The sequence below is a fragment of the Novosphingobium profundi genome (genome assembly GCF_018491765.1).
GTDB lineage: Bacteria > Pseudomonadota > Alphaproteobacteria > Sphingomonadales > Sphingomonadaceae > Novosphingobium > Novosphingobium profundi.
On the sequence record NZ_JABWCU010000002.1, the window covers coordinates 1 to 115,343 of the forward strand.

Below are 115,343 nucleotides of genomic sequence, written 5' to 3' on the forward strand. Positions count from 1 at the left end.
GCGGCGCCGGCACGCGCTCGGCGCGCGTGCCGCCCGGCGCCGGGCTGCGCCACCCGGCGAGGGCGAGCAGCGCGAGAGCGCCGGTCGAGGCGAGCGTGCAGCCCACAGCCAATCCCCAGGCCCCATCGCTCGGGAGGACAAGCGCACAGCCGAGCACAAGGGCAGTCCATCCAAGCGCGACCCAGACGCGCGGTCCGCGCCAGCCGAGGCGAAGCAGGACGGGGCCAGCCGCGAACAGGGCAAGTCCCAAGGTCAGCAGTGCGGTTCCCTCCATCAGAAACTGACGCCCAGTGTCGCGCGCCAGGTGCGCGGTGCGTCGTAAAGGCCTTGGGCCCACTGGATGCTTTGCCAGTACTTGGCATTGGTCACGTTGTCGATATTGACCCCGAGCGAGACGTTGCGGGTGAGCGCCAGCCGCGCGAGCAGGTCGACCACCGCGTATTCGTCCTGGTAGGCGCCGTCGTTGGTGACCCGGCTCTGGTAGCGCACCGAGGCGCCGAGGCGCAGGATGTCGAACGCGGGCGGGGTGTAGACGGTGCTGAAGCGGATCGTGTGGCGTGGGATGAAGCTGCGCGCGTCGTTGCCTTGCGCGTCCTCGATATCGACATAGGCGTATCCCCCGGTCACCTGTAGGCCGGGCAGCGGCTGCCCCGAGATGTCGAATTCGACGCCGCGCGAGCTATTGTCGACTTGCGTATAGGCATACTGGCCGGTGACGGTGCTGATCACGCCGTCGGTTTCGGCGACGTTCTGCTGGTCTGTCTTGTAGATCGCGATTGCGGCGTTGAGCTTGCCCTCGAGCCACTCGCCCTTGATGCCCGCCTCGTACGTCTTGCCCTCGAGCGGATCGAGCATCGAGCCGTCCTCGCGCATGTAGATCTGCGGATTGAAGATCGTCGCGTAGCTGGCGTAGGCGGTGAGCGAACCGGTCAGGTCGAGCGTGACGCCGGCGAAAGGCAGGAAGCGCGTCGTCGCGAAGTAGTTGGGCGTCCCGTAGGACTGGCCAACGCGTTCGCTGCGGGTGAGGTTGGCGCCCAGCAACAGCTTGAGCGGTTCGGCCAGCGACAGCCGCAGCGTGCCGTAACCGCCATAGGTCTTGGTGGTGAAGGCGGCCTGCAGGTTGTAGTCGCCGAAGTCGGGGGTCGGGAACGTGCCGCCGAAGGCTTGCTCCTGCGTGAGCGGCAGTCCGATCAGCGCGTCGTCGGTGGCCTCGTATTCCCACAGCTTGGCCTCGCCGTAGTTGGCGCCGAGCACGAGGTCGTGCTGGCGGCCGAAGAGGTTGAACTGGCCGGTCACGTGGGCGTCGAACGTGGTCTCCTCCTCGCGGTCCTTGTAGGCGCCGGGCCAGGAGTAGAGCCCGTCGCCGTTTTCGTCCTGGTTGCCGTAGAGGTAGAACAGCTTGGATTCGAGGTCGCGCACACGCCGGAAGGCGGAGAGCTTGCCCGTCCAGCCGTTGCCAAAATCGTGGGTGACATCGCCGAAAATGTCACGGCTGATCGATTCCCAACTGGTCCAGGGCTGCGCGGTCGTGGTCGAGCGCGCGTAACTCATCATGTTGCCCTCGGCATCGAGGAAAGGCACACCGCCCCAAGTGACGCCGCGCGGATCGCTTTCCTGCCACGAATAACCCACGGTGGCGACGGTGTCGGGGCCAAGATCGGCGGAAACGGTACCGTAAAGTGTCATGCGCGATTCGTGGTAGAAGTCGAGGTGGCTATCGCCGTCCACGTAGGAGCCCACGAAGCGGGCGCGCAGCGAGCCGCTCTCGGTCAGCGCGGCGTTCACGTCGACGTCGCCGCGCACGTTGTCGTACGAGCCGTAGGAGAGGCTGGCGTGGCCACCCGTCTCGGTTCCGGCGCGCTTGCGCACGAAGTTGACGGTCGCGGACGGATTGCCGGTCAGCGAGGTGAGGCCGGTCGAGCCACGCACCACCTCGACGCGCTCGTAGGTCGCGGTGTCGACCGCGCCCACCTGCAGGCCATAGGGCAGTTGCTGGCCGATGCCGTCGAACTGGAAGTTGACGATGTCGAAGCCGCGCGCGTTGTAATACGTGCGCGTGGTCTCGGCACGCTCGACGTTCACGCCCGGGGTCATGAGCAGGACGTCGTTGATCGTGTCGAGGTTGAAGTCCTCGATCTGCGCGCGGGTGATGGTGGTCGTCGATTGCGGCGTCTCGCGCAGCGAGAGGTCGAGCCGGCTCGAGGTCGACTGGCCGGTGACGGTGTAGTCGTCGGGGATGGCTCCGGTGACGATGATCCGGTCATCCGGCGCGTCACTTTTGGCATCGGCTTCGGCGAGCGCGGGATGGCTGGCGAGCATGGCGGCCGCAGCAAGCGCCGCGAGCGCGGTTCCGCGCATCAAGCTGCCCTGCGTGAAGCTCCGGTTTGCCGATAGGAACCCACGTCCTCGTGCACTTCGGATTGCCCCCCTGGATGCGACCATCATTTGCCTTTCTTGAATATGCGAGTCATTCGCATTAACAATATAGGCGCGACGTAGCAGGCATGTTCGGTTTGTCAACAGGACGCGGCAGGGCGCGATGCGCCGCGCACGTGCAGCTGGTTGAACGTGCGGGCGTCGGGACGGGACGTGGCGTCCTATCGGGGGCGCAGGAGTGCGAGCAGTTCCTGGTACTCGGACTTGATCTGATCGGCCTTCCCGTCGGACAGGTTCAGCGAATGAACGCGGATCTGGGCCATGCCGAATGCGGAGAAGAGCGCGCCTTCGGTTGGTGTTACCACGCGGCTGTCGCCTAGCAGGGACTGGAGCATGCCGAACCCCGTGCGGCCGCGCAAATAGCGTAACTGGCGGCCGAAGCGCTCGAGGCCGCGATCTCGGGCTACCGCGAGGAACAGCTCGTTGCGCGCCCTTTCGCTCGCGGCCAGGAGGATCGAATCGGCGACCGCGCCGACGCGGGTGTCGGTCGGTGCGTTCCCCGGACCGGCGCTCATCCGCTCGACCATGCCGAGGTAGACGCCTTCGAAGGCCGCGCCCAGGAGGTCGGACTTGGTGCGGAACTTGTGCGACACGGTGCCGAGCGTCACCCCCGCATGCCGGGCGACGAGTCGGTGAGTGAGGTGCGTGCTGCCGGCGTTGCCCAGCAGCTTTGCGGCCTCGGCGACGATGCGCGCGGCCACTTCGTCACGCTCGGGCAGGCTTGGCTGGGTCGCGATTGCGATTGCGCGGGCGTGGTCGCGCCAGGGCGTAGGGGGAGGGCTGGTGCCGGTCAGCCAGCTCCCCAGCACCTGCGCGAATTCACCGAGGCCGGCGCGGTCGACGGTGCGGCGCCAGCGGATGAGATGCAGGAGGCTTTCGCTGTCGAAGACTCGTTCGACAACGATCCGCCCTTGTTCGATCTGAAAGTGATCGCAGGCTCGGGACCAGAAATCGCTCCACAGCCTCTGCCATTGCAGGACGCGGGCGTGGAGTGCCTCGCTGCGTTCGGCGTGGAGTTCGCCTTCGCGCCAGGCGAAGGCCAGTTCGCGCTGGGTCTCGCACCAGTCGTCGATGACGTAGGCGAAAAAGGGGGCGAACGCCTCGCGGTTGCGGGGGTAGTCGTCGAGGTGGTCGAACTGCCGGTCGCACCACGCGCGCGCGCGGGCGATCGCTGTGTCCTGACTGATCGACAACAAGTGTTCCAGAGAGCCGAAGTGGTGGTAGATCGACGAGACGGGGATCATTGCAGCCGCGCTGATCCGACGTGCGGAAATTCCAGTGGAGCCATGGGTTTGCCACTGGTTTAGTACGGCCGAGATGAGGTGTTCGGGCGTTGAGCGGGCGTAATTTGCGATATCGTCCATCTGTCCTGGCCTGTTCGGCGCGTTTGCTGGGTCTAGCAAGCGCACAGGGCGATTGCGAGTGACTTTGCGTCCGGCGAAGCTGTCATCGAGCGGGCATCAAACCGTCACGGGGGGTACATACAAACGTTCTAGTCGCGCCTTCGGTTCACAGACAGGGGGCACCTTTCATGACAACTCAGGCTCAGTTCCTGCTTCGCTCGACGGCCTTGTGTGGAGTGGCGATCGGCATGCTCTTCCAGGCCGGGGCGGCTTGCGCGGAGGAGGTCGGCGACGGCGCAACCGCATCCGCATCCGTCGCGGAGGACGCTTCGACGCCAGCGGGCGAGATCGTGGTCACCGGTTCGATCGTGGCCGCGCAGCAGGCCTCGCTCGAAGCCAAGCGGATCGCGGTCAACATGACCGACATCGCTTCGGCGGACGCGGCGGCACGTTTCCCCGATCAGAACGCGGCTGCGGCCCTCGCGCGTCTGCCTGGCGTCGCGGTCCAGCGCGACCAGGGGCAGGAGCGCTACATCCAGGTGCGCGGGGCGCCCAATCGCTGGACTTCGGTGTCGATCGACGGGGTGCCGATGGTGGGCGTCGACGAGGGCGGCGACACGCGGGCGTTCCGCTTCGACGCGATCCCCGCGGTGATGCTTTCGGAAATGGTCATCAACAAGTCGCTGACCTCGGACCTGCAGGCCGATGCCATCGTTGCGACGATCGACCTCAAGACCTATTCGCCGCTCGAGAGGCAGGGTTTCCACGTCGACGGAGGCCTCGGCTACGGCGTCATGGATCATGGCGGCGGGCAACAGCGGCAGGGTTCGGTGCGCCTGTCGTGGTCGAACGAGACTTTTGGCATGGTGCTCGGCGCCTCGCATTACTTGCGCGACCAGGTCACCGACAACCGCGAGGCCTCCTACGACGAAGCAAGCGGCGCGGCGACCAGCTATTCGGTGCGCAACTACAAGCTGGAGCGCTGGAACAACGGTCTGTTCGGCGGGCTCGAGTGGAGTCCCGAGGCGGGGCAGAAGCTCTATGCCAAGGTGATCTGGTCCGAATTCGCCGATAACGAGGAGCGCAACCAGTACGACTTTGGCGTCAGCGGCGACACCGTCACCTCGCTGCGCGGTTCGTTCAACGACGGCAAGTACCGCAACCGCAACACGATCGCGATGCTGGGCGGCGACTATGACGACTTCGACGGCCTCACTGCGAGCGTCAAGCTGAACTACGCAAGGACGGTCAACACCACCGATCTGCCTCTGATCATGGCAAGCGCGAGCACCCTTCCCGAACTCACGTACACCGCCGATGATCCGCGCTTCCCGATCTTCACCGACGCGGGGGGCAGCTTCGACCAGGCGGACCTGTCGCAGACGGGCACGATCCTGCTGCCGCTCAAGCAGCGCACGCAGTCGGACAGCTACACGATCAAGGCGGACCTGGCCAAGGTGATGGGGGACCTGACGCTTGCCGCCGGGCTGCTCTACGCCGACCGCGACATCGCGGGCAACACGCTGTCGAGCAGCAAGTATGTCTATCTCGGCGCTTATGGCGAGGCGGTGGGCCAGCCCTTCGACATCAACAGCTACATCACCGGCAAGGCCTGGGACACGAGCTATCCGCTGGGCCTTTCGCTGAACTACGTCGACAACACGGCCATGCGCCGCGATGCCCAGAGCCTGCTGTCGACGCTCGAAGGCGCCGGGCTCTACGATCCCTCGACCGACATCGATCCGACCACCCGCTATACGCAGCGCGAGCGCACGCTGGCGGGTTACCTCATGGGCAAGCTCGAGGTGGGGCCGCTGACCCTGGTCGGTGGCCTCAGGGTCGAGGACTACGCGATGGACAACGCAGGCCAGCTCTACGATGGCACGGACTACAGCGCGCGCAATTATTCGACCCACACCACCGATTTCTTCCCCTCGCTCAATCTGCGCTACGAGGCTTCGGACGACGTCGTGCTGCGCCTTGCCGGGCAGCGCGGTATCTCGCGCCCGGCCTACGGGGCCGTGCGTGTGGGCGCCTCGATTAGCGACACCGCCACACCGGGCACGATCTCGGGTGGCAATCCGCTGCTCAAGCCCGAATACACCTGGGGGCTCGATGCGAGCGCGGAATGGTATCTGCCGGGCAACGGCATGCTGGCCCTCGGCGCATTTTACCGCTGGGTCGACAACGTGCTCTACGGCGCGCAGGAGACGGTCAATTCGCACTTCTACGACAGCGCCGGGGTCGACCGCTCGGGCTACTTGTTCGAGGGCACTTACAACGGCCGTAGCGGCAAGCTCTACGGGGTGGAACTGAACGCGCTCAAGCAGTTCGACTTCCTGCCGGGCGCGCTGTCGGGGCTGGGCGTGCAGGGCAACCTGACGCTCCTCGACGGTGATTTCACCGCGCTCGACGACGATGGCGAGGTGGCCACTTACGATTTTCAGGGCATGTCCAGGACGATCGTCAACGCCTCGGTGTTTTACGAGAAATACGGCGTGTCGGCCCGCGTCAGCTACCAGTGGCGCACGCACTGGCTCGACACGCTGGGCGGCCTTGGCAGCGGGGAATACCGCCAGGGCTACGGCAATCTCGACGTGGCCTTGCGCTACGCCGTGAACGAGACCTTCACGCTCTACGCCGATCTCTCGAACCTCACCAACGAGACTTATGTCGCTTATGCCGGGACGAGCGCCACGCCGACCGAAGTCGAGCGGATCGGTGCGCGCTACCTCTTCGGCCTGCGCTTCAACTTCTGACCTTATCCGGAGGAAATTGCATGAAGAAATCTGTCCGTGCGGGCCTTACGCTCGCGCTGTCCGTGGCGGCGTTCGCCAGCCAGGCCGAGGCGCGCACGATCGTCGTTACCAACGACGACGGCCTCACCAGCAACGTGGTTGCGCTCTACAAGGCGCTGAAGGCGCAAGGGCACGACGTGATCGTCTCGGTCCCGTGCGACAACCAGAGCGGGATGGGGGCCGCGATCAAGGTCGCGCAGCCGCTCGCGCCGCTTGCCCGGGCGTGCCGTTCGGGCGCCGCCCCGGTGGGGGCACCCGGCGCGGGCGCGATGCAGCGCGAGGGCATCCCGACGGCGGACTTCCACTATGTCGACGGGACGCCGGTCATGGCCATGCTCTACGGCGTCGAGGTGCTGGGGGCAGCGCGCTGGGGCAAGGCGCCCGACCTCGTGCTCTCAGGGCCCAACGAGGGGCAGAACGTGGGGGCGGCGATCATGGGCTCGGGCACGGTGAGTGCGGCGCAGATGGCCGCGGTGAACGGCATTCCCGCGATTGCGCTGAGCGCCGGCATGCGCACGGTGGACGACAAGGGCCTTGCCAATCCGGCCTCGGCCAAAGTTGCCGCGCTCTCGGCCGATCTTGTCGCACGGCTCGATGCGCTGGCGGGCGCGGCGCGCATCCTGCCTCGGGGCCTCGCGCTCAACGTCAATTTCCCCGACGCGCTCGACGGCGCGAAGTGGGAGGCGACGCGACTGGGAACCTACCAGGCCTACGACATGCGCTTCGTCGACGACATGGCGCGGGACGCCTCGCCGATGATGAAGGGCATGGCCAAGGAATATGGCATGCAATTGCCGCATCTGCCCGGCCTTTCGTTCGGGATGAACGCTGCCGCGCCCGCACCCGGGCAGGAGCACGACGAGGGCGTCGTCTACCGCCGCGCGATCGCGGTCAGCCCGATGCAGGCCGGCTTCGAGCCGGTTGCACTCGAGGGCTACGGCCAGTGGCTGGTGAACGTCCTCGAGGCGAAACGCTGAAGCGCGGGCGGCGCGGTCAGGCGGGCGCGTCGGCGGTGTTGCGCATCCAGTCGGCGAGCTTGGCCATGGCCGCGCGGATCGCCTCGCGGGCATCCGCATCGGCGATGCATTCGTCGAGCGCGCCCTCCATGCACCACATCCAGTCGTCGCGCGCCTGGCTGTCGATGCGCACCTGCATGTGGCGCATGCGCATGCGCGGGTGGCCTTTCTCGCTCGAATAGAGCGGGGGGCCGCCGAGCCACTCGGTCAGATAGTTCTGGAGCATGAGCGTGGTGTGCGAAAGGTCCTGCGGGTGCAGCGCCCGCAGACTGCGCGCTTCCTCGCAGGTGTCCATGCGGTGGTAGAAGCGCTCGACGAGCCGGTCGAGGGCCTCCTTGCCGCCCGCGCGCGCGATCAGGGGCTCGAGCTCGCTCATGCGGCCTCGCTCGGGGCGGGGACGCTATGGATCGCCTCGAAGCCTTCGAAACGCGGTGGGCCGAGGTAGCGGGGCTTGGCGCTGCCCGCCTGTGCATGCGCCTTGCGGAAGGCCTCGCTCTGGGTCCAGGCCTCGAAATCGGCCTTGGTCGCCCAGATCGTGTGCGAGGCGTAGAGCGTGTGGTCTTCCGCCTCGGGGCCGCGCAGCAGGTGGAAGCCGCCGAAGCCGGGCACTTCGTCGAGGTAGGACTTGCGGGTCTTCCAGAGTGTCTCGAAGGCCTCTTCCTCGCCCTTGGCCACCTGGAAACGGTTCATCGCGATGAACATGGGTCTCACTCCTTCTCTTGCGGGTTTCATACAGGATGGCCCCGGGAGCGGGAAGGGGACAGGATGTCCCGTCCATCGCAATCTGTGCCGGAGCAATCTGGGCATGGTACAGCGCGCCGTTCGCAGCTATGGCGGCGCGATGATCCGACTTTCCGACCTTGCCCTCCCGCTCGACCATGCAAGCGAGGACCTCGAGGCCGCCGCCGTGGAGCGCCTCGGCCTGGCGCCCGGCCAGCTCCAGCGCATGAGCGTCGCGCGGCGCGGCAACGATGCGCGCCGCAAGAGCGCCATCAAGCTCGTCTACACGCTCGACCTGGTGGTCGATGACGAGGCGGGCGTGCTCGCGCGCTTTGCGGACGATCCGCATGTGCGCCCAACCCCGGACACCAGCTACAAGTTCGTCACCCGCGCCCCCGAGGGATATGCAGGCCCGCGCCCGGTGGTCATCGGGGCTGGGCCCTGTGGCCTGCTGGCCGCGCTGGTCCTCGCGCAGATGGGCTTCAAGCCGATCATCATAGAGCGTGGCAAGGCCGTGCGCGAACGCACCAAGGACACCTGGGGGCTCTGGCGCAAGTCGGTGCTCGACACCGAGAGCAACGTCCAGTTCGGCGAGGGCGGGGCAGGCACGTTCTCCGACGGCAAGCTCTACTCGCGCATCAAGGACAGCCGCCACCTGGGGCGCAAGGTCCTCACCGAATTCGTCAAGGCGGGCGCGCCCGACGACATCCTCACCGAAGCGCATCCGCACATCGGCACCTTCCGCCTCGTCACCATGGTGATCGCCATGCGCGAGACGATCGAGGCGCTGGGCGGCGAATACCGCTTTGGCACGCGGGTCGACGATTTCGAACTGGAGACGGGTGCCGACGGCGAACAGAAGCTCACCGGCCTGCACCTTTCCAACGGCGAATTCCTGCCCGCCAGCCACGTGATCCTGGCGGTCGGCCATTCGGCGCGCGACACGTTCGAGGCGCTGGTCAAGGCGGGGGTCTTCGTCGAGGCCAAGCCCTTCGCGATCGGCGTGCGGATCGAGCACCCCCAAGGCTGGATCGACACCGCGCGCTATGGTCCCAATGCGGGCAACAAGATCCTGGGCGCGGCGGCCTATGCGCTTTCGCACAAGTGCACGAACGGGCGCACGGTCTATTCGTTCTGCATGTGCCCGGGCGGGCGCGTGGTGGCCGCGACTTCGGAAGAGGGGCGCGTCGTCACCAACGGCATGAGCCAGTATTCGCGCGCGGAATTCAACGCCAATTCGGGGCTCGTCGTCGACATCAGCCCCGAGCGTGACTTTCCCGGAGACGTGCTCGCGGGCATGCGCCTGCAGCGCCATCTCGAGGAACTTGCCTTCAAGGCGGGCGGCTCGAACTACAAGGCGCCGGGCCAGAAGCTGGGGGATTTCCTCGAGGGCAAGCCGTCCAGCGAGTTCGGCGTGGTCACTCCGAGCTACCAGCCCGGGGTCCACCTGACGGATCTGGCCGAATGCCTGCCCGACTTCGTGATCGAGGCCCTGCGCGAGGCGCTGCCCGTGTTCGGGCGGCAGGTGCCCGGCTACGACCATCCCGACGTGGTGATGACCGGCGTCGAGACGCGGACCTCCTCGCCCGTGCGCATCACGCGCGGGCGCGACTTCCACAGCCTCAACACGCGCGGGCTCTACCCGGCGGGCGAGGGCGCGGGCTATGCGGGCGGCATTCTTTCGGCGGCGGTCGACGGCATCCGCGTCGCCGAAGCGCTGGCGCTCGACCTCGTCCCGGCAGAGGCGACCCGGGCCTCGTGAGCGAGACGTACGATGCGATCGTGCTCGGCGCGGGTGCGGCGGGGCTGTTCTGCGCGCGCGTGGCGGGGCTTCGTGGCAAGCGCGTGCTCGTGCTCGATCATGCCGAGAAGCCCGGCAAGAAGATCCTGATCTCGGGCGGCGGCCGCTGCAACTTCACCAATATCGACACGCTTCCCGAGCGTTACCTGTCGAACAACAAGCACTTTGCGAAGTCGGCGCTGAGCCGCTTCACCCCGCGCGACTTTCTCGATCTGGTCGAAGCCCACGGCATCGCCTGGCACGAGAAGACGCTGGGCCAGTTGTTCTGCGATGGCCGCGCGACCCAGATCGTCGACATGCTGCTGGAGGAATGCGCACGCGGCGACGTCACCATTCACTGCGGCGATGCGATCGCTGGGGTGGAGCATGGCGAGGCGGGTTACACCGTGCGTTTCGGCGCGCGTGTGGCGCAGGCCCCGGCCCTGGTGGTGGCGACCGGTGGGCCCTCGATCCCCAAGATGGGGGCGACCGGGTTCGCCTACGATCTGGCGCGCCAGTTCGGCCTCAAGGTGGTGCAGCCGCGCCCGGCGCTGGTACCGCTGACACTGCCGGCCGAAGAGACGCTGTTCCGCGAGTTGTCGGGGGTCGCGACCGAGGTCGTCGCGTCCTGCGGCAAGGCGGCGTTCCGCGAGGCCGCGTTGTTCACCCACCGGGGGCTGTCGGGCCCCGCGATCCTCCAGATTTCCAGCTACTGGCAGCGCGGTGACACCGTGTTCATCGACTTTCTGCCGGATCGCGAGGGCGGTTGGCTGACCGCGGCCAAGCGCGCTCGCCCGCGCGCCGCCTTGCGCACGGTGCTGGGCGAGGCGCTGCCCGACCGGCTGGCCGAGGCACTGGCCGCGCGGCTCGAACTGACCGGAGAGATGGGCAATCTCTCCGACAAGGCGCTGAACGCGGCAGAGGCCCGGCTGGCGCGCTGGTCTTTCGTCCCCGATGGTTCGGAAGGCTTTGCCAAGGCCGAAGTGACCTCGGGCGGGATCGATACCGCCGGGCTTTCGTCCAAGACGATGGAAGCGCGCAAGGTCCCCGGTTTCTACGCCATCGGCGAGGCGGTCGACGTGACCGGGTGGCTGGGCGGTTACAACTTCCAGTGGGCCTGGGCGAGCGGCTTTGCCGCCGGCGAAGCGCTCTAGGCGCGATCAGGGGCGATAGAGCTTGGGAAAGCTGGCCTTGAGGTGCGCCACCTTGGGTGCGTCCCAGCGCACGATATAGGCGTTGCGCGGATTCTTGCGGGCGAAGTCCTGGTGGTAGTCTTCGGCTGGGAAGAACATTCCGTTCTCCAGCTTGGTGGCAATCGGCCTGGGAAAGGCCTTCGCGGCATCGAGCTGGGCTATGTAGTCGTGCGCGATGCGGCGTTGCTGCTCGGTTTGCGGGAAGATCGCCGAACGGTAGCTGGGGCCGATGTCGGGGGTCTGGCGGTTCACTTGCGTGGGATCGTGTGCCACTGCGAAGAACACTTCGAGAAGCTGGGCGTAGCGCACGTGCGCGGGGTCATAGACAATCCGGACCGCCTCGGCGTGACGTGTGCGTTCGCGCGAGACATCGGCGTAGTTGGCGCTCTGGCGCGTGCCGCCGGCGTAACCGGTCGTGACCGTCTTCACCCCGCGCACATGTTCGAAGACCGCTTCGATGCCCCAGAAGCAGCCACCGGCGAAGACCGCCGTCTGCATGCCGCGCGGTGCCGCTTCGGTGACCCGCGCGGAAGGTATGTCGCGGGCCTGGGCCTGCGGCGGAGCGGAAAGGTCGCTGACGAGGAAGCCGGCCGCGCACAAGGTGGCCGCGCCGAGCGCGCCGGCTAGGCGTGTGAAGCGCCGTGGACGATTGTCTCGCATCGCGCAATTCTCCCGTGATCCTGCCTATCGCGAGGCAGGTGATACGGGCCATTCTACCTCGCTTACCTGAATGCAGGCAAAAGCAATCAGAGCGAGCGCAGGATTGCCGTTCGCTGGGCGGCGTCACCATCCCAGTCGAGCGCGACTTCAAGCAGGATCAGCGAGACGGTGCAGCGCACCGCTTCGGGGCCTTCGTCCTGCAAGGCGGCGCGCACGGTGGTTTCGGGCAGGCCGGTCGATTCCAGAACCTGGGTCACGAGCGCTCCGGGGATGTGGATGGTGGCATCGTTGTTCGCGGCGTCGTCGTTGGGGAGCGGAAGGCTGGCGAGGCGGGCCGCGGCTTCGCGTTCGCGCGTGCGCAAGCCGGGCGAGACGCCGGTCGTATCGGGAAGCTGCGCGGTGTTGAGCGCGGAGAGGCAGGCCGCCGGACTGTCGTTGCGCGCCGCGCGCAACTGGTCGAGCCGCAATCGGCCCAATTCCTCTAGGGGGGCGCCCGAGAGAGTGCGCCCCTTGAGGTAGGTGGCCTGGCGCACGAAATTGGCCACGAGGCGCTGCACTTGCGTCTCCCCCTTGCCCGACTGCAGGGCATCGCGCACGCGGATCACGATGGTTTCGCCCAGCACGGGGTCGCGTGCCCAGAGCCAGTCCAGATCGTGCCCCTTGCCGAAGCTGTCCGCGACCGCAGCGTCTATCGCCGCGCCAAGGACCTTCGGGTCGGGCGCTTCGTCGGAAAGTTCGATCCGGGTCCCGTCGGGCGTCTGGAAGCTGCGCGGACCGAAGGGCCAGGAGACGCCCAGCAGGTGCAGCAGGAGCAGCAGCCAGCACAGGCCGAGCACGATACGCGGCCAGAGCACAGGCTTGTTCCAGGATTCGATTCGGGCGGGATCGAGTTCCTCTTCGACGTGGGGGAAGTTGGCCCGGATCCCGGAGAGCACGAACTGGACATCCTCGCGCGAGGCACGCAGGCCGCGAAAGGGACCGGCGGGACCTGTCCGATTCAGTTCGCGCCAGGCACGGTGATAGCGGTGCGCGGGGTCCTGCACTTTGCTGCGGAAACGCTCGGCGCGCACCTGGGCTCCGATGAAGCGGACAGGTGGGCGCGCGTCGAAACGGTGCCACTCGTCCTGCCAAGAAAAGGCCCGGGTCGCCTGTTCGAGCAAGGGCGCCGAGCGAGGCCAGTTGCCCGCGAGAAGTCCGGCCAGCCAGTTCTCGACTTGCTCCTGGCGCGAAATGTCGGCGGAGCGGGCGTCCTCGATAACCGCGGCGAGTGCGCGCGACGCGACGATCCGGGCGGGCTCCTCGAGGTGCGGGGCGCTGTCCTCGGTGAGCACCGACTCGAGGCGTTCGAAGGGTGATTGCCCCGGGATCAGGCCGAGGGCGGCCTCGATCTCGCCGTAGCCGAGCAGGGTCGGGGCCGAAAGGCTCTGGTTCGCGTCCAGTTCCAGGGTCGCGCCGACACCCGGTTCGGAAGGGCGGTCGGGAAAGACAGTGCCGAAACTGGGGCCGTGGCCATCTTCGTGGCGCAGGGCGGAGACCCGCACCGAACCTTCGGAAAGACTGCGTGACAAGCGCGGAGCCGCAAGCGGCCAAGCTGGACCCGAATGGCCTTCGGGCACTGCCGATGCCTCGGGCGAGCCCGCGTCGGGACGGGCGTCTTCCTCAAGCCTGGCGTGCTGAAGGGCAAGATCGCGCGCATTGCGCAGGCGTGCGTACCCCTCGACATCGGCGTCGAGATCCATCGCCTTGATCGCGTCGGCATAGGCCTTGCGGATGGCCCTGCGGTCGCCGGTCGGTGCGATCTGGAGCACCGACCAGGGGAAGCGGTCGGTCATAGCGGGCCGCTAGTCTCGATCCCGTCGAGATTGGCGCTCAAGCGGTCGCGTGCCTCGCGGATCACATGCGGGTCCTGCGTATCGAGCGCGCCCGCAAAGTGGGTGATCCAGCGGCCGATGGCGTGGCGCATGGCGCCGATATGGTCTTCGTAGCAGCGTTCGGCGCGGGCGATGAGCGCCTGGTTCTGCATTTCCTCGCGCGGGTGAAGCTTGAGTTCGGCAAGCCGCGCCCGGCGTGCCTCCAGGTCCTCGGGGCCAGCTCGATCCTCTTCCTCGACGAGGACGAGGTTGTGGCGGCTGTCGTCGAGCGGAATGTGGACGTCGACTTCGAGAAGTCCCGAACTGTCATAGGAGAAGCGCACCTCGACATCGACTTCGCCCGCCGGGCGGGACGGTACCGGCACCCGGATCTCGCCCAGCCGGATGTTGCGCACGACCTCGCGTGCCTCGCCCTGGTATATCCCGAATTCGATTTGCGTCTGTCCATCGGAAAGCGTCGAATAGGATTGGACCCGGCTGACCGGGACCGGCGTGTTGCGTTCGATGATCGGCGAGAACAGGCCGCGCTGGAGCCCGCCGTGGGCGTCGGGCTCGGCCACTTCGACGCCCAGCGTGTAGGGGCACACGTCGGTGATGCGGATTTCCTCGAGGGCCGCGTCGCGACCGGCAAGGCCGGCCTGGATCGCGGCGCCCAGCGCGACCGCGTGATCGGGATGCACGGTGGCGTTCGGGAAACGCCCGAAGAGGCGGGTGATAGCCTTGCGCACGACGGGCATGCGCGTGGCGCCGCCGACCAGGACGATCTCGGAAAGCTCTGCGGCCTCGATCGCGCTGTCGCGAAGCGCGCGCACGATCGGATCGCGCAAGCGGTCGAGCAGCGGGGCGCAGGCGGCTTCGAATTCGTCCTGCCCGACAAGGGTGGAGAGGCGGGTTTCTTCGTCGAGCGTGACGAAGAACTCGGCCTCATTGGACAGGCTGAGCGCTTCGCGGCAGCGGCGTGCCGCGCGCAGCAGCAGGGTGTCCCTGCGCGCGGGAGCAAGGGCGGCGAGCCGTTTGTCCGGGTCGAGGCGTTCGCGCACCAGGCTTGCCAGCGCCGTGTCGAAGTCATCGCCGCCGAGCCGATTGTCGCCGGCCGAGGCACGTACCTCGACGATGCCGTCGAACATCTCGACAATCGAGACATCGAAGGTCCCTCCGCCGAGGTCGAAGACGAGGAAGGGCTCGCGATCACCCTTGTCCTGAAGGCCAAAGGCGAGCGCGGCGGCGGTCGGCTCATTGATCAGTCGGCGCACGGTGAGCCCGGCGAGCTCGCCCGCCTGGCGGGTCGCCTTGCGCTGGCGGTCGTTGAAGTAGGCGGGCACCGTGATCACCGCCTCGGCCGGCTTGCATCCAGTCAGCGATTCGACGTCGCGCACGAGGGCGGAAAGGACCAGGGCGGACAAGTCCTCGGCCTGAAAATCGCGACCGGCGAGCGAGAACACCGTGCGCGATCCCATCGCGCGCTTGAAGCTCGTCGCGGTATCGCCTGGATGCGTTGCGCGGCGATCGAGCGCCGAAGTGCCGATCCAGTTGTGGCCGTCCTCGTCGAGGCTGATGGCCGACGGGGTCAGGACTTCCCCGCTAGCGGCGGGGACGAGTCGGGCCTCGCCGTCCTGCCAGATCGCAACGGCACTGTTGGTCGTTCCCAGGTCAATTCCGATCAGCATTCGACTTCGCACATGGTTGCCGACAATTCCTGCAGCTTACGATCCAGCCGAACCGGACGGGAAGGCGTCGGCGCGGGCACTCGGCGGAGTTCTAGCGGCCGTGCAGCGTAACAGGAAGCCGTACCCGAACAGTTGTGCATGTGCGCCGTTCGAGTGTCACACACAAGCAACGTCGCAAGGAACCCGCCGCTAGCTCGCCATCGCTCGAAGAACTTCGGCGCGCCGGCGTGCGCCGGGCTTACTTAACAAACTAACGAGTGGATTCGCGTATGACGAGCGTGGGCTTCATGATGGCGCTCTCGCACGCATCCCCGTTGATTCGGGCCTTGAGCTTTTCGACCATCAGGCGTGCACCTTCCTGGATCTCCTGCCGGATCGTGGAAAGCGGAGGGAAGGTCTGCGCGGCGATGGGCAAGTCGTCGAAGCCGATGACCTGCACTTCATCGGGCACGCGGTGACCATTCTCGAACAGGACACGCAAGGCGGCCATCGCAATCAGGTCCGAGCCTGCAACGATGCCGTCGAATTCGATACCGCTACCATAACCGAGCGCGGCGGAAACCTCTTCGGCCAGCTGTTCCGGCGCCATGTGGACGGGGAGATGCGTGACGGTAAGCCCGGCGGCCTTGGCTGCCGCCATCGTGCCTTCGAATCGCTTGGCGATCTCAACCCCGGCCGTGCCGCCCAGGAACGCGATGCGCCGAGCGCCGCTTTCGATCAGCTTTTCGGTGGCGCGCTTGCCGCCCGCGAAGTTGTCGGTCCCCACGGCGCAATGGATCTGGCCGGGACGATACTGGCCCCAGACCACCATCGGGCGGTAATGGGCGGCAACGCGTTCGATATTGGCGAACTGATCCGACTGGCCCACGACGATGACGCCATCGACCATGCCCGAACCGGTCATGCGTTCGAGCCAGTCGCTCGAGTCGTCGGGAATCGCGCGGCTGAGCATGAGGTCGTAGCCGCTTTCGGTAAGTTCATCGGCGAGTGCGCCGAGCAGGGTCAGGAAAAAGGGGTCGGAGATATGCTGGCGCTTGTCGTGGCCAAGCGGGATGACGACACCGATCACGCCGGTGCGTCGGGATCGCAGCTTGCTGGCCATCTGGTTCGGGCGGAAGCCGTGCTTGCGCGCCAGAGCCTGAATACGCTCGCGCGTTTCGACGTTGACCAGCGACTTGCCTGCAAGTGCGCGCGAGACAGTACCGGCCGAAACGCCCGCAAGACGAGCTAGATCAGCGAGAGTACGAATCTCGATCTCATCCGAGAAGTCAGCCGCCGATAGATCGACGTCTGCTTCGCTCCTAAGTTTTTCCACCATCGTGGACATTCCTAGCACCCAATTGGTCAGTCGGATAGATACTTCGTATCATCCGTTGCGATTGCGACGCAGAAAAAGCTTTGTTCTTCCGTCCGCTAGCGGAAGGGTCGCGCAAGCGGCGAGAAGAAGCAGGCCACCAGCGAAGACGAGTACCCGCGAGGGGTCCCGAAAAAGCACGTAAGAATAAAGAATTGGTAGGGTCGTCGATTCCAAAAGCATCGGTATGACAATGAATAGATTGAAAATTCCCATGTACGTTCCGGTGCTCTGGGCCGGGAGCGACGGGGCAAGCAGGCCGTGGTTGTTGCCCATCATGGCAGCCCAGCCGATGCCGATGCCGATCATCGCGATCATGAGCGCATGAGGGGATGGCGCGTAGGGAATCGCGATCATGGAAAGCCCCGCGAGAGCAAGGCACAAGGCGTGTAGCGAGTGAAGGTGCAGGAGGCGCGCAAGCGGGATCATCGCTAGCGCGGCAAGGAAGGCGACGAAATTGTAGCCGGCTCCCAGTTGCTGGGCGGTCAGGATAGCCTCGCGATAGGCCGGGCTATCTGGGCGTGCGCCGTCGAATCGGCTGCGCGCAACGACCTCGGTGAAATACTGCCAGAATGCGAACATCGCATACCACTGGCACAGCATTGGCAAGGCCAGGCGGCGCATGGCCGGGGGCATGTTGCACAGGGCCGGTCCCAGTTCACGCAAGGGGTTGCGACCAGGAGGGTGAGCGCGCTCCTGTTCGGCACGCTGTTCGGCGGAAAGCGGGCCTTCGCGCACCCGAACCAACGAATAGAGGATCGTTGTGAGAGTGAGGAGCGCACCGGAGGCGAAGGCGACCCGCACGATCACGGGAATGCCGTTGGCGTCAGTACTCTGGCGATCGATCAGCGCGGCCAGGAGCCAGGGCAGGACATGGGCCAGGGTCTGGGCAAGACCGGTAAACGCGCTCTGGACGAGGAAGCCGGACGCTCGCTCGGGCGGTGCGAGACGATCGGCGATGGAGGCACGGTAGGGTTCGAGCATCAGGTTGTTGGCGATATCGAGCAACCACACGAGCGCCACCGCGACCCACAGCGCAGGCGCCAGGGGCATCGCCAGCAGGCTAGCCGTGGCAAGCAGGGCGCCGGTCAGGAGGTAGGGGGTGCGCCGACCGAACCGCGAATGGGTGCGGTCGCTGAGCGTGCCGACGATGGGCTGGACGACGAGACCGGTAACAGGCCCGGCAAGCCAGAGCAGGGGCAGGGTAGCGTCGCTGGCGCCCAGGGTCCGGAAGATCGGGCTGGAATTGGCGATGACGAGGCCGAAGCTGAGTTGCAGGCCGAAGAACCCGACGTTCAACTCTGCGATGCGTAACAGCGTCAGACGCGGCTTCTCCATCCTCGACATGGCCCCTCCCGTAGTGCGGGGCCTTTCGGGACGAATGTCCTGGTCCCCCTGACGGCGATGCGCGAGGTGATGTGGGAGGCGCTGCGCGCAGTGTCGCTGGTGACACGTTCCCCTCCTTCTTCACACATCCTCCCGAAAGCTTCGCGCAGGGCGAAACTCTCGCAGGTAATTACCAAGGATGGTGCGGGCTGAGGCTACGTAAGGTTACGCGTTTAGCGCCGTTCCCGAGGAAGCGCGTGCCGGGCCAGCAGGCACGTCGGCCTTTTGCGTGGGTGGCGAGGAGCCGTTCGCGCCGAGGTGTGTGAAGAAGATCGCAGCCCGGGTCTCGTGGTGAGGACCCGGGCTCATGCGAAAGGAGTGGGCTCAGAGCGAGCCGATGGCGAGGAAGCGATCCTCGCGCTGGCGCAGCAGGGCTGCGCTGTCCAGCTTGGCGAGCTTTGCGAGTTCGCTCCCAATGGCCTTGGCGAGGTTGGCCGCCGTCTGTTCGGGGTTACGGTGCGCGCCGCCCAGCGGCTCGGAAACCACCCCGTCGATGACCTTGAGGTCGAGCAGATCCTGCGCGGTCACCTTCATCGCGGTCGCGGCGTCGGCGGCCTTCTCGGGCGTGCGCCACAGGATCGAGGAGGCGCCCTCGGGCGAGATCACCGAGTAGACCGAATGTTCGAGCATGAGCACCTTGTTGGCTGCGGCGATCGCGATCGCGCCGCCCGAACCACCTTCGCCCACGATTGCGGCAACCATCGGCACCTTGAGCGCGAGGCAGGCCTCGGTCGAGCGCGCAATGGCCTCGGCCTGGCCGCGTTCCTCGGCCTCGATGCCCGGAAACGCGCCCGCGGTGTCGACGAGCGTGACGACGGGCAGGCCGAACTTGCTGGCCAGTTCCATCAGGCGGATCGCTTTGCGGTAGCCTTCGGGCTTGGCCATGCCGAAGTTGTGCTTGATGCGGCTGGCGGTGTCGTGGCCCTTCTCGTGGCCGATCAGCATGACGCGCTTGCCGTCAAGCCGCGCGAAGCCGCCCAGGATCGCGGCGTCCTCGCCATAGAGGCGATCGCCGCCAAGCGGCACGAAGTCGGTGAAGGCCATCGCCACGTAGTCGACGAAGTGCGGGCGCAACGGGTGGCGGGCGACCTGGGTCTTCTGCCAGGGCGTCAGCTTGCCGTAGGTCGTGGCCAGCATGGCCTCGCTCTTGGCGGCCAGCTTGGCGATCTCGGCCTCGATGTCGAGTTCGCTGCCGCTGGCCGTCGTGCGCAGTTCCTCGACGCGCGCGTCGAGTTCGGCGATCGGCTTTTCGAAGTCCAGGTAGGATTTCATGGGTTTGCTCATGACAGTCCTCAGCCGGCGTCCTTGGCCGCGCGCTTGGCCAGCCATTCCTCGAGCCACTTGATGGTGTAGGCGCCCTCGTTGAACTCGGGGTCCTCGACCAGCGCCTGGTGCAGCGGAATCGAGGTCTTGGGACCTTCGATCACCATTTCACCGAGCGCGCGCTTGAGGCGCATGATCGCGCCCGCGCGGCTGCGACCCGACACGATCAGCTTGCCGATCATCGAATCGTAGTAGGGCGGGATCGAATAACCGGCATACAGGCCGCTATCGACGCGCACGTTCATGCCGCCCGCGGCGTGGTAGTTCGAGACCTTGCCGGGCGAGGGCGTGAAGTTCCAGGGGTCTTCCGCGTTGATGCGGCACTCGATGGCATGACCCTTGAACTCGATCGCGTCCTGCGTGAACGAGAGCGGCTGGCCATCGGCGATGCGGATCTGCTCACGCACGAGATCGACGCCGGTGATCGCCTCGGTAACCGGGTGCTCGACCTGGAGGCGCGTGTTCATCTCGATGAAGTAGAACTCGCCGTTTTCCCAAAGGAACTCGATCGTGCCCGCGCCGCGATAGCCCATGTCGGCCATCGCCTTGGAGACGATGCCGCCCATGCGGTCGCGCTCCTCGGGCGTGATGACGGGCGAGGGGGCTTCTTCGAGCACCTTCTGGTGGCGGCGCTGGAGCGAGCAGTCGCGCTCGCCCAGGTGCACCGCGTTGCCTTCCCCGTCGCCGAAGACCTGGAACTCGATGTGGCGCGGGTTGCCGAGGTACTTCTCCATGTAGACCGTGGCGTCGCCGAAAGCCGCTGCGGCTTCCGAACGGGCCTGACCCATCTGGCTTTCGAGTTCCTCGGGGCCGTTCACGACCTTCATGCCGCGACCACCACCGCCCGAAGCGGCCTTGATGATCACCGGGTAGCCGATTTCCTGCGCCAGTGCGCGCGCGACGTCGAAGTCTTCGATCGCGCCGTCCGAACCGGGCACCAGCGGCAGGCCGAGCGCGCCGGCGGTGCGCTTGGCTTCCACCTTGTCGCCCATCGTGCGGATGTGCTCGGGCTTGGGGCCGACCCACTTGATCCCGTGGCTTTCCACGATCTCGGCGAAACGGGCGTTCTCGGAGAGGAAGCCGTAGCCGGGGTGGATCGCGTCGGCGTTGGTGATCTCGGCGGCCGAGATGATCGCCGCGACGTTGAGGTAGCTGTCCTTCGCGGCCGCCGGGCCGATGCACACGGCATGGTCGGCAAGGCGCACGTGCATGGCGTCGGCGTCGGCGGTGGAGTGCACCGCGACGGTCTCGATGCCCATTTCGTGCGCGGCCCGGTGGATGCGAAGCGCAATCTCGCCGCGGTTGGCAATCAGGAGGCGTTTAATGGCCATAAAAGCGCGCTACCTCAGCCGATCACGACGAGCGGCTGGTCGAATTCGACCGGCTGCTGGTTGTCGACGAAGATCGCCTTGATCGTGCCCGACTTGGGCGCCGTGATCTGGTTCATGACCTTCATCGCCTCGACGATGAGGAGCACGTCGCCCTCCTTGACCGACTGGCCGACCGCGATGAACGGTGCGGCGCCCGGCTCGGCCGAAAGGTAAGCGGTGCCGACCATCGGCGACTTGACCGCGTCGACCGGCGCTTCGGCGGCGGCAGGCTCGGCTACGACCGGGGCGGCCGCAGGCGCGGCAACCGGCGCGCCGGGGGCGAAGCCCGCCGGCGGCAGGGTGGCGGTCATCTGCTGGATCATCTGACGGCTGACGCGGATCTTGCGTTCGCCATCTTCGACCTCGATTTCCGAGAGGCCGGTTTCCGCCAGCAGCTCGGCGAGCTCGCGGACAAGGGCGCTGTCGATATTCACTTGGCTTCCTTTCGTTCAAGGTATCCGAGGAGCTGCGCCAGCGTGGCCTTGAGGTCCTTGCGGTGCACCACCATGTCGACCATGCCGTGGTCGTGGAGGTATTCCGCACGCTGGAAGCCGTCGGGAAGTTTTTCGCGGATGGTGTCCTGGATCACGCGCTGGCCGGCAAAGCCGATGAGCGCGCCCGGCTCGGCGATCTGGACGTCGCCGAGCATCGCGTAGCTCGCGGTGACGCCGCCGGTGGTGGGATCGGTCAGGACGACGATGTAGGGAAGGCCGGCGGCGGCGAGACGCCGTGTCGCGACCGTGGTCTTGGGCATCTGCATGAGCGAGAGGATACCCTCCTGCATGCGCGCGCCGCCAGCGGCGGTGCAGATGATGTAGCCGCACTTCTCGGCAATCGCCTTCTCGACGCCGGCGACGAAGGCTTCGCCCACGGCCATGCCCATCGAGCCGCCCATGAACTTGAAGTCCTGGACGCCGAGCACGGCCTTGGCGCCCTCGATCGTGCCGAAGGCGTTGGTCAGCGCATCGGGATAGGGATTGCTGGCGCGGGCGGCCTTGAGGCGGTCGGTATACTTCTTGGTGTCGCGGAAATTCAGCGGATTTTCCGGCACCTCGGGGGTCGGCAACACGTTGAACCCGGCGTCGAGCAGTTGTTCGAAACGGGTTTTGGCGGTGATGCGGCCATGGTGCTCGCAGCGCGGGCACACCGAGAGGTTGGCCTCGAACTCCTGCGCGAAGAGCATCTCGCCGCAACTCGGACATTTGATCCAGAGGTTGTCGGGGGTGTCGCGCTTGTTCAGGCTCGAAAGCGAATTGCGGACCTTGCTCAGCCAACTCATGTAAGGTTCAACCAATCTCTTGCGAAAATTCAATGCACGGCCGTGTGAAAGCGGCCGTTGCCATTGCGGTAAATGTAATGTCTTATCCGCGGGCGAACGGCCCATCGACCCTTTATCTGGCGCGCCCGTTTAGGGTAAGTCAGCTCTGCCTAGCAAGCCAAATTGGCATGTTGTGCGGATCAGGCGCGGCCACGATCGTGGAAAACACCGGGGCAAATGGCGGAAAATGGATACTTTTCGGGCGAAAATGTGCGCGCCGCTGAGCGGGTGCGGGCGATGACGGGCCCCATCCCGGGCGCTCTCGAGGCGCGATTGGGGCGCGTAGGGTACACGCCGGAGGCTTCTCGTGTGCACTGGGAGACACAGTGTCTCGCGCTTGAATGCCCGGTCGCGATCGAGATCAACGGGATTGCCTTCGCGGTGATGATGGCGACCCCGCTCGACCTCGAGGACTTCGTGACCGGCTTCCTCATGGCCGAAGGACTGGCCCGCGCCGAGGACGTGGGCGAGGTCGCGCTTCATGCGGTCGACCAGGGCGACTGGGGGCAGGGCATGGTCGCGCGCGTCAGCCTGCCGAGCGAATGCCTGGGTCCGGTCATGGAGCGTGCCCGGCGCCGGATCGGCGACAGTTCCTGCGGTATCTGCGGGCTCGACGGGATCGAGACTGCGCTGCGCCCCTTGCCGGTTCTCGCAACGCGCCTTCGCGTGCGGCGCGAGGCGGTCGGTCGCGCGCTGGGCGCGATGCGCGGTGCGCAGACGCTGGGGCAGGCGACCCGCGCAACGCACGCGGCGGCGTTCTGCGATGCCCAGGGCGCGCTTCTTCTCGTGCGCGAGGACGTCGGGCGGCACAACGCGCTCGACAAGCTGGTTGGTGCCTTGGCGCGCACGGGCACCGATCCGGCCACCGGCTTCATCGTCATGACCTCGCGCTGTTCGTACGAACTGGTTGAAAAAACGGTGCGCGCGGGCTGTTCGCTGCTGGTGACGATTTCGGCCCCCACCGACCTCGCCGCGCGCCGCGCCAAGGCCGCGGGACTGGCGCTGTGCGTGGTTGCGCGCGAGGACTCCATGTTCATGACGCAAGTCGATGGCGGTGGCCCCTTCATCGAGCCCTGAGGTCTCTACCTTCCGGTTTTTCTTGTAGAGCCACGCGGCCAAACCTACCTTGTCTCGCGTAATCCGGGTAGAATGCAGGACAAGGACCTAGACGAATGGCGAGTGCGACCGACACGGCTGTGGCAGGAGATCTCAAGCTCACGCCGCCCGATCCCGTGCCGACCGTTCAGGCCGAGAAGGCCGCCGGGCTCGTGCCCGTGAACGAGGAGCAGAAGTCCAAGCTGCAGGTGCGCGTGGACGAATTCGTGAGCGATCTGGTGTCGCAGGATTCCAGCTCGCCCGAGTTCGGCCGCCGTGTCGACCAGATCACCAACATGGGCCGCAAGGAGATTGCCGAGGCGTCCGGTCACTCGAACCGCTTCCTCGACCGCCCGATCCGGGCGATGGACAAGGACAGCGGCGTGGGCACGGATCTCGCCGAACTGCGCCGCACGGTCGAGGATCTCGACCCCTCGACCAAGGGCGACCTGCTCTCCAAGCGCAAGCTCTTCGGGATCATCCCGATGGGCTCGAAGCTCCGGAACTACTTCGACAGCTACCAGAGCGCGCAAGGCCACATCAGCGCGATCCTCACCCGTCTGCAGAACGGCAAGGACGAACTCTTGATGGACAACGCCGCGATCGACGTCGAGCGCCAGAACCTGTGGGCTTCGCTGGGCAAGCTGGAACAGATGATCTGGATGTCCAAGGCGCTCGACAGCGCGCTCGAGGAAAAGGCCGCCGATCTCGATCACACCGATCCGGCCAAGGCCAAGGCGGTGCGCGAATCGGCGCTGTTCTATGTGCGCCAGCGCACGCAGGACCTGCTGACGCAAATGGCGGTCTCGGTGCAGGGCTACCTCGCGCTCGACCTCGTCAAGAAGAACAACGTCGAACTGATCAAGGGCGTCGATCGTGCCTCGACGACGACCGTGGGCGCGCTGCGCACCGCCGTCACCGTCGCGCAGGCGATGGCCAACCAGCGCCTCGTGCTCGACCAGATCACCGCGCTCAACACGACGACCGCCAACATCATCGACGGCACCGGCCGCATGATGAAGGAGAACACCGCGCGCATCCACGAGCAGGCCGCCAGTTCGACGATCCCGATGGAGACGCTCTCCCGCGCTTTCCAGAATATCTACGACACGATGGATTCGATCGACACCTTCAAGGTCAAGGCGCTCGATTCGATGAAGCAGACGGTGGATTCGCTCGAAGGCGAGATCAGCAAGTCCAAGGCCTATATCGCCCGCGCGCAAGGGCAAAGCGAGGGCGTGGCCGAGGGTGACACCCAGGCCGCGCAGAACCTGCTCGCCGCGCTCGACGAGAAGTAGGCCCGGGCGATGGCACAAGTGCCCGCGCGCCGGGTTTCGCAAGAGATCATCCGGGCCGCCCGCCGCCAGCGCGCGGCGCGGCTCTATACCGCGCGCAAGGAGCGCTGGGCCTTCCGCATGCGGCGCCTGCGCCGCGCGTTCCTGGCCCTGGCCGCGATTTTCGTTGCGGCGCTGGCGACGGCGCTCGTCGTGGGCGGCCTTTCGTTCGCGACGACCACGCTCGTCACGCTCCTGGGCCTCGGAGTGTTCTGCCTGCTGGCGATCTACCCCTCCGCGCCCCGGCCGCGTACGGGCGACCTGCAAGGCGCCGAACTGGCCGAACTGGCCGGATCGACCGAGATCTGGCTGGAATCCAAGCGCCGCGCTCTGCCAAACGCGGCGGTCGATGCGATCGACATGATCGGCGTGCGGCTCGAGCAACTGGGCCCGCAACTGGAGACGCTGGAGCCGAGCGGCCCGGCTGCGCGCGAGGTGCGCAAGCTTCTGTCCGAACACCTGCCCAGTCTCGTCGAGAGCTACACCCGTATCCCTGCGAGCCTGCGCGCCAAGCCGGGGGCGGGCGGCCTCACCCCGTCCGAGCAACTGGTCGACGGGCTTTGCGTGATCTCCGACGAGATCGAGGCGATGAGTGAGGATCTTTCGCGAAATGACGTCGACGCCCTGGCGACGCGCGGCCGCTTCCTCGAGACCAAGTACGTCGAGGCCCGGGAGGAGCGCTGATGCTCGAGCTTGTCACCGCACCGGGGAACCTGCCGTTCTCGGTCGCGCTCGGCCTCGTCTTCGCGCTGGCGCTGATCCAGGTCATCGGACTTGGCGACATGCTGGGCGGCGATGCCGACCTCGATCTCGACGCCGACATTCATGCCGACCACGGCGGTTTCGGGCTCGATTCCGGGCTGCTTTCGCTGATCGGGCTGGGGCGCGTGCCGTTCATGGTCTGGTTGACGGTGCTGCTGAGCGCTTTTGGAATCCTGGGTTTTTCCGCGCAGGAACTGCTTGCCGCGCTGACCGGCGCGTCGTGGAGCGCCTGGCTGGTGGGCCCGGCGGCGGGCCTCGCCGCCTTGCCGTTGACGGGGGCCATCTCACGACCGCTCGGCCACCTGCTTCCCAAGGACGAGACCACCGCCGTCGACCGTGCCGCGCTGGTCGGCCGCGAGGGCGAGATCGTGATCGGCACGGCCAGGCAAGGCTCGCCCGCCCGGGCGAGGGTCATGGACCACTTCGGGCAGGTCCACCACGTCATGCTCGAGCCGGACAACGCAGGGCAGACTTTCGTGACCGGCGAGCGCGTCCTGATCGTGCGGCGCGAGGGCGAGCTCTTCAAGGCCATCGCGCGCGGAGACCATTATCTGCCGCGTCTGGGCTGACGCGGGCGAATCCTCTTAGTTGCAATCGACTCGCAACAATCCGGTTTTGCTAGGCAGCCTACCGGCTTGCCTGTATAAATCGGGGCACGGACACGATGAACTACAGAGCGGGGCAATGGGCCGTCCGCAGCGTCGTTTCCGGGAGTTGCAAGTGATGTGCGTCGCCTTCGAACGGGCTTGATGCCGTAGACACGCCAGACGCGGTTCCACCGGAACTTGAAGAGCCTTGGGCTGCGCGTGTATTTTTCCACAGAGCCTTGGCAGGCATTTCACAATGAAGTCATTTGAGCTCAGCCGCGTCTTCGCGTGCGCGGTTGAGTTGGGATGAATTCAAGGGCGGGGCACTGTGCCATCCGCCGCATCCCTCTCCAAGGAGAGAGTGAAATGACGGGGCTTTACGAGATCGGTATCCTGATGGGTGCCGTCTTGGTCGCGCTGCTGGCGATCGGTATCGTGATGGCGCGCCTGTACAAGCGGGCGAGCAAGGAAATCGCGTTCGTGCGAACGGGCGTGGGCGGTGAACGTGTCGTTATGAACGGCGGCGCGCTGGTCCTGCCGGTCTTTCACGAGACGATGCCGGTCAACATGAACACCGTGCGCCTGGCCGTCGAACGCAAGAATTCCGACGCGCTCATCACGCTCGATCGCTTGCGCATCGACGTGAAGGCCGAGTTCTACGTACGTGTCCGTCCGGATGCGAACGCCATTGCCATGGCGGCGCAGACGCTGGGTGCGCGCACGATGCATCCCGAGGCGCTCAAGGACCTGGTCGAGGGCAAGTTCGTCGACGCGCTGCGTTCGGTCGCGGCGGGCATGTCGATGAACCAGTTGCACGAGCAGCGCGCTGATTTCGTCCAGAAGGTGCAGCAGGTGTCCTCCTCGGACCTTGCGATGAACGGCCTGGAGCTGGAATCGGTTTCGTTGACCGGTCTTGACCAGACCAGCATCGAGCACTTCAACGCCAACAACGCGTTCGACGCCGAGGGCCTCACCAAGCTGACCGAGCAGATCGAGCTGCGCAAGAAGACGCGCAACGACATCGAGCAGGACACGCGCGTGCAGATGGAGACCAAGAACCTCGAGGCGGATCGCCAGTCGATGACGATCCAGCGCGACAACGAATTCGCGCGCCTCGAACAGGAGCGCGAGGTCGAGATGCGTCGGGCCGAACAGGCCGCCGAAGTGGCCCGTGAGCAGGCGCTGCGCAGCCGCGAGGCCGAGGAAGCACGCATCCATGCCAAGCAGCAGGTCGATGCCAAGCAGATCGAGGCCGACCGGGCGATCCAGGAAGCGCGCATCGCGCAGGCCCAGGCGGTCGAACTCGCCCGCCAGGAACAGCAGATCGCGATCCAGAACAAGAGTCGCGAGGAAAGCCAGGCCAAGTCGCAGGCCGATGAAGCCCGCGCCAAGGCGGTCGCCGCCGAGGAGCAGGTTGCCACCAGCCGCGAGACCGAAGTGGCCGAGCGCGCCAAGCGGATCGAACTGATCGAGGCGGCCAAGGAGGCCGAGCGCCAGGCGATCTCGGTCAAGGTCCAGGCCGAGGCCGAGAAGGAAGCTGCGTCCAACCGCGCCGAGGCCGCACGGCTCGAGGCCGAGGGCGAGGCGGAAGCCGAGAAGCTGCGCGCCGAAGCTGCGCGCGTGCGTTTCGAGGTCGAGGCGGCGGGCCAGCGCGCCATCAACGAGGCGGCGAACATCCTGTCTTCGGACCAGATCTCGCTGCAGATGAAGATGGCGCTCCTGAAGGTCCTTCCCGAGGTGGTGCGCGAAAGCGTCAAGCCGATGGAAGCGATCGATTCGATCAAGATCGTCCAGGTCGACGGGCTGACCCAGAAGGGTGGCTCGGCCGGCGCGGGCGGAGCTGTGGTCGGCGGTTCGGGCAACCTTGCCAACGATGCGGTGACCGCCGCGCTCGCCTATCGGGCCCAGGCGCCGATGATCGACGGGTTGATGAAGGAACTGGGCCTCAATGGTTCCAGCCTCGCCAGCCTCGTCGAAGGGGTGGCGCAGTCCGCTTCCGCGCCTGGCGTCGATCCGGCCATGGGCGAAGCCCAGGCCGAAGAGGACGAGCAGCTCCAGGCCTGAGGCTTTTGAGGGAGGGTTCGGGCTCCGCGTGCGCGAGCCCGTATCCGGCAGGACCCCCGGTTCGTCTGGTAGACGTGCCGGGGGTCTTTTTATGCGTCCTACGTCCAAACGTGTACGCATTTTAATCGGGCTACCTTCCGAAAACACCGGAAGAGCGCCGCATTAATCGCAATTAACCAAAACGATTGTGAGGATTTTAGCTCTGCAGGGGCTTGGGTGTTTTCGATTGCAGCAGAGAGAGCCGACGCATCCGATGCCTTTCCTGGCGACCCTTTCCCGTCTTGGTGCCGATCGCTCGGGCGGCATCCTGACGTTCACGGGAATCGGGTTCGTGGCGCTGATCGGGGCCGCCGGGCTCGCGGTCGACACCGCGCAGTGGTATTTGTGGAAGCGCCAGTTGCAGCAGGCGGTCGACGCGGGTGCGCGCGCCGGGGCGCTCAGCCTGCTCCAGACCGATGGTTTCGACGCGGCGGCGCGCCGCGAACTGGGGCGCAACGCCGACAACACGCTCAACGTGACCATCGAGCGGGTGAGCAGCCCGCCCTATTCGGGCGCCTATACCGGGGATACCAGCGCGGTCGAAGTGATCGCCAGCACCCGTCTCAAACTTCCATTCTCAAGCGTTTTCATCGATGTCGCGCCGGCGGTGCGCTCGCGCGCGGTGGCAACCCGCACGTCGGATGGAGAATATTGCGTGATCGCGCTCGCGCCCAGCGGGATCGGGGTCAAGGCGATCGGCACCGCCGACGTCAACCTGGGTTGCGGGGTAGGGGCGAATTCGGGCATTCAGGCGGCGATCGACCTCAACGGCACCAGCTGGATCGACGCACCCAGCTTCCACGCGGTGGGTGGCATCGACGCCAGCGCGAAGAACATTCCCGCCGATGCGGAGTTGCAGCCTTATGGGCTTCCCATTTCCGACCCGCTCGCCGCGCGCGGACTGCAGGTGCCCGATGAACCGGAGGGCTGCACCTACAGCAAGTTCTCCAATACCCCCAGCACCGTCGATACGCTCTCGCCGGGGCGCTACTGCAACGGCATGACGCTCAAGGGCACGACCACGCTCAAGCCGGGGACTTACATCATCGACGGCGGCAGCCTCGACGTCGCCAGTTCGGCCACCGTGACCGGCGACGGCGTGACGTTCATCCTCACCGGCAGTGGCGCGGGCAACGCGGCCTATGCCAAGATCGTGGGTGGCTCCACGCTCACGCTGTCGGCACCGAGCGCGGCGCAGAACCCGACGTGGAAGAACGTGCTGTTCTACCAGAACCCGATCGGCTCCTCGACCGAAAGCACCTTCGCGGGCGGCAGCGAACTGGACCTGACCGGCGTGATCTACATGCCCAGTGGCGATGTGCGCTTCACGGGCAATTCGGGGCAGAGTGCGGAATGCCTGCTGCTCGTGGCCAAGCACGTGACCTTTGCGGGCACCTCTTCGCTCAACAACAACTGTTCGAGCGACTACGCCAATCTCGATCTCTCCGCGCCTGTGGTGAAGATCGTCGAATGAGGATCGCGGCGGCACTCCGGGCCTGCGGGCATGTCCTGGGCGATCGGCGCGGGGCCAGCATTGTCGAACTGGCGCTGGTGATGCCCGTCCTGCTGCTCGTGCTGGCCGGCATGGTCGAAGTTTCGCGCTTCGTGGTGGCCCGCATCGATGTCGAGATGGCGGCGCAGCGAACCACCGACTTCGTGCTCGCCAAGCGCCCGCAATCGGCCGATACCACGTATATCCGCACCGAAGCCGCCAAGGCTGCGAAAGTCGATGCCAGCCGCGTCACGGCCGAGCTGTTCCTCGAGTGCGACGGAGTGCGCCAGAGCGATTTCGACGGCTATTGCGCGACTACCGAGGAGTCGGCGCGCTATGTCCACGTCGCGATCGCGAAGTCGGTCGAGCTGCAGTTCGACTGGGCCGCGCTCGGGGCCTTGTTCGGTTCGCGGGTGATCGGATCGACGATCACCGTCGAAGGCGACAGCCTGGAGCGGATCCAATGATCCCGCGTCGTTTCGCCTGGCACCTGCTGCGCGACCGGCGCGGCGCCTCGGTGATCGAGTTCGCCTTCGCACTCCCGGTGGCGGCGGCTTTGATGGTCGGTATCCTGCAATTCGCGCTGGTGATGCAGGCAACCGGGGCGATCCGCCATGCCGCGGGCGAGGGCGTGCGCTATGCCAACGTCAACCAGGAGGCGAGCGAGACCCAGGTCGCGGCCAAGGTGCGCCAGCAACTGGCCGGTCTCAACGAAAACGGCGTGGTCGCGATCGCACTCGAACGCGGCAGCAGCGACGGTGCTGCCTTCGACAAGGTCGACATTCAGTACCGGCTCGAGCCGGTGGTGCCGTTCATGCAGCTCAATCCGATTGTCCTCAACGAATCCGCGCTGTCCTACGTACAGAACTGAGGCCTGCCTTCGCAGGGTTCGCGTGGGCGGCCGACGCCGCTGCGTGGTCATTGTGCGAGAAGCGGCCACGGCGGTCTTGCCCTCCATGCTGCGCTGCGACAGTGTTGCACCATGAGCCTCTCCGTTTCGGGCGCCGCGCGGCGCGAATTCGCACAGCACTGGACCATCGTTCTGGCCGCGGGCCTCGCCATCGGCGTGGGCATGATGGGCATCGGCTTCTATGCCCTCGGGCTTTTCGTGGCGCCGGTCCAGGCCGAGTTCGGCTGGAGCCGCGCGGCGGTTTCGGGCGCCGCGACCTTCCAGCAACTGGGCATTTTCCTTTCGGCTCCGATCCTGGGGCGTCTGGCCGATCGCTACGGTATCCGTGCCATCGCGATCGCCAGCTACATCGCCGCGCCAGTTGCGCTTGTCCTGCTCTCGCGCGCGGGCAGTTCGGTGGCCATGTGGTGGGGACTATGGCTGCTGGTCTCACTGGCAGGGGGAGGCACGACTCCGGCGATCTGGGCACGTGCGGTCTCTGCCAAGTTCGACGCCGGGCGCGGGCTCGCACTTGGCCTCATGTTGATGGGAACCGGTCTCGCCGCTTTCCTCGCGCCCGCTTTGCTGGGGCCGGTCTTCGCCGCGAGCGGCTGGCGCACCGCGGCGCTCGTCATGGCGGGGACGATCCTCGTCGTGGGCTTGCCGGTCAGCCTGCTGATGCCGCGCGACAAGAAGGCGAAGCCCGAGACAGGCACCGCCAAGGTGCGCGGCCGCTTCGAGGCCAATCGTCAGACCCTCACGCTGATCGCTATCGCGATCCTGCTCGGCTTCTTCGTGGCGGGGCTTATCGTCCACATGGTGCCGATGGTGATTGATCGCGGCATGGCGCCGGCCGAGGCGGCGCAAGTGGCCGCCAAGATCGGTCTGGCGGTGATCGTGGCGCGTGTCCTTGTCGGCTACCTCTTCGACCGCTTCCACGCGCCTTTCGTGGCGGCCTTCTTCCTGCTCTCGCCGGTCGTGGCGGCGGTTCTGCTCGCCTATGGCGGACCGGTCGTGGTGGCCGCGCTCATGCTTGGCCTTGCCGCTGGCGCCGAAGTGGACATGCTTGCCTACTTCACCGGCCGCTACGCCCGGATCGAGAACTACGGCGCGACCTACGGGGTGGTCCTGGGCCTGTTCAGTTTCGGCGCGGCGTTCGGCCCGGCGGCCTTCGGCTGGTCGGTCGACGCAACCGGCAGCTACCACTTCGCGCTCATTGCCTCGGCACTGGCACTGGCTCTGGTCGTCGTCCTGATTGCCACGCTTGGTGCCTATCGCGATCCGGTCCAGCTCGAACCCGTCATCGCCTGAGCGACTTGCGGCGGTGTCGAAGACCTAGCCGTTCACTTCCTTGACCGCCTCCATCACCACGAACGTGGAGGTGGTGGCGACGTGGGGCAGATTGGTGATCTTCTCGCCCATGACCTTGCGGTAACGGCGCATGTCGAGCGTGCGCACCTTGAGCAGATAGTCGAAACTGCCCGCGATCATGTGGCATTCCTCCACTTCGGGAATGCGCCGCACCGCCTCGTTGAAATCGAGGAGCGCGCGTTCGTGCGTGCTCGACAGGCCGATCTCGACGAAGGCGATGTGATCAAGCCCAAGCGTGGCGGGATCGACCACCGCCTGGAAGCCCCGAATCACGCCGCTCTCGACGAGCTTGCGCATGCGGATCTGGCACGGTGTTTTCGAGATTCCGACTTCGCGTGCCAGATCCGTGACGGTTTTGCGGCCATCGGCGCGCAGTACGGCAATGATACGCCGATCGAGGTCGTCCAATTCGACTGCAGTTGGTGTTTTGACCATTCGTTTTGCCCAAAATGGAACCAATCTTTGGCCCAAGCACTCTGGAAATAGCCGCTGAAAAGACAGACTGCCAACCGCAAACGCGATATTTTCAGGATATGATCGTCACAAAGACCACGCACACGCCTTTCGCCGCCTTCGCGCCCCCCGTCCGCGAACCCAGTGCCTTGCGCCAGAGCGTCACCGCCGCCTACCGACGCAGCGAGCCCGAGGCGATGGCCCCGCTCATCGCGCAGGCCCGCTTTCCGGGCGAATTGCGCGACGCCATCCGCAAGACCGCGACCGACCTCGTCGAGATGCTGCGCGTCAAGCAGAAGGCCTCGGCCAAGCTTGGTGGCGTCGATGCGCTGATGCAGGAATATTCGCTCTCCAGCCTCGAGGGGGTGGCGCTGATGTGCCTCGCCGAGGCGCTGCTGCGCATTCCCGACGACGATACCCGCGACGCGCTCATCCGCGACAAGATCGGCAAGGGGCAGTGGCGCGAGCACATGGGCGGCGACCGTTCGCTGTTCGTCAACGCGGCGACCTGGGGCCTGGTCGTGGCGGGCAAGCTCTATGGCGGCATCGACGGCAGCGTCGACGACCAGGGCCTTGCGACGGCCCTCAATCGCCTGATCGGCCGCGCGGGCGAACCGGTGGTGCGGCGCGGCGTCGACATCGCCATGCGCATGATGGGCGAGCAGTTCGTGACCGGGCAGACGATCGCCAAGGCGTTGAAGCGCGCGCGTGAGCTGGAAGCCAAGGGCTTTCGCTATAGCTACGACATGCTGGGCGAGGCGGCGGTGACCGCGGCCGACGCCGATCGCTACTACAAGGACTACGAGAAGGCGATCCACGCCATCGGTGTGGCCGGAAAGGGCAAGGGGGTCTACGAGGGGCCCGGCATCTCGATCAAGCTCTCCGCGCTCCATCCGCGCTATGCGCGCGCCAAGGCCGGGCGGGTCATGGGCGAACTCCTGCCGCGCGTGAAGGCGCTCGCGGTAATGGCCAAGACGCACGACATCGGCTTCAACATCGACGCCGAGGAGGCCGACCGGCTCGAGCTTTCGCTCGACCTGCTGGAATCGCTTGCGCTCGATCCCGATCTGGCGGGCTGGAACGGCCTTGGCTTCGTCGTCCAGGCGTACGGCAAGCGTTGCCCGCAGGTGATCGACTGGCTGATCGACCTGGGGCAGCGCGCGAACCGCCGGATCATGGTGCGCCTGGTGAAGGGCGCCTACTGGGATGCCGAGATCAAGCGCTCGCAGGTGGAGGGCCTGGCGGATTTCCCGGTCTTTACCCGCAAGCGGCACACCGACGTCTCCTACATCGCCTGCGCGCGCAAGCTGCTGGGGGCGCCCAAGTCCGTCTACCCGCAATTCGCCACCCACAACGCGCAGACGCTGGCGACGATCTACCACTACGCGAAGCCCGAAAGCTTCACGGTCGAGCAGTATGAGTTCCAGTGCCTCCACGGCATGGGCGAGGCGCTCTATTCGCACGTCGTGGCGAAGGACAAGCTGGCGCGGCCTTGCCGCATCTACGCGCCGGTCGGCACGCACGAGACGCTGCTGGCCTACCTCGTGCGTCGCTTGCTCGAGAACGGAGCCAACTCCTCGTTCGTCAACCGCATCGCCGACCCCAAGGTGCCGGTTTCGGAACTGGTCGAGGACCCGGTCGAGGCGGTTCTCGAAGAAGTCGTGCCGGGCGCCAAGCACGACAAGATCGATTTTCCGGCGAAGATCTACCCGGATCGGGCCAACTCGGCGGGGCTCGACCTTTCCGACGACGCCGCGCTGGCCGCGCTTACCGACCATTTGCTGGCGACGCTCGAGGGCAATTGGCACGCCGAGGCCGAAGGGGCCGAGGGTGAGCGTGCCGATGTCGTCAATCCGGCCGACCACGGCGATGTCGTGGGCAGCGTGATCGAGACACCTGCGGAATATGCGCAAACCGCAATGGCGCGGGCTTGTGCCAGCGCGTGGGGCAGTGTCGCGGTTGCCGAGCGCGCCGCGATCCTCGAACGCGCGGCCGACGCGATGCAGGCCGCAATGCCCGCGCTCATGGGCCTTGCCATGCGCGAGGCGGGCAAGTCCGCCGCGAACGCGATCGCCGAAGTGCGCGAGGCAATCGACTTCCTGCACTACTACGCCTTGCAGGCCCGGCAGACCTTCGGCGCGGCGCAGGGACCGCTGGGGCCGATCGTGTGCATCAGCCCCTGGAACTTCCCCTTGGCCATCTTCACCGGTCAGGTCAGCGCGGCGCTCGTCGCGGGCAACCCGGTGCTTGCCAAGCCTGCCGAGGAAACGCCGCTGATCGCTGCCGAGGCGGTGCGTATCCTTCACGAGGCAGGCGTTCCGGCCGATGCACTCCAGCTCCTGCCCGGCGATGGAAAGATCGGCGCGGCGCTGATCGAGCGACCCGAAGTCGCCGGCGTCATGTTCACCGGCTCGACCGAAGTCGCCCGGCTGATCCAGAAGCAGCTTTCGACGCGGCTCCACAGCGATGGCATGCCGATCCCGTTCATCGCCGAGACGGGCGGGCAGAACGCGATGATCGTCGATTCGACCGCGCTGCCCGAGCAGGTCGTCGCCGACGTCATCGTCTCGGCCTTCGACAGCGCGGGCCAGCGCTGCTCGGCGCTGCGCATCCTGTGCCTGCAGGACGAGATCGCGAGCCATACGCTCGAGATGCTCAAGGGCGCACTTGCCGAACTGGAGGTCGGCAATCCCGACCGGCTCTCGGTCGACGTGGGGCCGGTGATCACCGCCGAGGCGCAGGAGCGGATCGTCAAGCATATCGACGAGATGCGTGGCCGCGGCCACAAGGTTCACCAGGTGCCGCTCGGCGAGGGCTGCGAAAAGGGCACTTTCGTTGCTCCCACGATCATCGAGATCGACGCGATCGAGGATGTCGAGCAGGAGGTCTTCGGGCCGGTGCTCCATGTCCTGCGTTACAAGCGCAAGCATCTCGAGGCGCTGATCGACGGCATCAACGCTACCGGCTACGGGCTGACCTTCGGGCTGCATACGCGCATGGACGGTACGGTTGCGCATGTCCTCTCCCGGGTTCGGGCGGGCAACCGTTACGTCAACCGCAACCAGGTCGGGGCGATCGTGGGCGTGCAGCCGTTTGGCGGCAACGGGCTTTCGGGTACCGGACCCAAGGCGGGCGGGCCGCTCTACCTTGGTCGATTGGCCAGCCACGCGCCGCTGGTGCTGGCTCCCTCGGGCGTGCGCCTGCCGCTCGTCGACGAGTTCGTCGCCTGGCTGGCCAAGAAGGAGTGGTTCGAGGGCGCGGCGCAAGCCCGCGCCATCCACACCGCCAGCCGCCTGGGTTCGCACGTCGAGCTGCCAGGGCCGGTGGGTGAACGCAACGAGTATTCGCTGCACCCGCGCGGGCGCCTGCTCCTGCGGCCCAAGAGCCGGGCCGGCCTGATCCGTCTGATGGCAATGGTACTGGCGACCGGCAACACCGCCACCGTCGAGGGCATGGATCTTCCGCAGGGCCTGCCCGACGGCGTGGCCTCCGCCTTCCGTCCCGATCCCGACGAGCCTTACGCGGCCTGCCTTGTCGAGGGCGGCGAGGAGGCGCTGCTCAAGGCGCTGGCCGACATGGCCGAACGTCCGGGGCCGATCGTTCCGGTGCGCTCGGCGGGCCGTCCGGGGCCAGGCCTTGCCTGGTTGCTCGAAGAGGTTTCGGTCTCGATCAACACGACCGCAGCAGGTGGCAATGCCAGCCTGATGATGATCGGCTGATCGTCGCAGCCCTTTCGATGAAACAATAAAGGCCGGGGAAGCGCGCTTCCCCGGCCTTTATCGTATGGGATGTGTCCCGGCTCAGGCGAGGCAGGGCTTGAGGCGCGTCTGACGCTGCTCGCGCCGGTAGAGCGTGAGGGTCAGCAGGTACATCGCGAGGCCGCCGATCGAGAGGGCAGCACCGATCCAGCCGGTCGAGGGCAGGCCCCAGCCCGCCGCGATTGCCATGCCACCCAGCCACGGGCCGAGCGCGTTGGCGGTGTTGAACGCACTGTGGTGCGCGGCTGCGGCAAGGGCCTGGGCATCGCCCGCGACGTCCATCAGGCGGGTCTGCAGGATCGTGCCAAGGCCACCGCCGAAGCCGATCAGGAACACGTCGAGGCCGAGCAGCCAGATGTTCTGGACGACCATGGCGAAGAGCGCGAGCGAGACCGTGACCCAAAGGAAGGCAATGATCGCGGCCTTGTCCTGGTCGCGGTCGGCCATCCAGGCCCAGAACAGGTTGCCCGCCGTCATGCCCACGCCATAGACCGCCAGGATGATCGGCACGACGGTTTCGGGCGCACGGGTTACCTCGATGATGGTCGAGGCGAGGTAGGTGTAGACGCAAAACATGCCGCCGAAGCCGATCACGCCGGTGAGCAGCGTGAGCACTACCTGCGGGCGCTTGAAGGCGCCCAATTCGCGCATCGGGCTGGCGTCGGGGTCGGAGGACTGGTGCGGTGCGTAGAGCGCGACGAGCGCCATCGTGATCATCGCCAGCAGCGAAACGATGCCGAAGCCGTAGCGCCAGCCGACGACCTGGCCGAGCAGGTTGGCGGCGGGAACCCCGATGATGGTAGCGATGGTGAGACCCAGGAACACGCGGGCTACGGCCTGTGCGCGCTTGTCGGAGGGGACCATCGATGCCGCGACCAGTGCGGCCACGCCGAAGAAGGCACCATGCGGCAGGCCCGAGAGGAAGCGGAAGGCGAGCAGCACCGGATAGCTCGGTGCGAAGGCGCTCAGCCCGTTGCCCACGGCGAAGAGGGCCATCAGCGCGACCAGCATGGTGCGCCGCGAAAGGCGCGCGCCCAGCACCGAGAAGATCGGCGCGCCGACCACAACGCCCAGCGCATAGGCGCTGATGGCGTGACCTGCCTGCGGCTCGGTAAGGCCAAGATCGCGCGCAAAATAGGGCACGAGGCTCATTGCGGCGAACTCGGTGGTGCCGATCGCGAAAGCGCCCATGGCGAGGGCAAGAGTGACGAGAGCCGGATGCACCGGCTTGGTGAAGGGGAGGCTTTGAACGGTCATGTTGCGTTGCAATATACAGGAAGTCCGGCGCGAACAGGAGGGGGTGTCAGGCGCAAAGGCGCGGCTTTTGGATGCAAAATACACACCTTGTTCCACGTTCTGCGCAATCGGCCCGGGCGGACGCACGATTGGAGGCCCGGGGAGCGGTAGAGGTTTTCTTCGTGCCGACTGCCTCTGTCCTGAGATAATTGTCTAGTACTGTTTATGTGGTGGCGCTAATTACGGCGAAGGCGGAAAGTACCGTCGGGTAATGTCAGCGAGAGGATCGAATTATGGGTGACGTGCGCATCAATGTCAGGACAACGCGCTCTGCCAATTCGGATAATCTGTTGCTCATGGTCAATGACCAGATCGTCGATCTTAGTGCGAGCGATGCCGAAGTCGACCTGAAACCCGGCGACCATACGGTCAAGGCGATTCTCACGCGCAAGCCCGGCGAATGTGGGCCGGTCAGTTGCGAGGTGGGGCTTCACGGCCGCGAAGGTGAACTGATCGAAGCGCTCAACGTCGAAGTCGCCGACTGGGGCGACATCAACCAGGTGCGCAAGACCATCTCGATCGCCTGACCGGTTGCGACGTGAAAAGGGCCGAACCTTGCGGTTCGACCCTTGTTCTCTGTCTGTTATGCGGCTTCAGAACACCGGGTCGAAGCCGGGAGGCAGTTCGCTGGCGGGGCCCTGTCCGTCGCCACCGTCCTCGCCGGGCTTGTGGATGCCGCACTCGGTCTTGTCCCAGCCACGCCAGCGGCCCGAGCGCGGGTCCTCGCCGGGTGCGACCTTGCTGGTGCAGGGCATGCAGCCGATCGAGGGGTAGCCCTGCGCCACCAGCGGGTGGGGCGGCAGGTCGTGCTCGGCGATGTAGGCCTCGATGCGTTCGGGCGACCAGTCGATCAGCGGGTTGATCTTGAGGCGGCCCTGCTCGTCGCTGGTGTCGATCTCGAAGCGGGGCAGGGTCTTGCGGGTCGAGGACTGGAACGCCTTGCGGCCGGTGATGGTCGCGTCGAAACCGGCGAGCGCCTTGGCCAGCGGCTTGACCTTGCGGATTTCGCAGCAGCCGTCGGGATCGTAGGACCAGCGCAGGCCACTCTCGTCCTTCTTGGCCAGATCCTCGGGATCGGGTGTCAGGTTGACGAGGTTGGTGAGGCCGAGCCTCTCCACGAGAAGGTCGCGGTAGGCGAGCGTCTCGGGGAAGTGCTTGCCGGTCTCGAGGAAGAGCACCGGGACATTGGGATCGATGCGGCTGATCAGGTGGAGCAGCACCGCGCTTTCCGCGCCGAAGCTGGAAACCTGGGCGACGTCGCCCGCCATGCCTTCCTTGAGCAGCGTCTCGAGCATCTCGCTCGTGTCGGTGCCGCGAAAGAGGCGGTTGAGACGCACCGCATCGGCCTCGCTGAAGCGAGGGCCGGTGTCGATGCGGTCGCGCACGCGACCCTGGGTTTCACTGGCTTGGGTCATCGGGTGGTCCCTTCTGACGGGCTCTCAGGCGCCGTGGCGCTTGGCCCAGATCGGCTGGCGGCCGTCGACGGCCGTCGCCTGGTAGACGTTTTCCCAACGCGTGAAGGCAACTTCCGCGTCCTTGGGGTTGAGCGGCTTTTCCGGCGCGAAAGCGTCGAAGCCGCAGCGGCGCAAGTGGTGGAGCATGTCGATCACGAGGTCGCCGGTGGCGCGCAGCTCGCCGGTGTAGCCCGCTTCGCGCAGAATCCGCGCCGAGGAGTAGCCCCGGCCATCGGTCCAGCTCGGGAAGGCGACTTCGACCAGCGCCAGCCGGTCGAGCGCGGGGAGCAGTTCGCGCGCGTCGTCGCCGGGCTCGATGCGCACTGCGGTGGCGTTCGACTGCTCGGTGAAGCCGCTGACGGTGATCGCGGGATCGTTGACCGCCTCGTCGTCGCGGAAGCGGAATTGCACATCAACCATAGATTGCCTCCTTGAACGGGGCCATGCCGATACGGCGGTAGGTGTCGAGGAAGCGCTCGTCGCCCTGCTTGTTGGCGAGGTAGACCTCGATGGCCTTCTCGGTGGCGTCGACCACGCCGTCCTCGTCGAAGCCGGGACCGGTGATCTTGGCGAGCGAGGTGTCCGCGCCTTCCGATCCACCGAGCAGGAGCTGGTAGTTTTCCTTGCCCTTCTTGTCGACGCCGAGGATCCCGATGTGGCCCGCGTGGTGGTGGCCGCAGGCGTTGATGCAGCCCGAGATCTTGAGCTTGAGCTCGCCGATCTCGGCCTGGCGCCGGGCCGAGCCGAAGCGCTCGGAAATCTTCTGTGCGACCGGGATCGAGCGCGCATTGGCAAGCGCGCAGTAGTCGAGCCCGGGGCAGGCGATGATGTCACCCACGGTGTCGAGGTTGGGGGTGGCGAGATCGGCCTTCACCAGTTCCTGCCACAGCGCGAAGAGGTCGCTCTTCTTCACGTGCGGGAAGACGATGTTCTGGGCGTGGGTCACGCGCAGTTCGTCGAAACTGTAGTCCTTGGCAAGGCGTGCCATGAGACGGATCTGGTCGCTCGTGGCGTCGCCCGGAATACCGCCGATGGGCTTGAGCGAGACATTCGCGATCGCGTAGCCGGGGGCCTTGTGGGCGAAGCTGTTGCGTTCCACCCAGAGGCGGAAATCGGGATCGGACAGCTCGATCTCGTCCGACAGCCCGGTCTCGAAAGCGGGGTCGGCGAACATTGCCTGAATGCGCTCCAACTCGGCGAGCGGGGGCTCGATCGGCTGGGTGAGCAGGTGTGCGAACTCCTCGTCGACTTCCTTGGAATAGGCCTCGAGGCCCAGTTCGTGGACGAGGATCTTGATACGCGCCTTGTACTTGTTGTCACGTCGTCCGTAGCGGTTGTAGACGCGCACGCAGGCCTCGGCGTACGTGATCATCTGGTCGATCGGCACGAACTCGCGGATCTTCTTGGCGATGAACGGGGTACGTCCCATGCCGCCACCGACGTAGAACACGGCGCCGACTTGCCCCTGGGCGTCCTTCACCAGCTGGATGCCGATGTCGTGCAGGCGCATGGCCGCGCGGTCGGTCTCGCTGGCGATCACCGCGATCTTGAACTTGCGGGGAAGAACAAGGAATTCGGGGTGGAAGCTCGACCACTGGCGCAGGAGTTCGGCGTAAGGACGCGGATCGACGACTTCGTCGGCGCTGGCGCCCGCGTACTGGTCCGAGGAGATGTTGCGGATGCAGTTGCCGCTGGTCTGGATGGCGTGCATCTCGACCTTGGCGAGATCGGCCAGCGCGTCGGGCGTATCTTCCAGCTTGATCCAGTTGTACTGGATGTTGGTGCGCGTGGTGAAGTGGCCGTAGCCGCGATCGTACTTGTCGGCGATGTCGCCCAGCACGGTCATCTGCTCGGAATTGAGCGTGCCGTAGGGCACCGCGACGCGCAGCATGTAGGCGTGCAGCTGAAGGTAGAGGCCGTTCTGGAGACGCAGCGGCTTGAACTGGTCCTCGGTCAGATCGCCCGCGAGGCGGCGGCGAACCTGATCGCGGAATTCCTCGACGCGCGTGTCGACCATCTGCTGGTCGTATTCATCGTACTTGTACATTAGATCACCCAGTTCACGGCTTGCGGGTCGGAGGGCTTGAGCGTCAGGTCCGGACGGACCGTCGGGCCCAGCGCGCGGATGCGCTCCTTGATGTGGAGCGGACGCACGCCGTTTTCGTCCTTCTCGGCGTCGATCACGTAGGCGCCCACGACATTCTGGACGCCTTCCTCGCGCGCGATGATCTTTGCGCCCTGTTCGCCGGTGTCGGCGGCATTGTTGACGTCGAGCGACCAGCCCACGCCGGTCCACCAGATGACGGCCCCGCTCTTGAGGTCATTGCCGGTAACGATCTTCACTGCTCGGTCTCCAGCGCCAGGGCGCGAATGGTGCGATCGGGAAGGCCGCCCTCGATGCGGGCGACTTCGCCGATGACGATGAGTGCCGGGCTCTCGACGTTCTCGTGCGCGACGAGATCGGCAAGGCCGGCAAGGGGCGCGCGCAGGACGCGCATGTCGGAACGGGTCGCCTTCTCGATGACGGCGACGGGAACGTCGGGAGCCAGGCCGTCGGCCATCAGCTTCTCGCTGATCTGCGCCGCCGTGGCGAGCCCCATGAAGATTACCAGCGTGCGTCCCTTGCCCGCAAGGCCCGACCAGTCCTGGTCGGAAAGGCCTTTGCACTGGCCCGCGACGAAGCTGACGATGGAGGCGTGGTCGCGGTGGGTGAGCGGAATCTGCGCGGCCGCGGAGGCGCCGAGCGCCGAGGAAATGCCGGGGACCACCTCGACGGGTACGCCAGCCGTGCGGCAGGCTTGCGCCTCTTCGCCGCCGCGTCCGAAGATGAAGGGGTCGCCACCCTTGAGGCGCACGACGTCGTGCCCGGAAAGCGCCTCGCGCACGAGCAGGGCGTTGATCTCGTCCTGCTTCATGGTGTGGCGCGAGCGGCTCTTGGCCACCGAGACGAGGCGCGCGGCAGGACGCGCCATTGCAAGGATGCGCGGATCGACGAGTCCATCGTGGACGATGAGCGCCGCACCCATCACCAGGCGCGCGGCGCGCAAGGTGAGGAGATCGGGATCCCCGGGGCCGGCGCCGACCAGATGGACGGTGCCGATGCGGGGCGCTTGGCCGGAAAGGGCGGGCTCGAACTGCATGGTGTGCCACATGGTGCGCCGCGCGCCATCATGCCAGCCAGAATGCCTTTGCCGCCCCTAAGGGCATCTTTAGTGGAGGCCGGGCGAGTGCGTGTTCAGGCGGCTCCGACAATCGGGATGAGGGGCTCCGCGCTCGGTTCCGGCATCGCCGAGGTCAGGCTTGGTGCATGGCCGGGGCGCCCGAGGAAGTAGCCCTGAGCCTCCTGGCAGCCTTCGCTGAGCAGGAGATGCAAGTGTTCCTCGGTCTCCACGCCTTCGGCCAGGACCGGAATCTTGAGCGACTGGCCAAGCGCAAGCACGGCGCGGATGATCGCCTGGGCTTGGTCGTTGCCGTTGGACTGGAGCAGGAACGACTTGTCGATCTTGATCTTGTCGAACGGGAAGGACTGGAGGGTGTCGAGCGAGGAATAACCTGTGCCAAAGTCGTCCATCGCGATGCCGACGCCCAGCGCCTTTATCTGGCGCAGGTTGTGGAGGGCGCGGGCCTTGTCGGTGATGATCGCGCTCTCGGTGATTTCGAGTTCTAGCCGCCGGGCGGGCAGGCCGGTTTCGATGAGGACGCGAGTCACGGTCTGCGCGATGTCGGGCTGCACGAGTTGGATCGGCGAGAGGTTGACCGCGACGCGGTGGTCAACCGGCCATCGCGTCGCCTCGCGGCACGCCTGCTCGAGGACCCATTCGCCGATCTGAATGATCAGCCCGGCCTCTTCGGCGATGGGGATGAACTCGACAGGCGAAATGACGCCGCGCAGCGGGTGGTGCCAGCGCAACAGCGCTTCATAGCCCGAAAGGCGTCCGTCCTCGAGGAAGCACTGGGGCTGGTAGAGCAAGGCCAGTTCCTGGCGTTCGATGGCCTGGCGCAAGTCGCTGGCGAGCTTGCGGCGGGCACGGGCGCTTTCGTCCATGCTCGATTCGTAGAAACACAAATTCTCGCCCAACTGGCCCTTGGCCCGGTACATGGCGAGATCGGCGTTGTTCAGCAGCGTCTCGCGCTCCTTGCCGTCGGCCGGGAACGCCGAGACACCGATGCTGGCCCCGAAGTGGAGTGTCTGCCCCTGGTGCTCGAAGGGGACTTCGAAGCACTTCTCGAGGCGGTTCACGAAGTCGTTCAACTGATGGTCGGAGGTGTAGGGCTTGCCGACCCCGAATTCGTCGCCGCCCAGGCGTGCGGCGAATTCGTCCTCGAGCAGGTTCGCCCTGAGCCGGCGGGCGATCTCCTGGAGGACGACGTCGCCCCAGGCGTGGCCGAAGCTGTCGTTGATGTCCTTGAAGCGGTTGAGGTCGAACACCGCGACAGCCAGCTTGCGGCGGAGGTGCTGGGCCTGGCCGAGCGCCTCGTCGAGCCAGAGGTTGAGGCACGTGCGATTGGCAAGTCCGGTCAATCCGTCGTGGAGCGCCATGTGGGCGATGCGCGCTTCCGACTGGCGCTGGTTGGTGATGTCGTCGAAAGTCGAGACCCAGCCCCCGTCGGGCAGCTTGCGGCTGCTGATCGAGACGACGAACTCCTCCGAGAGTTCGGAGACGATCGGCGCCTGCGCCGGGTTGGTGCGGCAATTCAGGACGAGTTGGCGCGCCTTCTCGACGTCCTCCTCGGAAACCGTCTGGCCGGTCTTGGCCTCGAGGACGATCCGGATGACTTCCCGGTGGGAGAGGCCTGCCGGCAGGTCGTCCTCCTCCAGTTCGTACATTTCGAGGAAGCGCGCGTTGCGCAGGACGAGGCGTTCGTCCGCGTCGAACAGGCACAGGCCCTGGTGCATGTGGCCGAGCGCGGCGTCGCGCTGCTGGCCGATCGCGGCGATGCGGTCCTGGTCCTCCTTGCGCTGGGTCACGTCGCGGGTGATCTTGGCAAAGCCGATCGGATGGCCGCGCTCGTCCTTGACCACCTCGATGGTGACCTGGGCCCAGAAGCGCGAGCCGTCGCGGCGCACGCGCCAGCCTTCGCCGGTGAACTTGCCGGTGACCGTGGCGATGCCGAGCGCCTTGAACGCCAAGCCTTTTTCCCGGTCTTCGGGGGTGTAGAAGGTCTCCACCGCGCAGCCCAGGACTTCGTCCGCCCGGTAGCCCTTGAGCCGTTCCGCGCCGGCGTTCCAGCTCGCCACCCGGCCTTCGAGGTCGAGGATGTAGAGCGCGTAGTCCGAGATGCCCTTGACCAGCAGCGAGAACTGCCGCTCGCTGGCCTGGGCGACCGCCTGCGTGCTGCGCACCAGCAGCAGCCCGGTCACCGCGAGCGCGAGCAAGCCGAGCGAGATCGCGCCAACGATGAAGTCCATCGTCAGGGGCGAGATCGTGCCACCATGCGCCTCGAGGCGCGAAGGCGTGATGACGAGGCCGGTCATGCCCAGGAAGTGAAGCGCCAGGATGGCAGCTGCCAGGAGCAGTGCCGCGCCTGCGAAACGGCTTTGGCGTGGGCGAGAAAGAACGAGATGGAAAGCCGGGACGAGTGGCACGATGGCGGCAACGAATGAACCGAGGACATAGCCGCTGCGCCAATCGAGTTGCGCGGGCAGTTGCAAAGCCATCATCCCGCAATAGTGCATGGCGCTGATGCCAAGGCCGGTAATGGCGGCGCCGAGCGCGATCGACACGTGGCGCGATCCGGCCTCCCGGGTCAGCGCGACGAGGCCGAGCGAGATCATCAGCACCGCGACCAGCAGCGAGGCGAGCGTAAGCGCGAGGTCATAGCCCGCGATGATACCCGGCGCGTAGCCCAGCATGGCAATGAAGTGGGTCGCCCAGATGCCGAAGCCGCCCGCGGCGCCGGCCAGCAGCGTCGCGTTGAGCCTCGCGCGGCCGGTGCCCGACACGGCGTGGCGCAACAGCAGCATGGTGGTCGCCGAGGACAGCATGCAGATCAGTCCGGCAGCGAACACATAACGCAAGTCATGGTCGTCCCGGATACAGGAGAGAATATCCAGCAAGTGCGAGTCCCGATTTGTTTTACGGGTAACTACGGGTTAAGGTGTTACGAGTTTGTAAACGTTGTCGTCCGGCCGAAATCAAGGGCTCGACGGGCGGAAAGGTGCGGCAAATCTTGCCTACCGGTCCTGGGAAGTGGGTTGGGGCTGTTAGCTTTCGCATCTGCCGGACGTTTGCCGGCCTGCTAACTGAATCTTTACCTCGAAAGGGGAAATTCCGCGTTCACGTGGAGGTCCAGTTTTGGCTATTGCCGCTCATTTCGATTCCGCCGACGACGTGATGGGCGCAACCCGCGCCCAGCGCCGCCGTCTCTTCCTTGAAACCTTCGGGAAACTTCCATCGGGGAGCGAAGCGCAGGTCTCGATCCACAATTTTTCCGAAACCGGGGTCCTGCTCGAGACCAACGTGGATCTCGAAATCGGCGAGACCCTCGAGATCGCGCTTCCCGAGGCGGGGGCCATCCCGGCGCGAGTCGTGTGGTCAAGCGGCTCGTTATACGGCTGCGGTTTCCTGGCCCCGGTTCCCATGGCGGTGTTGAGCGCGGTGACCTTGCGCAGCGCGGTCCAGATGCAGGCGGGCGTTCTGCCCGAGCCGCCTTCGACCGAATCCGGCGTTGGGGGCGAAAGCCTGGGCGAACGGATCCATCGCTTGCGCAAGCTGCGCGGTCTCACGCAGGGCGAGCTGGCGAATCGACTGGGCGTGAGCAAGCCGACCGTCTGGGCCTGGGAACAGGGGCGCGCGCGTCCCATCGAGGAGCGCATGGCCGGAATCGCCGAAGCGCTTGGCGTCGCCAGCGAGGACTTGCGTCCCGACCGCTTCGCGCCCGGACTGAGCGAACTCATCGCGCGTTGCCGCGAGCAGATCGCCGCCGCCGTGGAAACCGCGCCCGAGAAGGTGCGGATCATGATCGAGCTGTGATGGGCAGGGCAAGTGGCATGATCAGCAGGCTCAATCTCCAGGAGGGTTTCGCGCTCTACCGCATGTTGGCGGATGGCAGCCTGGACATCGTCCTGAAGACCGATCTCAAGGGCTACATCCTCGATGCCTCCCCCGCGATTGCGCAACTGGGCTTCGATGGCGCCGACGCGCACGTCGGCGTGCATTTGCTCGACCTCGTCGGCGAGGAGGGCAAGGAAGTGGTCGCGCAGGCGCATGGCGCGGCCGTGGGCGGCGGCGAGGGCGCGGACTGGATCGAATTTGCCGCTGTCACCGCCGACCAGCGCGAGAGCTGGTACCGCTTCCAGTCGCGCGCGCTGCGCGACGAGAACGGGACTATCTACGGCGCGATCAGCCTGATGCGCAGCATCGACGAACAGCGCACCCTGCGCGAGCAGCTCTTTACCGCCAACTACACCGACCCGCTTACCGGCCTGACCAACCGCTCCGCGTTCGTTTCGATGCTCGAGCATATGCTCGAGAGCGGCATGCACGGCTGCATGGGGCTGTTCAGTCTCGACTTCTTCCGTTCGATCAACATGCGTTACGGGCAGCACACCGGCGACGAGGTGCTGCGCACATTCGCCAATCTCCTGCGCGAGATGCTGCGCTCGGACGACATCATCTCGCGCATCGGCTCGGAGCGATTCGCGGTCCTGCTCCCGCGCACGACGCCCGAGCAGGCGGAGGCGATTTGCCTGCGTGTGGTGACGACACTCGCCGAATTGCGCCAGCAGGTGGGCGACTACCAGTTCGCGATCACCGCCAGCGCGGGCGTCGCGCATATCACCGACAGCCTCGATTCGACGATGGAGCGCGGGGAAATGGCGCTGTTCGTTGCCAAGGCCAAGGGGCGCAACCGCCTCGAGATGGAACGGGCCGACCGGCCGCGCTTCGCGCCGGGCGACGATACGGGTGCGCGCAACCGGCGCCACGACGACTGACGCACAGCCTGCGACGGGGCGCGCAAGGCTCAGTCGGCCCGGGGCCCGCCCACGCCTTCGCCATCGGTGGCGCGCAGGGCCGCGACGACGTCGCGAAGTGCCTCGCTGGTGCGCAAGTTGATGTCGCGCTGGGGAAATGGAATCTCGATTCCCTCGGCGCGGAACAGGTGCCACAGCTTCTTGAGCACTTCCGAGCGCACGTTGCCGGTGCCTTCCTCGGGATCGGTGATCCAGCAATGGATGATGAAGTTCACCGAACTGTCGCCGAACGATTCGAGCCAGGCGGTGGGCGGCGGGGCCACCAGAACACGCTTCACCGAACGTGCGGCCTCCAGCATCAGTTCCTCGGCGCGTACGATGTCGGCGTTGTAGGAAATTCCGACCGGGACCTGGATGCGAACGTTCTTGCTCGAATAGGACCAGTTCTCGACCTGGTTGATCATCAGGTTCTCGTTCGGGATCAGGTATTCCTTCTGGTCGCGCGTGGTCAGCGAGACGGCCCGGATGCCGATGCGGCGGATTTGCCCGAAGGTGGAATTGCCCGCCTGGTCGGTGATCGCGATGACGTCGCCCGGCTTGATCGACTTGTCCATCAGAAGGATGATCCCGGCGATGAGGTTGCCGAAGGTCTTCTGCAGGCCAAAGCCGATGGCGAGGCCGAAGGCGCCCGAAAACACCGTCAGCGCGGTAAGGTCGATCCCCAGCAGGTCGATGCCGACGAGGATCGCGATGCCCCAGATCAGAAGGCTGAGGCCTTTCTCGATCAGGAGGCGCTGGGTCATGTCGAGCCGCGTCGCGCTGGCGAGCACGCGGTGCGAAGCCTTGTTCACAGCCCAGGCAATCGTGATGACGAGCGCGGCGACGATGAAGACGACCGCCAGGTCCCACAGCGAAACGCGGGTCGTGCCGACTTCCACCGCCAGGCTGTCGAGCGTGTCGATGAAGCCGCCCACCGTGTTCGAGTGCGAGGCGACCGCTTCGCGCAGGCCATCGGCTCCGGCCAGCGGCTGGTCGATGTAGGGCGTGACGGTGGGGCTGGGAGCGGCAACTGCCGCGCTGGAGGCGTCCCCGGTTCCGCTTGGCGCGGGATCGGGTATCTGCGCAACGGCGGCGGCGAGGGCGCTCGAGAGGATCATGCGCGCTTCCAGGCCTCGAGCGCCTGCGCGATGTCGGCGATGAGGTCCTCGGGATCCTCGAGCCCGATGGCCAGGCGCACGCCGTGCCGGTCGACGGCCGGATCGTTGCCGCTGGCAGGAGGCCAGGGCATCACGCTGCGCGCGCCTTTTGGCTGGATCGGCAGCGCGAGGCTTTCGTAGCCACCCCAGGAAAAGCCGATGCCGAACAGCGAAAGGGCATCGACGAAGCGGTCGCGGTCGGCCGCGCTGCCGCCGCGAAAGATGAAACTGAACAGCCCGCAACCGCCTGTGAAGTCGCGCGACCACAATTCGTGCCCGGGCGCGCCGGGGAGCATTGGGCACAGGACTTGCGCGACTTCCGGGCGCTCGGCGAGGAAGCGGGCGATCTTGAGGGCGCTCTCGCTTTCCTGGCGCAGGCGCAGGGCGAGCGTACGCAGGCCGCGCAGGGCAAGCGCGGCGTCATCGGGCGAGACCACGTTGCCAAGCTGCTGCGCGCGCTTGCGCAAGGCGGCGTAGAGCTCGGGCCCCGCGCTGGCGCTGCCCATCATCAGGTCGGAGTGGCCGCCCACGTGTTTGGTGAGCGCCATCAGCGAGATGTCGATGCCGTGTTCGAGTGCGGCGAAGCCCAGCGGGCTCGCCCAGGTGTTGTCGAGCACCGAGACCGCGCCCTTCGCGCGCGCGATGCGTGCCAGTTCGGGCAGGTCGCACATCTCCATCGAGAGGCTGCCGGGCGCCTCGAGCAGAACGGCGCGGGTGCGCTCGCAGAACAGCGCGGCATAACCCTCGATGTCGCGCGGGTCGAAGAAACGGGTCTCGACCCCGAAATCGGTGAGCAGTCCGGTGCCCATGGTCCGGCTGGGGTCGTAGGCGTTGTCGCTGATCAGCAGAACGTCGCCCGGCTTCACCAGCGTAAGCAGTACGCCCGCGATGGCGGCGACGCCCGAAGGGTAGATCACGGTGCCCGCCGCGCCCGGTTCGAGCTGGGTCAGCGCGTCGCACAGCGCCCACTGGGTCGGGCTGCCGCGCCGGCCGTAGAAAAAGCGGCCGTCCTCGTTGTATTGGCCGTTGCGCGCAAGCGCGGCGGTGTCTTCGTAAAGGTGGGTGGATGCGCGCCAGACGGGGGGATTGACGACGGGACCAGTCCATTCCTTGCGTCGTCCCGCTCCGACGACCCGTGTGGCCGTGCGGGTGTGCTTGCCGTGCGTGCTTTCGCTCAAAATCAACTCCGCGTCCTGCCCGGACGATCAACGGGGGGCTTGGTGCTCCTCGACCCTAGACAACCTCGGCGGGTAAATCGAGAGGGGTGAGCATCTTGCGCCGTCCAGCCAGGATTTCGCGGGTGTCGACCGGCTTGAAATCACGCGGGCCGGTGTCCACCCGAAACGGCGCCAAAGGCTGGTCCGGGGCGGTCTGGCCCGGAGCGCCCTGGCCGACCGTGAACACGAGGCCCAGTTCGAGATGGGGCAATTGCGCATCGTAGTCGGGGTGGTCGTGGCCGGTCGCCAGCGCAAGGCGTACAAGCGGGACGAAGAAGGCCGCGTTGCCTTCGCGCACGGCGCGGATGGCGCCGAGCGGCAATTGCAGCTCGTGCTCGATGACCACGCTCTGCCCAGGGGCCATGCGGGGGATCGCGCCGATCACGGGCAGGCTGGAGAGAGGCGGCTCGAGCTGTTCCTCGCGGCTCGCCGAACCATGCGCGGAAACCAGGTCGGCATGGAGGCGTGCGTGCGGAATCTCGGTCAGCGCGCGGAGCGTGAAGCGCAGGCGCAGCGAGGCGTAGACGAGCGAAAGGCGCAGCGACACCGGCTCGAAGGTGATCTCGCCGTGAGCCTCGTTCTGCCGGGCTGGCGCGGCTGACTGCGGAGTTGACGAAGATGGAGCGGGGCGGGGCGGCGTTTCCGCCCTAACCGCGCGCGGCGAAGCGGCGGGGCTTGGCGGAGGCGCCACCACGGGTTGGGTCTCGACCTCTTCCGGTTCGGAGGCGCCAGACGAACGCTTGCGCAGGAACACGAAGGCCAGTGCGAGCGCCAGTGCGCCGAGTGCGCCCATCGCGATCAGCCACCATGGCACCGAGGCCCCTTCGGCGCGGCTGACCGGGGGCGGAGCCGGCTTGGCCGCAAGCGGTTCGGATGCGGTATCTATCGGCGCGGCCGGAGACGCGGCGGGCACGATAGCTTGTGACGTGGCAGCGCTCGGCGACGGGGACGGGGCCGGCGAAGGGGCTGCTTCGGGCGCCTTTGGGCGGGCAATGGTGGTCGCCGAGGGTTCCGGCTGCGGTCTCGCAGTCACAGGGGCGCCAGGTGCCGGGGTGACGCGGGCCGAGGGAACGGCGCTCGGGGGCGGAGTGACCGTCACGTCCCGGGGAGCTGGTGTCGGTGCGGGTGCGGGTGCGCGGCTGGGCTGGGTGGTTGGATCCTTGGGGTCGACCGGGCCGACGATCGCGGGCGTGCTCGGGCTCGTGGTCGGAGCGGGCAGGCTCCAGATCGGGGTGCGGGGCTCGGCCTGCGCCGGCTGCGCCTGATCCTGCGATTGCGCCGTAGCCGCAACGGGCATGGCCATTGCGACGAGCGCCAAGGCTCCCGGCGTGATGCGTTTCGTTCCCCTCATGACCTGTTCGTCCAACCTCTCCCGCGCTGAACCCCGAGTTAATGCGCCTCTCGTGCCCCTACGAATGCGATGGGACGTTGCCTATGGTGGCCGACCCGGATGTCCCCAAGTTTGAACCCCCGGCAAAGGGTCGGGGCGGCATCCCCCTACTTGTCTCGCGCGCCGCTTGGGTCCATGCGCAGGATATGAGCAACACTCCTCCCATGACCCCGATGCATCTGGGGCAGCAGAGCGCGCTGCCGACCTCGCCCGAGGAGGCCGTACTCGACTACGTGCCCAATCCGCGCGCCAAGTCTCTCTATCTGGTGCGGTTCGCAGCGCCCGAGTTCACCTCGCTGTGCCCCGTGACCGGTCAGCCCGACTTTGCGCACCTCGTGATCGACTATGCCCCGCGCGAGACCATCGTCGAATCGAAGAGCCTCAAGCTGTTCCTGGGCGCCTTTCGCAACCACAACGGCTTCCACGAGGATGTTACAGTCGGGATCGGCCAGCGCCTGTTCGACGAGATGCAGCCGCATTGGCTGCGGATCGGCGGCTACTGGTACCCACGCGGCGGCATTCCGATCGACGTGTTCTGGCAATCGGGCGCGGCGCCCGAAGGCCTCTGGTTGCCCGATCAGGGCGTGCCCGGTTACCGCGGACGCGGCTGACGCCTCGCCAAGTGGGCTATTTCTGGGCGAACTGGACTTGATGGACGCGGGTGAGATCGATCTCGCCCGTGCCCAGTGCAGATAGCTGCGTCGAGGGCATGCATTGTGCATAGACCGTGGGCGCATCGGCCCGAAGAGCCACATCGGTGGCCAGCGCCTCGTCCAACTGGCCCGAGCAGGCGGCCTGGCTCTGGAAGGTTTCTGCGGGCGCGTCCAATCGTCGGCAGGCGGTGCCGTCGTCGCTGCAGCCGAACAAGGCGAGGGCAATAAGGGTTGCGCTCATGAATGATCTCCTTCCTTGTGAAGAAGAACGGGCGGGACGCCAAAAGTATCCCCGATTTCCGAGGTTTTTGACTCGCTTCGCGTAAATTGCGCGGTTCCCGTTATTTACGGCCGTCGCGGCGAGTGGAGTCCTGCGTGCGACGAGGCGTTCGGACTCGGTCCGGCTGGATCGGCGCCTCGGGGGCGGGTGGCAATGGGGGGAGGCCAAGTGCGTGTGCCGCCACGGAAATGGACGACACCGCACTGGAACCTCAAGGGCTTTGGGGCGTATTAGGGGCCGCATGGATCAGACCAAAGCCAAACTCATCATCCGCGAAGCCACCGTCGACGACGCGCCGGCCATCGCCGCGCTCTCCGTCAAGGTCTACGGCAAGGCCGATGCCTTCACCCGCGCCGAACTGCGCGGACAGATCATCAATTTCCCCGAAGGCCAGTTCGTGGCCGAGTACGAAGGCGTGCTGGTGGGGCACTGCGCGACGATGATCGTCACGACCGCGCTCGCCTTCAAGCCGCACACCTGGGAAGAGATCACCAACGGCGGCTATGGGCGCATTCCCGATCCCGAGGGTGACGTGCTCTACGGTTTCGAGGTCTGCGTCGACGCGGATTATCGGCGCCTGCGCATCGGTCAGCGCCTCTACCGCAAGCGCAAGGAGCTGTGCCAGCACTTCGAACTGAAGGGCATCGCCTTTGCCGGGCGCATGCCGGGCTATTACCGCCGCAAGCGTACCTATCCCAACCCGGCCGACTATCTCCAGGCGGTGATCGAGAAGAAGGCCAAGGACCAGGTCATCAATTTCCAGATGAACGGGGGCTACGAGCCGCGCGGAATTCTGCGCGACTACATCCCCAAGGACAAGGAAAGCGGCGGCAACGCGGTCCTGATGTACTGGACCAACCCGCTCGCCCCGCGCGACACCGGCAAGGCGGTCCCGGGGCTCAAGGAACGGGTGCCCTCGCAAGTGCGCGTGGCGACTGTCCAGTTCATGATGCGCAAGATCGCCTCGCGCGAGGAATTCGAGCAGCAGGTCGAGTACTGGGTCGACGTTGCTTCGGATTACGAGAGCGATTTCGTGGTCTTCCCCGAGCTTTTCACGCTCGAGCTGCTTTCGATCGAGGAAAAGAAGCTCCAGCCGGTCGAGGCGATCGAGAAGATTTCCACCTACACCGATCGCTTCGTGAAGTTCATGCAGGAGCTGGCGGTCAGCTACAACATCAACATCATCGGCGGCTCGCACCCGACGCGGGTCAAGATCGGCGAGGGCAAGAGCGAGATCCGCAACATCGCCTATACCTTCCTGCGCGATGGTTCGGTGCACGAATCGCAGAAGCTTCACCCCACGCCGTCCGAGGCCAAGTGGTGGAACATCAAGGGTGGCTACGGCGCCAACGTGATCCCCACCGACTGCGGCCCGATCGGGGTGATGGTCTGCTACGACAGCGAATTTCCCGAACTCGCACGCCATCTTGTGAACCAGGGCGCACTGATGCTCTTCGTGCCGTTCTGCACCGACGAGCGGCGCGGATACTTGCGCGTGCGCTACTGCTGCCAGGCGCGCGCGGTGGAGAACCAGTGCTACGTCGTCACCTCGGGCGTGGTGGGCAACTTGCCCAACGTCGAGAACATGGACGTGCATTACGCCGAGAGCGCGATCCTGACGCCGTCCGACTTTCCCTTCTCGCGCGATGGCGTGGCGGCGGACACGGCCCCCAACACCGAGACCATCGCGATCGCGGACCTCAGTCTCGATTCGCTGCTGACCGCTCGCCAGTCGGGTGCGGTGCGCAATTTGCGCGATCGTCGCTTCGATCTCTACCGTGTCGAGTGGACACAGGCGCAGGGTTGAGGCTAGTCACCCCGCAATGATCCTGCCCGGTTTTCACGCAGCCAGCGCGATGCTCATCGCGCTCGGCATGTTCTATGGCTTTTTCAACGGCAAGCTGCGGGTCGAGATCGTCTCGCTGCTGACCATCGCGACGATCGCGCTGCTGCTCTACGTCGTGCCGATGCCGGGGGAGGACAAGTACGCCGGGCTCGAGCTCGCCTTCCAGGGCTTTGGCCACTACGCGCTGGTCACGATTTGCGCGCTGATGATCATGGGGCGCGGCCTGGTGGTGACCGGGGCGCTCGACCCGGCCGCCCGCACGCTGGCAAGGGTCTGGCAGTTCAACCAGGGGCTTGGCCTCCTGTTCACGCTTGTCGTGTGCCTGTTCATGTCGATGCTCATCAACGACACCCCGGTACTCGTGCTGATGATCCCGATCCTGGTGCAGATGGCGACACGCGGCGGCATGCCAGCCTCCAAGACGCTGATGCCGGTCAACGCGGCAATCCTGATCGGCGGCATGGCAACCACCATCGGCACATCCACCAACCTGCTGGTCGTCTCGATCGCACAGGACCTGGGCATGCGTTCGCTTTCGGTGTTCCACTTCACCCCGATCGTGCTGATTTCGGTGCTTTTCGCGCTGCCTTACCTGTGGCTGGTCATGCCGCGCCTGCTGCCCGACAACACTAAGGCGATTTCGGCCGAGAGCCGCCGGTTCCTCGGTAAACTGCGTCTTTCCGACGATGCGCCGATGCGGGGCAAGCTGCTCGAAGAGGCGCGGGGCCATCTGCCCGAAGGCGTGCGCGCCTGGCTGCCGCCGGGAAATCCCACCCACGTCGGTCGCCGGCTCCTGGCGGAGGGAACCTACCAGGGCCTGCAGGAAGCGGCGCGCAAGCTCTCGGCGACACTCGCCCCGGTCTGGCTGCTCGAACGGATCCGCTCGGACTCCTCGCGCTCGGGCGAAGACCTGATGGTGGCCGAAATGATCCTTGCCCCCGATTGCCGCCTGATCGGACTGACGCCGAGTACCGCGGGCTTCGAGGGCGTCGCGATGCTGGGCATCCACCACGTCCACCAGCCCTTGCGCGATACCCGCGCCGACACCCCCGACACGCCGATGATGGAAGGCGACGTTCTGCTGATGATGGGTCTGCCCGAGGACCTGCGAACTTTCGCGCAGACCGAGGGGCTGCTCCAGATCGAGGGCGGCGAAGAGATCAGCCGCAGCGGCAAGGCGCTGCTCTCGGTGGCCATCATGCTGGGTTCGGTCGGCCTTGCCAGTTTCGGCCTCGTTCCGATCGCGATTTCGGCGCTGGCAGGCGCAATCCTGATGTTCGTGACCGGCTGTGTACGTTTCGAGCGCGTCGGCCGTGCGCTTTCGGCCAAGATCATCGTGCTGGTGGCCTCCTCGATCGCGCTGGGCCGCTTCATCCTGGTTTCCGGGGCGGCGCAATGGATGGGCGAACTCCTGTCGAGCGGCCTCCAGTATTTGCCCCCGGCGGGTGTTCTCGCCGCGATCATGATCTTCGTGACGGTGCTCACCAACTTCGCCTCGAACACCGCGGCCGCGGCGGTCGGCACGCCGATCGCCTTCAACATCGCCAAGCAGCTGGGCATGCCCGAGGAGCCGCTGGTGCTCGCCGTCCTGTTCGGTTGCAACTTGTGCTACGCGACGCCCGTGGCCTACCAGACCAACATGATGATCCTGACCGAGGGTGACTATACCTTCCGCGACTACTTGCGATCGGGCGTCCCGCTCGTGTTGATCATGGTTGCTGCGCTCTCGACCACGCTGGTCTTCTGGTACGGCATCTGATCGATCCGCTCGCGGCCCGAGAGCAGCGCTTCGCGCAGGTCTTCCGCCGCGGGTAATTCGAGCGCGTCGAGATCGGCAATGCCCTCGATGGCGTCCTCGCCGTAACACTCGGCAAGCGCGATCTTCGTGGCGCGCACGTGCTTGTGCACCGCGATCGAATAGAACGCGAGTACGGTGGGCAGTTCAGGCGCGCTCGGCGATTGGTCCACCACCAGCGCCACCCGGTCCGAGCGCAGGCGCACGAACGAGCCCACCGGATAAACGCCGAGGGCTTCCTTGAACCGCGCGAGGATCGCGCTGTCGAGCGGTCCGTCGAGCTCCATGAGGGCCGCCATTGCTTCGGCGGGATCGAGCGCCCGGCCGGTCGCCGCGCCCGAGACGATCAGATCGTAGCTGTCGCAAATCGCGGCCATGCGCGAGAAGATGTCGAGATCGCGCGTGTCGAGACCCTGGGGGTAGCCCCGCCCATCGAGCCGTTCGTGATGGCGCAGGACGGCCTGAAGCACTTCCTCGGGGACGTCGCCGGCCGCCATCAGCATGTCGTGGCCGACAAGGCAATGGCGTCCGTGGAGTTCGGCATCGTCGGTGGGCTCGGGCGTGAGCGTATGTGCCGCTATCGCGGCGATGTCGGTTTCGACGCGGGCAAGGCCGACGTCGAGCAGCAGTCCCGCGAGCCCCGCCAGCCGCATCTCGCCGGGCGGCAAGCGCATCTGGCGGGCCAGCGAAACCATGAGGGCACTCACCGAAAGCATATGGTGGTAGGTCGCCTCGCTTTCGGCCTTGCAGCGCATGAGACCGGAGAAGGCATAGGGGTTGCGCTGGATCGATGCGAAGATGTCCTCCACCACCGGGGCCACCTCGGCCACGCGCGGCGCCTTGCCCAGCCGAGCCTCGAGAAAGACCTTCGAGATGATCCGGGTGGCTTTCCCGGCTGCGCGGCGAGCTGATCCGAATTCGCGGGCAATGGGAACCGGACCCGAGGCCTGCCCGGACGCGGCGCGCGGGGGTGGGCGCAATCCCGGGCTGGCGGCGAACGGGCTTGCGATCATGGCGGGGGAGGCGTTGCGGCGGCGCAAGGCGCCTGGTGGGGGCGATGATGAACTGTCCGCAGCCGCTTTGGGCAGGTCCTTTCCCTTGTCGGTATCGATGACCAGGGCCTCGAGGCCGCTCGCGCGCAGCGCGGCGCATCGCGCTTCGTCCTCGACCAGGAAATGCGCGCGCCAGAAAGGGTGGGTGAACCAGTTGCCCTGAAAGGCATGAATGTACATGCCCTGTTCGACCTGGGCCGGGTCGATGCGCTTGAGAGCCATGAGGATCCGCCTTGTTGGTGCCGCGATCTTGGCAAGTCATCGCTTATACGCGGTGATCGGCCTTACTCGTTGATCTGCTTAGTCCAACTGAGATCGTGCGCGCAGTGTATCCCGATGTGCCTTTCGAACAGATATTCATTCCAGGCCGATGTGAGGAAATTTATATATTGAAAGTTCTTAGAATTTAATCATTGTATTTGTAATTGTCTTTCATTTGTGAAATGAACTTTGTGATTTTCAATCAAATGTGAAAACTTTATCGAATTAGTTTAAAATGAAGTTCGTTTGTTATTGCAAATGCGAATTCGAGTTTTCCGTGGCTTCTGGGGTGGGCCTGTCGCGGACTTCACTTTGGTGTTAACCCTATTGATTTGTTCAAATACTCCGGCTCAAACATATAGTGGGGTGCTTGCTTCAATGCCGAGTGTTTGCCATGAGTAAAGGACATTCCGAGGCGGTCAGCGAGCGCGTGGCCGATGTGCTTGCCGGGCGTATACTGTCGGGCGCATTGCCTCCCGGAATGCGGATCAAGCAGGACGAACTCGCGGCGGAACTCAACATCAGCCGCATCCCCGTTCGCGACGCCCTGCGCATTCTCGAGGCGCGCGGGCTGGTGTCGATGCGCGCGAACACCGGGGCGCGGGTGATCTCGCTCGACGAAGCCGATCTTGCGGCCGCGTTCGACATCTGCGAACGGCTGGAGCCGCTGCTACTCGCCAGCAGTCTTGCGCGCTTCACGCAAGAGGACGTGTTCGCGCTCAAGGCGCTGCTCGACGCGCCGTGCGAGGATATCGGGGCTGAAGCGATGGTTCAGCGTGCCCGGGCCTTCCACTGGCTCGCGTACAGTCGCCATTCCTCGGCGCTGCTCGCCGGAATGGTCGAACGGATCTGGGACGCCTTGCAAAGTTACGTGCTCGCGGCCTGGGCGCGAATGAGCGAGGCCGACGCGCTTGGCGCGCGCGAAGAGCATGTCAACGAACACCGCGTGCTCTACGAAGCCATCGCACGCGGCGAACTCGAGACGGCACAGGCCGTGCTCATCCTTCACATTCGCCGCATTCGCATGTTCGTGCTGGGATCGGCGCGCCGCGTGGAGCAGATCGGCGAGGCCTGATCGGCCTGGCCTTCAGGGGGCGGGAAAGCTTTCTTCCAGCGCGGCGGCGCGCGTCGCGGTGTCGCGCCGGGCCTTTTCGGCCGCCTCGTGCGAGGGGCTTGGGGCGTAGACGCGAATGGTGGCAATCACCGCCGTGTCCTTGCCCTCGGTCGGGGCCGTGGACGGCGTGGCTGAAGGTTTCGCGGCATCGTCCACATCTGCGTCGTCGACAGTGGCCGCGATCCCGGCCATCGCGAGCTGCCGCGATAGCGTCTCGAGCTCCGCCACGGGCGCTCCCGAAATGGTGACCGCACCCAGACCCCAGCGCTGGAGGGCCCAGATGGCGAGGTCGACGGGGAGGGCATCGTCGGGCCGTGTGCCACTCTCCGGGCCGCCGAGCGCGACGCGCAAGCTCGGTTGGGGGGGCGGTACCAGGCGCACCGTCCAGCCGGATACGCCCTGGCTCGCGGCCTTTTCGGTGACACGGTAATCCTCGAGCGTCCATTCGGGAGCGGGGACCGGCTCGATGTAGACCTGGCGCTGGGCGCGGTCGGTCCAGATCGCACGCGTGGGCAGGCCGATCTTCTGGCGGATCGTCTTGAATGGGGGCACGTCGGCGGCGATGCCCGCGGTCGTGCGCTCCATCGCGGCGTCGACCATGGCCTGCGTCTGCGAACGTACGTCGGCGGCGAGGACTTGCTGGAGGCTGATCTCGACGTTTTCGCCAAGGCGCGTGCGCAGCAAGGTCTCGGCCGCGGCTTGCGCATTCGCGGTGTAGCTGGTGGCGATGACCAGGGCCTTGACCTTGGGGGAGCCGAACAGGCTCGAGCTGACGTCGAGCTGGGCGACGTTGACGCTGTTGTCGCCGCACGCCTCGATGATCGCGTTTTGGGCGGCCGAGCGGATGCGGGCCTCGTTGGTCAGCTTCATCAGCGTCATCGTGAGCGGCGTTGCCAGTACGAGGAAGGCGGCGATCAGGATGGCGACGTAGCGCGGTGTCCACTCGACCTTGCCGAGCGGACGTGCCGCGCCCGAAAGGCGTGCGACAAGCGCGAAGGCGAACGTGATCGCGGCCAGGTTGGTGAGGAACAGCAGCAGCGCGCCCATCGCGAAGAGCGGCTGGAGCACGCCGATGCCATAGCCCACCACCGCGAGCGGGGGCATCAGGGCCGTCGCGATGGCGACCCCGATGGCGGTGCCGCCCTTGCCGATCACGGTCGAATAGCCACCGGCGAGGCCCGAGAGCAGCGCGATGGCGAGGTCGAGCAGGTTGGGCTCGGTGCGCGCCAGGATTTCGGGCGTCGCATTGCGGATCGGCGAGAGCAGGGTGAGCACGATGCCCGTCGCGATCCCGATCAGCGCGCCGATCGCCACCACTTTCACCGCGTCGCGGATGCGGTGCCCGTCGAGCGAGGCGAAGCCGAAGCCCATCGCGGCAATCGGGCTCATCAGCGGCGAGACGAGCATCGCGCCGATGACCACGGCCGTCGAGCTCTGAAGCAGGCCGAGGATGGCGATGCCGGCGGCGAGCGCGCACATCAGGATGTAGCCGCTGGTGAGCTGGCCTTCCTGGCGGACGGTTTGGCGCAAGTCGAATGCCTGGTCCGGGCTGAGTTCGGGCAGCAGCACCGCGTGGGCGAACTTGATGCGCACGAGATGGAAGAAGGCCTCGGTCCGGCGCACCCAGTGCGGCCGGTTGAGCCAGGCCTCGTTGAACGAGCCGGGCAGAGGTGCATCTCGCGCCTCGCGGCTCTCGTCGGGGGTGGACGTGCCGGGCAGGGGGCTGTCGGGCATGGCGGGTTCGGGGCCGTTTTCGGGGGGAGTTTCGGCGGGCATGGGTTCAGGCGGCTCCCGAAATGCGGGGGTGGCGGGACTGGATCGCGGCGATGAGCCGGGCGATCGATCCGCCCTGGACGACGACGGCGAAGAGCACCACGATGTAAGTCGCGGCGAGCAGTTCGGACCGGATCGGCGAGGCCGGCAGCGAGAGCGCGAGGGCGATCGAGATGCCGCCGCGCAATCCGCCCCAGACCAGTGTGGGGAAGGCAAGGGGACCCATGTCGATGGCCCGCTTCATCGCGACGAGCGGCAGGCCCACGGAAAGCATGCGGGCGACCAGCACGATCAGGATGGTGGCGACGCCGAGCAGGAGGTAGCCCGGCTGGAGGTCGAGCGCGATGACCTCGAGGCCGATGAGCAGGAACAGCACGGCGTTGAGCACTTCGTCGATCAGCGCCCAGAACTTGATGATGTAGTCGCGCGTGAGGTCACTCATCGCATGGGTCACGCCCGCGTTGCCGATGATGAGGCCCGCGACGGCCATGGCCACCGGGCCGCTGACGTGGAGCGCCATGGCAAGACTGTAGCCGCCCATCACCACGGCAAGGCTGATCATGGCCTCGATGTTGTATTCGTCGATCGACTTCATCGCCGCGTAGCCGATGCCGCCAACGACAAGGCCGAGCAGGCCGCCGCCCAGCGCTTCCTGCGCAAAGTGACCCAGCGCGAAGGACCAGGTGAACGGCTCGGTCCCGGTGGCGAGCGCGATCAGGATGGTGAACACGACGACGCCGATCCCGTCATTGAACAGGCTTTCCCCGGCGACGGTCGCCTGGAGCGTCTCGGGCATGGCCGCGCGCTTCATGACGGCCATGACCGAGACCGGGTCGGTCGGACTGATCAGCGCGCCGAAGACGAGGCACCAGGTGAGCGGCACCGGGATGCCGACGGCCCCCGAGAGCGCGTGGAAGCCAAAGCCGACGAGCGCGGTGGAGAGCACTACGCCGATCGTGCTGAAGACCAGGATCGGCAGCGCGCCCGCGCGCATGTGCGCCCAACTGACGTGCATCGCACCCGCGAAGAGGAGGAACGAGAGCATGCCGTCCATCAGCGTCTGCGAGAAATCGATGTCGGCGAGGAAGCGGCCGAAGGTCGCGGTCAGTGTGCTCGAGGGTACGAAACGATCGTAGGCGACCAGCAGCAGCGAGGCGAGCGTGCCCATGACGGTGAGCCCCACCGTCGAGGGCAATTTGAACGTGCGATGGTTCAGGTAGCCGAGTGCGGCCGCCATCACGATCAGGAACGAGGCGGCGTCGAAGGGCGTCAGTTCGTGCATCCGCCATCTGTAACCTCGGCCCGCCGCGCTGCCTAGCTTTGTTGCCGCCCACCAGGGCGAATGCGCGGAATGTGCAAAGCTTTTTTGCGGCGTTGCACAATTGGGCTTGCTGCGCCGCACCCGTGTGGTAGCCATGATGGACAACAGTATTCGGATAAACGGGCGGGCCAGATTCCGCCCATGCTTTGGGCCTGGCCTGGGGCGGAGCGGATCCGGCGGACGGACACTTCGCGACAGCCGTTTTAGGAGAGAATCCGTGGCAAGCAGTCCTTCCGAGTTCGACGAGCATATCGTTCGCGTGCTTCGCCACCGTGTCGGCAAGGACGAACGCGCCGCGAAGCACCACGACTGGTACAACGCCTCGATCTACGCGTTGCGCGACCACATCATCGACGACTGGATCACGTCCACGCGGCGCACCTACGAGGCGGGCGACAAGCGCGTCTACTACCTCTCGATGGAGTTTCTCATCGGGCGGCTCCTGCGCGATGCGCTTTCCAACATGGGGATGACCGCCGAAGTGGAGAAGGCGCTGGCCGCGCACGGGCTCGACCTTGCCGAAATCGAGGAGTTCGAGCCCGACGCCGCGCTCGGCAACGGGGGGCTCGGGCGGCTCGCGGCCTGCTTCATGGAAAGCCTCGCGACTCTCGACATCCCCGCCTATGGCTACGGCATCCGTTACGTGAACGGCATGTTCCGCCAGCGCATCGACGATGGCTGGCAGGTCGAACTGCCCGAGACCTGGCTCGCCCACGGCAATCCCTGGGAATTCGAGCGGCTCGAGAGCACCTACCGCATCGGCTTTGGCGGGGAGGTCACCGTCGAGGGCGACGTTGCCGCCTGGCACCCGGCCGAACAGGTCGAGGCGACCGCGGTCGATACGCCGGTGGTGGGCTATGGCGCCAAGCGGGTGAACACGCTGCGGCTGTGGACCGCGAGCGCGCTCGACCCGATCAAGCTCGACGCCTTCAACGCCGGCGACCACGTCGGCGCGCTTTCCGAGCAGGTGCGCGCCGACAGCCTGGTGCGCGTGCTCTACCCGGCCGATTCCAGCCCGGCCGGGCAGGAACTGCGGCTGCGCCAGGAGTACTTCTTCACCGCCGCCTCGGTGCAGGACATCGTGCGCCGCCACATGCAGTACGAAGGCGACATCCGCTCGCTGCCCGAAAAGGCCGCGATCCAGCTCAATGACACGCACCCCTCGGTCGCGGTGGCCGAGCTGATGCGGCTCATGGTCGATGTCCACCAGCTCGAATTCGAGGAGGCCTGGGGGCTGTGCAAGCAGACCATCTCCTACACCAACCATACGCTCCTGCCCGAAGCGCTGGAAACCTGGCCGCTGCCGCTGTTCGAGCGTCTCCTGCCTCGCCACATGCAGATCATCTACGCGATCAACAGCCGGATCCTGCGCGAGGCGCGCAAGGCTGGGTGCGATGACGCGCAGATTTCGGCGATCTCGCTGATCGAGGAATCGGGCGAGCGGCGCGTGCGCATGGCCAACCTCGCCTTCGTGGGCGCGCATTCGGTGAACGGCGTGGCCGCGCTCCACACCGAGCTGATGAAGGAGACGGTCTTCGCCGATCTCCACTCGCTCTATCCCTCGCGGATCAACAACAAGACCAACGGGGTCACCCCGCGCCGTTGGTTGCAGCAGTGCAACCCTGGGCTGACCGGCGTCATCCGCGAGGCCATCGGCGATGATTTCCTGAAGGACGCAGGCCAGCTCTCGGCGCTCAACGCATTGGCCGAGGACGCGGCGCTGGGCGAGCGCATCGCCGAGGTCAAGCGCGCCAACAAAGTGGCGCTGGCCGAGCATCTCAAGGCGACGATGGGTATTCGGCTCAACCCTGACGCGCTGTTCGACGTCCAGATCAAGCGCATTCACGAGTACAAGCGCCAGCTTCTCAACCTGATCGAAACCGTCGCCCTCTACGACCAGATCCGCAGCCATCCCGAGCGCGACTGGGTGCCGCGCGTCAAGATCTTCGGGGGCAAGGCGGCGTCGAGCTACCACAACGCCAAGCTCGTCATCAAACTGGCCAACGACATCGCCAAGCGGGTCAATTCCGATCCTTCGGTGGGGGGTATCCTCAAGGTCGTTTTCGTGCCCAACTACAACGTCAGCCTGGCCGAGCGGATCATTCCCGCCGCCGACCTTTCCGAGCAGATCTCGACCGCGGGCATGGAGGCTTCGGGCACGGGCAATATGAAGTTTGCGCTCAACGGGGCGCTGACGATCGGCACGCTCGATGGCGCCAATGTGGAAATCAAGGAGCATGTGGGCGACGAGAACATCGTCATCTTCGGGCTGACCGCCGAGGAAGTCGCGGCGAAGCGGGCCGAGGGCTACAACCCGCGCGAGATCATCGAGGACTCGCGCGAATTGAGCCAGGCGCTCTCGATGATCGCCTCGGGCGTGTTCTCGCCCGACGATCCCGGGCGCTATGCGGGCCTTATCGGAGGCATCTACGACCACGACTGGTTCATGTGCGCCGCCGATTTCGAAAGCTACACCGATGCGCAGCGCAGCGTCGACGCCCGTTGGCGCGATGCTCCGGGCTGGCGCGAGGCCGCGATCCGCAACATCGCCAACGTGGGCTGGTTCTCGTCGGACCGGACCATTGCCGAATACGCGAAGGATATCTGGAAAGTCTTGTGAAGCCAAAGGAAAGCGCTCTCGATGCCCTGCTGGACGGCACCCATGGCGATCCGTTTTCGTTGCTGGGGGTGCACGCCGGACCGATGGGCGCTTTTGCGCGGGCCATTCTCCCGGGCGCGCAGAGCGCAGAGGCCTTTTCGATCGAGGGGCGGCGGCTGGGTGAACTGGCGCAGATCGACGAGCGCGGCCTGTTCGAGGGCTATCTCGTGGGCAAGCCGCAGCCGATCCGCTATCGCTGCTCGGACGGGCAGCACGAGTGGATCCAGACCGATCCCTACAGCTTCGCGCCGGTGCTGGGCCCTGTCGACGACTTCCTGATCGCGCAGGGCACCCACTATCGCCTGTTCGACAAGATGGGCGCGCACCTGATCGAGCATCAGGGCGCCTGGGGCGTCCATTTCGCGGTCTGGGCGCCCAACGCCCAGCGCGTCAGCGTGGTGGGCGACTTCAACGACTGGGAACCGGCGCGGCACGTCATGCGCAACCGCAGCGACATCGGCGTGTGGGAAATCTTCATTCCCGATATCAAGGACTATCGGGCCTACAAGTTTCACGTCGTGGGCTTCGACGGCGTTGCGCGCCCGCTCAAGGCCGACCCCTTCGCCTTCATGACCGAAGTGCGCCCGCGCACGGCCTCGGTCACGGCCAAGGTCGAGTGGCACGACTGGCAGGATGCGGCGCACCGCGCGCACTGGGCCGGGGTCGATGCCCGGCGGGTGCCGGTCTCGATCTACGAGGTGCACGCCGGATCGTGGCAGCGCGACCGGTGGAACTGGTTCCTCAACTGGGACGAGATGGCCGACCAACTCATCCCCTACGTCGTCGACATGGGCTTCACCCATATCGAGTTCATGCCGATCAGCGAGCACCCCTATGACCCGTCATGGGGATACCAGACGACCGGGCTCTACGCGCCTTCGGCCCGGTTCGGCGAGCCTTCGGGTTTTGCGCGGTTCGTCGAGGGCGCACACAAGGCCGGCATCGGGGTCATCCTCGACTGGGTCCCGGCGCACTTCCCGACCGATGAGCACGGCCTCGTGCGCTTCGATGGCACCGCGCTCTACGAGCACGAGGATTGGCGGCAGGGCTATCACCCTGACTGGAACACGCTGATCTACAATTTCGGGCGCAAGGAAGTGGCGAGCTACCTCGTCAACAACGCGCTGTTCTGGGCCGAGCGCTACCATGTCGATGGCTTGCGCATCGACGCGGTCGCCTCGATGCTCTACCGCGATTATTCGCGCAAGGAGGGCGAGTGGATCGCCAACGAGGCTGGAGGGCGCGAGAACTGGGAAGCGGTCGACTTCCTGCGCGCGGTCAACAACGCGCTTTACCAGAACCACCCCGGCATCATCACGATCGCCGAGGAATCGACCGCCTGGCCGGGGGTCTCCGCCCCCGCGCATGAGGCCGAGGCGGGAACGCGCGCGACCGCGCTCGGCTTTGGTTTCAAGTGGAATATGGGCTTCATGCACGACACCTTGCGCTACATGGGGCGCGATCCGGTGCATCGCCAGTTCCACCATGAGGACATCACCTTCGGCTTGATGTACGCCTTCTCGGAGAACTTCGTCCTCCCGCTTAGCCACGACGAGGTCGTCCACGGCAAGGGTTCGCTGCTCGCCAAGATGAGCGGCGACGACTGGCAGCAGTTCGCGAACTTGCGCGCCTACTACGCGATGATGTGGGGCTATCCGGGCAAGAAGCTGCTGTTCATGGGGCAGGAATTCGCCCAGCGCGCCGAGTGGAGCGAGGATCGCGCGCTCGACTGGCACTTGCGCGAGGCGCCCGCGCACGAGGGTGTGCGCAATCTGGTGCGCGACCTCAACCGGGTATACCGCAGCAAGCCGGCGCTGCACGGACGCGACTGCGAGGGGGAGGGCTTCGCCTGGCTGGTGGTCGACGATGCGGTCAATTCGGTCTTCGCCTGGGTACGCAAGGCGCCGGGTGCGCGCGATGTGGTGGTCATCTGCAACATGACCCCGACGTTGCGCAGCGCCTATGCTTTGGCGTTGCCCCATGATGGCAAATGGAATGAAATTCTCAACAGCGATTCGGTCTACTATGGCGGATCGGGCAAGGGGAATCTGGGTCAGGTCCGGGCAAGCGGGGGGGTGGCGCACGTGACCCTGCCGCCGCTTGCGACGATCATGCTGGAATGCGCGGATTGAAACAGGCCAAAGGCCGGAGAGAGGACAAGGCACGATGAAGACGCCCAGTGGGCAGCCACTCGCGCGCGAGGCGATGGCGTACGTTCTGGCCGGAGGACGGGGCAGCCGGCTCAAGGAGCTGACCGACAACCGGGCCAAGCCGGCCGTCTACTTCGGCGGCATGAGCCGGATCATCGATTTCGCGCTGTCGAACGCGATCAACTCGGGCATCCGCCGGATCGGGGTCGCCACGCAGTACAAGGCGCATAGCCTGATCCGGCACATGAACCGGGCGTGGAACTTCATGCGCCCCGAACGCAACGAGAGCTTCGACATCCTGCCCGCCTCGCAGCGCATTTCCGAGTTCATGTGGTACGAGGGCACGGCCGATGCGGTGTTCCAGAACATCGACATCATCGCCGTGCACGCGCCGCGCTACATGGTGATCCTGGCGGGCGATCACATCTACAAGATGGATTACGAGCTCATGCTGCGCGAGCATGTCGATTCCGGCGCCGACGTGACCGTGGGCTGCCTGACCGTCCCGCGCGCCGATGCCACCGCCTTCGGGGTCATGCACGTCGACGACGACGACTACATTACCTCCTTCCTCGAGAAGCCCGCCGATCCGCCCGGAATTCCGGGCGATCCCGACCACGCGCTGGCCTCCATGGGGATCTATGTCTTCGAGACCGAGTTCCTGTTCGAGCAGCTTCGCCGCGACGCCTCCGATCCCGATTCCCGGCGTGATTTCGGGGGCGACATCATCCCCTACATCGTCAAGCACGGGAAGGCGAAGGCGCACCGCTTCACCTCCTCGTGCATCCGGGCTGCCGAGGAGATCGAGGAGTACTGGCGGGACGTGGGCACCGTCGATGCCTACTTCGAGGCCAATCTCGACCTTACCGACACCGTCCCCAAGCTCGACATGTACGACCGCGACTGGCCGATCTGGACCGACACCGTCGTCGCCGCGCCCGCCAAGTTCGTGCACGACCAGGACGGACGGCGCGGGCAGGCGATCTCCTCGCTGATCAGCCAGGACTGCATCGTCTCGGGCTCGCTCGCGCGTCGCTCGCTCCTGTTCACCGGGGTCAAGATGGGAAGCTGGTCGGAAGTGAACGAGGCGGTGATCCTGCCCTACTGCAACATCGGTCGCAACGCGCGGCTCAGCCGCGTGGTCATCGATTCGGGCGTGCGCATCCCCGAAGGGCTGGTGGTGGGCGAGGACCCCGAGCTCGACGCAATCCGCTTCCGGCGAACCGAGAAGGGTGTTTGCCTGATCACCAAGGCCATGATCGACAGGCTGGACCTGTGAGCGCAGAATCCGCGGACCTCAGGGTCCTTTCGGTCGCGTCGGAGGCAGTGCCGCTGGTCAAGACCGGCGGGCTCGCCGACGTCGTCGGCGCTTTGCCCGGCGCTCTGGCGGGCGAGGGCGTGGCGGTGACGACCCTGTTGCCCGGCTACCCCTCGGTGCTGTCCGCGCTGGGGCGCAGCCGCCCGGTGCACGTCTGGCCCGAGTTGTTCGGGGCCCCGGCGCGCCTCATGGCGGGCACGCTCGAGGGCCATCCGCTCTACGTCCTGGACAGCCCCTCGCTGTTTGTGCGCGAGGGACTTCCCTACGCCGACCGGGCGGGAGTGGACTGGCCCGACAACTGGCGCCGCTTCTGCGCGCTTGGCCGCGCGGCGGCCGACGTTGCGGGGGGGGCGATCGAGAAGCGGGGCAAGCCGCAAGGCTTCGATCTGCTCCACGCCCACGACTGGCAGGGTGCCATGGCGGCCGCCTATACCCGTTACGCGCCGCTGGGCGGGCGCACCGTGCCCAGCGTGGTGACGGTGCACAACATCGCTTTCCAGGGACGTTTCCCGGCCGAGGTCTTCGCCGGGGTCGGTCTTCCCCAGCGCGCCTGGCACATGCAGGGGGTGGAGTACTACGGTGGCTTCGGGATGCTCAAGGCCGGCCTGTTCTGCGCCGATGCCATCACCACCGTGAGCCCGACTTACGCGCGCGAAATTCGCAGCCACACGTTTGGCATGGGCCTCGAAGGGCTGATCGCCGAGCGCGGCAGTGCGGTCCACGGCATCCTCAACGGGATCGATACCAAGGTCTGGAATCCGGCGAACGACCCCAGCCTCGCCGCCCCCTATTCGGCGCGGACGCTGGCCAAGCGAGGGGCCAACAAGCGCGCGCTCGAAGCCGAGTTCGGGCTTGTCGAGGACGAGGGCCCGCTGTTCGTGGTGATCACCCGGCTGACCTGGCAGAAGGGCATGGACCTGCTTCCCGCGATGGCCGACCACATCGTCGCGCTCGGCGGGCGGCTGGCGGTGCTGGGCTCGGGCGACGCGGCACTCGAGCAGGCGCTGCTTGCCGTGTCGGCGCGCCATCCGGGCCGCGTGGGCGTGCGCATCGGCTACGACGAAGGTCTCTCGCACCGCATGCAGGGAGGAGGGGATGCGATCCTCATTCCCTCGCGTTTCGAGCCTTGCGGCCTCACCCAGCTTTACGGCCTGGCCTATGGCTGCGTTCCGGTGGTCTCGCGCACGGGGGGACTTGCGGACACGGTGATCGACGCCAATCCGGCTGCGCTCGTGGCCGGCGTGGCGACGGGCGTGCAGTTCGATGGCGTCGACGCGGCCACGCTGGCCTCGGCGATCACGCGCACGGTCGCGCTCTACCGCTCCAGCGAGGACTGGCAGCGTCTCCAGCGCAACGGCATGAAGGCGGACTTTTCCTGGAAGGCGAGCGGACGGGCCTATGCCGCGCTCTATCGCACGTTGATCCGGTGAACCGGCTGGGAGCCTGGGCGAGCGCGGGCAGGACCCGCTTTGCGGTCCGCTCCCCGCAGGCTTGGCAGGTCTGGCTGTGCCTGTTCGACGAAAGCGGCGAGGAATTTCGCCACGCGATGGAGCGCGACGGTGAAGAGTGGGTGCTCGATTGGCCCGAGGACCTTTCCGGGTACCTGTACGGCTATCGTGCCGAAGGGCGCTGGGCACCGGATGAGGGGCTCTGGTTCGATCCGGCCAAGCTGCTGGTCGACCCATACGCGCGCGAACTCGATCGCCGCTTCGTCCAGGTTCCGGCGCTAGCCAAGTTCGGAACCGATACCTCGGATGTCGTACCGCGCGCGCGGGTGGCGCAAGACCTGCCCCCGCTTGTTCTCCAGCCCCCGCTTTTCGCCCGCGGGGGCCTGATCTACGAGATCAATGTCCGCGGCTTCACGATCCTCCATCCCGAGGTGCCCGCGGACTTGCGCGGCACGGTCGGCGCATTGGCGCATCCATCGATCCTCGCACATCTTCGCAAGTTGGGTATGGGGGCGGTCGAACTGATGCCGATTGTCGCCTGGCTCGACGAACGCCATCTGCCCCCACTCGGGCTCATCAACGCCTGGGGGTACAATCCGGTCGCTATGATGGCGCTCGATCCCGGCCTGTGCCCGGGCGGTGTCGCCGAACTGCGCGAGACGGTGGCGACTTTGCGGAAAAACGGCATCGGCGTCGTCCTCGATTTGGTCTTCAACCATTCCGGAGAAAGTGATCGCGAAGGCGGAGTACTCAGCTTGCGTGGGCTCGACAACGCGGCCTACGCCCATGCCCCCGACGGCTCGCTGATCAACGATACCGGCTGCGGCAACACGCTCGACTTCGCCAACCCGGCGGTCCGCCGCCTGACATGCGAGGCGATGCGCCATTTCGTCACGCAGGCGGGCGTCGACGGCTTCCGCTTCGATCTGGCCCCGGTTCTGGCGCGCGGCCCGGGCTTCGCAGCCGACGCGCCGATCTTTGCCGAGATTGCGCGCGATCCGGTGCTGGCCGATCGCGTCCTGATCGCCGAACCCTGGGACATCGGGCCGGGAGGTTATCAATTGGGGCACTTCCCGGCGAACTGGCTCGAATGGAACGACCGCTTCCGCGACGACGTCCGGCGGTTCTGGAAGGGCGAGGGGGGCATCGGCACGCTCGCCACGCGCCTGGCCGGATCGAGCGACATCTTCGGCCCAAGCCACGCGCAGAATCCCTGCCGGTCGGTCAACTTCCTTGCTGCCCACGACGGCTTCACCCTCGCCGATACCGTAGCCTATCTGGACCGCCACAACGAGGCGAACGGCGAGGACAACCGGGACGGACATGGCGAGAACTTCAGTTGGAACCATGGCGTCGAGGGCCCGAGCGCCGACCCCGACGTGATTGCCGCGCGCCGCGCGGACCTGAAGGCGCTTCTCACCACGCTGTTCGCCTCGACTGGCTCGATCATGCTGACGGCGGGCGACGAATTCGGGCGCAGCCAGCGCGGCAATAACAACGCATACTGCCAGGACAATCCCATCGGCTGGATCGATTGGGAGGCGCGCGACCGGGACCTTGAAGACCACGTCGCGGTGCTCGCGCACTTGCGCAATTCGGTGCGCGATAATCTGTCCTTCTTCCCCGAGGACGCACGTTGGTTGGCCGCAATCGACGGCCCTATGACGACAGCTGAGTGGGAGAATCCGGCAGGTGCGGGCTTCCGGCTGGAACGCCCGTTGCCGGAAGGTGGCGGGCAGCTTGTCTTGGTGGTCGAGCGGCCCGCGCGGCGGGTGATCTTCAGGCGATCCGATCCCACGCCCGGCGACTAGGCCGAGTGGACGAAATGCTTCCACCATATTGCCGGATTGGGGGGCGAGACAGAAAAGTGCACCCTTCTTGAAGCGGGTGGAAAGGCGTTGCCGATTTCCCTGGAAGCGGAACATGCGCTCGATCCGATCCCGGGAGCGACGATAGTCGGAATGCGCCGGGGCGTGCGGTGTGAGCCGGGGGGGAAGGACAGACATGTCGCAGCTCAGAAGCAGGTTCACGCGAACGCGAGCGCCATAGTAACCTAGGTCGGCGAGCAAGGCCCTTGGCTTGGGCACCGGCATGGTCATCAGCTCATCGACGCTGCCTTACCCAGACGCTTGGGCGCCGCTCAGGAGAATGCCGCGAGGGACGCTTTGATTGTCGCGGTAGGCCCCGACATTGCACGCAAGGCCGCCGCGTGATCGGCCAAGAACCTTCTTGCAAATCCCCTTTTAGCGCCCGCGGTCGATGTGTGCCCTCGGATCGTGGCGCGCTCGGCCATGTGTTGGTCGGGCAAAGACCGACGAGCGTTTGCGGCATGCCATCCACGTTAGGGCGATAGCTGAGGCCCGATCAATCCCGTGCTGGGTCGCTAGGTTCGCCGCGATCCATGGCTGTCCTTGAAAAAAAAGGCAGCCGTGAATAGAAACGTCGTGTCCCGCGTTTCGTGATGTTCGCGATGACGAGTTACTACCTACGCTTCGAACGATTGCTTCTCGATGCGCGGGCAGGGACAATCGCGCACTTTGCGCTGATACCGAACGACTTCGATGTAGCCGGCCTGATAGGCGTAGTCGCCGAGATATCAGGGGACACCCTGACGCTGCATCAACCGGAAGGCACGATGCGGCTTCGCAGGTCGCTTATGGCGCCGGATTAACCGGCGACAAAGGCCAGCTGTAGGCACTGCAGCGCTTAGTCGACCACGATGGTGGTTATGGCGATGGTGTGAACTGCCATCTTGCGAGGGCCCGTTCGCCTGTCGAGATGCGCGAAGGAATAGTAGATGGTCGTAGCCATCCGGTGAAGGCGGCAGGTGATTTCCCCGTCACTTGCTTCAGGGCTGGAGCTCGCCCCATTTTGCGCCGAGACAATAGCCGCCATTTACAACCCACTTTCCACCAGCATCCAAGCACGCATCAATCGCGAGAGTTTCGCGGAGCCACCATCCCACCGCAATACCGAGCAGGCCAGCCAGAGCGATGGCAACGAGCAACCGGAACGTCATGCTTGTTCGCTTAAGCGGGTGAGCGGATGTCCGCAATTTGGGTTCAGGCAGTTCCAGGGAAGCAGTTCGTCGATCCGGTTGACGGGATGCTCGGCGATGCGCGCCAGGACATCGGCCAGCCAGGCTTGCGGATCGACGTCGTTGAGCCGGGCGGTCTGGTTCAGCGAGTGGAGCACGGCGGCGCGCTGTCCGCCGCGATCCGAACCGCCGAACAGCCATGCCTTCCGGCCCAGCGGCACGCAGCGCAGCGCCCGCTCGGCCGCGTTGTTCGTGAGGCAGATCCGGCCCTCTTCCAGGAAGCGGATGAAGGCCCCAGCGCCGGAGCATGTAGTTTATCGCCTTGGCCAGATCGTGGCTGCGTGAGAGCTTCGCAAGTTGGGCGGTGAGCCAGGCGTGCAGATCCGCCATCGGCCGCGCGCAGAGGTTCTGCCGGACGGCGAGGCGCTCTTCGGTCGCCTTGCCGCTGATGCCACGCTCGATCTCGAACAGGGCATCGAGGCGCTGCACGGCTTCCAGCGCGATCGGATAGATCATGCCGGTACGCTCGCCGCGGCTCTTCCGGCGCGCGGCGGCCTCGACGGCGGCGAGTTCGAAGAACTTGGCGCTCAGCGTTGCGCAAAGCAGCCGGCCTCGATCACGGGGGCGGGCTGACGGCCGGGCGCGTAGAGTTCGTTGTAGCCACCATAGGCAGCGGCCTGCGCAATCCCTGCCCAGGACGCCAGATGCGCCCGAGGATGCTCGCCGCGCCGGTCGCGGGAATAGTGGAACAGGGCCGCGGGCGGATCGCTGCCGGCAAATGGCCGGTCACCACGAACGTAGGCCCACAGGCGCGCGGTATCGGTCTTGCCCTTGGCCAGGACCGGCACGGTCGTATCGTCGCCATGCAGGCGCCGGGTTGCAAGCACATGCGCCTCGATCCGTCGATAGAGCGGCATCAGAGCGAAGGCCGCCGCGCCCAACTGGTCGGCCAGCGTCGAGGTGCTGAGCGCCACGCCTTCGCGCGCGAAGCGCTCGGCCTGGCGGTTGAGGGGCTGGTGCTGGCCACACTTCTCGAACAGCAGCATGGCGAGGAAACTGGGGCCGGCCCATCCGCGCGGCACGACATGGAACGGCGCCGGAGGCTGCGTGATCGCCTCACAATCCCGGCACGAAAACTTCTCGCGCACCGTCTGGATCACTTTCCACTGGCGCGGGATCACTTCGAGCGTCTCGGTCACGTCCTCGCCCAGCTTCGACAGGCGCGCGCCCCCGCAGGACGGGCACGAACACGGCGCGGGAATGACGACGCGCTCGCGCGGGAGATGTTCGGGGAACGGCTTGCGGCTTGGCCGCTTGCGCGCGAAGGCGGCAACGTCGGCTGTCCTTGCCGCGGCGACTTCGGCGGCCAGGTCATCCTCGCAGGCATCGGCCTCGAGGTCTTCCAGCTGAAGCTCGAGCTGATCGAGCAGGAGACGTCTGCGCTCGGCGCTGACGCCATATTGCTCGCGGCGCAGCTTGGCGATCTGCAGCTTGAGGTGGGCGATCATCGCCTCGGTCGCGCTCTCGCGGGCCCTGGCATTGGCGAGGCGCGCCTCGGCATCGTCAGCGCGTTCGAGCGCGGCGGACAGCAGCGCCTTGAGCGCTTCGACGTCATCCGGGAGGGGCGATGCGGCCGTGTCCATGAAGGGCATGGAATCACAGATCGGCGCGGCCTTGGAGCCCAAAATGCGCCGGGAGACGAAGAAAGTGCGCGGTCTATCCCGCGCTTTGCGGACGCCAGGAATACTGCGGGTTACGCCAGTCGATCCCTTCCAGCAGGCAGGATAATTGCGCGTTGGTCAGCGAGACGATCCCGTCCTTCGCCGAGGGCCACACGAAGCGTCCCTTCTCGAGCCGCTTGGAATAGAGCGACATCCCGATCCCGTCGTGCCAGATGATCTTGATCAGCGATCCCGTCCGTCCGCGAAACACGAACAGGTCGCCCCCGTGCGGGTCGCGCTTCAGGCCCTGCTGGACCTGCAAGGCCAGCCCTTGCATCCCTTTGCGCATGTCCGTGTGCCCCATGGCGATCCACACCCGCGCGCCCGCTGGGATCACCGCAGCGCCTTCAAGGTCGCGGTGACCAGTGCAGCGGGAGCTTCGGCCGAAATGCGAACGCGCCGACCTTCGCCCAGTTCGACGGTGATCACGCCGCAGCGATCACAGCCGTCCGCCTTCTCGTCCTTGGCGAGGACCGCCTGGGCAAAGGTTGCCTCCACCATCGGAAGGGATGCCCCTTCGGCCTGTTCGCGTCGCAGATTGCGCCGCCAGGTGTAGATCAGGCTGGTCGATACGTCCCGCCGCCGGGCTACGTCCGCGACACATGCGCCCGGCGCGAACGCCTCGGCCAGGATCTGGAACCGCTCCTCGTCCCGCCACCGACGCCGCCGCTCCGGCCCCGTCATCACCGTGATCTGCCCCATGCTGCGCTCCTAAGCTCGCTCATACGAGCGCTCTTAAGACCGGTCGTTCACTCACCGGACAAGGCGGGGCTCACCGGATGAATACGAAACGTCGCCGGATTGGGAATCCCTTTTGTCCAGGCGATCCAAGGCCAGACCGGCCTCGCGGCTGCGCACGACTGGCGCATTCAATCGGTCGGGAGGAGGTGTGAGACGGTTTCCCACAAGCGGTCGCCGGCGCGGTCCCATGTGAAGTGCGCGGCTCGTTGTTGTCCGCGCGCGATCAGCGCATCGGCAAGCTCGCGATTGTCGAGGATTGCCAGTGTTGCGTCGCGATAGGCGCGCGAATCCTGCGGAGCGACGAGCAGCGCGCCTTGACCGCAGATCTCCGGCATGGCTCCGGCTGCGGCTGCGACGACAGGGGTGCGGCATTGCATGGCCTCGACCGGAGGAAGGCCGAAGCCCTCGGTCAATGACGGAAACAGGAAGACGCTGGCACCGAGGTACAGTGCTCGCAGTTCCGCATCGGAGACGAAGCCGGTGAACACGGCACTGGCCGGTGGTTCCCAACCTTTGTTGCGGTAGGCCTGTGCCGGCGGGCCGCCCGCGATGACGAGGCGCTGGCCACCCGGGAGCGGGTCGCGCAAAGCGTCGAACACCGTGCGCATATTTTTGTATTCCTTGGTCGATCCAAGAACCAAGACATAGCTTTCGTCTGCGAGTCCGAACCGCCTCAAGAGCGATGAATCTGGAGAGTGGCGCAGGAGGTGGTCGGTTCCGTTGTGAACCACCTCGATCTTGTCGGGGTGGCCGATTCCAAACCGAATCAGGCTTTGCCGGGCGAATTCGGACACGGTGAGGATCCTGCGCGCACGTCGCCCGATCCAGGGCAGGAGCCTGCGATAGGCCTGCGCCTGGCTTCCGGAATAATCGCGGGGAAACAGGAAGGTCTGTGCATCGTGGATCATGACCAGACTGTTGCCGTGAAGCAGCGGCGCGAGATTGCAGAAATTGAGAAGAAGTCGGCCTTGCGCCACACGGGGCAAGGTGAGCATTTCCCATCCTTGCCCGCGGCCGAACCGTCCCTTGACGACCCGCGTACGTGCGCTGGCGAATGTCGATCCAGGGGGCGCGGGGCGCGGGCTTATGATCTGGGGATGGGTGCCCTTGTCGGCCTTGCCGATCAATTGTGCCGTGAATTCGGCTGCGGTGCGATGAACGCCGTTGAGCCCGGCGCCAAGAAACTTGCCGTTGATCAGTACTTCATGCATCGCGACGCTTCCGAACCGGCTGCGCATCAGGCCGCTTACCTAAGGCTTCGCACGCTTCATCGTAGAGCGCCGCGTCATCTGCGTAAAATTCTGAAATGAAGTCCTCGGTACTCGCATCGAAACGGATATCGCCATAGCGATCCGAAGCCGTCGCGAAGGCCGGGCTCTTCATCCAGAGTGGGTAGAGGCCGTTGCGAACCTTGCGCGGCAGGAGGGTGCGAGCAAGGTGGCGCACGGCGGGCTGTGCCGTGCGGCTCCACGCCTTGGGTTCGCGGCGGGCATGGTCGTGGGGAATGTCCAGTGCAAGGCCGGTTTCGGCCTCGATCCAGCCTGCCAAAGCGTCTGTCCGGTCGATGGGAAAGATCGCGCTGACGACGCGCGCGCCGTCGACTTGCGAGTAATCGACCTGCCTGGCGAAATGAATGTAGTGGATGTCGCTGAACACCTTGCGCTGCGAAAGCCAATGGCAGATCGTGCGCGCTTCGGCGGTCACTCGCGGGTCGTCACTTCGCACGGCCGTCATGCCTTTGAATTCGCGCAAATGCTGCAGCAAGGCGGACAAGAAGCGGTCCCGGGGTGGGCGAACGAGCATGAAACTGCGCGCCCTCGAGAGTTGTGCGAAGCTGCGAGGAAGATGACGGGCAAGAAGCGGGAGCGGCAAATGTTCGGGCTTGACCAGGCCGAGACCCGCTATGGGGGTTCCTGTGCTCTCGAACCGGGCGCGGGCATCGGCCGCATTGATCCCTAGATCCTCGGACAAGGCCGCGAACGATGCCGGTAGGGCGCCATCGAGCGCACGCCTAACGCTCTGTCCGGCGTTCTTGGGGACATGAATGAAGGCAAGGTTGGCGGCTGGATAATAGAGCATCGTGCAACTCCGTTTTGGAAATCGACGAAAAGGGGAGGTCAGCCGGAGAAGACCGAGAGATTGAAGACCCTGAGGCGAATGGCCAGAGCGAGTACGGGCACCGCGAGCCCGCAGGCAACGAGCACCTGCAGGACGAAACCCTGCAGGTGGGCGATTGCGAGAAGCGAGGGAATTTGGGCGCAGGCGAAACCCAGAGCCAGCCCGAAACCTGTCGCGAGCAGCACGGCAAGAGCGACATTGCGCAGGCAACCTTCCATGGCAATCCCGCCATGGCGGTTCAGAAGGTAGAATGCGAATGCGGTCGATGCCAGCATTACCATGACCTGCCCCCAGGCAAGTGCGACCAAGCCCAGTGGCGATGTTGCGAAGATGGCGCAAACCGCGACGATGCTCGTCACCAGATTGAAGAGCATGACCCAGCTCGTTCGACCCAGCGCGGCGAAAGCGGGTTCGAGCAGCAGTTTCCCCGAACCCGCGAGTGCCCTCAGTGCCATCGCATACGTGACCACCAACGCAGCGGTGTAACTCGGCTGGAAGAAGAGATGGATGGCATCGTCGGCCAGGACGGTGATGGTCGCTGCCAGCATGCCGGCAAGCAGTGCAATCGTGCCCGAGAGGCGGGCGAGAGTGCAGGAAATGTCGGTTCCTTTGCGTGCAGCCTCGCCCAATTGCGCCGCCGCGAAGTTGGACATCGGTTGCATGGCCGCGTCCGTCACGCCCGTGGCCAGACGATTGCCGAAGCGATACAGGCCCACTTCGGCTGGCGAATGCAGCACACCGAGCAAGAGATCGGCCGCGTACTGCGACAGGAAGCCCAGGAAACGCGAGCCATAGAGGCTGGCGGAAAAGCGTGTCGCCGTACGGGCAAGGTCCGGAGAAAAGCGCAAGCTTGGAAAATCACGTCCGAAGGAAGCATAAAGCAGGGCTCCTGCCAGCACCCGGATGCCGCGAAATGCCACCAGTGCGTAAAGCGAGTGCCATGCGCAGAGCAGGATTGTGCCCCCGATCAGCGCCATGATGTTTTGCGCGAACATGATCTGGAAGTTGAGCATGGTCTCTCCGCGCCGCAGCAGCGCAGCCGAAGACCAGGCGCCGAGGCTGGCCAATGGCTGCAGAGCGGCCAGGAGAAAGAGCACCGGCCCCAGATGAGGGGCATCGAACAGCCATTGAAGCGGCCATGCCCCTGCCGCGAGCACAAGCGAAGCAAAGCTCACGAGGCCGGCGATGAGCCAGAAGCAGGTAGAGAGCACCAGTGCATCGTCCTGCCGGGAGGTCAGGATGAACTGGTAGAAGCCGGTGTAGGTCAATGTTTGGACCAAAACAATGAACACGATCCCGAGACTATATATTCCGTAGTCCTGCGGGGGCAGAAAGCGGGCCGCAAGCAAGGTTATCACCAAGGTCGAAAGCTGCTGGAGCGAGCGAGCGAGGAAGGCAAAGGCGGCCCGACCGCTGAGACGGGTCGCTGAAAGCAGCGCCTGCCAGCGGTTCGGGATTGCGTTGTTCATGTGCCCCATAATTCGCCCATTCACTCCGTTTCCTTCGGTTCGAGGTTGCTGCCCGATGGTGACGTCCTGACGCGTTCTAGATGCGTACGGTGGAACCGGAAAATCCAAGTAGCACCAACTTGGAGCCAATCCCGGAGGCGGAATAGGAGGTCGATCTGCAATAGTCGCGAGGCTTCCGGACGATCCCGGTCCGGACGAATTTGGGGGGCTCTAGGTATGGACATGTGGCAGATCGCATCGCGCGGAAGGGTTTGGTCTGGCGTACGAGGCGAGCGCTTTCGGGAGGCGCTAGCCCGCTTTCCCGGCGCAGGTTCTTCCATGGAGCTCGCACAATGAGGGGGGGGCTGCGGGAAAAGGGCAAGCGAGGTCTGGGATGGGTTGCCGGGTGGACCTTGCCGTCCTGTCGTTACGCGCGGTGCATTTTCGTTCTCGCGCATATGCGCTGCGGGTCGACCGCGCTATCGAACATTCTGTGCTCGAGACCGGACTTCTCCGGATACGGTGAAACACACGTGTTCCATGACGGACTCGATGCGCCGGGACGTCTGGCCGTCAATTGCATCCGTCGCGGAAGCTGGAAGCGAAACGCGCCCTGGCAATTCGACAAGATCCTGCATTCACGGTTGGATCGTCACGCGCCCGATGAATTCTTCGCGGCCCGCGCAATTTTCGTCGCCCGCGAACCGGTTGCGACGATCCGCTCGATTGTGACGTTGTATCGGACATTGGGGCGGCCGGAGTACCGCGATCATGCGGATGCTGCGCGGTACTATATCGAACGGCTCGATGCGCTGGCGGGCATGTGGCACCGATTTGCTCCGGAACGCCGCGTTGGTATCACCCATCGGTCGCTGATGGCAGAACCGGACGCCATTTTGGCGGCGACCTCTGGCGCGATCGGGATCGAACCCCCTTTAAAGAATGCCTATCGCAGTCACGCGGCCTCGCGGCGGGGAGGGGGAGGTGATCCCTTGGTCAGTGGTTCCTATTCGCGAATCGAAGCGGCTCTGCCGGTCGCGTCCGGTACGCGAGAGTTCCTGGATGTGCCGGACACTTTGCTGGACTTGGCGGTGGAACGCTATGCGAAGCTGGAAGCTCTCTTCCGATCCGAGCAAACCGTGAGCGCGCGAAACAAGTGGCTCGAAAGTGTCTGAGGCAGGCCACGTGCGGCAGACAGAGCTGTGCTTCGGCCGGGGCTGCTCGGCAATCGGGGATCAGGAGAGCGAAATTCGGTCCGATTGCGAATTGGAATATTTGCCTCTTCTTTATTCAATAAATCTGATCCGATCTGAACTCTAATGGGATTGGTCGATTTGGGCGGATGTGGGACCTGTAGTTGAACTTCAAGAAGTCATGCTGCCCGAGTTGCTCGAGGATGTATTTCTATGCAGGATACTAATTTTGAAGTGAAACCTGATTGGGTTGAGGCTGTGAGCAGCTTCGGTCCGGGCACACCATCCCAGGAAGTCGGATTGTCCGTCCGTTCGCCGCTCGGGGCTCCCGGCCGCACCGTCTTGCAATTGGGCGTCTGGCGACTGTTCGACATCGCGATGGCGAGCGCTATCCTACTGTTCATCTTGCCATTCTTTCTAGTCCTTGCACTTTTCCTTTACGTGAGTGACCATGGACCGCTGTTCTATGGGCATAAACGGGTCGGATATAGAGGTCGATTCTTCAGATGCCTCAAATTCCGTACGATGCACGTAAATGGGGATGCCATTCTCAAACACCATCTGGCGACAAATATTGACGCGCGGCGCGAGTGGGACGAAACGCGAAAATTGCGAAATGATCCCCGGATTACTACCGTGGGCGCCATTCTGCGAAAATTCAGCCTCGACGAACTTCCCCAGCTGTTCAACGTGATTGCGGGCGACATGAGCATCGTCGGGCCCAGGCCCGTTGTTCTCAGCGAGGTCGAGCGCTACGGACATTGTTTCGAATATTACTGCAAGGTCCGGCCAGGGCTGACGGGTATTTGGCAGACCAGCGGACGAAGCGATGTCTCCTTCCGCGCCCGGGTTGAAATGGATCTTGACTATGTCCTTCAAAAAGGGATCGTTTTCGATCTCTGGCTGATGGCCAAGACGGTTCCTGTCCTTGCCTTTGCCAGGGGGGCTTATTGAACGCATTGGTGCCCATGTCGGGTGCGCGTCAACTGTTCATTGCACGATGTGCGGCGAATTTTGGCAGATTTTCGACTGACAAGCCTTCGAATGCGTGACGTCCCAGCTGGGCGAGAACGTCCTGTCGGGAAGCGGAACCGACCTGTATGCGATGGCGGGTTCAGGGGGGCTAGGTGCACGCAAGCGTGTGCGTTGCCCGGAAGATTGTCGGCTTTGGGTCAGTGTCCAGTCGAGGGCCTTGAAACCGCCGTTGTGCAACGGACTGGCCGTCGATGAAGTGCGAGACCATTCGAAGGCCATCATCCGTTTGGGCTGCCCTCAGGTGCACCGGGATCAAGCCGTCGTGGGGCTGGCTTTCGAGCTGCTTCGAATGTGAAACGAAGTCGGCCTTTGAGTGTCCCATTTGCAGTGAGAGGCATCGGCCCGGACGACGTTATGCACGACGATGATCGAGGCTGGGATGTCGGTGGCCGGCAAGACAGCTTCGATCGCACAGGCGGGAAGCCGCCCGAGAAAGCGCGCTCGCCGAAGATGGGAATTTTCTGGCGTGCCGAGCCGAGCGCTACTGGGTGCGGCACAAAGTGGCGGAAAATCCGCGATGATCCGAACCAACCCAAGGTGAAACGTGCAGGGTGCGAACGGACCAGTTTCGGCCGACAAGGATTTGATCGATTTGCCAGAGTCCACCTTGGAGGGGGCCAGTCGAGGAAGCTGGCCAGGTCGGGCGCCCCGCTAACGTTACGCGCAACTCGTTACGCGCAGCGAAATCTGTCAGCAGGGGCATACGAGGCGTGAGATTGAAGTCGCCAATCACGATCGTGTTCGCATCCGCGCCGAGACGCGCTTCGAATTCATGCAGTTCGCGGCTTTGTGCAGCCGGGGTCGTAGGGCGAGACAGGTGGAGGGCAACCAAGTGCCAGACATTCGAGTTGGATTGCTGGCGAAATTTCATGGCTGCGCCGGAAAGCGTCTTACGATTTTCCGCATCGCCTCGAGCCAGAGCTACGCCGCTGACGGGAGCATCCCGGGCGAACACTTCCGTCGAGCAATAGGACCGTTCCTGGCAATTCTGGCGATATGGATAGTTGCGTGCCAAACGGGCTTCGAATGCACGCGCAGAGGGAGGCAATTCGGCCACTCCGAATATGTCGGGTTGTTCGCGCGCGATCCATTCTTCGATGAGATCGGTTCGTCTGGCGCCTTGCGTATTGAGCCAGGCGATCTTGATATCGGACTGACCGACAAGGCACTGTGCGCCGTTTGGGTACTTGCCAGGCAAGGGCACGCCCTGAATCAGGCCTAGAAGTCCCGCCGAGAGCGCGAAAAGCCGTACGATTGCCATTCGAGCCGTAAGCGTTAGCGAGATCGCGCTTGCGGCGCCGAGGAATGCTGCCGGGGCTTGGATGAGCGCGGCAAGCCCGGTGAGCGAGGGTGAGGGAGCACTCACAAGGGGCAGAAGGACGACTGACACGGACATCATCAGCACGCAGGCCAGGAAACCAACAGTCCGCCGCCGACACCGGGAACCGTATCCGGCGTGCTCGCGGCAAGGTGAGGATCGTCTTTGCCGGCCTGAGGGATCGTTCATCGTTTCAGAGGGTCTCAATCCGCTCCGGGGTCAATCGGCCGCGCAGAAGATCGAGGGCGCCGAGCCAGTTTCCGCGCACGCGACCGCGTCTGTCGATCCAGGGTTCTGGGCGCCACATCTTTAGGTGGTTCGCCAGAACGTTGCGGACAATCAGACGAAGCGCGCTCATCGTGGGCATCGTTCCCTTGGCTGCTAGGTAAGAGGGATTGATCACTTGCGAATAGCCAAGTCGGAAGCCGGGCGTGCGGCCGTGCTTGACGCCCTGGTGGACGCCGCAAAAAGCGAAGGTCTTGACGATGCGGCCGCGGTGGCGAATCGAGGCCGCGAAGTCGATGTCTTCCTGCCATGCGTAAAGCTTGAGCCGCTCATCGAAACGATGCCTCCCGATTGCAGCAATGCGATAGACCATGTTGCAGCCATATAGGCCAACCAGATCGGTCACAATACAATTGGGATTCGGTTCGTTTCGCGCATGCTCTTCCAGCAGGCTGAGAGCCTCGCAAAGAGCAATTCCCTGAGTACGGATACCGTCTGCAAGCACATGTCCCGTGGCACCGGCCACGCTCGGGTGATCCGAAAAGAAGCGATGCATCTGCGCGATGCTGTTGCGCGCCGGTACGAAGTCGTCATCATAGAATGCGACGAGGTCGTAGTCGGAACCGAGAAACTCGAGCGCGGTATTGCGTTGAGCACACAATCCTCGCGGACCTTGCACGATCCGAATCCAGGGGGCCTTCGGGATGTTTCGAGGAAGGTCGGCCTGTTCGCAGATCGAAAACACGAGCAGGTCCGGGCGCAGGCTTTGATGTTCCATCAAGCTGGTCATCTGGGCGATGAGCTCGGGTCGGGAGGTGCTGGCGACAACGACGGCGATCCGCAGGTTTTCCCTTCTCGACTTGCCGGAGGCAACCGGCTCGCGATCATCGAAGGGGGCGGGTTCCTGCACGTCGAAGTTGGAATCGAACATCATGACCTCATCTCGCTGTTGGCCAATGGCAAGCCGGAATATCCGCTGCTTGCGCCGGATTTCACGGATTGCCGAAGCCGTGGTGGATGCAGACCCCTCCCGGCATGCATCCTCATGAGAGTGCCCAAGCTCGCTCGACGAGCCCACGCGAGACACATCCATTTACGATCTTCGCAGCTGCCTGATGAGCTTCTGGTTCTCCGATTTCCCCAAGTATTCGAAAGTATGTTGGCCGACTTGTCGTGCCGATAGAGGTGATTCATGCCCGATCGGGGCCGAACTTCCAAAGTGGATGCTACCGCAATTCTATGCAGCTGTGCGTAGAGCTATCCTGCGTGCTGTGAGACGCAACAGGAGGCGCGAATGCGCAAGGCCATCGACAAGGGATTTACCAATGCGGTGCGTGAGGCACAGATGGAACGGTGCATGTCCGTCGCGGATCGAGCGCTGACTCCGAATCTTTTCGTCATCGGGTCGTCGAAGTCGGGCACGAGCGCCTTGCACGCCTACCTCAAATGCCATCCCGAAATCTGCATGAGTTCCGAAAAGGAACCTTGCTTCTTCGTCGACGACGGCGAGCTGGCCCAGGCTTGGCCGATCATGGCCCGGCGGCCGTGCTCCCATGATGGTGGTGCTTATCTGGATTTGTGGCGAGGCGGTGAAAAGGCACGGTATCGTGGCGAGGCGAGCGTGTACTATTCCCAGTTTCCGCAACGCGAAGGCGTTGCGGCGCGGATCGCGGCAACGGCCCCTCAGGCGCGGATCATCTATGTCGTGCGCGAACCGGTTTCGCGGGCGATCGCGCACTACTGGCAGCGGTTCAAGGAATTCCAGGAGAGCCTTCCGATCGAACGCGCCATGCGCGAGAACCCGATCTACCGGGATACCTCGGACTATGCCTTGCAGTTGGAGCAGTACCTGGCGCATTTCGCTCCCGAGCAAATCCACGTCGTCGTCGCCGAAGAACTGAAGCACGAGCGTCGGCGCACTCTGGCGGCTTGCTTCGCATGGCTTGGCCTGGCTGATTTCGACTACGGCGAGGAGCAACTGAGCGAGCGTCATCGCTCTGCGCCGACGAGCCGCCATCAGCGCTTTGCATTCGTGCGCGTCGTTCGTAATTCGGCGGCCTGGTCACGCGTACGTGAGAGGCTTCCTGCCCACCTCGTGAATCGGCTGCGGGCGGCAGCGACTGTTCCTTTCGAGAAAAGCGCGATCGATGAAAGTGGTGCCCGGAGTTACCTCGCCGAATATCTGGGCGCACGGCGAAGCGCTTTTGAAAGCCTGATCGGGCGTCCCATCCATGGCTGGTAAGGGGCGGGTAATCGTCATGATCGCAATGCTAATGCGAAATGTCGTGGATTATGCGGTGGCGGGCATGATCTTCGACGCTGGGCGAAGTTGCTATCGCGGCCTGCTTCTTTGCGGTGTGCGGGGCAGGGGCGAGTTGTGGCTCGGCAACCATCGGCGCGCGGGAGGCCGTGCATGAGCGCGATCCCGATTGTCCTGGTCTGGGGGCTGCTCGTGTGGGGCGCGGTGAGCCGCAAGCCGGTCCTGATCTATCTCTTCTTTGCATCGATGCCCTTCGGTGCTTTTGCGGTCGTACCCACGGCCTTAACCGCAGGTCTCACGATTACCGCGACGCCGCTGGTGGCGCTGATGCTGACCTTACGCGTCTTTATGCGAAGGGGTGGTCTGATCCAGATCCTGGGGCTCGCGTGCCGCCCTGATCGCTTGCTACTGCTTTTTCTCTTTGGCGCCGTGGCCGCTACGACGACACTGTTCATGCCGCGCTTGTTCGAAGGTCAGATCGACGTCGTTCCGGTTCGCGGAGATCTCGACCAGGTCGTCGCCTTGAGGCCGACGGCACAGAACTTTTCGCAGCTTGTCTATTTGCTGATCTCGATTTCGCTCGTTTTTGCCTTTGCCCGATTGATGCAGTCCGAGCGATTGCGCCAGCAGGCCTACAAGGCCCTTTGCCTGGGCGGTCTGATCGCGTCCGCGACTGGCTTGCTCGATTTCCTGAGCCAGTATCTGCCGCTCGGCGCGGTTCTCGAGCCGCTGCGTACGGCCAGTTATGCGCTTGCGATCGATGTCGAGGTGCTTGGTTCGAAGCGCGTGGTAGGGCTTATGCCTGAAGCGTCGGCTTTCGGAGCTCTGTGCCTCGCCTTCCTCAGCGCGATTTATTTCTACCGCCGGGCCATTTTGTTTGCTTGGTGGCGCAATGTTGTCGCGCCAGTGGTACTGGTGTCCTTGCTGGCGTGCATTTGTGTCGCGAAATCCAGTGGTACTTATCTTGGGCTTGCCCTGTTCTTCAGTGTCGCCATGCTGGAATGGCTATTGCGGGTGCGTGCCCGCGATCGGGATTATCGGCGGGGTTTGGCGGGGGAACTGTCTGCGGTGATCGGGTTGCTGATCGCAATCTGCACGCTATTGATTATCCGGCCCGATTTGCTGGAGCCAGTTTACGACACCTTCGATCGGATGATCCTGCAAAAAGGCAGTTCGATGTCTTACGAGCAGCGAGGAATGTGGCGTTCGGTTGCCTTCGCGAGCCTGTTCGCCAGCGATGGGCTGGGTGTCGGACTTGGAAGTGCCCGCACGTCGAGCAGCCTTGTCGCGATCCTGAGTGGCACCGGTATTGTGGGGGCTGGTCTCTATTATGCATTCGTTCTTCAATCGCTGGCACGTGGAAGGCCGGATCTCTCGAGCGAGGGGCGGCTTGTCCTGTCGGCATTCCGCTTTTCCTTCGTGCCCGGTTTCACCGTGGGGCTGATGGTGGGGAATTCGGATTTTGGGGGCATGACGGCGTTTGGCTTCGGCCTTGTCGCGGCGGTCTCGGGCCAAGTGCCTCGACGGCAGTTCGGGAAGTGGCCCGTTCGCCCCTGGCGCCCTGCACAGCCAGCTTGAGCAGGGGGCAAGCATGCAAAATGGGCCGGAAGTTTCCTTCCGGCCCATTTTGCCTATCTCGGGGTGAGGACTTTCAGATGATTACGATATCGCTGTCGACGAGGTGTTCGTCGTAGAATCGCACGGTCGTTGAGCCATACGTCAGGATCGTGTCGCTGCCCTTGTAGATCATGGTGTAAGCGCCGCCACTGGTCAGTTGGACCGTATCGATGCCGGTCTCGAAGTCGTAGACCTTGTCGTTGCCATCGTCGGAATCGAAGACGAACGTGTCCGCGAACCCCTCCTGATCAAAGTTGTCATTGGCGTTGTCGCCATAGAGGACATCGTCGCCATTGCCGCCAATGATGATATCCTCGCCATCGCCGCCATAAAGACGGTCATTCTGACCGCCGCCATCGAGATAGTCGTCTCCGGTGCCGCCGTAGAGCTTGTCGTCCGAGCCGCCGCCGTAAAGGGCATCGTTGCCTTCATCACCGCGAAGCGAATCCTGATTGGCACCGCCGAGCAGGATGTCGTCGCCGCCGGCGCCATTCAGTACGTCGCTCGCTCCACCACCTGAAATAACGTCATTGGCTGCGGTACCGTTGAGCACGTCGCCGAATTCGGAGCCGCCGACGGAAATTTCACCTGAAGTGCCGGTGACGGGATTGGAGTAGGGCATTAAGACATCCTTTCGCAGATCGCTGTAACGCTGGTGGGACCGTCCCAGCGGCGCCACGGGATTCCCGATCGCCGAATTTCGGGTCTGCTCCTAAGACGTGATCGATAACGACCTCCGCCTGCGAGACGAGCAGGGCAGTTGCCCCCTCCATCGCAGGAGGGCTTAGCATCAGGACTGGAAAGGCATACCTTGCGAAACGTCCATTCTTGAGCGGACCTATTCTCGGTTTGTACGAAGTTAGAACTTATTTTCATTCCTTGCAGTATTTTATTCAATTACCGATCTGTAGTAAACGCATCGTTAGGGATCAAATTTCAAGTTTGGTCGGCGAATTTCTCTGCTGGTGCGGGATGCATAGGCGCCATGAGAACGAGGCCGCCCGGTTCCTACACGGGCGGCCTCTCCTGGTAAGCGAGGGGAAGCAGGGGATCAGGCGAAGAGCAGTCCCATGTCGTCGTGGACGGTAGAGAGGGTCTCGACGCCTTCGCCCTTGATCCGGGCGATGTCGTAGACCGTGTTGTCGGCGATCAATTGCAGGACGCTGCTCGTGCTTTGCATCTGGAGCGTGAATTCGGCGTTGGCCAACGCAGCCGTGGAAAGGCCAGTCACGAGGATGCGGTCACCTGCCGAGGCATTGAAGTCGTAGATGCAATCCAGCGCGCCGAGTTCGGAAATGTCGACGACGAACGTGTCGGCTCCGTCGCCGCCATAAAGCTTGTCCGCGCCCTGGCCACCGAAGAGCCAGTCGTCGCCGGCGTCACCCCGCAGAAGGTCGTCGCCATATCCGCCGAGCAGCTTGTCGGTGCCGTCGCCGCCATAAAGACGATCCGCGCCGAGACCGCCGTCGATGTAGTCCGCGCCGAGCCCGCCCTTGATGGTATCGTCGCCGGTCGTACCGGTAAGCGTCTGCACGAACTTGGTGTTGGTCAGGTCAGCCGTCGTGGTGGTTGAGGTCGTGGTCTCTTGCGCGGGCGCGTTTGCGGCGATGTCCGTGGTCGTGCTTTCGTTGGTCGGAACTTGCGGCACCTCGACGTTGGCGGTCGTGCTCGACTGTGGCGTGGTGGAACCCAACCGATCCAAGATCTGGGCGAGGCTGTAGCTGCCTTCCGAGAAGACGAAGTTCTCGATATTGGTGACAAGGGTGGCCGCGCCGCTCCCAAGCGAGAGAGCGAGAGTTCCGTCGGCGGTAAGCGATCCGGCGAGCTTGTCAACGCTGGAGCCGAAAATCAGCGTGTCCTGACCCGCGCCGCCGTCAAGCGTGTCGCCGCCGGTGGTGAAATAGATCGTGTCGTCGCCGCGGCCGGTCGTGATCCGGTTGGCGGCGTCGTTGCCCCGCACGGTGTCGTTGCCGTCGCCGGTGTAGGCATTCTCAATGCTGCCATCCAATGCCAAGGTCACACCGGCCAGGATTGTGGGGCCGTTGCCGGAGAGGTCGATGGTCGAGGCGGACGTGATCGCGGCCGCGTTGAGTGTGTCGATGCCGCCATTGGTATCGTGCAGGATCGCACGTTGGGCGAGATCGGCCCCCTTGTAGAGCGATCCGAATTCGTTCGTGTAGATGTAAAGGTCGTTGTTGAGGTCCGCGCTATTGCCCTGAAGCGTCAGGGTCGCGTCGCGGAGCAGGCCGGTCAGCGGATTGCCGTTCTTGTCCACGGCGCTGGGGTTGCGATTGTAGATTTCGAGCGTCCAGGTGCCGACGGAAAGTTCGCCCATCGAGGCAACCGAACTGAAGGTGAAGTCACGGATGTTGCCGACATTGTCGAGCCCGGGCAGGTCGTAGACGAGGCGTACCTGCGTACCTTCGGGCGAGACGAGATAGACGTCGAGGTTCGCGGTCTGCGTCCAGCGCAGATCCATCGAGAGCTGGACGTGTTCGACCGAGATCGGCTTGTCGATCTGGATGGAGAGCGAGAGATGGTCGTTGCTGCCGGCCGTGAGGGTCTGGCTGGTGGTGACGGTCTTGGAGATCGTGGTGAGATTGGCGTAAGTCTGCTGGCGATCCCAGGTTTCGGCAAGGCGCACGGCGTCATGCACGTTCAGGAAGCCGTAGCCGAAGGCATCGCTGAAATGCAGGCCGCCGCCGTTGGCGTTGTTGGCGCCGTTGGTCAGCCAGCCGTCCCCAAAGCTTGTAGTGTCGGCAAGGCCCTCGCGGTGCGCGGAATAGGCGAGAATCTGCTGGATATCGCGATAGCCCAGGTCCGGGTTCGCCTCGAGCATGAGGGCAATTGTCGCGGAGACCGCAGGGGCGGCGAAGGAGGTGCCGTTGTAGCTCTCGTAGCGCTCCTTGAGCGTGGTGGTGAAGACGTCGCGGCCCGCGGCCGAAATCAGGACATTGGCGCCCACGCTGCTGAAGCTGGAGGCTGCACCGGTCGGGTCGACGGCGCCCACTGCGATCGCGTAGGGCGAGTTCTGGAAATTGTGGTAGTTCGACGAGCCGCTCGTGCCGGCGTTGCCCGCCGCGAAGACCTGCGAGGTGCCGAGGCCGCCGCGACCTGCGATCACGCTGGAGAGAAGCGCTTCGCCGTAGGTCGGATTGCGGGTGAAATTGTCCGCGAAATTGGAGTTGAAGCTCCAGCTGTTGTTGGCGACGTCGACATCGACCGCACGCTGGAGTGCGGCGAGAATGTCGGTGACTGCGGTGCTCGCGCCATAGTCGACGCCGTAGCCGACGAGCGTGGCGCCCGACGCGATCCCGACGGTACCCACGCCGTTATTGGCTTCGGCGGAGATCACGCCGGCAACGGCGGTGCCATGGAAATAGGGCAGCGCGGCCGGATCGATCGTCACGTTGTCGGTGCCCAGTGTGAAGTTGTAGTCGAGGCCGGACGCGTAGGCATGCTTGATGTCGGAGTGGGTGAAGTCGATCTGGGAGTCGATCACGCCGACCTTCACGCCCTTGCCGCTGTAGTCGGCCCAGACGGGAAACACATCGATGCTGAGCGCGGAATCGGTTGTCGAACCATCGAGATACCATTCCTTCTTCTCGTACTTGTCGTTGTAGTAGAAGGCGTTGGCGGAAATGGCGTCGAAGTTCGAAGTCGAAATGATGGTCTTGTCCATGATCAATCCTCGGGGGGCTCGTTTTGGGGGCTGGCGACCATCGGACTGTTTGCATTTCCGGGTGGCCGCTGGATTGATCGTCGAAATATGGATGGGGTGCCTAATGGCGTATCTATGCTTTTGGTGTATCTATTTTAAATAGATTTTTACTTATTTATTACTGAATTGATTATTTTTCGATAGGGTGTTTCAGGTATTTTCGGGTCTTACGTAAACCTTTGCAGGAACCACGCTGGCGGGAAACCGAACGGGATCGACATGGCCGTTAACTCCAAATTGACCATAGCTGAAAGGCCTGGGCTTCGAGCCTTGCTCGTGTCCATGACGTGGATGCCAAACCACGCGATTTCCCGTTGCCGAAGCCAGCCATGCGGGATGCCGCCGAAGGGCGGCTGGCCTATTTTTTTTGGGTGAGAGCTGTCGCGATCTCGCTCGCGAGGCGTTTGATGAGCGAGGATTCGTCGCCGACGCGTGACGCGAATCGCTTTAGCGCAACCGGTGCGAGGCGCTGGTTTGCGACATGCATCGGCCATCGTCATAAAGGCGAATGCGATAGTCGGTCGCGCCTGGTGAGGAGCCGGGAGCCGCACCCAAGGCAATCTCCAGAGATTCTCGACCTGCGACGGGAAGGACGTAGGAGGCGGTCGTGTCGCCGTTTATCTGGCGGTGCCCTAGATCGCGGTTTCCCAGTCGCAGCGCCAGCCGGAAGTTCGCGCCTCCGGTGTTTTGGGGGCGCAGTTCGATCTTCAGCCGAATGGTGCGCGGCCCTTCGAGCGCAATGCGCTGGACGATCGAACCCTCCGCCGCGCCGAAGCCGGGCCGCAGGCTGGTGCCATCCAGCCGTATTCCGGGGTAGGCCTCGAGGCCGAGGTAAGGTGTCCAAGGCACACCCTTGCGCTGTTGTCCCGGCATTACCGTAAAGGCAAGCTGGCGATCGCCCAGACGAACGAAACGTTCAAACGGGTCGGAAGTCCGATTTCGACGCGGCGAGGGATAATCGAACTGGTAGAGACTGTCGGCCAGCAAGGCACTGCATCCCAGCTTGATCGGCGGCGCGGATGCGGCTTGGGGTGACAGCAGGATAAGCGGTTTGTCTTCCGTCAGTGCGAGCGCTGTCGAGGCGAGGCTGCGGCCGACGGCGTCGAAGGCACGAAGGTCGGACCTGCCGACATGGATGGTACGGGGTGCTCCCCAGAGCACCCAGGCCTTGTCGCCGAAGGCGTGGATGCGGGTGAAGGCGTCCGGGCTCGCATCCCGGGCGATCTGGTGGGCGAGATGGGTCTGCACGAAGCGAAAGGCACGCCCGGCATCGGTCAGTTTTCCCGAGCGCGTAACGAGGGGGATCTGGCGATCGCCACGCGGATTGAGTGGGTACCAGTCGAACTCGGCGGCGTGGAGGCTGGCCAGCGTGGCGTAACTACGCACGAGCTCGTCGGCTGCCCGCTCCGGCGAGGTGCTGCCGAATTCGGTCACGTAAAGAGGAGGGACTGCGGTGCGAGGGGACTGGCACACGAGGCCGATCTGGGCTGGCAACTGCTCGATCGGGGTCGTGTAGGGGTGGACGGTTAGGCCCTGGATGGCGTGCGTCGTGTCGCGTTCGAGCAAGGGCCAGAGGAAGCCGCCGGGAAGCGAGTGCGTGGCTCCGCCGAGCACAACGATATCCGGGCGATGTTCGTGCACGGTTTTGGCTGCAGCGGCCACCATCGCAAGGTGATAGGCGGCGCGATGCGCCAGTCCTTCGGTGAGGACTGGCCCCTTCACGAAGTTGGCGCCATTGACCTCGTTGCCGATTTCAAGCGCGTCGATCGCGGGAAAGCGCGCCACGACGGCGGCGGCAAAACGTCCGAAGGCCGCCAGGGCTTCGGGGGAGTGGGGGGTGTCTCCGCCATCATAAAGCGGATTGCCCCAGTTGAGCGTAAGGGTGAGGTGCAGCCCGGCGCGGGCAAGAGCGTCGGGATACGAACTGGTCGGTCGGTCGAAGCGGTATATGCCCTTTTCGCGTTCGATCTGGGCCCAGCGCAAACTGTCGCGCAGCCGCAGCGCGCCCAGGTCTTGCGCCGCGCGCAGGGTGGCGAGGTTCCAGCCTTGTCCGAAATTCGTCGCGGCACCCAGGCGGGTGGGCGCGGCCTGCTGTGATGGGGCGAGACACTGGGCGAAGCTGGGCTGTGCCGTCGAGGAGACGGCTAGCACGATCCCGACCAGGACGCCTGGGCCAGGTCGGCGCGGTCGCGATGACGTGGGCTCAGGCACCATTCCTTGCCAGTTCGGCCGTGATCGTTTGGCGCAAATGTTCGATATCCCGGCGGGCCACGTCCAGAGTGGCCGCGTGACGCTTGGGGTCGATGCCTTGTTCCATGGCCTTGAAGAGCCGGGCGAGCGCATCCTCGGGATGCATGTGGGCCTGATCGCCATGCCAGTCGGCGCAGCCCACCGATTCGACGAAGGACGTCAGCTTGCGGTCCCAGGCCAGCGCGAGAAAGGGGACGGAGCAGGAGTAGGCGGCGATGATCGCGTGCATGCGATAGGCGACGAGCCCGTCCAGGCGGGCACAGCACCTTGCGATGTCCTCAGGCGTTGAAATCTCGGGAAACACGACGCGCCCGGCCAGTTCATCCTCGCGCAAGTACGGTTGAATCCGCTTCACGGCAGCTCGGTCCTCCGGACTGCCATTGCTGAAGATTTCGAGCTGGCAGCCGGCATCGAGCAGCTTGCGTGCGAGCGCGAGGTACCAGTCGTCGAGCTTGGGCTCGCGCATGGGAGCACCGCCGTGGTAGCTGGCGGCAAGCGCGCTCATGATGTTGAGCCCGACGAGCCGAGCCTGTCCGTCGACCCGAAGTGGGCGCTTGCGCAGTCCATAGCGCGCCGCGGCCAGAAGGCCCGGATCGCGCACGAGGCCCGCCTCGAGCCCGAAGGCCTCCCCGGCAAGTTCGTGCCAGATCGCTTGCGATCGCCGGTCGCGAACCCAGACCCCGCGCACGAGCCCGCTGGACAGCGCTTCGTGAAGCAGCGCACGGCCGCGCGGGCTCCATCCCGGGCTGGCCCCCACGCCGTAGATGAAGATGGGAAGCGCGCGAGCTTGGGCTACCTTCATGGCCAGTGCGATCTTGGTCGGGAAATTGAGGTCCATGTCGGCCAGGAGGTTTCCGCCACCGATCACGATGGCCTGTGCATTGCCCAGTCGGTTCCGGTAGTGGGGGGACCAGGTCCGGCGCGCGGTCAGGGCAAGGGGAAGGCGGATGGCCTGCCGGCGAAGCGGCGGCGGTAGGGCCTGGAGGATGCGCAAGCTGGCCATTCGTTGCGGCGAGCCGGGCGAATAGGCGGTGCGTGCCGCAAGGTCGATCGACCGGGCCTGCGCCTTCCCGCCTTCCTGCAGCGCCCACTCCAGGCATTCGCTGAGCAGGCCATCGCCCAGGTTCGGGCTGTACTTGACGTTGAACAAGCGCAGGCTTGGCGGGGGCGCCGCGGCGATCGGGTCTGCCTTCGCCGGCAGGTTCATGTTGCGGAATAACGCGGTGGTCATGGCCTTGAAATTGCGCCCGAATTCCTCCCTCAACCAGTTCAACTGCATCCTGAACGGGGCGAAAATGCGATGATTCCAAGGGGTTTGGCCGGGTTAACCTCCATTCCGGTGGAGATATGGCCGGCGCGGCGAAGGCGGGGGGGAAGCGTGCACGCAAGGGGGGGCGGGTTGCGGTCGTCAGGCCCGCACGCCAGATGCCGGCGGGCCGTCGGCCGGTGACTTCAAACCCGCTTTTTCGAGTTCCTCGCGCACGCGCCGGATGACCCCACTGGAGGTGGGCAGGTATTCGAACCGGCCTTGCCGGCCCACCGTGACGATCCCGGCCTGCGCGATCCGCTCCAGCGTATTCCGAAGGGTGGCCTCTGTGTCCGGGCGGTAGAGCGGATAGCAGCCTTCGACGCGGGTGTGCCCCTCCAGCGCGAGATCGCGTGCAAGGCCCAAGCCTTCGACGTGCCCGCGAAAGTCGGCGAAAATCACATCCGGCGCGTGTTCGCCACCAGGGGGGATGGTGCACTCGATCGCGAGGAACTCGCGAGGCAATGCCGGTTCGGGGTAGATGCGCGAATAGATGGTGGCTCGTTTCCAGCGGCCGTGGCGGTCGAAGTTGAAGAGTACGTTGCCGACCCGCGCGTCGAGCCAGGAGGCCGACGCGAACAGCGTGGTCATGTCGAGAGCCTCGAGCCCGCAGGACGTGCCGAACACGGCCTTGTGCAGCGTCGCGAGCGGGATCGTGGACACGATCGCGCTGGCCCGCAAAGTGCCGCTGTCGGTTTCCAGTACGAAGGAGGAACCCTCACGGCGGATCGAATCGATCCGTGTCGCAAGGCGGGTTTCGACCCCCTGTGCGCGCAACTGGGCGAGAATTCGCTCGAAGAGGGGGGCAAAGCCTTCGCGTGGCCGAACATGAAGCACGGGGCGGGGGCGGTTGGCGACCGATCCTCGGGAGAACAACGCCCGCAAGGTCAGGCGCGCAAGTGCGCGGAGCCGGGTGGCCTTGTCGATGAAGCCCATGCGGTGGAAGAAGAAGGTCTCGCTCACCTCTTCTGGCGGAACATGGTGAAAGCGGGTGATGTAGTGGCGCAGGCCCGTGCTTTCGAAGAATCGGCGCCCCAGCCGCTTGCGGGAGATCGCATCGAGGCCACCATTGCGTCGAACCCGCAGGCGTGACCATGCGAGGTCGAGCAGCGCGAGCAGGAGTTCGAGGGGGCGGCGGCGCAGGAATTCGCGCGGCTCGAGCGGATAGTGCAGCAGTTCGCCGCCTGGCGCGATGCGCCGTTGTTGGCGACTGATCGTCGGACACATCTCCTTTAGGCCGGGCGCAAGCGCGAAGAGCCGAGCGTTGGCCTCATAGAAGATCGAGCCGACATCGAACGTGTAGGGGCCGATCGCGTGCGAGCGATGCGTTCCCCCGCAGCTGGCCTCGGCCTCGACCAGGGTGACCTGCATGCCGGCGGCGGTGAGCGTCTGCGCGGCGCTGAGGCCGGCGATGCCACCGCCCAGCACGATGACGTTGCCTTGGGGAACTTGGGGCGAGGTGCGCAGGTCAGCCACGCGGGTGCGTGTCGCCAAGGCGCGGGTGCTCCTGCGGGGTTGAATTGTTCATGCGCCTCCATCTCGAGCGACCGCAAGGCCAGGGCAGGATCGCTTCGCGTCCCGGTCGTCGCCTAGGTGCTCGCCGATCTGGTGCAGGCGGGCAACTCGGGACAGCTCCGTTTCGAAGGTGACGGCACCTGCGCGAGGCTTGATGTAGCCGCGTTCGAGACATTTGAAGGGGCAAGCCCGCCTTGCGGCCACAAGCATAGGCAGATGCTATGCTAACCTGAAATATGACTATTTTACTTTGTGGGTCGCGTGTCGGTAAACGTCGATCTGCGAAAGACAAGAACGGGAGAGTGCGATGCGGACCTTGATCCGCGATGTATCCATTTTCGATGGCACCGGCAGTGATCCGCGGCCCGGCTCCGTCCTGGTCGACGGCGAGCGCATTTCCCGCGTGTCCTACGAAGCACCGATTTCCGCCGAGGGCGTCGATTCGGTGATCGACGGGCGCGGCAGGATCCTGATGCCGGGCCTCGTCGATGCGCACACCCATCTCACCTGGGCCTCCTCGGTCGAGAAGATCTACCACCAGTTCATTCTTCCGCCCGAGGAGTTGAAGGTCGCCGCCTGGCGCAACGCGCGCGTCCTGCTCGATCACGGCTTTACCTCGATCTATTCGGCCGGCGCCCTGGGCGACATGATCGAGCCCGAACTTGCCGACGCGATCGCGGCCGGCACGACCCCCGGCCCCCGCATGGTCCCCTCGACGCTCGAACGCAGCCCCGAAGGCGAGGACGGCGTCGAGACCGGCGATGTGTTCAACGGGCGCGGGCCCGAGGCGATGCGTGCCTTCGTCGAATATTGCCGCAAGGAAGGCGTGCGCTCGATCAAGCTGGTGGTCTCGGGCGAGGACGCGCTCAAGCCGGGTTCGGCGATGGACGTGCTCTATACGGCCGAGGAAATGCAGGCCGCGGGCGAGGCCGCACGCGAGGCCGGTCTGTGGATCGCGGCTCATGCCTATTCAAACGAGGCGATCGGCCTTGCGCTCGATGCCGGCGCCCGGATCATCTACCACGGCTCGTTCGCCGACGAGGCGGGTATCGAGCGCATGGTCGCCGAGAAGGACCGCTTCTTCTATGCGCCGGGGCCGGGCGTTTCGGTCGCTGCGCTCGAGGCCAGTCCGCCGCCGCACGTCGACATGTCGCACATGAAGGCGAGCGCGCAAGTGCGCATGGAGCGCGAGGCGCGTCTCGTGCCCGAGCTCAAGGCGCGGGGCGTCAGGATCCTGACCGGCGGCGACTATGGATTTCCCTTCAATCCGCATGGCCGCAACGCCCGCGATCTCGAGCATTTCGTTCGCCATTTCGGTTTCACGCCAGCCGAGGCCCTGCGCTCGGCCACGCAGTTCGGTGGCGAACTGATGGGACTCGAGGTGGGGCAGGTGCGCGAAGGGTGGCTGGCGGACTTGCTGCTTGTCGACGGAGACCCGACGCAGGATGTTGCCATTCTCCAGGATCCGAGCCGACTTGCCATGATCATGAAGGGAGGCGTGCTGCACAAGGCGCCGGCCGAAATACCGGCCGCATCATAAGCATCATTTCGTAACTCACATCGCGGGAATTGTGTCGAGAGCTGCGCATAGCACGATGCGTCGGCACCGGATTTGCTCGGCCTCGGTCAAAGTCATCGGGGGAAATCCGGAGAGACACGAGGCCCGTATGAAACCTCAAGAAGCCAACCATAAGAAGTGACACTGGGAGTGAACACCATGAAGACCATTCGCAAGTTTGCGCTGCTTTCCGGCATTGCCCTTGGCACGCTCGGAGCCCCGGCGATGGCGCAGGAGGCGCAGGACACCGGCGCCGATACCGCGCAGCCCGGCGAAGGCTCGCTGTCCAGCGAGATCATCGTGACCGCGCAGCGCCGCGCCGAAAAGGTCACCGAAGTCCCCATCTCGATCACCGTCGCCAGTGGCGCCCAGCTCGAGCGCCAGCAGGTCAACACCGTGAATGACCTCGCGCGCATTGCGCCGAGCCTGGAAATTCAGTCGGCGCCCGGCCAGAACACCGGCGGTGGCGGCGCGATCCGCGGCATCGGCACGCAGACCTTTTCGCCCGGCGCAGTCGCTTCGGTGGGTGTCGTCGTCGACCAGGTCAGCCAGGGCAATGCCAATATTTCGGACCTCTTCGACATCGCGCGCGTCGAAGTGCTGAAGGGGCCGCAGGGCACGCTGTTCGGCCTGACGACTTCGGCCGGCGTGATCAACATCACCACCAACCGCCCGGACTTCAACGATTTCTCGGCACGCATTCGCACCGAGCTGTCGGACGCGGGAACCGCCGGTTCGAAGTACGGCTACCAGGTGGTGCAGGGCCTCGTCAACATTCCGATCTCCTCGGACGCGGCGCTGCGCGTCTCGGGCGTCGCCAACTTGCGCCAGGGCGTGAACCGCAACGCGACGACGGGCGACTACAACGACACCAATCGCTACAGCGTGCGCGGCCGCTTCCTGTGGGAGCCGACCGACCGGGTGAGCGTCAACGTGATCGGCGACTACGCCAAGAGCACCTATGACAACGGCGGCGACTTCTTCACGTTTGTGAAGACGAGCGGTCCGGGCACGTTTCTGGGCGGTGCCGGTTCCGATTACACCGGCATCACCGACCGTCTTGCCGGCTGCGGCGTGACCGTCAAGGAAGGCAACCGGGACTATTGCAGCGACGAGAGCTACCAGGGGCAGACCGAGAACTACGGCGGCTCGCTCCAGGTCGACTACGAGGCCGATCCCTTCACGCTGACCTCGATCACCGCGCTGCGCAAGTCGAACGAGACGGGCTACGGCGCCGCGTCGAACGTGTTCCGCGGCGACAGTCTCGAGCTGCAGGTCCACAACCTGCCGGTCGATCGCGAGCTCAGCTTGTTCACGCAGGAATTCCGCGTGAGTTCGGCGGCGGGCAGCCCGATCGAGTACACCGTGGGTGCGTTCTATTCCAACCAGAAGCAGGATCGCGCACCCGAGACCGTCAACGTCACGCTCGTGCCGTTCCCGGGGCTGGAAATCCCGATCGCCTCGACGATCACGCCGCAGTTGACCATCCGCGACGAATCGCTGGCTTTCTTCGGTCAGGCGACCGGCCACGTCAGCGACAGCTTCCGCCTGATCGCCGGCGTGCGCTACACGACCGATCGTCTTTCGCTCGACACCTTCGACACGGCCGGCGCGGTTGACGATCGCACGATCCTCAATGTCGCAAAGTGGTCGTGGCGCCTCGGCGCGCAGTACGATCTTGCTCCCGATGCGATGGCCTACGCGACGGTGTCGCGCGGCTTCAAGGGCGGGCAGATCGCGGTGCCGACCAATGCCGATCCCTATGTCGTCCTGCCCGAGATCCCCACCTCCTACGAGGCAGGCTTGAAGGCGACGCTGTTCGGCGGCTGGGTGGCCGATGCCAGTATCTTCTACATGAAGATCGACAATTTCCAGGCACAGAACTGCACCGTCGATGCCAATGGCATCATCTCGTGTGACCAGACGAACATCAACGGCGTGAAGACGCGCGGCGCCGAATTGAACTTCTTCGGCAACGTGACGCACAATCTTTCGCTCAACACCGGCTTCATCTATGCCAAGTCGACCTACCCGACCAATTTCATCGGGACCGACGGAACCAATATCGGCGGATCGCAGCTCGCCTATGCGCCGCGTTACAAGTTCACGCTCTCGGGTCAGTACGACATGGAGCTGAACGATAATTTCGGTGCCTTCATCGCGCTCGACACCCAGTGGAAGTCGCGCGTGCGCTACGAAGCCAACTCGGTGTCGGACACCACCTTCCGTCCGCACTGGATGGTGGGCGGACGGGTCGGCGTGAAGACCTCGGATGATCGCTATACGATCGCCGTTTTCGTGCGCAATGCCTTCAACGTGCACGAGCCGAGCCTGATGCAGAGCGACTTCCCCTACACCAGCACCACCTTCGCCGGTGTCAGCGAGGCCAATATCGGCGCAATCTACGGGCCGCAGTCGTTCCGCAACGTCGGCCTCAGCCTGGATGCCAAGTTCTGATGGCGTCGACCGCTCTGGACCGCCTGCTTCGCAAGGAGCAGGCGGTGAGCGCGGCGATCAACGCGGCCTTGTCCGCCGCGTTCTTCGCGCTGGTCTTCGGCTTCGCCGAGCGCCCGCTGGCAATGGGCGCTCCAGACAATTTTGCCATTGATTTCCTGCCCCAGGGGCTGATGGTCTCGCTCATGGCTGCGCTGGTTCCTTCGCTTCTGGTCCGTTCGCGCTTGCGCAAGGACGGCCGGGTTTGCCTCTCCCAGGGGCCCGGCGGCGGGGTGATCTTGCGCGAGGTCCTGGTCGCCGTCCTCGCAGGCTGCGCAAGCGCGGCGTTGCTGATGACGTTCGCGCTCGTCGGGCCACTCGACGGGGTTTCGGCCCGCGCCGCGCTGGCCTTCAAGATCGTTTACGGTGCGGGTTTGGGCCTGCTCTGCACGCGCCGGACGCTGGTGGCGCTTTATGGCCGCTTTTTCGAGGGAGCCCAGGCATGAGCGACTTGATCCGCGATTTCGGAACCCGGCTGGGGCCCGATGTCGTCGAGGCCATGCGGGCCCTTTACGAGGCCGAGCAGGCGCCGCTTGCCGCCGCGATGCCGCCGCTCGCCGCCGATTGCGCCTATGGCCCCGACAAGCGCAACCGGCTCGACCTCTACCGGGGCGAGGGCACCTGGAAGCCGGGTCAGCCGCTGCGCCCGATCGTGCTCTTCGTGCATGGTGGCGGCTTTCTCGTGGGAGACAAGGGCAATGGCGAGCACGGCTGGGCGAACGCGCATGTCGGGCGCTGGGCGGCGGCCAACGGCTATCTCGGTGCGGTCATGAACTACCGTCTCGCCCCGCGCGACATGTGGCCTTCGGGTCCCGAGGACGTGGGTCTCGCGGTCGACTGGCTGCGGGCGAACGCCGCACAGCATGGCGGCGATCCCGAGCGCCTCTTCCTGCTGGGCACATCGGCGGGCGCGGTCCACGTCGCAAGCTTCATCATGGCGCGTGACGACCATGCCCTGTGCGTGCGCGGCGCGGCGCTGCTATCGGGCCTCTACGGGGTCACCCCGCTCGAGGAGCGCGACATGCGCTACTACGGTCCGCAGGATTGCTATGACCGGCGCATGCCGCTTTCGGCGGTAATGAAGACGAACCTTCCGATGCTTCTGGCCTGCTCGGAATTCGATCCCCCGCGCTTCCAGACCGAGTGGGCCAGCCTGCTCCAGGCGCGCCTCGGCCGGCACGGCACGCTCCCGCGCCTGCACTACGGGCGTGGCCATAATCACTATTCGCTGGCGATGCACCTGGGGACGGCGGACCGACGCCTCTCCGACGAATTGCTCGCGTTCTTTTCCGATCCTGTCTGAGGCCCTATTCCATGACCGATTTCGCTCCTCTCGACCGCCGCGGCCTGCTTGCGGCTTCGGCCGCGCTGGCGGCGGCGCCGGCCTTCGCGCGGGCGGCCGCAAAGCGCGTCGATCCCAACTTCCCCAAGGGCTTCCTGTGGGGCGCCGCCACGGCTGGCCATCAGGTCGAGGGCAACAACACCGCCTCGGACACCTGGTTTCTGGAGAACCAGCAACCGACCGTCTTTGCCGAGCCCTCGGGCGATGCCTGCAACAACCTGGAACTTTGGGCCACCGATCTCGACATCGTGAAGGACCTCGGTCTCACCTCCTATCGCTTCAGTGTCGAATGGGCCCGGATCGAGCCCGAGAAGGGCCTGTTTTCGCAAGCCATGCTCGACCATTACAAGCGCATCGTCGAGGGGTGCCATGCGCGCGGGCTGGCACCGCTGGTCACCTTCAACCACTTCACCGCGCCGCGCTGGTTCAGCGCGCAGGGCGGCTGGACCGCCGCCGATGCGCCCCAGCTTTTCGCGCGCTACTGCGACAAGGTCGCGCGGGCGATCGGTGCGGACATCGCCATGGCGATGACGCTCAACGAGCCCAACATCCTGCTGATCCTCAAGGGCATCCTGCCGCCGCCGGTGTGGGACATGCAGCGCGCCACGGTGGCGAAGGCGGCCGAGCGGCTGGGCGTGGCCAAGTTCGTCAGCGCGAACGTCGCCGGACCCGAGGACGTCGAGGCACTTCAGGCCGGGCTCCAGGCCGGCCACAAGGCCGCGCGTGCGGCAATCAAGGCGGTACGCGGCGATCTTCCGGTCGGCTTCACGCTTTCGGTGGTCGACGAGCAGGCCGCGGGCAAGAACTCGCTGCGCGACAAGGTGCGTGCCGAAGCCTACGGGGCCTGGCTCGAGATCGCCAAGGACGACGATTTCATCGGCGTTCAGAACTACGAGCGGGCAGTGTGGAACGACAAGGGCCGCCTGCCGGCGCCCGAGGGGGCCGATCGCAACTGGTCGGGGACCGAAGTCTGGGCGCCCTCGCTCGCCGGAGCGGTGCGCTACGCCCATTCCGTCGCCGGTGTGCCCGTGCTCGTCTCCGAACACGGCGTGGGCACCGATGACGACACTTTGCGCGCCCGCTTCATTCCGGCCGCGCTCGAAGGGCTCAAGCGGGTGATGGACGAGGGCGTGCCGGTGCTCGGCTACGTGCACTGGTCTTTGCTCGACAATTTCGAGTGGATCTTCGGGTACAAACCCCATTTCGGCCTGTGCTCGGTCGATCGCACCACATTTGCCCGCACCCCCAAGCCGAGTGCCCGGGTGCTCGGCGGGATCGCGCGGCGCAACGCGGTGTGACGCAGCCTCTTGCGCTTGCCCGCCCGAGTAGGGCAAGCGCAGGAAAATTATCCGAAAATCAAGTTGGGAGTGCCGGAATGCCCGATCGCAAGTCGCGCGTGATGTTGATGTTGGCCACGATGCTGGTCGCCCCGTCCGCGCTCGCCGGGGAGCCGGGCACAGCGCCCGCGTCGGGCCATCAGGACAGCCAGGGCTCGCTCCGGGAAGCGTTCCGCGATCCGCCCAATTCGGCCCGCCCGCGTGTCTGGTGGCACTGGATGAACGGGAACATCACCAAGGACGGCATCGCCAAGGACATCGACTGGATGAAGCGCATGGGCATCGGGGGCCTCCAGACCTTCGATGCCAACTTGCAGACCCCGCAGGTGGTCGATCACCGCCTCGTCTACATGACGCCCGAGTGGAAGGACGCCTTCCACTTCGCGGTGGAGAAGGCCGATGAGGCCGGGCTCGAGCTGGCGATCGCCTCCTCGCCGGGCTGGTCTGAAACCGGCGGGCCCTGGGTCGCGCCGCGCGACGGGCTCAAGAAACTGGTCTGGTCCTCGACGAGCGTGGCACCGGGCACCCGTTTCCAGGGGACGCTGCCCACGCCGCCCTCGGTAACGGGGCCCTACCAGACGCTCAAGCCCGCGCTCTCGATCGAGGAAATGATCTCGGGTCATCCGGCCGAAGCGGGGCCGAGCTTCTATGGCGATGTCGGCGTCTACGCGGTGCCGCAGGCCATTGCGGCCTCGCCGGCGCCGGCCGTCGTGCGCGATGGCCTCGGCAATGTCCTCAAGGCGGCCGAGCTGGCCGACGCGGACCTCGCGGGCGGCGTCACGCTCGCGCGCAAGGACGGGGAGGCGACCAGCCTTCGCGTCGATTACACCGCGGCGCGCGAAGTGCGTTCGGCCACGGTCTTCCTTCCCGGCGTGATCGTGCCCTTTGCCGGGGCGGCATACACCGCTGCGCTCGAGGCGAGCGAGGACGGCACCAACTGGAAGCCAATCACCACGCTGACCCTTGGTGCGGTGCCGACGACGGCAAGCTTCCCGGCGGTCACGGCCGCGCATTTCCGGCTGGTGCTCAACCCCCGCACGCCCGATGGCGGCCTCGGGGCTCCGGCGCCGGGCGTTGCAATGGGCGGGCTGTTCGACGGCATCGGTGCGGCGCTTGCCAAGCAGCCGCTCGTCGTGGGGACCTTCAGGCTCGACGCGCAGCCCCGGGTCGACCGGTTCGAGACCAAGGCGGGCTACGTGATGAGCCGCGATTACTACGCCTTGCCCGAGGTGGCGGACGGTGCGCGCGGGGTCGATCCCGCGCAGGTGATAGACCTCACCGCCAAGGTAAAGGACGACGGCACGCTCGACTGGCAGGCGCCCGCACTTCCCGCGGGCCAGCGCTGGACGATCCTGCGCATGGGCTATTCGCTGCTGGGAACCACCAACCACCCCGCGCCGCCCGAGGCCACCGGTCTCGAGGTCGACAAGTTCGACGGCGCGGCCGTGCGGCGCTACCTCGACCACTACCTCGCGATGTACAAGGACGCGGCCGGTGAGGGCATGGTCGGCAAGCGCGGCGTTCGCGCGCTGCTCACCGATTCGATCGAGGTGGGCGAAGCAAACTGGACGCCGCAGATGGTGGCGCAGTTCCAGCGCCTGCGCGGCTATGACCCAAGGCCCTGGCTGCCCGCGCTTTCGGGCGTGCTGGTGGGCACCCGCGCGCAGTCGGACAAGTTCCTCTACGACTACCGTCGCACGCTGGCCGACCTGCTGGCGAGCGAACACTACGGCACCGTTGCCAAGGTCGCGCACGAGAACGGCTTGATCGTCTATGGCGAAGCGCTTGAGGACCATCGCCCGATGCTGGGCGACGATATGTCGATGCGCAGCCACACCGATGTGCCGATGGCGGCCATGTGGACCTTCAACAAGGACGAAGGCCCGCGCCAGACATTGATCGCGGACATGAAGGGCGCAGCTTCGGTCGCGCATCTCTATGGGCAGAACCTTGTCGCGGCCGAATCGATGACCGCCTCGATGGCCCCCTGGGCCTTCGCGCCGCACGATCTCAAGCGCTTCATCGACATGGAATTCGTGAACGGGGTCAATCGGCCCGTCGTCCACACCTCGGTCCACGTGCCGGTCGACGACAAGAAGCCGGGCCTCTCGCTTTTCATTTTCGGTCAGTATTTCAACCGGATGGAGAGCTGGGGCGAGATGGCGCGACCTTGGGTCGACTATATGGCGCGCTCCTCGCTGCTGCTGCAGGAAGGGCGCAACCTGGCCGATGTTGCCTATTTCTACGGCGAAGAGGCACCGCTCACCGGACTCTACGGCGATACGCCGGTGGCCGATGCGCCCGTGCACTACGCCTATGACTTCCTCAGCCGCGACGCGCTGGTCGACCTGCTGTCCAACGATGGCGCCGATGTAGTCGCGCCCAGCGGCGCGCGCTATCGGGCGATCTATCTGGGTGGCTCCTCGCAGCGCATGACGCTGGGAACGCTTCGCAAGCTGGCCGGGCTGGTCGAGGGCGGGGCCACGGTGATCGGCGCCAAGCCGGTCGGGACGCCGAGCCTGATGGCCGCCGCGGCCGGGGACGCAGCCGAATGGGACAGCCTTGCAGCCCGGCTCTGGCCGGGTGGCGCAGACGCGCGCGTGGGCAAGGGTCGGGTCATCGCCAGTGCGGACGTTGAAGCGGGGCTTGCTTCCATCGGCGTCGCGCCTGATTTCCGCTTCGTGGCCGAGCGGGCCGACCTGCGCATCCCCTTCGTCCATCGCCGTGATGGCGAGGGCGAGATCTACTACCTCACCAACCCTTCCGACCAGGGCGCCAGGATCGAGGCGCATTTCCGAGTGACCGGCAAGGCGCCTGAACTCTGGCACCCCGAGACCGGGACGAGCGAACCGGTCAGCTACCGCTTCGAGGACGGCGAGACGGTAGTGCCGCTCTCGCTGGTGGCGGACGATGCGGTCTTCGTGGTGTTCCGCAAGGATAGCCGCGCGACAAGCCTGACCGTGCCCGCACCGGCGATGCGGGCGGTCGCGAACCTGGACGGGGGCTGGAGCGTGCGCTTCCAGGCCGGACGCGGGGCTCCGGCCGCGCTGGAGATGGCAAAGCTCGCGCCGCTCGAAACGAATGCGGATGCGGGGGTCAAGTACTTCTCGGGCGAGGCGACCTATACGCGGCAATTCACCTTGCCCTCGGGAGTGAAGCCGGGCCAGTCGCTCTGGCTTGACCTCGGCAAGGTGGGCGATCTTGCCGAAGTCCGCGTGAACGGCGTTCCCGCCGGCGCGGTCTGGCACGCGCCTTACCGGATCGACATCGGCAAGGCGGTGAGGGCGGGCACCAACACGCTCGAGGTCAAGGTGGCCAACCTCTGGGTCAATCGCCTGATCGGCGATGCCCAGCCGGGCGCCACGCCGATCACCTGGACCGCGATGCCGACCTACCGTGCCGACGCGCCGCTGCGTCCTTCGGGCCTCATCGGTCCGGTCGTGCTCGAGGTGGGCAAGTAGGCGCGAAGTCGCAGCAGGGGGCAGGGGTTAGCGCGCAGCGAGTCCGGGTTCGCCTTGCGCCTTGCCTTCTCGCGCCTCGAAGTCGAGCAGTCCGGCCATTTCGGCCTGGTTACGGAATGAGCGGCTGACCGGGACCTCGAGCGCGTTCACGAGCTTGAGGCGCGGGGCCGCCCGGCTGCCGACGACCGCGTGCACCGCGCCATGCGCCACCCAGTAGCTGCGGTGCACCTGCAGGCCTTGCGCGCCCAGTTCGTGGATCGCGTCCTTGAGCCGATAAAGCACGAGCGCCTCGCCCTGATCGGTGTGGACGCGCAAGTAGTGCTGTTCGGAGGCGAGCGCGAGAATGCGCCCGCGCGCCGAGGCCGGCAGGCGCGCCATCAGGCCTGAGGCGGCTTGCGCGCCGACGGGCGCGGCATGTGCGTCGCCGCGTGCCGTCGCCGGGGCATGTGGCTCGGGCCGGTAGCCGAACAGCGGCATCCTGGCGATGTGGAACAGGCCCAGGCACACGGCGGGCCAGGCCAGATAGCCGTAGAAATGGGTCTTGAGGAACTCGGCGGGATCGAGGCTGGCGTCGGGCAGCGGGCGCCCGATCGGCAGCGTGGGGAACATGGCGTGATAGCCGTGGACCCAGAGGCGCAGGAACAGGTCCGAGGGGAACGAGGCGAGGAGCGCTCCTGCCAGCAGGGTCGCTCCCAGGGGCACGCGCCGGCGGCGCAGCGGCCCGGCGACGAGGCGGCAGAAGGCGTCGTTGAGCCACCATCCGCTGAACGACATGCCCATCCAGAAGGCGAGCGCGTGGACCTTGGGCCAGGCGATCGTGCGCCCGACTTGCGGCCAGCCCGAAAGGAAGCCGAGCAGCAGCGGAATGAGCACATAGTGCAGGAGCGTCTGGCGCGGGTTGAGGCCGGCGAGGCAAGGCTCGTCGCTGCGCCAGAATTCCCGCTCCCAGATTCGAAATCGCGGCATCGGCCCGTCCCCTAGCGCACATACGTCGAGCGGCCCGCGCCAAGTCGCGCGCACGGACGCGAATCCTTGGGTGGCGGTGCCAGTGCATTTCGTGCAGCACGAATGGTATCCGTGCAAGTTTGGCGGTGCGTGAAGGGCACCGGTGCATTTTGCCCGTCAGTCGGGAACCGGGCGTTGCGTGTGCATCCCCGCCCATCATCAAGGACGCATAGGCCTGGCCCGAACCGGGAACCGTCCATGCCATCCAGCTACTACCTTGGAGACCCTTGATGATCACTCGTCGCGCGATACTGGCTGCAGGTGCCGCCGGAACCGCTGTCCTGGCCTTGCCGCGCATGGCCTTCGCCGCCGAGCAGAGCGACGTCATCATCCTGGGGGCGGGCCTCTCGGGTCTTCATGCTGCCGAGTTGCTGGCGCAAGTGGGCATGAAGGTCACCGTCCTCGAAGCGCGCGAGCGTGTGGGCGGCCGCGTCGAGACCGTCCAGACCGTCGACGGGCCGATCGAGGTCGGCGCGAGCCAGATCGGGCGCGGCTATGCGCGCGTTCTCGATGCCTGTGAGCGCTATGGCCTCAAACTGATCCCCGAGGACCGCGACCTGCTTGCCTTCGGGGGCTATTTCAACGGCCAGTGGATCGATCCCAAGACCTGGGCGGACAACCCGCTCAACACGACCGTGGGCGAGGAGCGTGCGATCAACCCGATCCTGATGGGGCAGGCGGTTGCGGCCAGGCACAACCCGCTCAAGGAAGTGGATGACTGGCTCAAGCCCGAATTCGGCAAGTATGACTTTTCACTGCGCCAGCTCATGCAGCAGCAGGGCTACAGCGAGGCCGCGATTTCGCTCGCGCAGTATTCCTCGCCCGGCATCGGCCTCGATGGAACCTCGATGCTGCGCATCTGGCAGGAGGAGACCCGCAGCGGGATCGACCGCAAGCTGGGCGAGGCGGCCAAGGTCCAGCGCCACCGCGACCATCCCTTCGGCGAGGCGAACGACCACACGCTGGTCTCGGGGCTCGCCTCGATCAGCAACGTGGACGGCGGGCTCTACCAGTTGCCCGGAGCCATGGCCGCCAAGCTTGGCGACGCGGTGCGCCTGAACAGCAAGGTCGTCCAGATCGCGATGAACGAGACCGGCGCGACCGTGCGGACCCAGGACGGGGCCGCCTATTCGGCGCGCTTCGTCATTTCGGCTTTGCCCTTCTCGGTGCTGCGCCATGTCGAGATCGTCGCTTCGAAGGACAATCTCACCCAGCGCAAGGCGATCTCCACGATGCCCTACGCCAATACTGCGCGTCTCTACCTCACCGTCGAGCGACCGTTCTGGAAGGAGGATGGCTTGCCCGCCTCGTTCTCGACCGACGGGCCGATCGGCATGTTCTGGGGCATCGATAACCACACCGGTGAGGGTGTCCACCGCGCGATGGTGGTCATGGTGGGCACCGTCGCGCAGGAGATCGCGCGCATGGATCACGAGGACGCCGAGGCTTTCATCCAGCGCGAAGTGGTGCGCATGCGCCCGGCCGCCAAGGGGCTGCTGCGCTACCAGACCTACAAGGACTGGGCGCGCGACCCCTTCCAGCAGGGCTGCGGGTTCAGTCTCGCACCCGGTCAGGTCAACGCCTTCGCGCGCACGATGACCGATCCCTGGCAGGTCATGCATTTTGCGGGCGAGCACACCCGGCGGCTCGACTACGGCATGGAATCGGCGATGGAGAGCGGTGAGCGCGCCGCGCTCGAGGTCGCCGCGCGCGCCTGACGCCGGGCCATTACGCCCCTCCAGCCCTTGCGTTCCTACGGGCGCAAGGGCTGCTGTCGTGCCGGACGGACGTTCGGACGCAGCTTCGTTGACGGCCCTGAAGCCGCGATCCACGACCACGCACCGGCCAGGATTGTCTTCCTGGCGGGGGAGAAGGTTCTTCGTGGGAAAATGACTTCAGGAATGCGACTGTCTAACTTCTTTGCCCTTCCATCGCACGACATGGCGATCGACCTGGGTACCGTGAACACGCTCGTCTACGTGCGCAACAAGGGCATCGTCCTCAACGAGCCTTCGGTCGTCGCGCTCGAGACGCGTGGCGGCATCCGTCGGGTGCGCGCGATCGGCAATGATGCCAAGCTGATGATGGGCAAGACGCCCCAGAACGTCGAGGCGATCCGGCCCTTGCGCGGTGGCGTGATCGCCGACATCGAAGTCGCCGAGCAGATGATCAAGCACTTCATGGCCAAGGCGCACAGCGGATCGAGCCGCCTGCCGCGCCGTCCTGCGGTGGCGATCTGCGTGCCTTCGGGCTCGACCCCGGTGGAACGTCGCGCGATCCGGCAGGCCGCCGAGGCCGCGGGTGCCTCCAAGGTCTGGATCATCGAGGAATCGATGGCCGCTGCGATCGGGGCGGGCATGCCGGTGACCGAGCCGACCGGCGGCATGGTCGTCGATATCGGCGGGGGGACCACCGAGGTCGCGGTGCTCTCGCTCAGCGGCCTGGCCTACAGCACATCGGTGCGCGTGGGCGGTGACAAGCTCGACGATGCGATCGTGCTCGCCATCCGGCGCAAGCACAACCTGATGATCGGCGAAGTGACCGCTGAGCGTATCAAGCTCACCATCGGCTCGGCGCGCATGCCCGAGGATGCACGAGGGCAGGTCATGCGCGCCAAGGGGCGTGATCTCGTCAAGGGCGTGCCCGGCGAGATCGAGATCAGCCAGGCGGAGATCGCCGAGGCCATCGCGGAATCGGTGAACCAGATCGTGGAAACGGTGCTCAACGCACTAGAAAACACAGCTCCCGAACTCGCGGCCGACATCATCGAGCAGGGCATCGTGATGACCGGCGGGGGCGCGCTTCTCAACAATTTCGACGAGGCGCTCTCGCAGGCGACCGGACTGCCGGTGGTGGTGGCCGAGAACGCGCTGTTCTGCGTCGCGGAAGGCGCGGGTCGGGCGCTCGAGGACGACATTTACAAGGGCGTGCTGATCGCGGCCTGAGACATGCATGCGGCGGGGCGAGGTTCGTCCCGCCGCGCGATTCCGCGAACACACATCGGGCACCGCGAGGCGCTTGCCCGAAGGCAGCCTTCCGGCGGGCTATTGCGTGTCGGGAAGATCTGTTCGCTTGTCGCACGGGGCCCGCAGCGTGCTGCGGGCCGGTGGCGGAGACGGAGGGATTCGAACCCTCGGTACCCTGATAGAGTACGGTTCCTTAGCAGGGAACTGGTTTCAGCCACTCACCCACGTCTCCGCAAGCGGCTCAGGGGCGTGCCTATAGCCATGGTCTTCTGGACCCGCAAGGGGCCTGTGGCGCCTTTTTTAAATTCCTTGGTCGAAAGCGGAAAACGGGGCCGCGCCGGATTCGATTGGCCGCAAATGCGACTCGCTCCGCCGACCGTTCATTGCGGGGTCAGCCGTGGTTGATTCTTAATGGGCGATCGTGTTCTAGCGGCCGCACGAGGTTCGCTGGAACGTCGGAACTTTGGCGCAAAGGGCAAGTCTGCCCGGGAGGAGCGAGTACGTGCGCAAGCAAACCACACAGCGGGCCGGTTTCCGGCAGAGCCTGATCGCGGTCGTGGCCGCGACGGCGATGGCTGTGCTGGGGCCGGCGGGAACCGCCCGGGCCCAGATCCAGACGGTCGATCCCGATGCGGCAATCGACGGCGACCTGCAGGGAGGCTCGACGCAGTACCCCGCAACCAGCGCCCCGCAAAGCCAGCCGACCAGCCGCAATGGCGAGCTTCCCGCCAAGGACGACAGCTACCCCGATCAGACGTACGATCCGCAAGGCAGCGCGGGCAACGGCACCCCGGTCGAGCCGGCGCCGCTGCCGCAGGCGCCGAGCGGGGCGCCCGTCGCGCCGCCGCCTTCGACCATGCCCTCGGGCCAGGTCGGCGATGGCGCCACCTACCACGAGGACGATCTCATCGGCGCGGCCGAAGGTGTCTTCGGCAAGGGTGCGCAAGGCCTGGCCGACCTGATCAAGGACCTGCTCAAGAAGCAGGGTGAACCCAACGCCTATATCGTCGGACGCGAGGCGGGCGGCGCCTTCGCGGTGGGCCTGCGCTATGGTTCGGGCACGCTTTACCACAAGATCGAAGGGCAGCAGCCGGTCTACTGGACGGGTCCCTCGATCGGTTTCGACGCGGGTGCGAACGCGGCCAGCACCTTCGTACTCGTCTATAATCTCTACGACACCGATGACCTCTACAAGCGTTTCGGGGCGGGCGAAGGGCAGGCCTACCTGATCGGAGGCTTCAACGTCTCGTACTTGCGCCGGGGCGACACCGTGCTGATTCCCGTGCGCGCCGGCGCGGGCCTGCGGCTGGGCGCGAATATCGGCTATATGAAGTTTTCCAGAAAGCAGCAGTGGCTGCCCTTCTGATTGCGCATTTGCGCAATGATCTGAGCTGGGACGCGCCTCCATTCGGGGGCGCGTTTCGTTTTGGGCCCCGGTTGCGTTTCTTGTGGTCGCAAAGTCGCAATAGAGTGTTGCACCTCCTTCGCGGCGGGAGTAAGTGCCGCCCGCCATGCTAAGCAACCTTGAACAACAGCCCGCCGACGCGCTTCTCGCGCTGATCAAGCTCCACAACGACGACCCGCGCGCCGACAAGATCGATCTTGGCGTGGGCGTCTACCGTACCGGTGAGGGGGAGACCCCCGTTTTCGCCGCCATCAAGGCGGCCGAGAAGAAGCTCGTCGAGACGCAGGATTCCAAGGCCTACCTCGGCCCCGAAGGCGACATGGGCTTCGTCGAAGCGCTCATGCCCTACGTGTTCGGCAAGGAAGACCCGGCCATGGGCGGGCGCATCGAGGGCATGCAGACCCCCGGCGGCACCGGTTCGCTGCGTCTGGCGCTCGCGATGGCGAAGCGCGCGGGCGTGACGCGCATCATCGTGGGCAAGCCGAGCTGGCCCAACCACAACCAGATCTGCAAGGACCTGGGCCTTGGCGTCGTCGAGTTCAACCACGCGGGCGCGGACGGCCAGGTCGACATGGACGCCCTTCGCGCAGCCATCGCCGATGCGGGCGAGGGTGATGCCATCCTCCTGCACGGCTGCTGCCACAACCCCACCGGCATCGACTATTCGCACGCCAATTGGGACGAGATCGCGGGCCTGCTCGCCAAGAGCGCGATCCTGCCGATCCTCGACCTTGCCTACCAGGGGCTGGGCATGGGCATGGAAGAGGACGCCTACGGCCTTCGCCGCGTGCTCTCCGAAGTTTCCGATGCGCTGATCTGCTATTCGTGCGACAAGAACTTCGGTCTCTACCGTGACCGTGTCGGCGCGCTCTACGCGATGGTCAAGGACCCGGCCGACCTCACCAAGGTGATGTCGAACGGCCACAATCTCGCGCGCGCCAACTGGTCGCAGCCGCCAGATCACGGCGGTGCGGCGGTTCGTCTCGTGCTCGAGGACGCCGAGCTGACCAAGCTGTGGCTGGCCGAGCTTGACGAGATGCGCGATCGCATGCGCTGGGTGCGGGACAAGCTGGCCGCGGCCGGCACGACCGGCGGTGTCGACCTGACCCCGATCGGTTCGCAGAACGGTCTGTTCTCGATCATCCCCTTCACCCCCGAGCAGGTCCAGGCCATGCGCAAGGATCACGGAATCTACTTTGCCGGTTCGGGCCGCATCAACGTCGCCGGTCTCACCACCGGCAACATCGACCAGTTCATTGCCGCCGTCGCGGACGTGACCGGCTGATGGACTTCGATCGTCAGCCGGTCCTCGCAGGAGGCCGGCTGACGCTCCGGCCTCTTACCCAGGCCGATTGGGACGCCTTCGCGGGCGTCGCGTCCGATCCGCAGATCTGGGCGCTCCACCCTTTTCATGACCGCTGGAAACCCGAAGTCACGCGCGCCTTCTTCGAGCAGGGCCTGGCGCGCGGCGGAGCCTTGGCGATCATCGAGACAGCCTCGGATGCCTTTCTGGGCTCGAGCCAGTTCGGCGTGGTCGATCCGGCGCTGCCGGACGCGATCGAGGTGGGCTGGTCGTTCCTTGCCCGCGCCTGCTGGGGCAAGGGTTTCAACCGCGAATTCAAGGCGCTGATGGTCGCGCACGCGCTGACCCATTTTGAACGCGTGGTGTTCGAGGTCGGGGCCGGCAACGTCATCTCGCGCCGGGCCATGGCCAATATCGGTGGTCAGCTGACCGAGCGCATCAGCCGCCGTGAGTGCTGCGGCGTGATGGTCGATCACGTCACCTTCGAGATCACCCGAGCGAGTTTTGCCGGCTCGCCGTTGGCCAATGCGGTCTGATCTTCGCGATCAGGTGCGCAGCGACTGCATGCGCTGGAGGTAGCGGGCAAGCACGTCGATCTCGAGATTGACGCCATCGCCCACCGCCAGCGCGCCGATGGTGGTGACATCGGCGGTGTGCGGGATGATGTTGAGCATGAAGTGGCAGGTGCCATCGCTCTGGTCCTCGACGGTGTTCACCGTCAGCGAGACGCCATCGACGGTAATCGAGCCCTTGGGCGCGATATAGGGTGCGAGGCTCTTGTCGGCCGCGATCACGAACTGCTTCGAATCGCCGACCGGGGTCACGCGAACCACGTGGCCGATGCCATCGACATGGCCGGTCACGATATGCCCGCCAAGCTCGTCGCCAAGGCGCAGCGCGGGTTCGAGATTGACCCTCGCGCCTTCCACCCAATGGCTCGCGACCGTACGCGAGACGGTTTCGCCCGAAATGTTCACCGCAAACCAGGCATCGCCAGTCGAGCCACCTTTTTCGACCACCGTCAGGCACACGCCCGAACAGGCGATCGAGGCGCCGATGGCGATCGTGGCGGGATCGAACGGGCAGGCGATGACGGCGCGCAAGTCCCCATCCTGGCGCACCTGGCGCAAGGTGCCGATGGCGGTGACGATTCCGGTGAACATGGGTCTAGCTTTCCGTTGGATTTCGAGCGCTGTAGACTTCGAGGGTGTCGCTGCCAAGGCTGCGGCGTTCCTCGAGATGCCATCGCCCATGCGCGGCGGAGAGGTGGGCGAGGCCGAAATCGGCAAGACCCGGCTTTCCACCAACGAGAATCGGCGCGCGGTAGATCAGCAGCCGGTCGACGAGACCGGCGGCGAGGAACGCGGCTGCGGTCTGTGCCCCCCCTTCGACGAACAGGTGCTGAACCCCCTCCATGGTGCCGATCGCCTCGGGCGAGCGAAGCGCGCTCCAGCCTTCGGGGGCCTCGCTCCGGGTCAGCACCCAGCGTGCGGGGCTACGCTGTTCGAGGCCGGGCAGGCGTACGTCGAGGCGCGGGGCATCGGCGCGCAAGGTGCCGCCGCCAACGAGAATGGCATCGGCCTTTGCCCGCTGGGCATGGGTATGCGCGCGGGCCGGGGCGCCCGTGATCCACTGGCTTTTCCCGTTCGCAAGGGCAATGCAGCCATCGAGCGAGAGCGCGAGCTTGAGCGTGACTTCGGGGCGGCCCCGGCGTTGCCGGATGAGGTAGCCCGAAAGGCTGGCCGCACAGGCCGAACTGGCCACGAATTCGGTCGCGATCCCGGCCGCGCGGATGCGGGCGAGGCCTGCGCCGCTGGTACGCGGGTCGGGATCCATGCAGCCCACGACGACGCGGGCCAGCCCCGAGGCGCAGACGAGATCGGCGCAAGATGGCCCGCGCGTCGAAAGGTGCGCGCAGGGTTCGAGCGTGACGTAGAGCGTCGCGCCGCGCGCCGCGTCGCCCGCCTGGGCGAGCGCCACGGCTTCGGCATGGGGGCGTCCGCCAGGCTGCGTCCATCCGCGCGCAACGACCTTGCCCTCGCGCACGAGGATCGCGCCGACCCCCGGGTTGGGGCGGCTGAGCGGACGGGCACGCGCGGCCAGCGCGGCCGCCGCGGCAAGCCAGCGCTGGTCCTCGTTCACGGCTGCGCGCTATCCGGGGAGGCGCTGTCGGCGGGTTCGTCGGGCATCGTGGGGACGACGGCGCCTTCGGGCACCTTCACCTTGCCGACCTTCTCGAGCTGGGCCTTCTTCTCGGCGGCTTCCTCGGCGTCGGCTTCGCGGGCGATCTTGTCGACGTCCATGCCCGACCAGCGACCCAGCGTCTTGTAGATCTCGCGCACGTCCTTGTCGCGCCGGGCCTGCTCGCGGGCGAGCTCTTCCTTGGCCTTCTGGTTGGCGATGTTCTCCTTCAGGATTTCGGCGTCCGAGCGGCCTTCGGGAAGTGTCGAAATCCAGGTGACCTTGGGCGGGGGATGGGGGGCGGAGCCTTCCTGGCCCATCATCATGTAGAAGATGGCGAAGGTGCAGGCCGCCGAGACCGCGGCGATTCGCCAGCGGTTGTTTCCGGCCTGCTTCCAGACCATGCGGAAGTCGGCGAACATGCCGGTGGGCTTGACGTCCTGCCAGTATCCGGTGCGTTTCGAGAAGAGCATGGGGGCTATTTAGGCGTTCTTGCGGCCGATGGCTAGCCGAAGGGAAGATAGAGCGCGCGCCCGTTCAGCTTGAGCCAGCGGTTGGCCTCGTGGACCGAGCCTTCGAAGATGGTCTTGAGGCAGTGGTGGAAGGCGGGGGAGTGGTCGAAGTGGACGAGGTGGGCGACTTCGTGTGCGACCACCGAACGGCGTACGAGATCGGGCGCCATGATCAGCCGCCAGTTGATGCGGATGGCCCCGTCCGCCGCGCACGAACCCCAGCGTCGCCGTGCGCTCGAGAGCGCGAGCTTGGGCGTGGGTTGCGCGGCTCTTGCGCAATATTCGGCAAGGTCCGCCTCGAGCAGCGGCTGCGCCTCGGCCTGCATCCAGCGTGCGAGGCGCGGGACGAGCGAGCTGGCTGGCCCGCCGACGTGAAATTCGCTCTCGCCCAGCGTGACCCGACGCGGAGCGGCAGGATCGTGGAAGAGCGTGTGAGGCGTGCCGCGAAAGGCGATCTCGGCGCCATCGCAGACCGGCGAGGCTTCGGGCACCGCGCGCAACTGGCGTTCGAGCCAATCGCGCCGCTGCTCGGCGAAAGCCAGCGCTTCGGCGCTGCGCACCCAGGGCGGCATCGAGATGCGCACCGCGCTGCCATCGGGCGCGAGCCGCATGGTCATGCGCCGCGCGCGTTCGAGGCGGCGCACGATGATCGGGACGGCGCGTCCGGCCAGTTCGATTTCGGGGTCCTTGCGCGGATCGCGCCTGAGCCAGTCGAGCATGGCGCTCAGGTCTCCGGCCCGTCGTCCGGCTCGGCCAGCTCCCAGGGGTTCTGCCCGTCTTCGATCTCGAATTCCTGCTCCATCCCTTCGGGCCAGATGATGTGCTGCTCGAGCGGGCCCGCGTGGACTTCGCTGATCACCCGTCCCGCGACCGAGACGCCCGCGCGGCGGACCGCCTCGCGATCGCCGCAAACGAGATAGTGCCAGGCGGGCAGGGGCTCGCCCTCGGCGCGCAGGCGGTAGGCGCACGTCTCGGGCAGCCAGGGCAAGCTTCCGGCCGAGCGCAAGGTCAGTGTCAGGCAGTCGGGTACGGCGCGCTTGCGGTGCGGGTAGTCGGAGCAGCGCGCGGTTTTGGTGTCGAGCAGCTTGCAGGCGACATTGGTATGGTAGATCTCCCCGCTGTCGGCGTCCTCGACCTTGTGCAGGCAGCACTGGCCGCAGCCGTCGCAAAGCGCCTCCCATTGCGCCTTGTCGAGGCTGGCAAGAGGGCGCTCCCAGAAGGGTGGGGCCTGTTCCACGTTCAGTTCACCAGCGCGGCGAGGTCGGCGGCGACGGCCTTGGCGCCCTTGTCGACGGGCAGCATGTCGATCGGTTCGCCCTTGGGGTTCATCAGGTAGGCGAAGCGCGAGTGGTCCATGAGGTAGCCGCCCGATGTCGTCTCCCCCTTGCCGTAATAGACCGCGAAGGCCTTGGCAGCCTCGTCGACCTGCTTGGCGGTGCCGGTGAGGCCGAGCAGGTCGGGCCCGAAGGCGCCGGTCCACTGGCCAACGATTTCGGGGGTGTCGCGCGCCGGGTCGATGGTGATGAAGATCGGCTGGACTTTCGCGGCGGCCTCGGGATGGGCCTTGGCGAACTGGTTGAAGCCCTTCATCATCTCCTGCACGTCGATCGGGCAGGCATCGGGGCAGAAGGTGTAGCCGAAGTAGATGATCGTCCACTTGCCGCGAAAATCGCTCCAGCGCACGGCCTTGCCAGTCTTGTCGACGAGCGTGAAGTCGCCGCCGATGGCGGCGCCGGTAATGTCGGTGCCTTCGATCGGAGGGTGTGCGGGCGAAGCCGGCTGGCATGCGCCGAGCGACAGTCCGAGGGCGAGGGCGCTGGCCGCGAGAACGCGACGGGCCGTGCGGGAACGAAGATGGGTCATGGCGAAGCGGTTCATGCTCTGCTAGACCGTCTCATGCAAGGAGCGAGCTGGCGGATGCCCCTTGGCCTGTTGAGAATTCAAAGAAGGAAATCAGACGTGTCGAAACTCGCTATCCGGAACGGCTCGGCCCTCTCGCGGCTGATCCTGAAGGGAACCCTTGCCGTTGCCGCTGGCGCGATGGCGACCGCCGGGATG

The 115,343-nt window shown here is 65.5% G+C and carries 90 protein-coding genes, 1 tRNA gene and 1 pseudogene (1 of these 92 running past the window's edge); 42 read left to right on the plus strand and 50 right to left on the minus strand.

Going from position 1 to position 115,343, the window contains the following annotated elements; translation table 11 throughout:
• The 3 genes from HT136_RS01850 to HT136_RS01860 all read right to left on the minus strand — a co-directional run.
• Positions 1 to 274, minus strand: a 274-nt coding sequence (locus tag HT136_RS01850) for a hypothetical protein (protein ID WP_214197220.1), incomplete at its 3' end; no start/stop codon positions are given.
• Positions 274 to 2,358: a TonB-dependent siderophore receptor gene (locus HT136_RS01855; RefSeq protein ID WP_214197222.1), complete on the minus strand. Its 2,085-nt coding sequence runs from the start codon at positions 2,356 to 2,358 to the stop codon at positions 274 to 276. The genes HT136_RS01855 and HT136_RS01850, both read right to left, overlap by 1 nt.
• A 239-nt stretch (positions 2,359 to 2,597) precedes the next feature.
• Positions 2,598 to 3,800 (minus strand): TetR/AcrR family transcriptional regulator, encoded by a 1,203-nt coding sequence (locus HT136_RS01860; RefSeq protein ID WP_214197224.1) that lies wholly within the window; start codon positions 3,798 to 3,800, stop codon positions 2,598 to 2,600.
• Between the two features lie 167 nt (positions 3,801 to 3,967).
• Here HT136_RS01860 and HT136_RS01865 point away from each other — a divergent pair, with 167 nt between their 5' ends.
• Positions 3,968 to 6,538 (plus strand): TonB-dependent receptor, encoded by a 2,571-nt coding sequence (locus HT136_RS01865; RefSeq protein WP_214197227.1) that lies wholly within the window; start codon positions 3,968 to 3,970, stop codon positions 6,536 to 6,538.
• 20 nt (positions 6,539 to 6,558) lie between these two features.
• Positions 6,559 to 7,554 (plus strand): 5'/3'-nucleotidase SurE, encoded by a 996-nt coding sequence (locus HT136_RS01870; RefSeq protein ID WP_214197229.1) that lies wholly within the window; start codon positions 6,559 to 6,561, stop codon positions 7,552 to 7,554.
• Between the two features lie 16 nt (positions 7,555 to 7,570).
• Here HT136_RS01870 and HT136_RS01875 read toward each other — a convergent pair whose 3' ends face one another.
• Both HT136_RS01875 and hmuQ read right to left on the minus strand, forming a co-directional pair.
• Positions 7,571 to 7,969: a group II truncated hemoglobin gene (locus tag HT136_RS01875; protein WP_214197230.1), complete on the minus strand. Its 399-nt coding sequence runs from the start codon at positions 7,967 to 7,969 to the stop codon at positions 7,571 to 7,573.
• Complete coding sequence (gene hmuQ, locus HT136_RS01880) at positions 7,966 to 8,295, minus strand: heme-degrading protein HmuQ (protein WP_214197232.1); 330 nt, start codon at positions 8,293 to 8,295, stop codon at positions 7,966 to 7,968. Before hmuQ ends, HT136_RS01875 begins: the two co-directional genes overlap by 4 nt.
• Positions 8,296 to 8,434: 139 nt before the next feature.
• Between hmuQ and HT136_RS01885 the strand changes: the two genes are divergently transcribed.
• Positions 8,435 to 10,075: an NAD(P)/FAD-dependent oxidoreductase gene (locus HT136_RS01885; protein ID WP_214197451.1), complete on the plus strand. Its 1,641-nt coding sequence runs from the start codon at positions 8,435 to 8,437 to the stop codon at positions 10,073 to 10,075.
• On the plus strand, positions 10,072 to 11,247 hold the full coding sequence (locus HT136_RS01890) for a BaiN/RdsA family NAD(P)/FAD-dependent oxidoreductase (protein ID WP_214197234.1): 1,176 nt from the start codon (positions 10,072 to 10,074) through the stop codon (positions 11,245 to 11,247). Before HT136_RS01885 ends, HT136_RS01890 begins: the two co-directional genes overlap by 4 nt.
• A 6-nt stretch (positions 11,248 to 11,253) precedes the next feature.
• Here the strand turns inward: HT136_RS01890 and msrA are convergent, their stop codons facing one another.
• From msrA to accD, 9 genes are all read right to left on the minus strand, one after another.
• Positions 11,254 to 11,946 carry a peptide-methionine (S)-S-oxide reductase MsrA gene (gene msrA / locus HT136_RS01895; protein ID WP_214197236.1) on the minus strand — a complete coding sequence of 231 codons (693 nt, stop codon included), beginning with the start codon at positions 11,944 to 11,946 and terminating at the stop codon, positions 11,254 to 11,256.
• Between the two features lie 86 nt (positions 11,947 to 12,032).
• Positions 12,033 to 13,778 (minus strand): hypothetical protein, encoded by a 1,746-nt coding sequence (locus HT136_RS01900; protein WP_214197238.1) that lies wholly within the window; start codon positions 13,776 to 13,778, stop codon positions 12,033 to 12,035.
• A complete protein-coding gene (locus HT136_RS01905; RefSeq protein WP_214197240.1) occupies positions 13,775 to 15,484 on the minus strand; it encodes an Hsp70 family protein in 1,710 nt (569 codons plus the stop codon). The genes HT136_RS01900 and HT136_RS01905 overlap by 4 nt, the downstream gene beginning before the upstream one ends.
• A 250-nt stretch (positions 15,485 to 15,734) precedes the next feature.
• Positions 15,735 to 16,802: a LacI family DNA-binding transcriptional regulator gene (locus HT136_RS01910; RefSeq protein WP_246543271.1), complete on the minus strand. Its 1,068-nt coding sequence runs from the start codon at positions 16,800 to 16,802 to the stop codon at positions 15,735 to 15,737.
• A 48-nt stretch (positions 16,803 to 16,850) separates the two neighbouring features.
• Entirely contained in the window at positions 16,851 to 18,185 is a 1,335-nt protein-coding gene (locus HT136_RS01915) for an MFS transporter (protein ID WP_214197245.1), read from the minus strand.
• A gap of 363 nt (positions 18,186 to 18,548) precedes the next feature.
• On the minus strand, positions 18,549 to 19,496 hold the full coding sequence (locus tag HT136_RS01920) for an acetyl-CoA carboxylase carboxyltransferase subunit alpha (RefSeq protein ID WP_214197247.1): 948 nt from the start codon (positions 19,494 to 19,496) through the stop codon (positions 18,549 to 18,551).
• A gap of 20 nt (positions 19,497 to 19,516) precedes the next feature.
• Positions 19,517 to 20,878: an acetyl-CoA carboxylase biotin carboxylase subunit gene (gene accC / locus HT136_RS01925; RefSeq protein WP_214197248.1), complete on the minus strand. Its 1,362-nt coding sequence runs from the start codon at positions 20,876 to 20,878 to the stop codon at positions 19,517 to 19,519.
• Positions 20,879 to 20,892: 14 nt separating this feature from the next.
• On the minus strand, positions 20,893 to 21,351 hold the full coding sequence (accB, locus tag HT136_RS01930) for an acetyl-CoA carboxylase biotin carboxyl carrier protein (protein WP_214197251.1): 459 nt from the start codon (positions 21,349 to 21,351) through the stop codon (positions 20,893 to 20,895).
• The gene (accD, locus tag HT136_RS01935; RefSeq protein ID WP_214197253.1) at positions 21,348 to 22,196 is read right to left on the minus strand and encodes an acetyl-CoA carboxylase, carboxyltransferase subunit beta; all 849 of its coding nucleotides are present in this window, start codon (positions 22,194 to 22,196) and stop codon (positions 21,348 to 21,350) included. Before accD ends, accB begins: the two co-directional genes overlap by 4 nt.
• 276 nt (positions 22,197 to 22,472) lie before the next feature.
• Between accD and fdhD the strand changes: the two genes are divergently transcribed.
• From fdhD to HT136_RS01980, 9 genes are all read left to right on the plus strand, one after another.
• A complete protein-coding gene (fdhD, locus tag HT136_RS01940) occupies positions 22,473 to 23,312 on the plus strand; it encodes a formate dehydrogenase accessory sulfurtransferase FdhD (RefSeq protein ID WP_214197255.1) in 840 nt (279 codons plus the stop codon).
• A 95-nt stretch (positions 23,313 to 23,407) separates the two neighbouring features.
• On the plus strand, positions 23,408 to 24,628 hold the full coding sequence (locus tag HT136_RS01945; protein WP_214197257.1) for a toxic anion resistance protein: 1,221 nt from the start codon (positions 23,408 to 23,410) through the stop codon (positions 24,626 to 24,628).
• 9 nt (positions 24,629 to 24,637) lie between these two features.
• On the plus strand, positions 24,638 to 25,348 hold the full coding sequence (locus HT136_RS01950; RefSeq protein ID WP_214197259.1) for a hypothetical protein: 711 nt from the start codon (positions 24,638 to 24,640) through the stop codon (positions 25,346 to 25,348).
• Entirely contained in the window at positions 25,348 to 25,995 is a 648-nt protein-coding gene (locus tag HT136_RS01955) for a YqiJ family protein (protein WP_214197261.1), read from the plus strand. The genes HT136_RS01950 and HT136_RS01955 overlap by 1 nt, the downstream gene beginning before the upstream one ends.
• Positions 25,996 to 26,409: 414 nt before the next feature.
• On the plus strand, positions 26,410 to 28,077 hold the full coding sequence (locus HT136_RS01960; RefSeq protein ID WP_425516874.1) for a flotillin family protein: 1,668 nt from the start codon (positions 26,410 to 26,412) through the stop codon (positions 28,075 to 28,077).
• A 253-nt stretch (positions 28,078 to 28,330) separates the two neighbouring features.
• A complete protein-coding gene (locus tag HT136_RS01965) occupies positions 28,331 to 29,590 on the plus strand; it encodes a pilus assembly protein TadG-related protein (RefSeq protein ID WP_214197265.1) in 1,260 nt (419 codons plus the stop codon).
• Positions 29,587 to 30,075 (plus strand): TadE/TadG family type IV pilus assembly protein, encoded by a 489-nt coding sequence (locus tag HT136_RS01970; RefSeq protein ID WP_214197267.1) that lies wholly within the window; start codon positions 29,587 to 29,589, stop codon positions 30,073 to 30,075. The genes HT136_RS01965 and HT136_RS01970 overlap by 4 nt, the downstream gene beginning before the upstream one ends.
• Entirely contained in the window at positions 30,072 to 30,479 is a 408-nt protein-coding gene (locus HT136_RS01975; RefSeq protein ID WP_214197269.1) for a TadE/TadG family type IV pilus assembly protein, read from the plus strand. Before HT136_RS01970 ends, HT136_RS01975 begins: the two co-directional genes overlap by 4 nt.
• Before the next feature lie 111 nt (positions 30,480 to 30,590).
• Entirely contained in the window at positions 30,591 to 31,808 is a 1,218-nt protein-coding gene (locus HT136_RS01980; protein WP_214197271.1) for an MFS transporter, read from the plus strand.
• A 24-nt stretch (positions 31,809 to 31,832) separates the two neighbouring features.
• Here HT136_RS01980 and HT136_RS01985 read toward each other — a convergent pair whose 3' ends face one another.
• Entirely contained in the window at positions 31,833 to 32,303 is a 471-nt protein-coding gene (locus HT136_RS01985; protein WP_214197273.1) for an Lrp/AsnC family transcriptional regulator, read from the minus strand.
• Positions 32,304 to 32,401: 98 nt separating this feature from the next.
• On the opposite strand from HT136_RS01985, the gene putA reads away from it, so the two are divergent.
• Entirely contained in the window at positions 32,402 to 36,040 is a 3,639-nt protein-coding gene (putA, locus tag HT136_RS01990) for a bifunctional proline dehydrogenase/L-glutamate gamma-semialdehyde dehydrogenase PutA (RefSeq protein WP_214197275.1), read from the plus strand.
• An 81-nt stretch (positions 36,041 to 36,121) separates the two neighbouring features.
• Here putA and HT136_RS01995 read toward each other — a convergent pair whose 3' ends face one another.
• Positions 36,122 to 37,336, minus strand: coding sequence for an MFS transporter (locus HT136_RS01995; RefSeq protein ID WP_214197276.1), 1,215 nt, complete (start codon positions 37,334 to 37,336; stop codon positions 36,122 to 36,124).
• Between the two features lie 272 nt (positions 37,337 to 37,608).
• Between HT136_RS01995 and HT136_RS02000 the strand changes: the two genes are divergently transcribed.
• Positions 37,609 to 37,902 (plus strand): hypothetical protein, encoded by a 294-nt coding sequence (locus tag HT136_RS02000; RefSeq protein WP_214197278.1) that lies wholly within the window; start codon positions 37,609 to 37,611, stop codon positions 37,900 to 37,902.
• 66 nt (positions 37,903 to 37,968) lie between these two features.
• Here the strand turns inward: HT136_RS02000 and HT136_RS02005 are convergent, their stop codons facing one another.
• The 6 genes from HT136_RS02005 to HT136_RS02030 all read right to left on the minus strand — a co-directional run bounded on the left by HT136_RS02005 (position 37,969) and on the right by HT136_RS02030 (position 44,887).
• Positions 37,969 to 38,790 carry a phosphoadenylyl-sulfate reductase gene (locus HT136_RS02005; RefSeq protein ID WP_214197280.1) on the minus strand — a complete coding sequence of 274 codons (822 nt, stop codon included), beginning with the start codon at positions 38,788 to 38,790 and terminating at the stop codon, positions 37,969 to 37,971.
• A 24-nt stretch (positions 38,791 to 38,814) separates the two neighbouring features.
• Entirely contained in the window at positions 38,815 to 39,249 is a 435-nt protein-coding gene (locus tag HT136_RS02010; protein ID WP_214197282.1) for a DUF934 domain-containing protein, read from the minus strand.
• Positions 39,242 to 40,876 carry a nitrite/sulfite reductase gene (locus HT136_RS02015; protein ID WP_214197283.1) on the minus strand — a complete coding sequence of 545 codons (1,635 nt, stop codon included), beginning with the start codon at positions 40,874 to 40,876 and terminating at the stop codon, positions 39,242 to 39,244. Before HT136_RS02015 ends, HT136_RS02010 begins: the two co-directional genes overlap by 8 nt.
• Positions 40,876 to 41,172, minus strand: coding sequence for a DUF2849 domain-containing protein (locus HT136_RS02020; RefSeq protein WP_214197285.1), 297 nt, complete (start codon positions 41,170 to 41,172; stop codon positions 40,876 to 40,878). Before HT136_RS02020 ends, HT136_RS02015 begins: the two co-directional genes overlap by 1 nt.
• Positions 41,169 to 41,969 carry a uroporphyrinogen-III C-methyltransferase gene (gene cobA, locus HT136_RS02025; RefSeq protein WP_214197453.1) on the minus strand — a complete coding sequence of 267 codons (801 nt, stop codon included), beginning with the start codon at positions 41,967 to 41,969 and terminating at the stop codon, positions 41,169 to 41,171. Before cobA ends, HT136_RS02020 begins: the two co-directional genes overlap by 4 nt.
• 95 nt (positions 41,970 to 42,064) lie before the next feature.
• Positions 42,065 to 44,887: a bifunctional diguanylate cyclase/phosphodiesterase gene (locus HT136_RS02030; RefSeq protein ID WP_214197287.1), complete on the minus strand. Its 2,823-nt coding sequence runs from the start codon at positions 44,885 to 44,887 to the stop codon at positions 42,065 to 42,067.
• 238 nt (positions 44,888 to 45,125) lie between these two features.
• Between HT136_RS02030 and HT136_RS02035 the strand changes: the two genes are divergently transcribed.
• Both HT136_RS02035 and HT136_RS02040 read left to right on the plus strand, forming a co-directional pair.
• Entirely contained in the window at positions 45,126 to 45,803 is a 678-nt protein-coding gene (locus HT136_RS02035) for a helix-turn-helix domain-containing protein (RefSeq protein ID WP_246543272.1), read from the plus strand.
• A gap of 17 nt (positions 45,804 to 45,820) precedes the next feature.
• Positions 45,821 to 46,765 carry a GGDEF domain-containing protein gene (locus HT136_RS02040; protein ID WP_214197289.1) on the plus strand — a complete coding sequence of 315 codons (945 nt, stop codon included), beginning with the start codon at positions 45,821 to 45,823 and terminating at the stop codon, positions 46,763 to 46,765.
• A 29-nt stretch (positions 46,766 to 46,794) separates the two neighbouring features.
• Here the strand turns inward: HT136_RS02040 and HT136_RS02045 are convergent, their stop codons facing one another.
• From HT136_RS02045 to HT136_RS02055, 3 genes are read right to left on the minus strand one after another with little or no spacing between them, the layout of a single operon-like run.
• Positions 46,795 to 47,901 (minus strand): mechanosensitive ion channel family protein, encoded by a 1,107-nt coding sequence (locus tag HT136_RS02045; RefSeq protein WP_214197290.1) that lies wholly within the window; start codon positions 47,899 to 47,901, stop codon positions 46,795 to 46,797.
• On the minus strand, positions 47,898 to 49,124 hold the full coding sequence (metC, locus tag HT136_RS02050) for a cystathionine beta-lyase (protein WP_214197292.1): 1,227 nt from the start codon (positions 49,122 to 49,124) through the stop codon (positions 47,898 to 47,900). The genes HT136_RS02045 and metC overlap by 4 nt, the downstream gene beginning before the upstream one ends.
• Before the next feature lie 49 nt (positions 49,125 to 49,173).
• Positions 49,174 to 50,508: a hypothetical protein gene (locus HT136_RS02055; RefSeq protein ID WP_214197294.1), complete on the minus strand. Its 1,335-nt coding sequence runs from the start codon at positions 50,506 to 50,508 to the stop codon at positions 49,174 to 49,176.
• Between the two features lie 203 nt (positions 50,509 to 50,711).
• On the opposite strand from HT136_RS02055, the gene queF reads away from it, so the two are divergent.
• Positions 50,712 to 51,158: a preQ(1) synthase gene (queF, locus tag HT136_RS02060; protein WP_246543273.1), complete on the plus strand. Its 447-nt coding sequence runs from the start codon at positions 50,712 to 50,714 to the stop codon at positions 51,156 to 51,158.
• Between the two features lie 16 nt (positions 51,159 to 51,174).
• Here queF and HT136_RS02065 read toward each other — a convergent pair whose 3' ends face one another.
• Entirely contained in the window at positions 51,175 to 51,441 is a 267-nt protein-coding gene (locus tag HT136_RS02065; protein WP_214197298.1) for a hypothetical protein, read from the minus strand.
• Between the two features lie 280 nt (positions 51,442 to 51,721).
• Between HT136_RS02065 and HT136_RS02070 the strand changes: the two genes are divergently transcribed.
• Entirely contained in the window at positions 51,722 to 53,287 is a 1,566-nt protein-coding gene (locus HT136_RS02070; protein ID WP_214197300.1) for a bifunctional GNAT family N-acetyltransferase/carbon-nitrogen hydrolase family protein, read from the plus strand.
• Positions 53,288 to 53,303: 16 nt separating this feature from the next.
• The gene (locus HT136_RS02075; RefSeq protein WP_214197302.1) at positions 53,304 to 55,085 is read left to right on the plus strand and encodes an SLC13 family permease; all 1,782 of its coding nucleotides are present in this window, start codon (positions 53,304 to 53,306) and stop codon (positions 55,083 to 55,085) included.
• On the opposite strand, the gene HT136_RS02080 is transcribed toward HT136_RS02075, so the two are convergent.
• The gene (locus HT136_RS02080; RefSeq protein ID WP_214197304.1) at positions 55,004 to 56,395 is read right to left on the minus strand and encodes a cyclic di-GMP phosphodiesterase; all 1,392 of its coding nucleotides are present in this window, start codon (positions 56,393 to 56,395) and stop codon (positions 55,004 to 55,006) included. The genes HT136_RS02075 and HT136_RS02080 overlap by 82 nt on opposite strands.
• Before the next feature lie 433 nt (positions 56,396 to 56,828).
• Here HT136_RS02080 and HT136_RS02085 point away from each other — a divergent pair, with 433 nt between their 5' ends.
• The gene (locus HT136_RS02085) at positions 56,829 to 57,509 is read left to right on the plus strand and encodes a GntR family transcriptional regulator (protein WP_214197306.1); all 681 of its coding nucleotides are present in this window, start codon (positions 56,829 to 56,831) and stop codon (positions 57,507 to 57,509) included.
• A 12-nt stretch (positions 57,510 to 57,521) separates the two neighbouring features.
• Here HT136_RS02085 and HT136_RS02090 read toward each other — a convergent pair whose 3' ends face one another.
• Both HT136_RS02090 and HT136_RS02095 read right to left on the minus strand, forming a co-directional pair.
• Positions 57,522 to 59,324 carry a DUF389 domain-containing protein gene (locus HT136_RS02090; RefSeq protein ID WP_246543274.1) on the minus strand — a complete coding sequence of 601 codons (1,803 nt, stop codon included), beginning with the start codon at positions 59,322 to 59,324 and terminating at the stop codon, positions 57,522 to 57,524.
• A 4-nt stretch (positions 59,325 to 59,328) separates the two neighbouring features.
• Positions 59,329 to 60,603 (minus strand): cation:proton antiporter, encoded by a 1,275-nt coding sequence (locus tag HT136_RS02095; protein ID WP_214197308.1) that lies wholly within the window; start codon positions 60,601 to 60,603, stop codon positions 59,329 to 59,331.
• A gap of 256 nt (positions 60,604 to 60,859) precedes the next feature.
• Here HT136_RS02095 and HT136_RS02100 point away from each other — a divergent pair, with 256 nt between their 5' ends.
• From HT136_RS02100 to glgX, 5 genes are read left to right on the plus strand one after another with little or no spacing between them, the layout of a single operon-like run.
• Positions 60,860 to 63,262, plus strand: a complete 2,403-nt coding sequence (locus tag HT136_RS02100; protein WP_343222080.1) for a glycogen/starch/alpha-glucan phosphorylase — start codon at positions 60,860 to 60,862, stop codon at positions 63,260 to 63,262.
• A complete protein-coding gene (gene glgB, locus HT136_RS02105) occupies positions 63,259 to 65,433 on the plus strand; it encodes a 1,4-alpha-glucan branching protein GlgB (protein WP_214197310.1) in 2,175 nt (724 codons plus the stop codon). The genes HT136_RS02100 and glgB overlap by 4 nt, the downstream gene beginning before the upstream one ends.
• A 34-nt stretch (positions 65,434 to 65,467) precedes the next feature.
• The gene (gene glgC / locus HT136_RS02110; protein WP_214197311.1) at positions 65,468 to 66,730 is read left to right on the plus strand and encodes a glucose-1-phosphate adenylyltransferase; all 1,263 of its coding nucleotides are present in this window, start codon (positions 65,468 to 65,470) and stop codon (positions 66,728 to 66,730) included.
• A complete protein-coding gene (gene glgA / locus HT136_RS02115; protein ID WP_214197313.1) occupies positions 66,727 to 68,199 on the plus strand; it encodes a glycogen synthase GlgA in 1,473 nt (490 codons plus the stop codon). Before glgC ends, glgA begins: the two co-directional genes overlap by 4 nt.
• Positions 68,196 to 70,028 (plus strand): glycogen debranching protein GlgX, encoded by a 1,833-nt coding sequence (gene glgX / locus HT136_RS02120; RefSeq protein ID WP_214197315.1) that lies wholly within the window; start codon positions 68,196 to 68,198, stop codon positions 70,026 to 70,028. Before glgA ends, glgX begins: the two co-directional genes overlap by 4 nt.
• Before the next feature lie 1,204 nt (positions 70,029 to 71,232).
• Here the strand turns inward: glgX and tnpC are convergent.
• The 6 genes and pseudogenes from tnpC to HT136_RS02150 all read right to left on the minus strand — a co-directional run bounded on the left by tnpC (position 71,233) and on the right by HT136_RS02150 (position 77,303).
• A pseudogene (tnpC, locus tag HT136_RS02125) lies at positions 71,233 to 72,897 on the minus strand (IS66 family transposase).
• Between the two features lie 73 nt (positions 72,898 to 72,970).
• A complete protein-coding gene (gene tnpB / locus HT136_RS02130) occupies positions 72,971 to 73,312 on the minus strand; it encodes an IS66 family insertion sequence element accessory protein TnpB (RefSeq protein ID WP_079731921.1) in 342 nt (113 codons plus the stop codon).
• Complete coding sequence (gene tnpA, locus HT136_RS02135) at positions 73,309 to 73,677, minus strand: IS66-like element accessory protein TnpA (RefSeq protein ID WP_214197316.1); 369 nt, start codon at positions 73,675 to 73,677, stop codon at positions 73,309 to 73,311. The genes tnpB and tnpA overlap by 4 nt, the downstream gene beginning before the upstream one ends.
• A 167-nt stretch (positions 73,678 to 73,844) precedes the next feature.
• Entirely contained in the window at positions 73,845 to 74,954 is a 1,110-nt protein-coding gene (locus tag HT136_RS02140; protein ID WP_246543275.1) for a glycosyltransferase family 4 protein, read from the minus strand.
• Positions 74,920 to 75,441 carry a hypothetical protein gene (locus tag HT136_RS02145; protein ID WP_214197318.1) on the minus strand — a complete coding sequence of 174 codons (522 nt, stop codon included), beginning with the start codon at positions 75,439 to 75,441 and terminating at the stop codon, positions 74,920 to 74,922. The genes HT136_RS02140 and HT136_RS02145 overlap by 35 nt, the downstream gene beginning before the upstream one ends.
• A gap of 392 nt (positions 75,442 to 75,833) precedes the next feature.
• Complete coding sequence (locus HT136_RS02150; protein ID WP_246543276.1) at positions 75,834 to 77,303, minus strand: oligosaccharide flippase family protein; 1,470 nt, start codon at positions 77,301 to 77,303, stop codon at positions 75,834 to 75,836.
• A 512-nt stretch (positions 77,304 to 77,815) separates the two neighbouring features.
• Between HT136_RS02150 and HT136_RS02155 the strand changes: the two genes are divergently transcribed.
• Together HT136_RS02155 and HT136_RS02160 are read left to right on the plus strand one after the other, a co-directional pair.
• Positions 77,816 to 78,457 (plus strand): sulfotransferase family protein, encoded by a 642-nt coding sequence (locus tag HT136_RS02155; RefSeq protein WP_214197320.1) that lies wholly within the window; start codon positions 77,816 to 77,818, stop codon positions 78,455 to 78,457.
• 231 nt (positions 78,458 to 78,688) lie between these two features.
• Complete coding sequence (locus HT136_RS02160) at positions 78,689 to 79,429, plus strand: sugar transferase (RefSeq protein WP_214197322.1); 741 nt, start codon at positions 78,689 to 78,691, stop codon at positions 79,427 to 79,429.
• A gap of 562 nt (positions 79,430 to 79,991) precedes the next feature.
• On the opposite strand, the gene HT136_RS02165 is transcribed toward HT136_RS02160, so the two are convergent.
• A complete protein-coding gene (locus HT136_RS02165) occupies positions 79,992 to 80,771 on the minus strand; it encodes an endonuclease/exonuclease/phosphatase family protein (protein WP_214197324.1) in 780 nt (259 codons plus the stop codon).
• A 250-nt stretch (positions 80,772 to 81,021) separates the two neighbouring features.
• Positions 81,022 to 81,987 carry a glycosyltransferase family 2 protein gene (locus tag HT136_RS02170; protein ID WP_246543277.1) on the minus strand — a complete coding sequence of 322 codons (966 nt, stop codon included), beginning with the start codon at positions 81,985 to 81,987 and terminating at the stop codon, positions 81,022 to 81,024.
• A 360-nt stretch (positions 81,988 to 82,347) separates the two neighbouring features.
• Here HT136_RS02170 and HT136_RS02175 point away from each other — a divergent pair, with 360 nt between their 5' ends.
• Both HT136_RS02175 and HT136_RS02180 read left to right on the plus strand, forming a co-directional pair.
• Positions 82,348 to 83,295, plus strand: coding sequence for a sulfotransferase family protein (locus tag HT136_RS02175; protein WP_214197326.1), 948 nt, complete (start codon positions 82,348 to 82,350; stop codon positions 83,293 to 83,295).
• A 171-nt stretch (positions 83,296 to 83,466) separates the two neighbouring features.
• Positions 83,467 to 84,891 carry a hypothetical protein gene (locus tag HT136_RS02180; protein WP_214197328.1) on the plus strand — a complete coding sequence of 475 codons (1,425 nt, stop codon included), beginning with the start codon at positions 83,467 to 83,469 and terminating at the stop codon, positions 84,889 to 84,891.
• A gap of 73 nt (positions 84,892 to 84,964) precedes the next feature.
• Here HT136_RS02180 and HT136_RS02185 read toward each other — a convergent pair whose 3' ends face one another.
• The 5 genes from HT136_RS02185 to HT136_RS02205 all read right to left on the minus strand — a co-directional run bounded on the left by HT136_RS02185 (position 84,965) and on the right by HT136_RS02205 (position 93,701).
• The gene (locus HT136_RS02185) at positions 84,965 to 85,552 is read right to left on the minus strand and encodes a calcium-binding protein (RefSeq protein WP_214197330.1); all 588 of its coding nucleotides are present in this window, start codon (positions 85,550 to 85,552) and stop codon (positions 84,965 to 84,967) included.
• 429 nt (positions 85,553 to 85,981) lie between these two features.
• The gene (locus HT136_RS02190) at positions 85,982 to 88,612 is read right to left on the minus strand and encodes a S8 family serine peptidase (protein WP_214197332.1); all 2,631 of its coding nucleotides are present in this window, start codon (positions 88,610 to 88,612) and stop codon (positions 85,982 to 85,984) included.
• 486 nt (positions 88,613 to 89,098) lie between these two features.
• A complete protein-coding gene (locus HT136_RS02195) occupies positions 89,099 to 90,802 on the minus strand; it encodes a glycoside hydrolase 5 family protein (RefSeq protein WP_214197334.1) in 1,704 nt (567 codons plus the stop codon).
• Positions 90,803 to 90,854: 52 nt separating this feature from the next.
• A complete protein-coding gene (locus HT136_RS02200) occupies positions 90,855 to 92,174 on the minus strand; it encodes a polysaccharide pyruvyl transferase family protein (protein ID WP_214197335.1) in 1,320 nt (439 codons plus the stop codon).
• Between the two features lie 135 nt (positions 92,175 to 92,309).
• Positions 92,310 to 93,701, minus strand: a complete 1,392-nt coding sequence (locus tag HT136_RS02205; protein ID WP_246543278.1) for an FAD-dependent oxidoreductase — start codon at positions 93,699 to 93,701, stop codon at positions 92,310 to 92,312.
• A gap of 328 nt (positions 93,702 to 94,029) precedes the next feature.
• Here HT136_RS02205 and HT136_RS02210 point away from each other — a divergent pair, with 328 nt between their 5' ends.
• The 6 genes from HT136_RS02210 (at position 94,030) to HT136_RS02235 (ending at position 103,913) form a co-directional block, all read left to right on the plus strand.
• Positions 94,030 to 95,262 carry an amidohydrolase family protein gene (locus HT136_RS02210; RefSeq protein ID WP_214197337.1) on the plus strand — a complete coding sequence of 411 codons (1,233 nt, stop codon included), beginning with the start codon at positions 94,030 to 94,032 and terminating at the stop codon, positions 95,260 to 95,262.
• A 177-nt stretch (positions 95,263 to 95,439) separates the two neighbouring features.
• Positions 95,440 to 97,737, plus strand: coding sequence for a TonB-dependent receptor (locus HT136_RS02215; protein ID WP_214197340.1), 2,298 nt, complete (start codon positions 95,440 to 95,442; stop codon positions 97,735 to 97,737).
• Positions 97,737 to 98,219 (plus strand): hypothetical protein, encoded by a 483-nt coding sequence (locus HT136_RS02220; RefSeq protein ID WP_214197342.1) that lies wholly within the window; start codon positions 97,737 to 97,739, stop codon positions 98,217 to 98,219. The genes HT136_RS02215 and HT136_RS02220 overlap by 1 nt, the downstream gene beginning before the upstream one ends.
• Entirely contained in the window at positions 98,216 to 99,076 is an 861-nt protein-coding gene (locus HT136_RS02225) for an alpha/beta hydrolase (protein WP_214197343.1), read from the plus strand. The genes HT136_RS02220 and HT136_RS02225 overlap by 4 nt, the downstream gene beginning before the upstream one ends.
• Before the next feature lie 11 nt (positions 99,077 to 99,087).
• Positions 99,088 to 100,413, plus strand: coding sequence for a family 1 glycosylhydrolase (locus HT136_RS02230; protein WP_214197345.1), 1,326 nt, complete (start codon positions 99,088 to 99,090; stop codon positions 100,411 to 100,413).
• A 77-nt stretch (positions 100,414 to 100,490) separates the two neighbouring features.
• On the plus strand, positions 100,491 to 103,913 hold the full coding sequence (locus tag HT136_RS02235; RefSeq protein ID WP_214197347.1) for a glycosyl hydrolase: 3,423 nt from the start codon (positions 100,491 to 100,493) through the stop codon (positions 103,911 to 103,913).
• 27 nt (positions 103,914 to 103,940) lie between these two features.
• Here HT136_RS02235 and HT136_RS02240 read toward each other — a convergent pair whose 3' ends face one another.
• Complete coding sequence (locus HT136_RS02240) at positions 103,941 to 104,879, minus strand: LytTR family DNA-binding domain-containing protein (protein WP_246543279.1); 939 nt, start codon at positions 104,877 to 104,879, stop codon at positions 103,941 to 103,943.
• 269 nt (positions 104,880 to 105,148) lie between these two features.
• On the opposite strand from HT136_RS02240, the gene HT136_RS02245 reads away from it, so the two are divergent.
• Positions 105,149 to 106,636 (plus strand): flavin monoamine oxidase family protein, encoded by a 1,488-nt coding sequence (locus tag HT136_RS02245; RefSeq protein WP_214197349.1) that lies wholly within the window; start codon positions 105,149 to 105,151, stop codon positions 106,634 to 106,636.
• A gap of 183 nt (positions 106,637 to 106,819) precedes the next feature.
• On the plus strand, positions 106,820 to 107,863 hold the full coding sequence (locus HT136_RS02250) for a rod shape-determining protein (protein WP_214197351.1): 1,044 nt from the start codon (positions 106,820 to 106,822) through the stop codon (positions 107,861 to 107,863).
• A 162-nt stretch (positions 107,864 to 108,025) separates the two neighbouring features.
• Here the strand turns inward: HT136_RS02250 and HT136_RS02255 are convergent.
• Positions 108,026 to 108,116 (minus strand) — tRNA-Ser (locus HT136_RS02255).
• Positions 108,117 to 108,455: 339 nt separating this feature from the next.
• Here HT136_RS02255 and HT136_RS02260 point away from each other — a divergent pair.
• The 3 genes from HT136_RS02260 to HT136_RS02270 all read left to right on the plus strand — a co-directional run bounded on the left by HT136_RS02260 (position 108,456) and on the right by HT136_RS02270 (position 111,128).
• Complete coding sequence (locus HT136_RS02260) at positions 108,456 to 109,250, plus strand: DUF1134 domain-containing protein (RefSeq protein WP_214197474.1); 795 nt, start codon at positions 108,456 to 108,458, stop codon at positions 109,248 to 109,250.
• A 145-nt stretch (positions 109,251 to 109,395) separates the two neighbouring features.
• Entirely contained in the window at positions 109,396 to 110,574 is a 1,179-nt protein-coding gene (locus HT136_RS02265) for an amino acid aminotransferase (RefSeq protein ID WP_214197353.1), read from the plus strand.
• The gene (locus HT136_RS02270) at positions 110,574 to 111,128 is read left to right on the plus strand and encodes a GNAT family N-acetyltransferase (RefSeq protein WP_214197355.1); all 555 of its coding nucleotides are present in this window, start codon (positions 110,574 to 110,576) and stop codon (positions 111,126 to 111,128) included. Before HT136_RS02265 ends, HT136_RS02270 begins: the two co-directional genes overlap by 1 nt.
• Positions 111,129 to 111,137: 9 nt before the next feature.
• Here HT136_RS02270 and HT136_RS02275 read toward each other — a convergent pair whose 3' ends face one another.
• The 6 genes from HT136_RS02275 to HT136_RS26135 are packed head-to-tail and all read right to left on the minus strand — an operon-like array spanning position 111,138 to position 115,148.
• A complete protein-coding gene (locus HT136_RS02275) occupies positions 111,138 to 111,755 on the minus strand; it encodes a riboflavin synthase (protein WP_214197357.1) in 618 nt (205 codons plus the stop codon).
• 4 nt (positions 111,756 to 111,759) lie between these two features.
• Entirely contained in the window at positions 111,760 to 112,734 is a 975-nt protein-coding gene (gene ribD, locus HT136_RS02280; RefSeq protein ID WP_214197359.1) for a bifunctional diaminohydroxyphosphoribosylaminopyrimidine deaminase/5-amino-6-(5-phosphoribosylamino)uracil reductase RibD, read from the minus strand.
• Positions 112,731 to 113,246, minus strand: coding sequence for a hypothetical protein (locus HT136_RS02285; RefSeq protein WP_246543280.1), 516 nt, complete (start codon positions 113,244 to 113,246; stop codon positions 112,731 to 112,733). The genes ribD and HT136_RS02285 overlap by 4 nt, the downstream gene beginning before the upstream one ends.
• Positions 113,247 to 113,278: 32 nt before the next feature.
• Positions 113,279 to 114,004: a M48 family metallopeptidase gene (locus HT136_RS02290; RefSeq protein ID WP_214197360.1), complete on the minus strand. Its 726-nt coding sequence runs from the start codon at positions 114,002 to 114,004 to the stop codon at positions 113,279 to 113,281.
• 5 nt (positions 114,005 to 114,009) lie between these two features.
• Positions 114,010 to 114,522: a YcgN family cysteine cluster protein gene (locus HT136_RS26130; RefSeq protein WP_343222082.1), complete on the minus strand. Its 513-nt coding sequence runs from the start codon at positions 114,520 to 114,522 to the stop codon at positions 114,010 to 114,012.
• A 2-nt stretch (positions 114,523 to 114,524) separates the two neighbouring features.
• Positions 114,525 to 115,148, minus strand: a complete 624-nt coding sequence (locus tag HT136_RS26135; protein WP_246543281.1) for an SCO family protein — start codon at positions 115,146 to 115,148, stop codon at positions 114,525 to 114,527.
• A gap of 96 nt (positions 115,149 to 115,244) precedes the next feature.
• Here HT136_RS26135 and HT136_RS02300 point away from each other — a divergent pair, with 96 nt between their 5' ends.
• A protein-coding gene (locus tag HT136_RS02300; RefSeq protein ID WP_343222083.1) for an ankyrin repeat domain-containing protein crosses the window boundary here: on the plus strand, positions 115,245 to 115,343 show its beginning. 546 nt of this gene lie beyond the right edge of the window; the window shows 99 of its 645 coding nt (coding positions 1-99); it begins with the start codon at positions 115,245 to 115,247; its stop codon lies beyond the right edge, outside the window.

Coding starts and splice junctions, on each gene's coding strand:
- HT136_RS01855 (WP_214197222.1), bottom strand. CDS start 2,358: ATGCGCGGAACCGCGCTCGCGGCGCTTGCTGCGGCCGCCATGCTCGCC.
- HT136_RS01860 (WP_214197224.1), bottom strand. CDS start 3,800: ATGGACGATATCGCAAATTACGCCCGCTCAACGCCCGAACACCTCATC.
- HT136_RS01865 (WP_214197227.1), top strand. CDS start 3,968: ATGACAACTCAGGCTCAGTTCCTGCTTCGCTCGACGGCCTTGTGTGGA.
- HT136_RS01870 (WP_214197229.1), top strand. CDS start 6,559: ATGAAGAAATCTGTCCGTGCGGGCCTTACGCTCGCGCTGTCCGTGGCG.
- HT136_RS01875 (WP_214197230.1), bottom strand. CDS start 7,969: ATGAGCGAGCTCGAGCCCCTGATCGCGCGCGCGGGCGGCAAGGAGGCC.
- hmuQ (WP_214197232.1), bottom strand. CDS start 8,295: ATGTTCATCGCGATGAACCGTTTCCAGGTGGCCAAGGGCGAGGAAGAG.
- HT136_RS01885 (WP_214197451.1), top strand. CDS start 8,435: ATGATCCGACTTTCCGACCTTGCCCTCCCGCTCGACCATGCAAGCGAG.
- msrA (WP_214197236.1), bottom strand. CDS start 11,946: ATGCGAGACAATCGTCCACGGCGCTTCACACGCCTAGCCGGCGCGCTC.
- HT136_RS01900 (WP_214197238.1), bottom strand. CDS start 13,778: ATGACCGACCGCTTCCCCTGGTCGGTGCTCCAGATCGCACCGACCGGC.
- HT136_RS01905 (WP_214197240.1), bottom strand. CDS start 15,484: ATGCTGATCGGAATTGACCTGGGAACGACCAACAGTGCCGTTGCGATC.
- HT136_RS01910 (WP_246543271.1), bottom strand. CDS start 16,802: ATGGTGGAAAAACTTAGGAGCGAAGCAGACGTCGATCTATCGGCGGCT.
- HT136_RS01915 (WP_214197245.1), bottom strand. CDS start 18,185: ATGTCGAGGATGGAGAAGCCGCGTCTGACGCTGTTACGCATCGCAGAG.
- HT136_RS01920 (WP_214197247.1), bottom strand. CDS start 19,496: ATGAAATCCTACCTGGACTTCGAAAAGCCGATCGCCGAACTCGACGCG.
- accC (WP_214197248.1), bottom strand. CDS start 20,878: ATGGCCATTAAACGCCTCCTGATTGCCAACCGCGGCGAGATTGCGCTT.
- accD (WP_214197253.1), bottom strand. CDS start 22,196: ATGAGTTGGCTGAGCAAGGTCCGCAATTCGCTTTCGAGCCTGAACAAG.
- fdhD (WP_214197255.1), top strand. CDS start 22,473: ATGACGGGCCCCATCCCGGGCGCTCTCGAGGCGCGATTGGGGCGCGTA.
- HT136_RS01945 (WP_214197257.1), top strand. CDS start 23,408: ATGGCGAGTGCGACCGACACGGCTGTGGCAGGAGATCTCAAGCTCACG.
- HT136_RS01950 (WP_214197259.1), top strand. CDS start 24,638: ATGGCACAAGTGCCCGCGCGCCGGGTTTCGCAAGAGATCATCCGGGCC.
- HT136_RS01955 (WP_214197261.1), top strand. CDS start 25,348: ATGCTCGAGCTTGTCACCGCACCGGGGAACCTGCCGTTCTCGGTCGCG.
- HT136_RS01960 (WP_425516874.1), top strand. CDS start 26,410: ATGGGTGCCGTCTTGGTCGCGCTGCTGGCGATCGGTATCGTGATGGCG.
- HT136_RS01965 (WP_214197265.1), top strand. CDS start 28,331: ATGCCTTTCCTGGCGACCCTTTCCCGTCTTGGTGCCGATCGCTCGGGC.
- HT136_RS01970 (WP_214197267.1), top strand. CDS start 29,587: ATGAGGATCGCGGCGGCACTCCGGGCCTGCGGGCATGTCCTGGGCGAT.
- HT136_RS01975 (WP_214197269.1), top strand. CDS start 30,072: ATGATCCCGCGTCGTTTCGCCTGGCACCTGCTGCGCGACCGGCGCGGC.
- HT136_RS01980 (WP_214197271.1), top strand. CDS start 30,591: ATGAGCCTCTCCGTTTCGGGCGCCGCGCGGCGCGAATTCGCACAGCAC.
- HT136_RS01985 (WP_214197273.1), bottom strand. CDS start 32,303: ATGGTCAAAACACCAACTGCAGTCGAATTGGACGACCTCGATCGGCGT.
- putA (WP_214197275.1), top strand. CDS start 32,402: ATGATCGTCACAAAGACCACGCACACGCCTTTCGCCGCCTTCGCGCCC.
- HT136_RS01995 (WP_214197276.1), bottom strand. CDS start 37,336: ATGACCGTTCAAAGCCTCCCCTTCACCAAGCCGGTGCATCCGGCTCTC.
- HT136_RS02000 (WP_214197278.1), top strand. CDS start 37,609: ATGGGTGACGTGCGCATCAATGTCAGGACAACGCGCTCTGCCAATTCG.
- HT136_RS02005 (WP_214197280.1), bottom strand. CDS start 38,790: ATGACCCAAGCCAGTGAAACCCAGGGTCGCGTGCGCGACCGCATCGAC.
- HT136_RS02010 (WP_214197282.1), bottom strand. CDS start 39,249: ATGGTTGATGTGCAATTCCGCTTCCGCGACGACGAGGCGGTCAACGAT.
- HT136_RS02015 (WP_214197283.1), bottom strand. CDS start 40,876: ATGTACAAGTACGATGAATACGACCAGCAGATGGTCGACACGCGCGTC.
- cobA (WP_214197453.1), bottom strand. CDS start 41,969: ATGCAGTTCGAGCCCGCCCTTTCCGGCCAAGCGCCCCGCATCGGCACC.
- HT136_RS02040 (WP_214197289.1), top strand. CDS start 45,821: ATGATCAGCAGGCTCAATCTCCAGGAGGGTTTCGCGCTCTACCGCATG.
- HT136_RS02045 (WP_214197290.1), bottom strand. CDS start 47,901: ATGATCCTCTCGAGCGCCCTCGCCGCCGCCGTTGCGCAGATACCCGAT.
- HT136_RS02055 (WP_214197294.1), bottom strand. CDS start 50,508: ATGAGGGGAACGAAACGCATCACGCCGGGAGCCTTGGCGCTCGTCGCA.
- queF (WP_246543273.1), top strand. CDS start 50,712: ATGACCCCGATGCATCTGGGGCAGCAGAGCGCGCTGCCGACCTCGCCC.
- HT136_RS02065 (WP_214197298.1), bottom strand. CDS start 51,441: ATGAGCGCAACCCTTATTGCCCTCGCCTTGTTCGGCTGCAGCGACGAC.
- HT136_RS02070 (WP_214197300.1), top strand. CDS start 51,722: ATGGATCAGACCAAAGCCAAACTCATCATCCGCGAAGCCACCGTCGAC.
- HT136_RS02075 (WP_214197302.1), top strand. CDS start 53,304: ATGATCCTGCCCGGTTTTCACGCAGCCAGCGCGATGCTCATCGCGCTC.
- HT136_RS02080 (WP_214197304.1), bottom strand. CDS start 56,395: ATGGCTCTCAAGCGCATCGACCCGGCCCAGGTCGAACAGGGCATGTAC.
- HT136_RS02085 (WP_214197306.1), top strand. CDS start 56,829: ATGAGTAAAGGACATTCCGAGGCGGTCAGCGAGCGCGTGGCCGATGTG.
- HT136_RS02090 (WP_246543274.1), bottom strand. CDS start 59,324: ATGCCCGCCGAAACTCCCCCCGAAAACGGCCCCGAACCCGCCATGCCC.
- HT136_RS02095 (WP_214197308.1), bottom strand. CDS start 60,603: ATGCACGAACTGACGCCCTTCGACGCCGCCTCGTTCCTGATCGTGATG.
- glgC (WP_214197311.1), top strand. CDS start 65,468: ATGAAGACGCCCAGTGGGCAGCCACTCGCGCGCGAGGCGATGGCGTAC.
- tnpA (WP_214197316.1), bottom strand. CDS start 73,677: ATGGGGCAGATCACGGTGATGACGGGGCCGGAGCGGCGGCGTCGGTGG.
- HT136_RS02140 (WP_246543275.1), bottom strand. CDS start 74,954: ATGCGCAGCCGGTTCGGAAGCGTCGCGATGCATGAAGTACTGATCAAC.
- HT136_RS02150 (WP_246543276.1), bottom strand. CDS start 77,303: ATGAACAACGCAATCCCGAACCGCTGGCAGGCGCTGCTTTCAGCGACC.
- HT136_RS02160 (WP_214197322.1), top strand. CDS start 78,689: ATGCAGGATACTAATTTTGAAGTGAAACCTGATTGGGTTGAGGCTGTG.
- HT136_RS02165 (WP_214197324.1), bottom strand. CDS start 80,771: ATGGCAATCGTACGGCTTTTCGCGCTCTCGGCGGGACTTCTAGGCCTG.
- HT136_RS02170 (WP_246543277.1), bottom strand. CDS start 81,987: ATGATGTTCGATTCCAACTTCGACGTGCAGGAACCCGCCCCCTTCGAT.
- HT136_RS02175 (WP_214197326.1), top strand. CDS start 82,348: ATGCGCAAGGCCATCGACAAGGGATTTACCAATGCGGTGCGTGAGGCA.
- HT136_RS02180 (WP_214197328.1), top strand. CDS start 83,467: ATGAGCGCGATCCCGATTGTCCTGGTCTGGGGGCTGCTCGTGTGGGGC.
- HT136_RS02185 (WP_214197330.1), bottom strand. CDS start 85,552: ATGCCCTACTCCAATCCCGTCACCGGCACTTCAGGTGAAATTTCCGTC.
- HT136_RS02190 (WP_214197332.1), bottom strand. CDS start 88,612: ATGGACAAGACCATCATTTCGACTTCGAACTTCGACGCCATTTCCGCC.
- HT136_RS02210 (WP_214197337.1), top strand. CDS start 94,030: ATGCGGACCTTGATCCGCGATGTATCCATTTTCGATGGCACCGGCAGT.
- HT136_RS02215 (WP_214197340.1), top strand. CDS start 95,440: ATGAAGACCATTCGCAAGTTTGCGCTGCTTTCCGGCATTGCCCTTGGC.
- HT136_RS02220 (WP_214197342.1), top strand. CDS start 97,737: ATGGCGTCGACCGCTCTGGACCGCCTGCTTCGCAAGGAGCAGGCGGTG.
- HT136_RS02225 (WP_214197343.1), top strand. CDS start 98,216: ATGAGCGACTTGATCCGCGATTTCGGAACCCGGCTGGGGCCCGATGTC.
- HT136_RS02230 (WP_214197345.1), top strand. CDS start 99,088: ATGACCGATTTCGCTCCTCTCGACCGCCGCGGCCTGCTTGCGGCTTCG.
- HT136_RS02235 (WP_214197347.1), top strand. CDS start 100,491: ATGCCCGATCGCAAGTCGCGCGTGATGTTGATGTTGGCCACGATGCTG.
- HT136_RS02240 (WP_246543279.1), bottom strand. CDS start 104,879: ATGCCGCGATTTCGAATCTGGGAGCGGGAATTCTGGCGCAGCGACGAG.
- HT136_RS02245 (WP_214197349.1), top strand. CDS start 105,149: ATGATCACTCGTCGCGCGATACTGGCTGCAGGTGCCGCCGGAACCGCT.
- HT136_RS02250 (WP_214197351.1), top strand. CDS start 106,820: ATGCGACTGTCTAACTTCTTTGCCCTTCCATCGCACGACATGGCGATC.
- HT136_RS02260 (WP_214197474.1), top strand. CDS start 108,456: ATGGCTGTGCTGGGGCCGGCGGGAACCGCCCGGGCCCAGATCCAGACG.
- HT136_RS02265 (WP_214197353.1), top strand. CDS start 109,396: ATGCTAAGCAACCTTGAACAACAGCCCGCCGACGCGCTTCTCGCGCTG.
- HT136_RS02270 (WP_214197355.1), top strand. CDS start 110,574: ATGGACTTCGATCGTCAGCCGGTCCTCGCAGGAGGCCGGCTGACGCTC.
- HT136_RS02275 (WP_214197357.1), bottom strand. CDS start 111,755: ATGTTCACCGGAATCGTCACCGCCATCGGCACCTTGCGCCAGGTGCGC.
- HT136_RS02285 (WP_246543280.1), bottom strand. CDS start 113,246: ATGCTCTTCTCGAAACGCACCGGATACTGGCAGGACGTCAAGCCCACC.
- HT136_RS02290 (WP_214197360.1), bottom strand. CDS start 114,004: ATGCTCGACTGGCTCAGGCGCGATCCGCGCAAGGACCCCGAAATCGAA.
- HT136_RS26135 (WP_246543281.1), bottom strand. CDS start 115,148: ATGACCCATCTTCGTTCCCGCACGGCCCGTCGCGTTCTCGCGGCCAGC.